Raw genomic sequence first — 115,343 nt, 5'->3', positions numbered from 1 at the left:
AGCTGCGCGAAGAGGGCATGAAGTTCACGCAGGCGTATGCGTGTCAGAACTGCGCGCCGACGCGGGCGGAACTCATGAGCGGTCAGTACCCGCCGCGGACGGGCGTGTATACGGTCGATTCGCTGGAGCGCGGCAGGGCGAAGGACCGCAAGCTTGACGTGCCCAGGAACAATGACACGCTCGACCCGGCCGTGGTGACGATCGCCGAGACGCTTCACGCCGCGGGATACGTCACGGCCTCGATGGGCAAGTGGCACCTCGGCGAGCCGGGCAAGGCCGGTCCGTGCGAGCAGGGGTTCGACATCAACATGGCGGGCAATCACACCGGCTCGCCGCGCGGCGGATACTTCTCGCCGTACAAGAACCCGCAGCTCCCCGATGGCCCCAAGGGCGAGTATCTGACGGATCGGCTCGCCGACGAAGCGGTGAAGTTCATCGACGATCATGCGGACAAGCCGTTCTTCTTGTACCTGCCGCACTACGCCGTGCACACGCCGATTCAGGCGCGTGAGGACCTCATCAAAAAGTACAAGGCGATCAAGCCCGTCGGCAAGCAGAACAACCCCGAGTACGCCGCCATGATCGACAGCGTCGACCAATCTGTCGGCCGCATCGTGGACGCACTCGACGCACATCACCTCACTGAGCATACGATCGTCATCTTCCTCTCCGACAACGGCGGCGTCGGCGGATACGACACGATCGGCCTCGGCGATTTTCATTCCATCACCGACAACGCCCCGCTCAAAGGCGGCAAGGGCTCGCTCTACGAAGGCGGCATTCGCGTGCCGATGATCGTGCGCTGGCCCGGCGTCGTGAAACCCGGCTCGCAGTGCGCGACCGCCGTCGATGTGATCGACTTTTATCCGACGCTCGCCGCCGTCGCCGGAGCCGCGCTGCCGAAGGATCAGCCGCTCGACGGCGTGGACATCTCGCCGCTATTTCACGGGCGGACCATCGCCGACCGTACGCTCTTCTGGCACTTCCCCGGGTACCTGGAAGGCGGCAAGTCCGGCTGGCGCACCGCGCCGGTGGGCGTGATCCATGAAGGTGATTACAAGCTGCTCGAATACTTCGAGGACGGACACGTCGAACTCTACAACCTTTCCGACGACCTCGGCGAGAAGACCGACTTGTCCAAACGCGATCCGAAGCGCGCCGCGGCGATGCGCGATACACTGGCGGCATGGCGGAAAGCCGTCAATGCCCCGATGCCCCATGTCAAGGAGTGACGTCATGCGATGGATACTGATCATGATGCTTTTTTGCCTCGTACCGATGCAGTTTGCGGCGGCGGACGATCACGCCGTGGTGAAAGTCTGGCCCGAGACCGCGCCCGGGGAGAAGGGCGACATCCCCGCGGAGCACGAGCAGGATCGCAACCCCAAGGACGGCGTGCCGGTGATCCGACTCGCCGACGTGTCGGAGCCGACGCTGACGATGTATCCCGCGCCGGCTGACAAGGCGACGGGGACGATGGTCATCGTCTGCCCCGGCGGGGGGTATCAGATTCTGGCGTGGAACCTCGAAGGCACGGAGATCGCCGAGTGGCTCAATTCCATTGGCGTTTCCGCTGCGATTTTGAAATACCGCGTGCCGCGCCGCAAGGATCGACCGATGTACGAAGCGCCGCTTCAGGATGTGCAGCGGGCGATCCGCCTCATGCGCCGCGATGCGGACAAGTATGGCGTGGACCCCAATCGCATCGGCATCCTCGGTTTCTCGGCGGGCGGGCATCTGACCGCCGCCGCCTCGACGCGCTTCGACAAGAACAGCTACGACGCCATCGACGAGGCGGACAAGTTGTCGTGCCGGCCTGACTTTTCGGTGCTGGTGTACCCGGCTTATCTGACGGTAGGCGGCGACGTGAACAAGCTCGCGCCGGAGATCACGGTGACGAAGGACACGCCGCCGGCGATCTTGATTCAGACCGAAGACGACGGCATCAAGGTCGAGTGCGCGATCGCGTACTACCTGGCGCTCAAGCATGAGAAGGTGCCGGTGGAGATGCATCTGTATCCGAGCGGGGGGCATGGATACGGATTGCGCGAATCGAAACATGACGTGCACACGTGGCCGGCGCGTGTGGGCGATTGGATGAAAGCTCGCGGATTACTGGAGCCCGCCAAGAAATAACAGGAGACGGCCATGGGTCGGGTGCTGTTGATCGTGTTGCTGCTGGCGTCGTTCGCATGGGCGCGTCAGCCGAATATCGTTTTCATTCTGGCGGACGATCTGGGGTACGAATGTTTGAGTTGCGACGGCGGCGGGCCGTACAAGACGCCGACGCTCGACAACCTGGCGGCGACCGGGGTGCGCTTCACGAACGTGCATGCGCAGCCGCTGTGCACGCCCAGCCGCGTGCAACTCATGACCGGCCGGTACAACAGCCGCAACTACATCAGCTTCGGCGAGCTGAAGCCGACGGAAAAGACCTTCGGCAACATGCTCAAGGACGCCGGCTACGTCACGGGCGTCGTCGGCAAATGGCAGCTCGGCGGGGGCTACGAAGGGCCGGGGCATTTCGGGTTTGATGAGTATTGCCTGTGGCAACTGAACCGCCGGCCCAACCGCTATCCGAACCCCGGCTTCGAGATCGACGGCAAGCAGGTCGATTTCAAAAACGGCGAATACGGCCCGGACATCGTGAACAAATACGCGCTCGATTTCATCGAACGCCACAAGGACAAGCCGTTCTTTCTGTATTACCCGATGATGCTCGTGCATGCGCCGTTCGACCCGACGCCCGAATCGAAGGATTGGGACCCGACCTTCCGCCGGGGCGACAAGGCGGAGAAGTCGAATGACGCTATCGGCGGCAAACACAATGAGCGACACCTCGTCGAGATGGTCAGCCACACCGACAAGATGGTCGCCAACGTGCTCGCGAAGCTCGACGAACTGGGCCTGCGCGACAATACGCTGGTGATCTTCACGGGTGACAACGGGACGACGGCGGGCGTGCACTCGACGCTCGACGGCAAGCCGTACATCGGCGGCAAGGGCTCGTCGCATGACAACGGGACGCGCGTGCCGTTGATCGCCAACTGGCCGGGTCATGTTACGAGCGGCTTCGTCTGCGAAGACCTCGTCGATTTCTCCGACATGCTGCCGACGTTCGCGGAGGTCAGCGGCGCGGCGACGCCGGCGGGGGTCGAGATGGATGGGCAAAGTTTCTGGCCGCAGCTCTCCGGCAAGCAGGGGCGCCCGCGGCAGTGGGTGTACAGTTGGTACCACCCGAAGCTGGGCAATTTCAAGAACGCCGAGTGGGCCCGCACCGTCGAGTTCAAGTTGTACAGCGACGGGCGGATGTTCAACGTGATCAAAGACCCGCACGAGGGCAAGCCGCTGTCGGACACGGACCTCAACAAGAAGCAGATCGAGCTGCGCGATGAGCTTCGCGGGGTCATCGACCGTTTCGCCCGCAAGGATTGATGCGAAGGGATTGACATGAGGCAGGGTGTGATCGTGATGCTGATGGTTCTTGGCGCGGGTGCGATGGCGCCGGCGGCGGAGCATCTCAAGCCGAACATCATCATCATTCTCGCCGACGACATGGGCTACGGCGACGCGTCGTGTTACGGCGGGAAAGCCGTCAAAACGCCGCATATTGATCAGCTCGCCGCCGAGGGGCTGCGCTTCACCGACTTCCACGCCAGCGGGTGCGTCTGCTCGCCGACCCGGGCCGGGCTCGTCACCGGCCGCTACCAGCAGCGCACCGGCGTCGACCAGGTCGTCAACGCCGATGACGACGAACCGTCGCACGATCTGGCGCTGCAGCTTTCGGAGATCACCTTCGCCGAGCGCCTTCGCGATGCGGGGTACAACACGGCGATGTTCGGCAAGTGGCACCTTGGTTACGCGCCGCGCTACAACCCCTCCTTGCAGGGCTTTGAAATCTTCCGGGGGTACGTGTCGGGCAACGTCGACTATCAGAATCATCTGGATCGGATGGGCAAGCCCGACTGGTGGGAGAATCTGGAGCTGACGCCGGAGAAGGGGTACAGCGTGCATCTGATTTCGCAGCACGCGGTGAAGTTCATCGAGACGCACACGGAGCAGCCGTTCTGTCTGTACATCGCACAGGAATCGGTGCACGCGCCGTATCAGGGACCGGGCGATCCGCCGGTGCGCGCGGAAGGGCGGACGAAGGATGTGTACCCGGATCACTACGACAAGCATCGCGCGTTCAACGAGATGCTCGCGGAGATGGACAAGGGCGTCGGCGAGATTGTCGGGGCGGTGAAGCGGGCGGACATGGCGGACCGCACGTTCATCTTTTTCTTTTCCGACAACGGGGGCACGCCGATGAGTTCCAACGGCCCGCTGCGGGGATTCAAGGGATCGCTCTGGGAAGGCGGACATCGCGAGCCGGCGATTGCATGGTGGCCCGGCAAGATCAAGCCGGGCGTCACGGACGAGTTGGCGATCAGCATCGACCTGATGCCGACGCTGCTTGAACTCGGCGGGGCGACGATGCCGGAGGGTCATGCGCTGGATGGCGTGAGTCTTATGCCGCTGTTGATGGAAGGCAAGGCGCTGCCGGCGCGGAAGGTGTTCTGGGAATACGGCAAACAGCGGGCGATGCGCGAGGGGAAGTGGAAGCTGATCGAAAATGCAAAGGGCATCGACGGGGTCGGGTTGTACGATCTGTCGAGCGATATCGGTGAGAAGCACAACGCGGCGGACACGGAAACGGACCGCGTCGAGACGATGCGGAAGGATTTACAGGCGTGGCACGAAGAGGTGCACGCGCACGTCACGCCGCAGGACAAGTAACTTTGGAGCGACCCATGCAACGATTCATCGCGATGGCGATTCTGCTGATCGCGCCGATGGCGCGCGCGGCTCAGAAGCCGAACATTCTTTTCATCTTCGCCGACGATCTGGGCTACGGCGACCTGTCGAGCTACGGGGCGACGGACCTGAAGAGTCCGAACATCGATGCGCTGATCGCATCGGGCATGCGCTTCGACAATTTTTATGCGAACTGCTGCGTGTGTTCGCCGTCGCGTGCGTCGGCGATGACGGGGTGGTATCCGGAGCGCGTGGGCGTGCCGGGGCTGATTCGCACGCCGCTGGAGGACAACTGGGGGTATCTGTCGCCGGAGGCGGTGTTGATTCCGACGATGCTCAAACGCGCGGGTTATCACACGGCGATCGTCGGCAAATGGAACCTGGGGCTTTCCCCGGAGAACTGGCCCAACGCGCGGGGCTTCGATTTGTTTCACGGGTTCCTTGACGACATGATGGAGGACTACTACACGCACCGCCGCTTCGGCATCAACTACATGCGCCTCAACGACAAGGAAGTTGACCCGAAAGGCCACGCCACGGATATTTTCACTGACTGGGCGATCGAAGATATTCAAGCGCGGGCGAAGAGCGGCGAGCCGTTCTTTTTGTATCTGGCGTACAACGCGCCGCATTTTCCGATTCAGCCGCCGGACGATTGGCTTGCGAAAGTGAAAGCGCGCGAGCCGAACATCACGGACAAGCGGGCGAAGATCGTGGCGCTGATCGAGCATCTGGACGATCGCGTGGGCAAGGTTATCGCGGCGCTGAAGGAAGCGGGGGTGTATGAGAACACGCTGATCGTGTTCACCAGCGACAACGGCGGGGATCTCGGGCACGGCGCGACCTGCGGTAAGACGCGCGACGGCAAAGGCAGCATGTACGAAGGCGGCCTGCGCGTGCCGGGGGCGATCATCTGGCCCGGTCATATTCAAAGCGGCTCGCGCACCGATGCGATCGCGCTGACGATGGACCTGTTCCCGACATTCTGCGAAGCGGCGGGCGTGGCGATCGATCATGAGATCGACGGCGTGAGTCTGATGCCGACGCTGCGGGGCGAGAAGCAGGCGAATCTCGATCGGCCGCTGTTCTGGACGCGCCGGGAAGGGGGCAACCGATACATGGGCATGACGATTCACGCGGCGCGCATCGGGCCGTGGAAGCTGGTGAAGAATCTGCCGACGGAGCCGTTTGAGCTATACAACGTCGCGGACGATCCGATGGAGGCGCACGACATGAGCAGTTCGGCGAAGAAGGAGCTGAACGATCTGTCGCGCCGGCTGCGGTCTCAGATTCAGGCGGGGGGCTCGGTGCCGTGGCAGAAGCCGGGCGGACCGGCGGAGCGACCTCAGAGAAAATGATGCAATAGCCGGTGCGCCCGCGGCGTTAATGGGTTGCCCGCACGGCAGAGGGACTCTCGAACATGTCCGCACATCCGCTTGAATCGTCCACGACCCGCATGGGTCAATTTGTGGCGTTTTTCGCCGTGTTTTTGCCGTTTTTCGGCGGCTTCGCCCCGGCGGCGACGCCTCGTCCGGCCAAGCCGAATTTCGTGATCATCCTTTCGGACGATTGCGGATACAACGAATTTTCCATGCAGGGCGAGGACAGGATTCCCACGCCCCGCATCGACTCGATCGCCAGGAACGGCGTGCGGTTCACCGATGGTTACGTCAGCGGCGCCGTCTGCAGCCCGTCGCGCGCGGGTATCAACACCGGCCGGTACCAGGAGCGCTTCGGGCATGAGTTCAACATTCCCCCGGCGTACAGCGAGAAGAACGGCCTGCCGCTGAGCGAGACAATGCTGCCAACCGTGCTTCATTCAGCCGGCTACCGCACCATCGCGCTGGGCAAGTGGCACCTGGGCTATGCCCCGCAGTTCACGCCGATCGAGCGCGGCTACACCGACTACTACGGATTCCTTCAGGGCGCACGGAGCTATTGGCCGCTAGAAAAACCCTCGCGACTCAATCAGCTTCTGCATGACTCGGAGCCCGTCCGGCCTGAGCAGTTCGACTACATGACCGACGAACTCGGCCGGCGCGCCGCAGCGTACATTCACGAATCGAAGGACAAGCCGTTCTTCGTGTACCTCGCATTCAACGCCACGCATATGCCGCTTCAGGCCACCGAGGCCGACCTCAAAGCAGCGCACGGCGACAAGATCGCAGCCATGACGATCGCGCTCGACCGCGCCGTCGGCATGGTGCTCGATCAACTGGACAAGGACGGACTCTCGAAGAACACGATCGTCGTCTACCTGACCGACAACGGCGGACCGCACGGGCACGACAATTCGCCGCTGCGCGGGTACAAGGGCAGCACATGGGAAGGCGGCATCCGCGTGCCGTTCTGCATGCAGTGGCCCGGCGTCATCCCCAGCGGGCAGACGTATCGCTATCCGATCATTTCGCTCGATCTATTCGCCACATTCATCGCCGCCGCCGACGTCGACAAATCGCCGGGCAAACCGCTCGACGGCGTCGATCTGTTGCCCTATGTGACCGGCGAGAATAAGGAACGGCCGCATCAGACGCTTTACTGGAAGCATGGCTCCAACTGGGCCGTGCGCGACGGGGACATGAAGCTGGTCGCCGCATCGGATAAAGGCAGCAAGGGCGACACCGGCGAGAAGCCGATGCTCTTTGACCTGTCGAAGGACATTTCCGAAACGAACGATCTCGCCGCCGCTCGACCTGATGATGTGAAGCGGCTGCAGAAGATGTACGACGATTGGCACCGCGACTTCCCCAAACCGCTCTGGGGCGGGAAGCATTCGGATGATGATGATTCGGACGCCAAGTGAAAATGCCTTGACTCTCTCTCCCTTCGGGAGAGGTGGCGCCCCGCGGCGTCACTTCTTGTCAACGACATCGAGCACCCAACTGCGCGCCCGCATCATGGCGGGGAAGCCGAGCGTGGTGGTGGCGAGCGTGGCGACGTGAAGCATTTCGTCGGCGGTGCACCCGGCGTCTAGGCCCTTGCGGACCGCCGAGTGCGTCGCACCTTCGAGCCCGGCCCCCAGCGCGATGCCGAGCTTCACCAGCGCCGCCGTCCGCGCATCGAGCGGCCCGGCGGCGCGACACGCCTCGCCCAACGCCTCGTACGCCGCCACAAGCTCCGGATGCGTCTTCTTGAACCGTGCATATTGCGGGGGAAGGGCCATGCGGTGAGTCTCCAAAATGCACGATGGATGGTGCGGCGATCTGGGCATTTACGCCGAGGCGCGGCGGGAATCTTCGGCGAAGTGACAGGCGGCGCAGTGATCGGCATCGCCTCCGACGGGGGCGAGTTGGGGCGATTCATTCACGCAGCGGCGATGCACGTGATGCGTCTTACCCAGGATGGTCAGCTCGACCGAATCGGCGGGGGCGGCGTTGCGCGCGAGCTGGCGCGTGAGGATGCAGCGCGGATGGAAATGACAACCGCTGGGCGGATGCATCGGGCTGGGCACTTCGCCTTCGAGCACGATGCGCTGCTTGTCGGGATTGGGCTTGGGTTCGGGCACGGCCGAGAGCAGCGCGTGCGTGTACGGATGGCGCGGGTCGTGATAGAGCGTATCACGGTCGGCGATCTCGACGATGCGGCCGAGGTACATCACCGCCACGCGATCCGAAAAATGCTCGACCACCGCCAGATTGTGCGCGATGAACAGATACGCCAGGCCCATCTCGTCCTGCAAGTCGTTGAGCAGATTGAGAATCTGCGACTGGATCGACACGTCCAGCGCGCTGACGGGTTCGTCGCAGACGATGAAGCGCGGCTCGAGGCCCAGCGCCCGGGCGATGCCGATGCGCTGGCGCTGCCCGCCGGAAAATTCATGCGGGTAACGCGCGGCGTAGTCCGGGCTCAGCCCGACGCGCTCCATGAGCTGCGCGACGCGGTCCGTCAGCTCGCCGCCTTTGGCCAGTCCGTGCACGGCGATGGGCTCGCCGATGATGCGCCCGACGGTCATGCGCGGGTTGAGCGAGCCGACGGGATCCTGAAAGATGATCTGCATGCGGCGGCGGAGCTGTTGCAGTTCGGCGCGGTCGGCGGCGAAGACATCCGTGCCTTCAAAGTGCACGTCGCCGCTCGTGGCGGGGATGAGTCGTAGAATGGTGCGGCCGACGGTGGTCTTGCCGCAGCCGGACTCGCCCACGAGCCCGACCGTCTGACCCTCCGCGACGGTGAGACTCACATCGTCCACCGCCCGCACGTGACCGACCGTCCGTTGAAGGAGTCCGCGTTTGACCGGGAAATACGTGCAAAGATGCTTTACCGTCAAAAGCGACGGCGCGGCGAGTTTTTGCGACGAAACGGTTGTGCTGGCCACTGTCATGACCAGATTGTACCTTCGCCGACCGCAATGGAAAGGATCGATCATGCCGCGTCTTTTCGTACTTGTCGTGACCCTGCTTCTCGCCTCCGCCGGCGTCCGCGCCGAAACGCCGGCGCTGAAGCGCGGCATCGACCTGAGCCATTGGTTCTCGCAGTCCTGGGACTACAAGCCGCAGCGCCTGCACACGTACTTCACCGACGCGGACGCCAAGCTGATTCGTGATGCCGGGTGCGATCACGTTCGATTCACCATCGACCCGGCCCCGCTGTGGGACGCGGCGGCGGGCCAGTTCAAGGCGGCGCATCTGGCGCTGGTGGACGAGGCGATGGACATGCTTCTGGCGGCGGGGCTCAACGTCGTCGTCGACATGCAGCCGTCCGATCAATTCAAGAAAACCCTGCGTGAGGACCCGGCGGCGGTGGCGTCGTTCGAGCAGTTCTGGTCCAGGTTCGCGGCCCATCTTGCCGGTCGCGATCCGAATCGCATCGCGCTGGAATTAATGAACGAACCGCAGGGTGATGACAAGACCTGGCCCGCCACGCAGCTTCGCCTGCTGCACGCCGTCCGCGCCGCCGCTCCGCGGCACACGATTGTCGTCACCGCCGACAACTGGTCCAAGGCCGAGGCGATCAGCACGATGGAGCCGGTCGATGATGCGAACGTGCTCTACACGTTCCACTTCTACGCCCCGATGGATTTTACGCATCAGGGCGCGACATGGGGCCCGGAGCACTGGAAGGGCATGCACGATGTGCCCTGGCTGTACACGCGGCAGAATGTCGACAAGATGATTGACCGGATCACCAGTCCGTCAAGCAAAAAGGTGCTGCTCTGGAACAGCAAGGAGAACTGGGACGCTACCAAAATCAACGGGATTTTCGAAGGTTTAGCCGCATGGGCCAAGGCGCATGAGGCGCGGATTTACATGGGCGAGTTCGGCGTGATGCGCAAGTTCGCCGCCCCTGCCGATCGGGCCGCGTGGCTGCGCGACGTGCGCAGCGCCGCCGAGAAATACGGTTTCGGATGGGCCATGTGGGACTATGCGGGCGGGTTCAACTTCGTCAATGAAGTCGACGGCCGGCGCACACCCGACCCGCTCGTCACCGAAGCGCTGGGGTTGAAGCCCTGAATCACGTGAGTCATTGCCGAAGTTGGCGCGCGGCGGACGGTTCGCCGCAAATGCGGCAAGGGCGCTTTCCAGTCACCCAGACTGCGGCTATGCTCGGATATCCATTCATCGGGGGCCGGGCATGATTATTCTGGTGCCGTATCAGGTTGACGTTCCGATGGCCCGCTGGCCCATCGCGAACTTCGGGCTCATCGCCGTGACGATCCTGTTCTTCGTCTACGAACTCAACGGCATGAGCGACGCGATGTTCGAGGCCATGGTGCTTGAGGGGTGGAACCCGATCGGGCTCATCGGTCACATGCTCCTGCACGCCGACATCGTGCACCTCGTGGGCAACATGATCTTCCTGTGGGTGTTCGGCAACGCGGTATGCGCCAAACTCGGCAACGGGCGATACATCCTGACCTACCTCGCGCTGGGCGTCTTCGCCGGCGCGATTCAAAACCTCTGCGACGGCCACCCGACGATCGGCGCCAGCGGCGCGATCAACGGCATCGTCGGCCTGTTCCTGGTTTTCTATCCCCGCAATCTCGTGAGCTGCGCCTGGCTGTTCATCATCCGCGTCGGCGTCTTTCATTGCGAGAGCATCCTGATGATTCTCCTGTGGCTCGCGTTCGACATCTGGGGCGTGGTCAGCGGCGGCGGGGCGGTGGCTTACTTCGCCCATCTGGGCGGATTCGCCGGCGGGTTCGGACTGGCGGTGCTGCTCCTTCGCCGCGGATATGTGCAGATGGGTTCGACGGAGAAGTCGATCCTTGAAGGTTGGTCGGTCGCCGAAGCGACGCCTTCGCGGCATCGTGACGAGGCGAGCACCTTTCAAATGCCCGACATTCCCAAGCCGGCGCAGCGCGACGGCGAGATGATCCGCCTTACCTGTCCTTGCGGGCGATCGCTGCGCATTCATCAGCGTCACGCCGGCAAGCGCGGGCGGTGTCCGGCGTGCAACAATGAACTGCACATCCCGATGATCTGATGCCGTTCACGCCTGCCGGGCGTCCAAGACCATGCGGACGAGGTCGGCGAGGTTTTCGGCTTTCATCTTCGCCATCATGCGCGCCCGGTGCACTTCGACGGTCTTGATGCTGATGCCCAGCTCGGCGGCGATCTGCTTGTTGAGTTTGCCCGCGACGACAAGATCCATGACCTGCCGCTCGCGGCGCGACAATTCCTCGATCGCCGCCTGCACGGTTTCGACGCGCTGTTTGTCCGCCTGCGCCTGGCGCGACTGTTCCAAGGCGCGCAGGATGCGCTCCAGCAACATGTGCCCGTTGCCGGGCTTTTCCACGAAATCGAACGCCCCCGCACGCATCGCCTTGACCGCCATCGGCACATCGCCGTGCGCCGTGAGAAGGATCACCGGCAATTTGCTCTGCCGCTCGGCTAGAAGCTTCTGAAGCTCCAGCCCGCTCATCCCCGGCATGCGCACGTCGAGCACGAGACACGCATGCCGGCCCTCCTTGTAATGATCGAGAAACGTCTCGGCGCTGGCGAATGTCTCGACGTGCAGGCCGTGCGAGGTGATCAGGTACGCCAGCGACTCGCGCATGGCGTGATCATCATCGACGACATAAACGATCGTGTCGGGCGTGACGGCGGAGTCGTGCTTGCGGGCTTTAGCCATGATGCACCCCATTGGCGATAGGCAGACTGAAGCGGAAGGTCAGTCCGCGGTCGTGATTGTGTTCAGCCCAAAGCTGTCCGCCGTGGGCCTCGATGATGGAGCGACTGATGGCCAGGCCCATGCCCATGCCCTGCTCCTTGGTGGTGTAGAACGCATCGAACATCCGATCGAGCGACGCGCCGTCGCAACCGCAGCCCGCATCGCGCACGGAAATCCGCACGCGATTCTCATCGTTGACCGCGGCGGCGACGTGCAGCAGGCGCTGCTTGGGCTCGATCTGATCCATCGCTTCGATTCCGTTGCGCATCAGGTTCATGAGCACCTGCTGAACCTGCACGCGATCGGCCATCACCATCGGCAAATCGTCCGGTACATCGAGCCGCAGCGAGACCTTGTGATCGCGCGACTCGAATTCGAGCAGCTCCGCCACTTCGTGAATCATCTGCGGCACCGACTGGCGCGTCTGGTGCGTGTAGCCCTTGGTGACGAACTGACGCAGATGACGCACGATCTGGCCGGCGCGTTCGGCCTGTGCGGCGGCGGTGGTGATGGGGCCCAGCAGGTCATTGACGTTCGCGTCACCCGATTCGATGTGCTCCATGCAGCCGCGCAGATAGTTGACGATCGCGCCCAAGGGCTGGTTGATCTCATGCGCCAGGCCGGAGGCCAGTTCGCCGAGCATGGTCAATCGGCCGGTGTGGGCGAGCTGGGACTGAAGCTGCATCGCGCGTTCCTGTGCGGCGCGTCGCTCGGCGGTTTCGATGTGCAGCTTCGTGATCGCATCCGTCAGATCGCGCGTCCGGTCGGCGACGCGCTGCTCAAGCAGTTCGTTGGCCGCCTTGAGCTCGGTGATGTCGCGCAGATGCAGCAGCAGGGCGGGCTGGCCGTCGTATTCGATGCGGCGGCAGCGAATCTGCACCGGGACGCCGTAGCCCTGATGATTCCAGCTTGCGGTTTCGAGCACCTCGATCTCGCCGCGGACCATGCGGTCAAAGTCGTGCGACCCGGCGGCAACGCCGGGCGCCTTGAGCTGCGCCTGATTCATGCCTTTGAGCGTCTTGTGGTCGAGCCCGTGCAGCCGGCACGCGGCGGGGTTGGCGTCGAGCACGTTGCCCGACAGATCCTGCACGATGATCGGATCGGGAGAGTTCTCAAATAGATCGCGGAAGCGCTTTTCACTGGCGCGGATACTGACTTCGGCGGCCTTGGCGCGCTGTTCGGCGTGATGGACGCGCACGGCGTTGCGCAGCGACTGGGCGATGCGGCTGGGCGTCAATTCCGATTTGGGCAGATAGTCGAGCGCGCCCGCCTTGATCGAATCCGCCGCCACCGTCTCGCTGCCCTGACCGGTGAGCACCACCACCGGCGGCAGCTCGCTGTCCTGCGCCTTGCCCCGGCGGAGCAGATCCAGCGCATCGCCGTCGGGCAGATTGAAATCGACGATGGCGACGCTGAAGTTCGTTTCGCGCATCCGGCGCAGCGCGGTGCGGATGTCGCCGATCTCTTCGACGCTCGCGTTGAGCGTCGACTTGGCGATCGCACGCCGCACCGCCATGCGGTCTTCCATGGCGTCATCGACAAGCAGGATGGACAGGGGCGTGTTGGGCATGTGCGACGATTCCCGACGCTTGACGCTACGGCAGCTCCACCAGGCGGGCATACTGCTCCAGCAGCGACGCGAGCTTGACGAAGTCATCGCTCAGGTTCGATTTGATGACGTATCCGGCGACGTGATACTGGTAGGCCTGCCGCTTGTGCTGCTCGTCCTTGGAGCTGGTGAGCACGAAGACGACGGCCCCGCGGTGCTTGGGATCAGCGCGCAGATGCTTGAGGAACTCCACGCCGTCCATCCGCGGCATGTTCAGATCGAGCAGGATGAGATACGGACGGTGAATCGTCTCGTGCGGGTCCTGGCTGCGGAGGATCGACAGCGCTTCGAGCCCGTCGCCGGCGACTTTGACGGGGTTGCGGATGCCCGCCTTGACGAAAGCGCGGCGGACGGCCATGACGTCGACTTCGTCGTCGTCGACGACAAGGATGTTGACCGATTCATTCAGCACGACCATGTGACTCCTCGGCGGATTTTGGCCAGGTGAAATGGAACATCGAGCCGCGCGCTTCGGCCGACTCGACCCAGACGCGCCCGCCGCGGCGTTCGACAAGCTTTTTGACCAGCGCCAGCCCCACGCCGCTGGTTTCGACCTCGTCGCGTGAGCGGAGGGTATGGAACATCTTGAAGATCCGTTCACGGAACTCGAGCGGAATGCCCGGCCCGTCGTCGCGAATGGTGAACCGATAAAACGCGCCCTCGTCCGTCACGTTGATGTCGATGCGGCCGTCGGGCTTGTCGTGATGTTTGACGGCGTTGCCGATCAGGTTGGTGAACACCTGCGAAAGCGGGGCCTTGTCGGTATGGAAAGCGGGCATGCCCGGCTGAATGCGGATGGTGAACGTGCCGGGCGGATTGAGCAGGAAGATCACGTCCTCGAGCAGTTTCGCGACGTCCACCCGCTCCGCTTGTTCATGCTGCCGTGTGGCGCGCGAGTAGGTCAACAGATCGTCGATGAGCCGCTGCATGCGATTGACCCGCCGGCGCAGGAGCGACAGATGCGACCTGGCGTCGTCGCTGAGACTCGGACCGGCGTCCTCCTCGATCCACTCCGATAAGTTGGCGATCGCGCGCAGCGGGGCGCGTAGATCGTGCGACGCGGCGTAGGCGAACTCTTCGAGATCCGCGTTGGAGCGGGCCAGCTCCTTGGTGCGCTGCTCGATGAGTTTCTGCGCAAGTTTCTGTTCGGTGATGTCGAAGATCGCTCCGTCGAGGAACAGGAGCCGACCGTCATGGTCGAAGACGCCCTGCCCTTTTTCATAGACCCATCGGATGTTGCCGTCCTCGTGAACGATGCGGTATTCGAGGTCGTAGGGCTGATGCTTGCGCACGCCATCCTGTACGAGCTGATCGACCATCGCCACGTCGTCGGGGTGAATGATCGAGGCGTAGGAACGCACGCGGTTGTCGATGAAATCCGTCACCGGATAGCCGGCGATGGACTCGATGGCGTTGGACAGAAACTGCATGGTCCAATGCTCGTCGCAGGCGCATCGGTAGACGGCTCCGGGGAGATTGGACACGAGTGTGCGGAAGCGCTGTTCCGCCTCCCGGCGGTCCGTCACATCGCGGGCGACGGCGTAGATGGTCTTCTCCTCGGGGACGACCGACGTGTTCCACACCAGCCAGCGATACGATCCGTCCTTGCATCGATAGCGATTCTCGAAGCCGCGCGTGATGTTGCCTTCATAAATCGACGCGGCTTCTGCGAGCGTGCGCTCCTGATCGTCGGGGTGAACGAATTCGATGTACGGATGCGTGAGCAGGTCGACGTCGTCGTAGCCGAGCGTATGGCGCCATGCGGGATTGATGCGCGTGAATCGCCCCTCGAAATCCGCGGTGCACAGAAGGTCGGGCGACATGGCCCAGTAGCGATCGAGTTCGACGGCGCTTTTGCGGGCGCGGTCGCCGAGTTGGTCGTGCGCCTTGCGCAGGGCCAGCTCAGCTTTTTTGAGGTCAGTGATGTTGGTGGCGATGCCGAGCACGCCGACGGTCTTGTCAGCGAAGCGGAAGGGGACTTTGGTGACTTGGAAGTGGAGCGTCTGGCCGCGGTGATTGGTGAGGGCCATGTCGTCGATGACTTTGGGGACGCCGCGTTCGATGACATCGCGGTCGTCGTCGAGCATGAGCTGAACTTGATCGGCGATGGGGTGCACGTCGGCGTGATGCAGACCGATCATCTCTTCGACGGTCCGGTGATAGGCGTCGGCGAGTGCCTGGTTGACGAGGACGAATCGGCCGGCGGCGTCTTTGATGAAAATGCGGTGCGGGACGAGGTCGATGATCTGACGAATCTGCGACGGGCCCTGTTCAAGAAGGCGTTGCAGGCGCTGCACCTGTTCGATCGACGGCGGGTTGCCGGTTCCAGACTCGGTCATCTTCACGTTTCCATCACGCACGAAAGGACGCGGCGGCCCGACACCGACGCTCATGATACCGCACTGCTTGGGGTATTCCCCCATTGAAGGAACCCTCGCGCGGTGCGATGATATTCAAGGATAGCACGGCTGGGACGACGAGAGGGACTCGCCTGATCCGCCGTGACAGATTCCGCCAACCCCCTTGACCCCGGAGGGCGGCGAGTTTGCTTCGGCAACTCGTCGCCTTTTTCTTTTGGCGTCATCCGCAAAAACTCGGAAACGGCCGGTCGTATGATTTTGCGTCGCAGGGTATACTGTCGCCGCATATCCGCCCATTGCAGGACCGACCATGCCCGACACGCCCCGCATCGCTCTGTTGATCGAAACCTCGACTTCCTACGGCCGCGGCCTCCTGCGCGGCATCGGACAATACGCGCAGTTCCACGGACCGTGGTCCTTCTACATCGAACCGGGCGAACTGGCCGGGAAAACACCGGACCTCAAGGGCTGGGGCGTGCAGGGCATCATCGCCCGAATCCATACCCAGACCCAAGCCCGCCAGATCCTCGCCGCCAAGGTCCCCACCGTCGATCTCGACTTCGTCCTGCCGCAGCTTTTCCCATGGGGCCTGACCAACAATGACACCACCATCGGCCGACTCGCCGCAGAGCATCTGATCAGTTGCGGACTATCGAATTTCGCATACGTCGGCTGGGCCCCCGCCGATCAGTCCACCACCTTCTGGGACTCCGCCCGCGGCAAGGCCTTCGACGCCACCATCGCCGCCGCCGGCTCCGCCGTCGCCCATTACACCTGGCCCAAGGCCCAGCGCGACTGGACATGGGCACGCGAGCAGAAGCACCTCGCCCAATGGCTCGCCGAACTGCCCAAGCCCGTCGGCGTCATGGCCGCCAACGATCAGCGGGCCCGCCACGTCCTCGAAGCCGCGCGCATCGCCGGGCTCGACCTCCCGCGCGAACTGGCCGTCATCGGCGTCGACAATGACGAAGTCCTCTGCGAAATGTCATCGCCATCCCTCTCCAGCGTCGCCGTCAACACGCCGCGCATCGGCTACGAAGCCGCCGCCATGCTCGACAAGCTCATGGCCTCCAAAAAAGTCTCCGACAAGCCCGTCGTCATCGAACCCCTCGGCATCGTCGCCCGTCAAAGCACCGACACGCTCGCCATGGACGACGCCGAAGTCGTCGCCGCCCTGCGCTACATCCGCCGCAATATCGACAAGCCCATCCGCGTCTCCGATGTCCTCAAAGCCGTCAACATCAGCCGCAAAACCCTCGAAGTCCGATTCGCCAAAGCCCTCGGCCGCACGCCCCATTCCGAAATCCATCGCGTCCGCCTCGAGCGCGTCAAGAATCTGCTCGTGCAGTCGGACTGGTCCCTCAAGAAGATCGCCACCGCCTCCGGCTTCACCTACGCCGAACACATGCACGCCGTCTTCCGCAAGGAAACCGGCGCCACCCCCAACGAATACCGCGCCCAACACCGCGAGCATTAACACCGTTTCACGACGCCGCTCTTTACCGTGAGCCCGCCGAACGGGCGGCGTATTTTTTCCCCGCGCACCCGCCCGGCAATCCCCCGATTTTTCGCCTTTCCCGTGCGCCCCCGTTCGCAATGCAATATCGCCACATTTCGCGCATAACCCAAGCCGCAAAGCGCGCACAGGCGCGCCTGTGCGCACCCGCGCACCGGGCTCGGTCGCGCCCATGCGCGACTTTTCAGAACTTATAACGCCCCGCCGTCACCCCCATGCGCTTTTTGCCGCGCCCGTGCGCTTTTCGCCATCCCCATGCGCCAAAAACGCAACAATCATGCGCCTCCATGAATCAAATCCCCCAGCTCAAACCCCCGGCCCGGGGGCGGGCCGGCTCGGACCCCCCGCGCCAATCGAACGACTCACGTAAGGCGCGGCGCGTCGACCACGCGGAGACGCTGGTCGATGATCCATGCGAGCATGTTCGTGAGCGCAAAGTGCAACAGTCCCGCGGCGAGCCAGCGCAGCGGGGGTCTTACGGGAAGAAGAAACCGCCGCGAGCGGCGTCGCTGAACGGGGTCAGAGGTGTGGGGCCTTGGGTTTGGTCGGGGGTTCAAAGTTGCGGGCGCCCGTGGGTTTGATCACGCGGCGGTAGAGTTTGTCGGCGGAGGCGGCGTAGAGGATATTGAACTTTTCGCCGGCGAGGTCAAGGTTGCTGACGCGGCCGTTGGGCGTCGGCACGATGCAATTCACGCGGCCGGCCTGGTCGCAGATTTGGATGCCCATGCGCGTGGCGACATACAGACGCCCATCGGTGTCGACGCGCATGCCGTCGGCGCCGCTGTCGTCGGCGGTGTCGGGGACGAACAGGTGATAATACTTCTGCTTGTACTTGAGGGAGCCGTCGGGCTGGGCCTGATACGAGTAGACCCAGTGCGTGCGCGAGTCGGCGACGTAGAGGAGCGTCTGATCGGGGCTGAGCGTGATGCCGTTGGAGAATTTCAGGCCGGTGTCGACGACTTTCTTTTCGCCGGCGGGGCTGATGAACCATATCTTGCTCGGCGAGCGGCCGTCCCATCCGGGTTCGGTCACGTAGATCCCGCCGTCGTGTCGGACGACCAGGTCGTTGCCGCGGAATCCGTCGGCGATGACGGTCGATTTGCCATCGGGGTCATAGGCGAGAATCTGCTGCGTTTCGGCGGCGACGGTGTAGAGTCGGCCGTCGGGTCCGAAGCGCTGGCCATCGGGCTTGGGCGCGTTTTCGACGAAGAGCGAGACTTTGCCGTCGAGGCCGACTTTCCAGATTTTGCCATTGGCGGCGTCGGTGAAGAACAGTTCGCCCCTGGCATTCACCGCCGGGCCTTCGGTGTTCTTGTAGCCGTCCGCGACGAGTTCCCATTTCTGATCTGGGAGGAGGACTTCCTGAAGCGGCGGGGAACCGAGGCCGGTGGCGATCGGCTGGGGGTAGTCTTTCCAGAGCCAGCGCATGGCATCGGGGAATTTTTCGGTGGCGAACTTGGCGTTGTGACCTTCTTCGCCGAAGGCGTGATTGACTTCATAGCCGGAGAATTCGAGGGCGCGGACCATGGTCTGATTGGCCATCCACCAGTCGCCGCCGTAGATGTTCAGGTCGTTGGAGCCGTCGGTGAGGTAGATGCGGATGGGCTTGGGTTCGGATTCGCGGATGAGCGTGGGGTATCGATCGCCGCCGCGGAGACCGACGAAGGTTCCGACGCCGGTGTAGACGCGCTGGAATGCGTCGGGTCGTTCCCATGCGACGGTGAAGGCGCAGATCGCGCCGCTGGAGTTGCCGGCGATGGCGCGGTCGCGTCCTTCATGCGAGAGGTTCAGGTGCAGTTCGGCTTCGACATGCGGCAGAAGTTCATCGAGGAGGAATCGGGCGTAGGCGTCGCCGAGGCCGTCGTATTCGTAGCTGCGGTTGTAGCGGGGGAGGGCATCGGGATTGGCGGGGGGGACGACGCCGGGGCGGATGAAGATACCGACGGTCACGGGCATTTCGCCGGCGGCGATGAGCTGATCGAACACCGCGGGGGCGTTGAACTGGATGCCGTCCTGATTGACGTAGACGCAGGCGGGTTTGGACCCGTCGTACTGCGCGGGGACGTAGACCCAGTATTCATGCACGGTGCCTGGGAAGATTTTCGAGTCGTTGAGCGTGTACTTGGTGACGACTCCTTTGGGCGTATCGGCGAAGAGCGCGGCGGAGGCGAACAGGACAACGATCGCGCTCAAAACGGCGCGTTGATGAAAAGACATGGCGGGCTCCTTTGTGTCAACGGGGAAGGGGCATGATACAGTATCCGCATGCCGCAGGTTTTTTCGACGATTCAGTTGCTGGTGGCGCCGGTGGTGATGATCTCGGCGTGCGGGTTGTTGTGTCTGGCGCTGTACAACCGGCTGGCGGCGATCGTGTCGCGGGCGCGGGGGTTCATCAAGGAGCAGTTCGATGTGTTCTCGCGGCTGTCGCATCTGCCGCTCGAGCAGCAGACGAGCGTCGAGGCGCGGCTGCTGCGCAAGCGCGTCGGGGCGCTGGACCGGCAGGTCAATGACATCATTCGCCGGGCGCACCTGATGCGCGGGGCGGTGACGTGCATGCTGCTGACGATCGCGTGCATGCTCATCTGCTCGCTGCTGTTGGGGCTGAGCACATGGGTGAACGTCGGGCCGGCGGCGCTGGGCGTGTTCACGCTCGGGCTATTGGTGATGCTCGCGGGCGTCGGGTTCGCGCTGGCGGAACTGATGCGGGCGATCGATCCGGTCATGGTCGAAATGGCGAGTCTGCGCGAAACGGATCACGAAGACGCGATGCACGATCATTAAACCTTTCGGAAATGAGGCGCGACATGAAGAGGTTCACGCAATGGATGACCGTGCTGCTCATCAGCGCGGCGGCGATGGTTCATGCGGCGGATGAAAAGCCCAAGTGGCATCGCGTCATGCCCGACACGCCGGCGAGTCTGGCGGAGCATGACAGGATTGTCTGCGCGAAGTTCGGGGAGCGCGAAGTGACGATGGATATCTATGTGCCGAAGGAGGGGGACACGTTTCCAGCGCTGCTGCTGATTCACGGAGGCGGGTGGGCCAAGGGGCAGGTCGAGCAGGACAAGCCGCTGGCGGAGCGATTGGCGGTGCAGGGGTTCGTCGTCGCGCAGATCGATTACCGGCTCAGCGGCGAAACGAAGTATCCGGCGGCGCTATACGACTGCAAGGCGGCGGTGCGCTTCCTGCGGGCGCACGCGGCGGAGTACAAGATCGATCCGACACGCATCGGATGCATCGGCGGATCGGCGGGCGGACATCTGTCGGGCCTGCTGGCGATGAGCAATGGGCAGACGAAGCTCGAAGGCGACGGGGGCAACGCGGAGCAGTCCAGCGCGGTGCAGGCATGCATCGTGATGGCGGCGACGATGGACCTCGTCGAAGCGAACATGGAAAAGACCTCGGAGAACGCGGTGACGTTCTTCGGCTCGACCTGCGCGGACAACCCGGCGATCTACAAGGAAGCTTCGCCGATCACGTATGTCAACGACAAGAGCGTGCCCACGATGTTCATCGAAGGCGAGAAGGACACGGTGAAAATCGGCCGGTCGCGCATGCAGGATGAACTGCGGGCGCTGCATATTGATACGCCGTTGTTGACGCTCAAAGATGCGCCGCATCCATTTTGGATGAGCCAACCGTGGCTCGACGAAACGGCGAAGGCGGCGGGGGAATTCTTTGCGAAGCATCTGAAGAAGTAGCGGTCAGGTGTCAGGCATCAGCGATCAGCAGGAAGTGGCTGACACCTGACCGCTGATCGCTGACACCTATTCATTCGACCACTTCGAGGCGTGCGTATTCGAGGACGAGGGTTTTGGCGCCGACGCGCTCGAAGTAGACTTTGGCGCGGCTGGGGGCGGCGGGGGGGGTCAGCGTCATGATGCGGCCGAGGCCGAATTGGGGATGGCGCACGCGCGTGCCGATGCTCAGGCCCAGGTCATGGCCGTAGACGATGTCGGTCGGCGTCGTGATGATCGTGCGGCGGTCATCGTCATCATCGTCGCCGTAGCGGTCCCAGGGGCTTTGGGCGTAGCCGGAGAGGTCCTGGACTTCGGCGACGTCGGGGCCGATCTGTTTGAGGAAGGGGCTTGGGATGGTGCGTTCGCGGAGGCCGCGGATGGTTCGGTAGCGGGCGTGGGACATCATCAGATGTTCCTGCGCGCGCGTGATGCCCACGAAGCAGAGCCGGCGTTCTTCTTCGAGTTCATCGATGCTCTGCGCGGCCCGGCTGTGCGGGAGGACGCCTTCTTCGAGACCGATCATGGCGACGACGGCGTACTCGAGGCCCTTGGCGGCGTGAAGGGTCATGAGCGTGACGGCCCCGCCGGACGCGCCGTCGCCTTCGGCCACGGCGTCGACGTCGGCGACGAGACTGACGCGCTCCAGGTAGTCGGCGAGCCGCTGGCGCAGCGAAGCGTCGGCGTTGTCGTATTGATCATCGAAGTGCTGCGCATCGCTGACGAGTTCGTAGAGGTTGGCGAGCTTCTCCTCGTCGCCGGTCTTCTCGTCCTTGTAGAACTTTTCGAGCCCGCTGTCGCGGAGGACCATTTCGATGACATCGCGCGCGCCGGGCTCGAAGCCCAGCGTGTCGGCGTGGATGTGGTCGACTTTCTTGTGCCACGTCTCGATGATTTTGGCGAATTTGTTCACGGACGTGACCGCCCGGGCGTTCAGCGCCCCGGCGAGGCCGGCCCGTCCGACGGCTTCCCAGAGCGAAAAGCCCTGCGCGACGGCGAAGGCCTGAAGGTGATCGATGGTCGTCTGCCCGATGGCGCGGGCGGGGGTGTTGATGACGCGCGCGAGACTGACTTCGTCATCGGGGTTGACGATCAGCCGCACGTAGGCGAGGGCGTCCTTGATTTCCTTGCGCTGGTAGAAGGCGGTGCCGCGCGCGACCTGGTAGGGAATCGCCTCGTTCATCAGCGCCGCCTCGACGACGCGCGAGAGGGCGTTCATGCGGTAGAAGATCGCCATGCGTCCCCACGGCACGCCCGCCTCGTGATGATGCTTGAGGAAATTGACGACGAGCGACGCTTCATGCTCCTCATCGCCCGCCTGCACGATGCGGATCAGCGAGCCGTCGGCGTTCTCGGTGAACAGCGGTTTGTGCCGCCGCTGCTTGTTGTGCTGAATCAGCGCGTCGGCGGCCTTGAGGATCTGCGGGGTCGAACGATAGTTCTGCCCGAGTGCGATGACTTTCGCATTGGGATAATGCTTTTCAAATTCGAGGATGTTGCGGATGTTCGCCCCGCGCCAGCCGTAGATCGACTGATCGGGGTCGCCGACGACGCACAAGTTGTTGTGCGCGGCCGCGAGGGCGTGGGCGATGACGAACTGGGCGTGATTGGTGTCCTGATATTCGTCGATCTGCACGTACTGATAGCGGTCCTGCAATTCGAGGCGCGTCGGCTCGTGATGCTGAAGCAGCTTGGCGGTTTTGAGAAGCAGGTCATCGAAGTCGAGCGCGTTGCTCGTGTTCAAAATCGATGCGTACTTGCGATAGACGCGCGCGACGGTCTTTTCGTAAAAGTCGTGCGCGTTTACGACGTAGGCGTTGTCATCGATGAGTTCATTTTTGGCTTTGGAGATCGTGCCCAGCATGATGTCGGGAGTGAAATGCTGCGTCGAAAGATCGAGGTCCTTGAAGACTTGCTTGATGGCACGTTTCTGATCGTTGGCATCGAAGATGACAAAGTCTTGCTTGACGCCCGCAACGTCGAAATGATTGCGGAGAATTCTGGCGCAGAGCCCATGAAACGTGCCGACGGTCAGGGCGGCGGCCTGCTTGGGGGACATGAGCTGGGCGACGCGCTGGCGCATTTCGCCGGCGGCTTTGTTCGTGAACGTGATCGACAGCACGGACCAGGGCGCGATGCCGACTTCGAGGACGAGATAGGCGGCGCGGCGGGTGATGACGCGCGTCTTGCCGGACCCGGCGGCGGCGAGGACCAGCAGCGGGCCTTCGATCGTCGTCACGGCGTCACGCTGCGGCTCGGTCAGGTCGGCAAGGAGTTCGGGGTGGGGCATGAAAAGAGGGGGAGAGGGGTTGGGGGTTAGGGGTTGGGGATCAGGGCAGGGGGCAGCATACAACACGCGGGGGTGTTTTGCAGGTGGAGACAAGTTGGTGTTTGATCCGGGGCTTCGCTGGGCTCAGCCCGCGGCTTTTTGTCTTTCACTCCGCACTCCGCGCTGCCAATTCCGCACTCACCCCGAGGCGCTGTTAGCGTCGTTCGTATCCTCACTCGGAGGTTCGACGAAGCGGAGCGGCTCGGGGGCGGGTTTGCCGCGGAGTTTGGCGAGCAGCGTGATTGTCGGCGTGGAGAGGGCATAAAGCGAGAAGACGAGGGCGAGGGTGATTTCCGGTTTAAGCAGGAGCGGGACCAGCAGCAGGACGGCGGTGGCGATGATGTGGAACGGTGCGCGGCCGCGGAGATAGCGGTTGAGCACATGGATATAGCGCATCGTCGAGACCATGCCGGCGGCGGCGAGCAGCGCGATCAGCGCCATGCCGATCGCGGTCATATGCGCGAAGTCGGGGTGATCGGCGACGAGACTCTGATGCATGAGCACGAGCGAGGCGACCGTGCCGGCGGCGGCGGGGGAGGGCAGGCCCTTGAATGATTTGTGGTCGATCTCGGTGGGCAGGTCGATTTCGATATTGAAGCGGGCGAGCCGCAGGGCGCAACACGCGGCGTAGACGCCGGCGATGACGAGCACGGCCCGGTCGAAGTAGGTATCCATCCGAGCCGTGCCGAAGAACGGCGTGCCGATGCCGACAAGCTGAATGACCATGAAGGCGGGCGCCACGCCGAACGTCACCATGTCGGCCATCGAATCGAGCTGTTCGCCGAGTTCGGAGGTCTGGCGCGTCATGCGTGCCACGCGCCCGTCGAGCGCGTCGAACACCATGCCGAGGAAGATCAGCGACGCGGCGACGGTCAGCGGGGACTGGGAATTGAAGACGACGGTGCCTTCGGCCCGGCTGGCGTAGAAGATCGAAGCGAACCCGCACAGGAGATTGCCCAGCGTGAGCATCGACGGGATGGTCTTGGCCATGTTCCGTCGTCGCATGCGGCGTCGTGCTCGGGTGCGTTGGTTCATAAGGGGGGAGGGGGGTTGGGGGTTAGGGGTTGGGGATCGGGGGTTAAGGATCGGGCCGATCCCGGATCCCTGACCCCCGATCCCCAGTTATCACTTTTCCAGGCCGAAGAGGATGACCAATTGTACGGGCTGATTGCGGCGGGTTCCGCTGAGCATGGCTTGGGCGAGGGATTGGGGTTGGGGGTCGGGTTTTTCGGGTTTGGAGGCGGCGTCGGAATCCGGTTTTTCTTCCGGGGGAAGATTGGCCCAGAGGGCGTAGATGACGTTGGGGTCGAGGGGTTGGTAGAGGCGGAGGGCGTCGAAGCTGGTTCCGTCGAGGAGTTTGGATTGGGGGTTGCGGGGGATGAGGGTCGGGGAGGGCCCATAGTGATGGGGCAGGAGGTCGATGCGGAGGGGCCCGATCTTGTCGAGGGGGGCTTCGAGGCGGACGAGCAATTGCTGTTCGCCGCCGATGAGTTTGAGCACCTGCGGGGAGCCGGCCTGATCGACGTAGGCGACCTGCTGAATGCCGGCGAGCCGATCGACGAGGGTCAGCGGGTTGTACGTGCCGGAGGGAGGCATGCGGAAGACCGGCGCGGAAAAGCGCGGCGGAAGGTTGGCGGTGAAGAGCCCGACGCGATCGCGGTCCATCACGCCCAGTCCGAACCCGTTGTCGCGCCATCGCTGCATCAGCTCGGCGTCGAAGGCGGGGGCGTCGAGGGAGCGCGTGGCGATGAGTGTGCGCGGATCATTTCGCGGCAGGACGAGCATCTGCACGACGAGCCGGGCGGGCGGTGCGTTGACAACCGGTGCGGCCATCGGCGCGGCATTGGTCAGCGGAACAGTCGTGGGCGTCACGGTCCCGTCGGACCCATGCGTGGCCAGTTCGCTGAGCGTGACATGCTCGGGAAGGTCGCCGGGCTTGTCGGTGGTTTTTTCGGTGCAGGCGGGGACGAGGAACACAAGAACGAGCAGTGCCAAGCCGCAAGCGGCTGTGTGCATCATCGATCTGTTGATCGTTGCGAACATGCGGTCAATCGCCTCGGAGGACGGATTCGAGCGCAGCGAGTCCGGCTTCGACCTGCTCATCGCTGACGGTCAGCGGCGGGGCGAGTCGCAGGACGTTCTGCTGGGCGGAGCCGATCAATAGTCCGCGATCCAGGCAGCGGGTCATGACGTCCGCGGCCTTGTCGAACCAGGCGTTGGCCGGGTCCAGTTCGATACCGATGAAAAGTCCGCGGCCGCGCACGTGTTTAATCACGCCCGTTTCATCGGCCATCGCATGCAGATCACTCATGATTTTCTCGCCGAGCTTGGCGGCTCGGCCGAGCAGCCGATCGCGGGCGAGGACTTCGAACATGCGGGCGCTGACGGCACAGGTGACGGCGTTGCCGCCGAGTGTCGTGGCGTGCGGGACGCCGTGGTAGTGCTCGGAGTCGAAGAACTCAGCGATGCGCGGATGGGCGCACATCACGCCCAGCGCCAATCCGCAGCCGACGGCCTTGCCGAGCGTCATCATGTCCGGCTCGATGCCCGCATGCTGGTAGGCGAACCAATTGCCCGTCCGCCCGCAGCCGGTCCACACCTCGTCGACGATCAGCAGCAGGTCATGTTCATCACACAACTTGCGCAGACCCGGCAGGTAGTCGTCATCGGGGATGTTGATGCCGCCCTCGCCTTGAATCGGCTCGACGATGATGGCGACGGTTTGGTCATCGATGGCGGCCTTCATGGCGGGTAAATCGTTGTAGGGGACGGACGAGAAGCCCGGCAGGTAGGGCTGATAACCGAGTCGGACCTTGTCCTGCCCGGTGGCCATCATGGCGGCGAACCCGCGGCCGTGGAAGGAGTTGGTGGTGGAGAGCACCTTATATCGCTTGCCCTGCCCGTAGAGTCGGGCGAGTTTGAATGCCGCTTCGTTGGCGTCGGACCCGGAGTGGCAGAAGTAGCTGCGGCCGTTGAACCCGCGCTTGGCGATTTCCTCCGCAAGCCGGGTCTGCGGCTCGGTATGGAGCAGATTGCCGACGTGCCAGAGCTTGTTGACCTGCTTGGTGGCGGCGGCGACGAGGTCCTCGTGGCAATGGCCGAGGATTCCGGCGCCGAACCCGCTGAAAAGATCGAGATATTTTTTGCCGGTCGAGTCGGTCAGTTCACATCCGCGGCCTTCGATCATGGTGATCGCGTACCGGGGGATGTTGTGGGACATATACTGATCGTAACGGGCGATGACCGGATCGGCGGTTTTCACGGATGATGACCTCGCTGTGTGCGGACCAACGGACGGGATCGGCGACCGGCCATCTTATCACGCCCGCCGGTTTTGCGGTAGACCCGACTTGGCAATCGGTTTAAGGCCCGCTATACTTGCTCCTTCCGATCTGGTCAGGGTCGGGCATCCATGGTGGGCTGCGGCCTCCGCGGCCGGGTGTATGTGTCGTGTCAAAACTTATTGAACCGAAGCGCCCTTATGGCTGGGGTTGCTCTTCGCCACGCGAAGACTGACCGCGTCCCCTCGCCGGTGTCGCTGAAAGGATTTGTCCCATGGCTGATTCACTCGTTCGACAACTGCTGGAAGCCGGTGTCCACTTCGGGCACAAAGCCGCGAACTGGAACCCGAAGATGGGCGCGTACATCTTCGGCAAAAAGAACGGCATCCACATCATCGACGTCCGCGCCACGATCAAAGGCCTGCTTTTGGCCAAGCGCTTCCTGACCCGCACCGTCGCCGGCGGCAAAGACATTCTCTTCGTCGGCACGAAGCGCCAGGCCAAGGGCACGATCGAGACCGTCTGCACCGAAGTGGGCCAGCCGTTCGTGACTGAGCGCTGGCTCGGCGGCACGCTGACCAACTTCCGCACGATCCGCTCGCGCCTCAAGCGCCTCGAAGAGCTCGAGACGCTCATGAACTCCGAAGAGTGGACGACCTATTCCAAGAAGATGGCCAGTCAGCTCACGCGCGAACGCCGCAAGATCGCGCGGAACCTGTCGGGTATCCGCGGCATGAATCAGCTTCCGGGCGCGATGGTCGTCATCGACGTCCGCCGCGAGGTCAATGCGCTGCGCGAGGCGACGAAGCTGGGCATCCCGACGGTGTGTCTGATCGACACGGATTCGGACCCGGACCTGTCGGACCTGCCGATTCCGGGCAATGACGATGCGATGCGCGGCATCGAGATCATCATGCGTGAGCTCGGGGCCGCGGTGACCGAAGGCAAGGGCGCCCGCGCGGTGCAGGAAGCGTCGCGCAAGGGCGGGGACGATTCGGCCCCGCAGCGCCGCCGTTCGAGCCGCTCGCAGTTCCGCGCTGAGGAGCAGACGCCCGCCGCGGATGCGGACGTCGCCGCCGGGGCGAGCGTCGAGGAAGGCGCCGAGGTCGAGGCCCACGAACATGCGGGCAACGGCGCAGCCGAGTAATCATTAAAACGCGCGGGCGGCGGCGATCGCGCCCGCTCCACGAAAGTTCACGCAAGGAGTTACCACGATGGCAATCTCTGCCAAAGACGTCATGTCCCTCCGTCAACGCACGGGCATGGGGATGATGGAATGCAAGGCCGCGCTGACCGAAGCCGACGGGGACGTCACGGCGGCGATCGAAATTCTCCGCGCCGCCGCCAAGGGCAAGATGGACGAGCGCTCCGACCGCGCCGCAGCCGAAGGCGCGATCGCCATCGCGACCGACACCGGCGCCGCGGCGATGGTCGAGCTTAACAGCGAAACCGACTTCACCGCCCGCAACGATTCGTTCGTCGGGGCCGCCGACAAGGTCGCGCAGATCGCGCTGGCCGGTGCGGACGGGGCGGTCGCTACCAATGATGCGATCGTGGCGGCGGTCGATGAAGTGCGGCTGACCACGAAGGAAAACTGCTCGTTCGCGCGCGGCATCAAGTATACCGCTCAGAAGATCGGCGCGTACCTGCATCACAACCGCAAGGTCGCCGCGCTCGTCGTCGTCGAAGGCGACGTCGACGCCGAGACGCTGACCGGTCTGGCGCAGCATGTCGCCGCGGCGGATGGTCAGATGCTGCCGATTCCGCTGGCGATTGACGAGAGCGGCCTGCCCGCCGCCGACGTCGCCGCCAAGAAGGCCGAGTTCATCGAAGAGGCCAAGGCCTCCGGCAAGCCCGCCGACATCGCCGAGAAAATGTCCGGCGGCAAGCTCCGCAAATGGGTCGATGAAAACACCCTCGTCGGCCAGGCGTTCGTCAAGGACATGACCGGCAAGACCAAGGTCGCAGAAGTCCTCGGCAAGGCCAAGGTCAAGGCGTTCACCCGCTATCAGGTCGGCGTCAAATAAGCGCCTTCACCTCTCCCTCCGGCAGAGGTCGGCCCAAGGCCGGGTGAGGGTGCGTCCGATCACGGACTTGATTCGATACGCAGCGCGCCTTCATTCGTGGCCACCCTCACCCCAACCCTCTCCCGGAGGGAGAGGGGGCAGGCAAAAACACCTTGTTTCAAACGTTTTTCAAGGCGGCGGGACTTCCATCCCGCCGCTTATTTTTTGCAAATCACTGAACCAACGCATCCCTCATTCGTCTGTCTGGGTAGAAACGTCGTGTCGACGCCCGTAACGTGAGTCAATCGCATCTCACCGCAAGGGAATCACCACATGCTTCGCCCCCGGGTCACTTCCATCGTGTGCGTCCTGTGTCTGACCGGCCTCGCGTCCGCTCAGAATGTGCAGCAGCGCATCGCCGAGATTCGCCGCCAGCAGGCGATCGACGGGGCGGTGCAGCAGATGGCCGCCAATCAGCGCGTCGGCTCCTCGCTCAACGCCGGGATCGCCAAGGCCCCGTTCGGCGAGATGTCCGCCCGGCAGGCCTTCGACTGGCTCGCCACCGTCAGCGGGCTCCCGCTGGTCATCAACTGGGAGAAACTCGGCGAGGAGGGCATCGACGAGAAGCAGAACGTGACCCTGCCCGTCGGCGCCGACATTACCGTCGCCCGCGCCCTGGACATGCTCGTCAAGCAGATCGCCGTCGACAACAATCTGCTCTGGGAGCCGACGCCCTGGTACGTCGAAATCCTCACCAAGAATCAGGCCAACCTCCGCACGACCGTGATTACCTATCCCATCGGCGACCTGCTCCATGTCGTCCCGCAGTTCGACAACGCCCCCGACTTCGACCTGACCGCCATCACCAACAGCAGCGGCGGCTCGAAGGGCGGCGGGTCCGGCAGCGGCGACCTGTTCGGCGATACGTCCAATGACAAGGGCAAGGATCAGACCGCCAAGGAAAAGGGCGAGGAACTGGCCCGCATCATCCGTGACACCATCGAGCCGGACCTGTGGCGCGCCAACGGCGGCAACGTCTGCTCGATCACTTACTTCGACCGCTCGCTGATCATCCGCGCCCCCGCATACGTGCATCGACAGATCGGCGGCATCCCGGCGATGCCCGCCGCCGCCGTCAACGCCGCGCCCGTGCCGGGCATCGGTGTCGGCGTGGTCCTGCCCGATCCGCAGGTCAGCGTCGTACAGCAGGGAACCGTCCTCGACGCCGCCGGCGCCGCCGACTACACCGGCCGATACGTCACCTTCACCACCGGCTTCTCCTCCGCCACCGTCACCGGCCTGCGGCAGGTCACCCCCGGCACCGTCACCACCCAGCCCAACCTTTCCGCCCGGCCCTACCAGCGCGGCAACCGCGACGCCGGCATCGCCCCCCGTGTCATGCGCCTGCCCTGAAGTCCCCGCAATACCGGTGCGCTTGTCACAGAAAAGCACGGCCGACTTCGGCCGTGCTGTTTTCCTGACTTGCGTCCGATCCCGTCGCGCGACCATAATTCATCCATCACACTTCACCAAAGGGGGCGCTCATGCTTGTCGTGAACACCGAATCGATTCCCGGCTATCGCCTCGTGTCGGTCAAGGGGCTCGTGCAGGGCAACACGGTGCGGGCCAAACACGCCGGTCGCGACATCGCCGCAAGTCTCAAGAACCTCGTCGGCGGCGAGCTCAAGGGCTACACCGAACTGCTCACCGAATCGCGCCGACAGGCGGTCGAACGCATGCTCGCGCAGGCGAAGCAGCTCGGCGCCAACGCCGTGCTCAATGTGCGCTTCTCCACCAGCGCCGTCACCGCCGGCGCCGCCGAACTCTACGCCTACGGCACGGCGGCGATCGTCGAGAAGGAATCGACTGCGACCGCCGAAGCCGCAGAGTATCGGGAGATGTGACATGACCCATGCACCGCCCATCCTCGCGAAGTTCGACGCCGACCTGTTCAATCTCGTCTTCGGCGTCGGCACGTTCGTCTTCTTCCTCCTGCTGGGCCTGATCTTCGGCCGGGCCACGGAAAGGAAACACCTCGCTTCGATCGCTCAGCGCAATGCCGAAATGACCGACTTCCTCGTCACCGATGTCAAGACGTTGCCCGGCGCCGATGCGGCCGGCGGCGGCCTCCTCGTGACGGGCGAAGTCGTCGTCGGCTCCGACTATCTCAAGACGTGGCTCTCGGCGATGCGCAACATTTTCGGCGGCGAGATGCGCAGCTTCGAGCGACTGCTGTTCCGGGCGCGCGAAGAGGCGAAGCTGCGCATGATGGCCGAAGCAAAACGCCTCGGCTACAACGCCATCTGCAACTACCGCATCGACTTCGTCGGCCTCGGCGGCTCCGCGGCGCGCGGCAAGGGCGCGCCCATGGCCGGCATCATCGTCTCCGGCACCGCCTACGTCATCAAGCCGGTGTGACCTTCATGTCCAAATCAGACGATGACCAGTCGGTGTTCAACGAGCCGTTCATGCGCGGCGACGATTTTGAATCGGACCCGAGCGAGCCCGCCGCCGCCCGCCGCATCGCCCGCGATGAACAGGCCGGCCGGGAGGAGGAGCAGGTCGACGGCTCGGTCTTTGACGATCCGACCTTCAGCCCCGAACTTGCCGGCGTGACCGCCCGCCCCGAGCAGACCTACGCCGACTTCATCCGTCGCCGGCGCGCCAAGCTGGGCATCGCCGGTTCATGGGCGCTGTCGCTGATCATGAGCGCCGCCGCCGGCCCGTTCGCCGTGGCGGGTACGTTCATGACCGGCGGGCAGGCCGGGACGTGGGGCCTGCTTTCGGCGGTGGTGGCGGCGCCGCTTGTCGAGGAGATGATGAAGATCGCGCTGCCGCTGTGGGCGGTGGAGCGCAAGCCATGGATCTTCGTCTCGCGCGTGCAGATCGCCATGACCGCGATCGCCAGCGGACTGGTCTTCGCGTCGATCGAGAATCTGCTGTACCTGCACGTGTACATTCCCGATCCGCCGCCGGGACTCATCGCCTGGCGGTGGACGGTCTGCATGGCGCTGCATTCGGGTTGCGCCCTGATTTCGTCGCTGGGACTCATGAAAGTCTGGGCGAACGTCTGGCGCACCGGCAAGCGCGCCTCGATCGGGGCGGCGGGCGGGCACATCATCGCCGCGATGACGATTCACGGTCTGTATAACCTCGTCGCCATGCTGGCGGAGTTCTCGGGGTATCACTTCTGAAAATGCCTGAAAAATGGGCTGTTTCGGGTCGTCACGCCTGATTAAGCCCGCATCGGCGCTGGTCGATAATTCTGCCTGGACGAGGCATCGAAGGACGGCGCCATGCTTGCGAATGTGTCCGATACGTTGTGGCTGATTGTGGCCTCCGCTCTCGTCTTCATCATGCAGGGCGGGTTCCTGTGCCTTGAAGCGGGACTGACCCGCTCCAAGAACTCCATCAACGTCGCCATCAAAAACGTCACGGACTTCGGCATCTCCCTGCTGATCTTCTGGGCGTTCGGCTTCGCATGGATGTTCGGCAAGTCGCAGGCCGGCTGGATCGGACACAGCGACTACGTCATCGGCGTCGACGAAAACAACGCCTACGCCATGACCCTCTTCCTGTTTCAGGCCATGTTCTGCGGCACCGCCGTCACGATCATGTCCGGCGCCGTCGCCGAGCGCGTCCGCTTCGTCGGATACCTCGTCATGGTCGTCGTCATCAGCGCGCTGATCTACCCCGTCTTCGGTCACTGGGCATGGGGCGGCGACGGCATCGTGAACGGCTGGCTCAAGTCCCGCGGATTCGTCGACTTCGCCGGCTCGACCGTCGTGCACAGCGTCGGCGGTTGGGCCGCGCTCGCCGGGATCATCATCCTCGGTCCCCGCCTCGGAAGATTCCCCAAAAACGCACCGGCGCGCGAAGTGCCCGGGTCCAACGTCCCGCTCGCCATGCTCGGCGTCATGCTCCTGTGGTTCGGATGGATCGGGTTCAACGGCGGGTCCACCCTCGCCATCAATGACCAGGTCCCCATGATCATCGCCAACACGATGCTCGCCGCCTCCGCCGGGCTCGTCGCTTCGCTGCTGATCAGTTGGGCCAAGTACGGCTTCCCCTCGCCGGGGTCGATCATCAACGGGTCCGTCGGCGGACTCGTCGCCATCACCGCGAATTGTCATTGCGTCCATCCCGGTCACGCCGTCGTCATCGGCGCCGTCGGCGCCGGCGTCGTGCATCTGGCTTCGCGCCTGATGGTCCACATGAAACTCGACGACGCCGTCGATGCGGTGCCGGCGCATTTGGCCGCGGGCATCTGGGGCACGCTGGCGGTCGGACTCATGGGCGACCCGAAGCTGCTGGGCACGGGGCTGGGTTGGATTGAGCAGATCGAGATTCAGGCGCTGGGCGTGGTCGTGGCGGGGGCGTTGACGATGGGCGTGATGCTGCCGGCGCTGTGGGTGACGCATCGCCTGATCGGCATGCGCGTCACGGCGGAACAGGAGCACATGGGCCTCAACGCCGCCGAGCACCGCGCCACGACCGAACTGCACGACTTCGTCTCCGTGATCGAGAAGCAGTCCAGGACGCATGACCTGAGCTTGCGCGCGCCCGTCGAGCCGTTCACCGAAGTGGGCCAGATCGCCGAGCGCTACAACGAGCTGATCGGGTCGCTCGAAAAGTCGGTGACGAACGTCGAGCATCTGAAGCGCGTGCAGGTGCGTCTGCGCGAGGCCAAGAAAGCCGCCGACACCGCCAACGCCGCCAAGAGCGAATTCCTCGCCAACATGAGTCACGAAATCCGCACGCCCCTGCACGGCATCCTCAGCTTCGCCGGCTTCGGCCTGAAGCGCGCCGAGGCGGCCGACAAGGCCAAAATCATCGAGTATTTCCAGCGGATTCAGACCTCCGGCGATCGACTGCTGATGCTCGTCAATGATTTGCTCGACCTCTCGAAGCTCGAAGCGGGCAAGATGACCTTCGACTTCTACCGGCACGATCTGGTGCTGACGATCGCCGCGGTCGTCGATGAGGTCGAGTCGCTTATTTCCGAGCGCGATGTGAAGATCGAGTTCGTCCGTCCCGGCGAATCGATCGAAGGCGTGTACGACCAGACGAAGATCATGCAGATCATCCGCAACATCATCAACAACGCCATCCGTTTCTCCCCCGCCGGCTCGACCATCACGCTCACCGCCCAGCGCTTGGGCGACGAAGCGGAGATTCGCGTGCGCGATCGCGGCGTGGGCGTGCCCGAGGGCGAGCTCAAGTCGATCTTCAACAAGTTCGAGCAGTCGTCGCGGACCAAGAGCGGCTCCGGCGGCACGGGGCTGGGGCTGGCCATCTGCACCGAACTCATCGCCGCGCACGGCGGGCGCATCTGGGCGGAGAATCATCCCGACGGCGGGGCCATCTTCATCATCCGCATGCCGCTCAACGCCCTGACCGTCACCAGCTCGCAGCCCGTCGGGCCGACGCCTTTCGACAAGGCCGGGGACGGGAGCTGGTGGGCTCAGATCGCCGGCGACGCGCCCGCCGAACTGCCCGATCATGACGCTTGTTCCGGAGATTCCCGATGAATCGCCCCATTCTGCTCGTCGACGATGACGAAACGAATCTCGCCATCCTGGAGGAGATCCTCCGCGATGTGTACCCGCTGATCCTGGCGCGCGACGGCGAGGAAGCGCTGGCGATGTACCGTCAGCACAAGCCCCCGCTCGTACTGCTGGACATCATGATGCCCAAGATGAACGGCTACGACGTCTGCCGGGCGATCAAGCAGCAGGACAAGGCCCGGTTCACGCAGGTGATTCTCCTCTCGGCCAAAGCGTCGATGGAGGAGCGCGTGCGCGGCTACGAGGCCGGGGCGGACGACTATCTGACCAAGCCCTTCGAGGAGGAGGAGCTCAAGGCCAAAGTGCGCGTGCATCTGCGGCTCTGCGAAGCGCTGATGGAGCTTAATGACGCCCGCGCCCGCACGGAACTGGACAACGGGAAGCTCGAGCAGCTCGTCCGCCGCCGGACCAACGAGCTGATCGAAACCCGCGACCTGGTCGTGTTCGGCCTCGCCAAGCTCGCCGACTCGCGCGATCCGGAAACCGGCGATCACCTGGAGCGCATCCGCGCCTACTGCCGCATTCTCTCGGAGCATCTGGCCCAGCACGGCCCGTTCGCCGGGCAGATCACCGATGCGTTCATTCACACGATCTATCTCTCGAGCCCGCTCCACGACATCGGCAAGGTCGGCATCCCCGATGCGATCCTGCTCAAGCCCGGCCGACTCACCGACTCGGAGTTCGACATCATGAAGCGTCACGCCGCCATCGGCGCCGAGGCGCTTCAGGACGTCGCGCAGCACGGCACATGCGGCGGATTCCTCCAGATGGCCATCGACATCGCCCGCTCCCATCACGAGCGCTTCGACGGCACCGGCTACCCCGATGGGCTGAGCGGCGGGGCGATCCCGCTCTCGGCGCGCATCGTCGCCGTCGCCGACGTGTTCGACGCGCTGACGAGCGTGCGCGTCTACAAGTCGGCCTATTCGACGGAAGTCGCCAGGACGATGATCATCAACGAGTCGGGCAAGCATTTCGATCCCACCGTCGTCGAGGCGTTCATCGCCTGTTACGACCAGCTTCTTGAAACCCGCCGCTCGTACAACAGCGACGCCGCGGGCTCGGCCGCGATGGTCTCCTGAGACCAAAAAAGTCGGACAAATCTCAAAAAACACGCTGAATTTCAGCGGGTTTTTCACATGCGCGGCGTTGAATCGCGTAGGGTGGCGCTTCAAGCTGGTTCATCCATTCGCCGCAACTTCAATGAAAGGTCATTTGCTCATGCCCGTCAGTCAGACGCCGCGCTGGAAAGAACGCGTTCAAACCATGGACAGTCCCGTTGATCGCATCGTGCTGCCGAAGGTCCAGGACGCATCGCTCGCGCAGGATGCGGAATGGTGCACCGTCGTGTGCGACGACGCGTCCCGCCGGATGCGCTTTCACGATTACCACGAAATTTTCAAAGTGCCCGGTCTGTACGAGCGGCTGTTCTACGAGACGCTCGAATGCTGCTCGCCGAGCCGCGTGGCGCATCTGCTCGAGGACGTGTTCGGCGATTTCTCCGACGAGCTGGGCGACCTGCGCATTCTCGACGTCGGGGCGGGCAACGGCATGGTGGGCGACGAACTGATGGCGCGCGGGGCGGAGCGGATCGTCGGCGTGGACATCATCCCGGAGGCGCGCGAGGCGGCGCTGCGCGATCGGCCCGAGGTGTACAGCCAGTATCTCGTCGCCGACCTGACCGACCTGCCCGAAGCGCAGGAGGAGCGTCTGCGGCGCGAGCGGCTCAACTGTCTGACGGTCGTGGCGGCGCTGGGTTTCGGCGATATTCCGCCGCGCGCTTTTCTCAAGGGGCTCGACCTGATCGAAACGCCCGGCTGGGTGGCGTTCAACCTCAAGGAGGATTTCATCGACGAGCGAGACACGAGCGGGTTCAGCCGGCTGATTCGACAATTGACGTTTGAACACGTGCTGGAGCCGCAGGCGTATCGTCGATACGCGCATCGGCGCTCGGTGGCGGGGGACCCGCTGCATTACGTGGCGATGGTGGCGCGGAAACTGGCGGACGTGCCGGACGATTTCGCGGCGGCGTTCGACGATTGACCGTCATGCGGCCGCGCGGCACAATCGCATCATGTTGATCGGCGTCATCAGTGATACGCACGACCGTCTGCCGACGATGCGCAGCGCGCTATTGATGTTCAAGGCGCGGCGGGTCGAAGCGGTGCTGCATGCGGGGGATTTCGTGGCGCCCTTCGCGGCGAAACTGCTGGTCGATCCGGCGGTCGCGCCGACCGAGGTCCCGCTCTATTGCATCTATGGCAACAACGATGGCGAACGCGCGGGGCTCAGGAAGGTCCTGCCGCAGGTGATCGACGGCCCGTGGCGCGGGACGCTGGGGGGATGCGTCATCGCGATGCACCATTGGATCGAATGGTTCAATCCCGGCGAAACCGACGGCGCGGACATCGTCATCTCCGGCCACACGCACGAAGTCGTCAACGAAAAACGCGACGGCGTGCTGTACCTCAACCCCGGCGAATGCTGCGGCTGGCTCAGTGGGCGCTGCACCGTCGCGCTGCTCGACACGGAGCGCGTCGAGGCCCAGATCGTGGATGTAACCGAGTTGTGATCCGATGACCCGCGGCGTCTATATTCGCGGGCTGTCCACGACGCCGCCCATTGGGAAATATCACCCGATAACTCGCAAATCGGCTTTTGGGACGCAAAAACCGGTCCGGGTGTCCCATAATATCCGCAAAGCCATGCTGTTTTGGCCTTTGCAAATATTCTCGGTCTCCCTTATTGACTCGTTAAAGTTATATCCAATACTGAAGGAAGCGATGGTGAACACGTTTCATTGGGAAATTTGCCCCAGTAGCGTGAGCATCGAGCACGGGCTTGCCGTGGTGGGTCGAGCCGAACTCGTGCGGAAAGAGGGTAGGTCATGATCATATTTCATCGAACGCTGCTGATGGCGGGACTGGTGATCGCGATGGGCGGGTCGAGCGCGCGGGCGCTGCCATTGGATTGCGACTTGGCGCAGTCGGGTGGTCGTTCGCCGTTCAGTGACCGGGCGGGGGTGATCCCGACGTTGTGGGATGTGTTCGCCAATCATTCGCTGAGCGTCAACACCGGGCCGGACGTGACGGACATTAATGCCATGAACCCCAGCGACCTGGCCGAGCCGGGCCGGGGCAATCCGAATCACGAGTTGCTGGGTCAGATTGTGCGTTTCGGTCGGCCGGACGGCGTGGATCGGCCGCTGTGGGCCATCGTCGATCGTTGGGTGATGATCGATCATCCGTACCTTTTGTACTTCGATTTCCAGCACGACACGCATCCGTTTGTCGAGCATCACGAGCAGCAGCCGCTGGAGCGCGAGATTCACGGCTTCTTCGCTCCGTCGCAGGACGGGCATCAGCCCAATTCGCCGGCGGCGCTGACGGTGTTCTCGATGCCGGTGCCCGAGCCGGGCGCGATGGGCGTGATGGTCATCCTGATCGCCATCGCTTCGCTGCGTCGTCCGCGGCCCAAGCCGGTGCATATGTAATCGATGGGCAATCGCAAATTGAAACCTCTGAATAACCACCAAGGCACCAAGAACACGAAGGTGAAATCAGAGTTTTGAACTCAACAACGCATTCCTTGGTGACTTGGTGTCTTGGTGGTTCAATTATTCAAAGATCCCAATCTGCAATGAGGTGTCATGAAAAAACCCAGCCGATGGCGGCTGGGTTTTGCGTTTCGTATTCGAGTCGCGCGATGCATGCTCACGGCGAGCCGGTCGGGGCGAGGGCGTCGACGTCCTTGGCCTTGATGATGTTGAGCTTCAGGGCGGGGTCGTATTCCTTGTCGCCGACGACGCCGACGTACTGATTGAGGATCGGCGTCAAGTCCATGTCGGGTTTGACCGGCTGAACGTACGCGACGGTCAGGCCCGAGAGCTGATCGACGAGGCGGTAGAGCAGGGGAAGCTTGTCGCCGGTGTAGAGGGTTGAGGCGGCGAGGCGGCCGACGGCGATGTACTGCTTGGGCTTCTTGGCGTCGGCGTCGGCCCGCTGCTGATCGGCGGCGGCCATCTGCTTCTTGACCGCGTCGATTTCGGCGAGCGTGGCCTGAAGTTTCTGACGATTCTTGAGCAGTTCGACGCGTGCCTTGATGAGCCGCTTGTCTTCGGGGCTCAGGTCTTCGGACGTCGACAGATGTTCGTAGTCCATCTGAAGTGCCGCCAGCGACTGCTTCTCCAGCGGCAGCTTCTCCATCTCCGAATAGCGCGCTTCCAGGTCCGTGAGCTTGGGGTGCGGACCGCTCACGACGCCCGGCTGCTCCGGCACGGCGGGAATCGGCGTCTCGGGTTTCGCCGGCGCTTCGGGCGCGGCGGGCGTTTCGACGGCCGGCTTCTCCGGAGCCGCGGGCGTCTCGGGCGCCGCCGGCGCTTCGGGCGTGACCACCGCGACTTGCGTTGCCTTCATCGGCTTCTCCGGAGCCGCCGGCGCTTCCGGAACCGCGGGCGTTTCCGGCACGGCGGGCTTCTCGACGACGGGCGTCGCGGGCGCTTCGGGTTTCACCACCGGCGCGGCCGGCGCTTCGGGCGTGGCGGGCTGGGCGTTCTTCGCCGCCGCGATCTGTTCGGGCGTGGCGACGTCGATCATTTCCTTTTTGACATACAGCCGCGCTTCGGGCGGCGGGGCGATCTTGTAGAACGCCCCCGCCTCGCCGAGTACGCGCACCTTGTCGCCGTCGTTGAGGCGCAGCAGAATTTTGTAGCTGTCATCGGGGCCTGCCGGCGACGGCGCCCGCACGCGCACCGACTGACCGATGATCGAGCCCGTCTGGCCGCCGGCGTCGATCTTGACGAATTCCTTGGAGACGTAGCAGAACGAATCGGCCGGCGCGGTGACCTTGTACCACCCGTAAAGGTTCTCATGCACCATCACGATCGCGCCGCGGTCGAGCTGGATGACAGGGTAGTAGTTCTCGCCGGCCCCGGCGCGGATGTTGACCTTGTCGGAGTTGACGACGCCGGCGAAGGGGAAGTTCTGCGCCAGTGACCCCGCCGCGAAAACGGCGAGAATTGCCGCACACTGGATGGATGTTTTAAACGTGGTGGTCATGGTGAAATCCTTCGGTGCGTTGCTAAGATGCGATTCTCTACGCTACTGTATACCCGCGGCGAGGTAAAGTCCGCCGGACCGTTGGGGCACTTTTGCCCATCCAGACAGGATATGCTCATGAAACGTGTGGTGACGGGTCTGTTGTGGGCCTTGGTGCTTGGAGCGGGCGGGTGCGCCGATCCGCTGTCGGTGGATAACACGCTGGGACTGCGCGATCAGATCATCGCCGCTCAGAAGCGTCAGCTTGAAGGCGTCAAGGACGCTCAGGCCGTCGAACCCAAGGCCGAGCCGGGCGATCTGTACCTTGAGAAGGAGCCGGATCGGATCAAGCAGCTTGACACGATCTCCGGCCCGGCGGTGTATACGAAGGAGACGATCGATCTGGGTCCCGGCCTCGACGCCGCGCCGATGCGCGTCACGAATCTGTCGCTGCAACAGGCCATTCGCCGGGCCGTGTCCAATAACCTCGATCTGAAGATCGCCCAGCTTCAGCCGGCCGTCAGCGAAGCGCAGGTCGCCGCCGCCGAGGCAATTTTCGACGCCGTGTTCTACACGGATGTGAACTACACGAAGGTCGACCGCCCGCGTCCGCAGCCGCTCGTGAGCAACGGGCTGGGCGGGCTGACGCCCGTCGGCGCCTCCGCCACCAGTCAGAACACCGCGACCCTCGAAACCGGCATCCGCAAGCCCCTGGAAACCGGCGGCCGGCTTCAGGTCTCCAGCGGCCTCGACTACACCGAGGACCACAGCCCCAACTTCGCCCAGTCGCCCAATCCCTCGTTCGTGTCCAACATTCTCGTCGGCGTGTCGCAGCCCCTGCTCCGCAACTTCGGCACGTACGTCAACCGCTCGCAGATCATGATCACGCGCAACGCGCATCGCAACGATGTGCTGGCGATGCAGTCGCAGATGCTCACCACGCTCGGGCAGGTCGAGGCGGCTTACTGGAACCTGATCTTCGCGCGACGGCAGTACGCCATTCAGCAGCGCCTTTTGAAGATGACGCTCGACACGCGCGACACGATCTTCGCCCGCGCGCAGTTCGACGTGAACCCGGTGCAGAAGGCGCAGGCGCAGGCGTTCGTGGAGAATCGCCGCAATGATCTGATCAAGTCGGGGCAGACGATGCGCGACGCGTCCGACACGCTCAAACGCCTCATCAACGACCCGGACATGCCGCTGTCCGACGAAACGCTCATCGTGCCCAGCGATGATCCGATCGAAGTGAGCGTCGGCTACAACCTGCTCGACGCGGTGACGACGGCCCTGAAGAGCCGGCCGGAAGTCCGGCAGGCGCTGCTCAACATCGATGACGCGTCGATTCGTCAGGCCGTGGCGGACAATCAGCGACTGCCGCAATTGAACCTCAACGCCAGCGTGCAGTACCGCGGGCTTTCGGAAGAGGTGCACGGCAGTTTCGATCGGCTCACCGATGCGAACTTCATCGACTACGTCATCGGCGGTCAGTTCGAGACGCCGATCGGCAACCGCGCCGCCGAGGCCGACTTCCGCCGCACGCGCATCGCCCGCCAGCAGACGGTGATCGCGTACCAGAACACCGCGCAGGGCATCGTGCTGGAAGTGAAGACCGCCCTGCGGGAACTTCAGACGGCGTGGAAACTCATCGGCGTCAACCGGGCCGCGCGGCGCGCCGCCGCGGAGAACCTCCGGGCGCTGCTCGAGCGGGAGGAGCGCGGCGAAGCGCTGACGCCAGAGTTTCTTCTGGACCTCAAGCTCAACACGCAGCAGCGCCTCGCCGACGCCGAAACGCGCGAGCTTCAGTCCGTCGTCGACTACAACAACGCCATCGTCCGCCTCCATCAGGCCACCGGCACGCTCCTGGAGCATGACCAGATCAAGATGGAATGGCCCAAGGACATGTTCAGCGATAAGTAAGTGCCTGGTGATTCTGGCCGAGGCGGGGGGACTGAAGTCCCCCCGCCTATAATCATTCATGCGATACGCCGATTTCAACTTCGAATCGTTCCGGGCCAATCCGTCCTATCGGGTGTGGGCGTCACGCGCGCAGCAGCAGCCGTCGTGGACATGGAAGTATGCCGCTCTGGCGGCGGTGCTCGTGCTCATCGTGCCCATCGTCGTGCTCGTCGCCGCCGCGGTGTTCATGTTCGTCATCATCTTCGCCATCCTCTCCGTCCTCGCGTACTTCAACCGCGTCATCAGCGGATGGACCAGCGGGAGCGGCGGGGCGCACATGCCGATGCAGGACGATGACGGACGGCGGAACGTGCGCGTGGTGAAATAAGATCGGGGATCAGGGGTTGGGGATCGGGGATCAGGGGGGGCGTCAGACGGGGCGGGGGGTTTTGGCACTTAATGCGGATTCGATGGCGTCGATGACGCGGCGTCGGACTTCGGCGAGCGGGGCGTTGACGCGCCCGCCGGCGGCTCGGGCGTGACCGCCGCCGTCGAATTGATGCGCCAAGGCGTTGACGTCGATCGCATCCTCGCCGGGCTTGGAGCGGAACGAAAGCCGCACCGTGCCGTTGCCTGTTTCCGTGATGAGCGCGACGACCTGCACATCCGCCACGATCTGCGGCAGGTCGACGAGGCGCTCCGTCTCTTCGATGCGGGCGCCCGTGTCGGCGAAGTCGGAGGCGCGCAGGGTCATCACGGCCGCCGCCCCGCCGGCGACGAGTTGCAGACTGTCCAGTGCGCGGATCGTGAGCTGAAGTTTCTCCGGTCGCTCGGCCTGCTCGAGTTTCATGTACAGCGTCGCATGATCCACGCCCTCGCGCAGGAGCCGGGCGGCCAGCAGGTGCACGCGCTCGTCCGTGTTCGAGAAGCGAAACCAGCCGGTGTCCGAGGCGATGCCGACGTACAGGGCCGCGCGAATCGCATCGTCATAGGGGCATTTCATGGCGTCGATCAACTCGGAGACGATCTGCGCCGCAGCGGCGACGGTCGAGTCGATGTGGCGCTTGGCGCCCACGTCGTCGCCGCGCAGGTGATGATCGATCACGATCACGCGCTGTCGCCGCGGTTCGAGCCACGCCCGCATCGGATCAAGCTGGCTCCATGCCCCCGTGTCGACGACGACGATCACGTCCGGTTCGCCGCTCGGCAACGGGTCCTTGTCGGTGTTGTGCAGATGAATCGGCGCGCCCGCCGCGAGCATGTCCAGATTGCCGACGATCGGCGGCATGATCCATCGCTCGGCCTTGTGCCCTTTGAGCTCGATCGCCCGCGCCAGCGCCATGACCGACCCCAGCGCGTCGCCGTCGGGCTTGGCGTGCGTGGTCAATACCACGCGCGGCGCAGCCAGCAGCGTCGCGGCAACGTCGGCGAGCGTCGTGTTCGATTCATATTTTTCCAACGGCCAGCTCCGACGCACACAAGAGGTTCGCATCATACATCGCCTGAACGCTTCGCACATCCCGCTGCATCTGCTCCACCAGCGGCTCGACGCTTGTGAACACCGCCTGATCGCGCAGGAAGCGCAGCACGCGAATCTCCAGCACCCGGTCATACAGATCGCCCACGTCGCCCATGATGTAGACCTCGAAGGCGCGGTCGCGTTTGCCGAAGGTGGGTTTGACGCCGACGCTGATGGCGACGGGGAAGGTTCGGCCGTCGAGATCGATGGTGCCGCCGTAGACGCCGTCGGCGGGCAGGACGCGGTCGGCGGTGTCGATGTTGGCGGTGGGGAATCCGATGGTGCGTCCGCGTTTTTCCCCTTCGATGACGCGGCCGCGCATGACAAAAGGCCGACCCAGACAGATTTGTGCATCCGCCACACGCCCGCAGGCCACGAGGAAGCGCACGAGCGAACTGCTGATGGGCACGATGGTCTTGTCGCGCAGCGTGGCGGCGACGCGGTCGACGATGTGCACATCAAACCCCATCTCCGCGCCCAACTCCTTGAGCAAGCGCACATCACCCTCGCGCTTGCGGCCGAAGCGGAAGTTGCCGCCTTCGACCCATGCCTGCGGCGCGAACTTGCTGACCATCTTCTCGACAAACGCGCGCGGCGTCAGACTCAGCACCGTCCGCATATCCGGCTCGAGCCAGTCGATGACATCCGCGCCCGCTTCGCGCAGCGCCGCCTCGCGCTGGGGCCGATCCATCAATGTCGGCGGCGACGCCTCGGGGCGAAGCTCGGTGAGCGGATGTCGCGTGAACGACACGACCACGACCTGCGCCCCCGCCGCATCGGCAAGCTGGCGCGCCCGGCTGATGAGTGCCGCATGTCCCCGATGCACGCCGTCGAAATTCCCCACCGTGATGACCGACCGCCGCTGCGTCATGGTCAGAGCATAGACGGATGCGCAGGGGGTCACAAGTAATTTAGCTCTCCCTCTTGAGGGGGAGGGTTGGGAGGGGGTGAATCAAATCAGCCCAGCGCCGTGTCCACATCGAATCCAAACCCGCGCCAACTGATGCGATTCACCCGCCCCCAGCCCCGCCCTCAAGGGCGGGGGCCCAAGAAATCGAAAACCCCGCCGGATGGGGGCGGGGCTTTCTCTTTCATCCCTTCGTCACGGAGGTGTTTTCGCCCTTCTCAGCAGACTCAGCGGCTTCGCTTGACGTTCGATCGGCAGAGGGTCATCACGAGGCGGATCGTAAGGGCCCCATATGTGCGGGGCGCGACACGATGGTGAGCGATGCGTGAAGGTTCGTGAGAATTCGGCAAGCTCGCGGGGCGTGTGGTCGATAAAGAACGAATGAGCGATGCACCTCCATCCTCCCCCGCCGCCGGCGGCCCGCTCTCGGCGGAGCACAAGGAGCAGATCGCCGAGGCCGCCGCACGCCTTCGCAAGATCAAGGGGGCCGTCAAGCTCGCGAATTTCAACGGCTACACGACCGCCATCATCGCCGCCTGCTGTGCGGTCGGTCTCGCCTTCGGGCCGGACCTGACCAACGTGCTCATCACCATCGCGCTAAGCTATGTGGCCTTCACGGAATTTCGCGGCCGCACTATGTTTCAGAACCTCGACGTCCGGGCCGGGCGAACACTCGGCGCCAACCAGCTTGTCTTCCTCGGCCTGATCACGATCTATTGCCTCTGGTCGATCTATCAGGCGTATTTCGCCCCGATGCCCTCCAGCGGGGATGCCAGCGTCGACAATCTCATGAAGGATTACGAGCCGACGGTCCGCTCGATCCTCGTGCTTGTCTACACGCTGGTCATCGTGCTGAGCGTGGTGTTTCAGGGCCTCTGCGCCCGCAGTTACTTCATCGCTGGGCGGCGTTTGCGCGAATATGTGGAACAGACGCCCGACTGGATCGTCCAACTCCAACGCCCCGGATTGGGCCAGTGAGCCGACCGCGGGCGGCATCCAACGCGGTCGATCGGTGCAACCGTTGTCAATGAAGCAGGTTATGGTTGGGTGTGCATGGTCTGTGTATAAGTCTGTGGGTCGGGTGCGTTGGGCCTACAATATCGCCTTACCCGCTGGTTGAGTGAATCCCGAACTGATGCGATTGACGATCCGTTCCAAACTGATTCTGTACATCAGCATGCCGCTGCTGCTGATGTACGCCATCCTGCTCGCCGGGGACTACTACTGGGCGCGCCAGTCGGTCATGCGGCAGATGCGCTCGCTCGTCGGCGAGGCCGCCACCAACGCCGCCACGCGCATGAACACCCGCCTCGAAGCGGTCATGCAGCTTGCCGATTCGACCGCCGAGTTCCTCACCGCCCGGCCCAACATCCAGCCGGTCCAGCTTCATTCGCTCCTCCGCACGCACCTGCGGCAGAACCCGCTCATCTACGCCAGCTCGATCGCGTTCGACCCGGAGATGGTCGGGGATCAGAAACAGCTCATGGCCCCCTTGATGATCCGCTCGCCGGGCGTGCTCAAGATGGTGGACCTCGGCAAAGCGTTCGACTACACCACCGCCGACTACGCCTGGTACGCGAAGGTCAAGGCGGATCAACATGCGATGTGGACCGAGCCGTATGTCGCGGGCTTTCTGGACAATCAGCAGGTCATCAGCTACTCGACGCCGTTTTATCTGGGCGAGGTGTTCCGGGGCGTGGTGACGGTGAGCGTGCGCGTGGCGGACCTCGAGAAGATGCTCGAGCGCGTGGTGCGTCAGGGCGGTGCGGAGAAGCCGGCGGGATCGCCGGAGGCGGGTTCCGACACGCCGGTGGTCACGCCGCTGGTGGCGCAGTTTTCCGGCGCGCTCAACGGCGGGGCGTCGGAGTTCGAGCCGGGCAACTACGTGGTGCTCGATCATGTCGGTCACGTGCTCTCGACGGACGAGAAGCTGGCGGTGGGCGGGGCGTCGATGATGCAGCTTGCGATGGACAAGGGATTGGGCGACCTGGTGGACGCGGGGCACAAGGCGCTGGCGGGCGGGACGGGGGTGGTTCGGACGACGCGGCTGGCGGAGCTTTTTGAGGGCTATCAGCCGGGGCAGGCGCAGTGGCTGGGCATGGCGCTGATTCCGTCGACGGGGTGGGTGTTGGCGACGAGCATGAACGAGAGCATCGTGATGGGGCCGATCATGCAGCGTCTCAAGGGCCGGGCGATGTTTCTGTTGTTGGGTCTGGGCTGGCTGATGTTGCTGGTGATGGTGGTGGCAATTCGTCTGTCGCGTCCGATCGAGAAGCTCGCCGGTGCGTTCAATCAGCTTGCGGCGGGGAATCTGGACGTGCAGGTGTCGGGCGTCAAGCGGCGCGACGAGATCGGGCAACTCGCCAACGGGTTCAACCTCATGGTGCGCCAGCTTCACGCCCACGTCGACGCGCTGACCGCCGAGTCGGCGGAGCGCGAAAAGGTCGATTCGGAGCTGCGCATCGCGCGGCAGATTCAGACGGACCTTCTGCCGCGCAACATGCCGCCGTTCCCTGAATCGCGCGAGTTCGATCTGTGCGGCGCGAACGTGCCGGCCCGACACGTGGCCGGCGACTTCTTCGACTACTTCTTCGCGCCCAATAATCTGCTCAACATCGTCATCGCCGACGTCTCCGGCAAGGGCGTCCCCGCCGCCATGCTCATGGCCGTCACGCGCACCATCGTGCGCAACCTGGCCATGACCGGCCTGAACCCCGCCGAGATCGTCGACGCCGCCAACCGCATGCTCGTCGAAGACACCGGCGCGGGCATGTTCGTGACCATGTTCCTCATGCAGTATGACCCGGAGACGGGCAAGTTCACGTATTGCAACGCCGGTCACCCCAAGCCGATCTACTTCGGCACTTCCAACGGCATCGGCGAACTGGGCGACATCACCGCGCCGATCCTCGGCGTCGCCGGCGCCGAAGTGTTCGGCCCGATCATCCAGAAATCCGAACGGCTCGAAGTCGGCGAATCCCTCGTGCTTTACACCGACGGCGTCACCGAAGCCGTCTCGCCTTCAAAAGAGATGTTCACCGAAACCCGCCTGCATCAAGTCATCGAACGCTGCGGGTCCGATTCGCCGCAAGACATCTGTCGCGACCTCATCGACGCGCTGGCCAAGTTCCAGGGCGACCAGGTCGCCGACGACATCACAATCGTCGCCCTGCGGCGAAACGCTTAAAATCCCGACGTTTTCGTCACGCCCGGCGGCGGCGTCCCATGAGCATCAGCCCCATCACGCCCAGCAGACTCAGCGACGCCGGCTCGGGCACGATATGAACATCGGGCGGTTCGGGTAGGAGCGCGGCCAGTTCCGCGCCTTTCTTGGGGCGGCCGTGCCCGCCCTTGGCGCCTCCGCCGGTATTGGGGTGGAGGATGCTGTCGATCCATGAAGTGAACTGCGAGACGCGGGTGAAGCCGGCGACGTCGCCATAGTCGGAGTCGGGGGTGCCGTCGAGCCGGCCCCACGAGAAGCTCGTCACGCCGGCGAGGAAGTCGGCGCCGTTGATGTTGATGAACAGGCCGCCGCCGCTGTCGCCGGGCGCGATCATGTATTCGAGATCGAGCGGCGTCGCTGAACCGAAGCTGTTGTCGGCGGCGCTCGTCGGATTGTCGAAATCGGTGAGCAGGATGCGGTCGGTTCTGCCGGGCGTGTTGAGCGTCGCATCGACGACATTGTTGCCGGCCCGGGCGACGAGGTCGCCGAGACTGTTGACGTCCAGGTAGCCGCTGTCACCGGTGCCGGTCGCGCCGTAGCCGACGATCGTGGCGACCTGGCCCAGTTCGTTTTTGCCGGTGTAGAGCGAAGCGGCGTTGATGCCCGTGGCGAGCGAGAGGTCGGTCGAGAAGTGGACGAGTGCCAGGTCGTAACCGCTGCTGAGATTGCCGTTCCAGTTGGGGTTGGCGATCCACTGATCGGCGGTGAAGCTTGTCGAGCCGAGGTTGAACGAGAGGGATGTGGCGCCATCGACGACGTGTGCGGCGGTGAGGACCCAGTTGCCGGCGATGAGCGTGCCGGAGGCGGCGAAGTTGTAGGCGCCGCCCGCGTCCGCGCCGGAGCCGAGGAATTGTCCGACGGCCGCGTAGGCGGGGGCGCTGTGGACCAGGTCCAGGTACAGTTGATCATCGCGATCGGCGCGGATCGTGCCGGCGAAGGAGGAGGAGGCGGTGAAGCCGAGCAGGGCGGCGGCGAGGATCGCACGGCGGCGGGGGTGAGTCATTGAAATCATCATTCCACTCCAATGGGGGAGAACCGACCGGGCCGGGCGATCGCGTCGCTTCGGCCGCATCCCCCCACTATGTCACACGAACCCGCGGGAGCCAGACAATCGGTTGCTCCGTGCGAAAATGACCGATGGGGCGTTCGGGTTGGAGGGATTGTGCGGGATTTGCCGCTGACGGCGTTTTCCGCTAATAGAATGGATGATGGCCACGCGTGACAGCATTCGATTCATCGCCGCGGCGATGCGGAACCCGACGAAGGTCGGCGCGATCGCGCCCAGCTCGGCGGTGCTCGGGCGGGCGATGGTGGCGGGGCTGAGCCTCGGGCCGGATCAGGCGATCGTCGAGATGGGCCCCGGCACCGGACCGATCACGCAGCAGATCCGCACCGTGCTTCCGCATCCCGGCGCGTATCTGGGCATCGAGTACGATCCGGTGTTCGTGCAGTTGCTGCGCGAACGCTTCACCGACCTGCGATTCGTCGAGGGATCGGCGGAGCATGCTTTGAAGCATCTTGCCGATGCGGGGCACGATCCGAAGCGCATCGGCGCGATCATCAGCGGGCTGCCGTTCGCGTCGCTGCCGGCGGCGGTGGCGGAGGCGGTGGTGGCGGCGCTGGATGAATTGATGGAGCCGGGCGTGGTGTTCCGCACGTTTCAGTATGTGCACGCCTGGCCGCTGCCGTCGGCGGTGCGGTTTCGGCGGCGGATGGAGAAGCTGTTCGGACCCTGTCGCGTGACCGGGCCGGTGGTGCGCAATGTGCCCCCGGCGTTCGTGCTTTCGTGGAGCCGCTGAGGGATCACCGGTCGTTATTCGCATGTCACACACACTTACTGACGAACAAGTTCGCCACGTCGCCCGTCTGGCCCGCCTCAAGCTCGCCGACGATCAGGTCCATTACTTCGCGCAGCAGCTCTCGGCGGTGCTCGGCTACGTCGACAAGCTGGCGGAGTTGGACGTCCAGAACGTCGAGCCGATGGCGCATCCGTCGGCGATCACCAACCGCTTCCGCGACGATGTGCCGACGCAGCCGTTGAGCAATGAAGCGGTGCTGGCGAACGCGCCCGATGCGGACCCGCCGTTTTTCAAAGTGCCCAAGGTGCTCGGCGACGGAGGCGGGGCGTGAGGAAGGGGAATCGCAAAGTGAAAATTGACCATTGCAAAATGCAAATTGCCGGAGGGTGCCGTCGGCAATTTTCAATTTTCAATTTGCATTGGTCAATTTGCAATGCTTTTCGCGGTGAAGATTCATGGATGTAACACAGACGACATTGACCGACCTGCGCGACGCGATCGCGTCGCGCGAAGTGACCTCCACTCAGGCGACGCGCGCGTATCTGGATCGCATCGCGGCGCATGACAAGACGCTCGGGGCGTACACGCAGGTGTTCGAGGAGCGTGCGATGCAGCAGGCGGCGGCGGCCGACGCGGGCAAGCGCCCCGGCGTGCTGGCGGGCGTGCCGATCGCCATCAAGGACAACCTCTGCTCGACGTTCGGGCGCACGACCTGCTCCTCGCGCATGCTCGAAAACTTCCGCGCGCCGTATGACGCGACCGTGGTGGCGAAACTCGAAGCGGCGGGGGCGGTCATCCTCGGCAAGACGAATCTCGACGAGTTCGCCATGGGCTCGTCGTGCGAGAACAGCGCCTTCGGTGTGACACGCAATCCGTGGGACACCGACCGCGTGCCCGGCGGATCTTCAGGCGGCAGCGCCGTCGCCGTCGCCGCGGACCTGTGCGCCGCCAGTCTCGGGTCCGACACCGGCGGGTCCATCCGCATGCCCGCGGCGCTGTGCGGCGTCGTCGGATTGAAGCCCACCTACGGCCGGGTCAGCCGCTTCGGCCTCGTCGCCTACGCCAGCAGTCTCGACCAGGTCGGCCCGTTCGCCCGCAACGTCAAAGACGCCGCCCTGATGCTCAACGTCATCGCCGGTTTCGACAAGATGGACTCCACCAGCGCCGACGCCCCTGTCCCCGATTATCTGGCGGATCTCGACAAGCCGATCGAGGGCCTGAAACTCGGCGTGGCGCGGCAGTACATGTCCGATGCCAACGACCCGGCGGTGGCCAGGGCGATCGAAGCGGCGATTGGGGCCTACCGAAATCTCGGAGCGCGGATCATCGAAGTCGACCTGCCGCATACCGAGTACGGCATCGCGGCCTACTACATGGTGGCCACGGCGGAGGCGTCGTCGAACCTGGCGCGATACGACGGCGTGCATTACGGGCATCGCACCGCCAAGCCCGACGATCTGATCGACCTTTACGCGGCAAGCCGGGCCGAGGGTTTTGGCGATGAAGTCAAACGCCGCATCATGCTCGGCACCTATGCGCTTTCGAGCGGGTATTACGATGCATACTACCTGCGGGCGCTGAAAGTACGTAGACTTATCAAGGAAGATTTCGACAAGGCGTTTGAGCAGGTGGATGCGATCATCTGTCCGACGACGACGCACCCGGCGTTTCGCTTCGGCGAAAAGACGGACGACCCCTTGGCGATGTACCTCAACGATGTGTACACGGTCAACTGCAATCTCGCGGGAATTCCCGGCGTGTCATTGCCTTGCGGATTTTCGGAAGCGGACGGAGTCGCGCTGCCGATCGGCATGCAGTTGCTGGGGCCGGCCATGAGCGAAGCGAAGCTTTTACGGACCGCGCGGATGTATGAAGCTTGTGAGCGCCACGGCGCGCGCCGGCCCGTGATGGCGGGCGGATGAGGACTAGCACTTACGGCTTAACCCGTATTTGCGTGCAATCATCGAAGTTTTTTTTGGAACCAACGTCAAAATCGCTTGACTGACAATTGTGATTAGGTAATTATGAAATGATCATCTTTCTCCCCTCCGCCCCGTTAGTGCTTCGCGCATTAGCGGGGTTTTTCTTTTGTCACCTCGACGAGCCATTGAGGCGACAAACGAAAATATGTTAATAAATACGATCCCGATCCGTGTCATGCCCGCATGAATATACGGTTTGATTTCTATGAGGCCGGTGGTGATTTACAGCGGCTCGTCCAGGTGGGATACGTCGCCAATGCTGTATGAAAGGGCCATATTCAACGAGAATGATGCAAGATGCAGATCGCTTTCGTGTTGTCGTCTGGCGCGGCACAGAGGTTGAGCGTGCTTCAAGCATGCCGGACAATCGACGCGGATGATCTGAATTTCATCCACCGTCATCCGCCTGCGCAATCGTCAGGTGACGATGAACGGAGGTGTCCAAAGTTGTGTGCGCGTTGGAGATCAACATCATCCGTTTCAACGGCGCGCGATCGCAAACGAATGGGCGATCGGCCGATCGCGGGTGTCGCAACGACGCATGATTGCTCGTGATAACCGGCTGCGTTATCATGCGGCCGGGCAACGGGATGTATGGAGCGGTGCATGGGGCTTCTGGACTGGGTTGTGCTTGTCGTGTACTTCGCCACGATGGCGGGCATCGGCGTTTGGGCGATGCGGACCGTCAAAGTACAGGAAGACTATTTCCTCGGCGGGCGTTCGTTCGGCAAGCTCATTCAGACCTTCGCCGCGTTCGGCGCCGGCACCGGTTCCGCCGACCCCGTCAACACCGCACGCACGACTTTCACCAGCGGGCTCTCGGGCATGTGGTCGGTCATGTCCTGGCTCTTCGTCACGCCCTTTTACTGGATCGCCGCCGTGTGGTATCGCCGCATGCGTCACCTGACGCTCGGCGACTGGTTCGTGGAGCGATACGAATCGCGCGCCCTCGGAGCCGCGTACACGCTCTTCGGCCTCCTGTTCTACATGGTCTACACCGCCATGCTCTTCACCGCCACCGGCAAAGTCGCCGCGCCGATGATCGGCGAAACCTTCACATGGGGCGCGACCAGCATCCCCATCGAATACGTCCTCGTCCCGATCATCGCCGTCATCGTCATGACCTACGGCGTCCTGGGCGGACTCACCGCCGCGTACTGGACCGACCTCGTGCAGGGGCTGTTCATCATCCTCCTCTCCGTCATGCTTATTCCCTTCGGTCTGTCGGCGCTCGTGGCGAAGTTCGGCGCGACCCACCCCGGCGCGACCGGCTTTGAGATTCTTCATGACCAACTTCCGGGGGCGTACTTTCACATCGTCGGCTCCGGCGCCAGCGAATTTCCCATCCACCGCATCGCCGCCGTCGTCGTCATCCTGCTCATCGGCATCGTCGTCACACCGCACTTCATCGCCACCGGCGGCGGGTCCGCCAAGACCGAGCTCGACGCACGCGTCGGCCTCGTCACCGGCAATCTCTTCAAACGCGTCTGCACCATCGGCTGGGCGCTGACCGCGCTGATCGTCCTCGCCCTCATGTCCGACCGCCCCGAGGTCCTCGCCGACCCCGACAAGGCATGGGGCGTCGCATCGCTGGAGCTTTTGCCGATGGGCATGCGCGGCCTGATGCTCGCGTGTCTTTTGGCGGCGTTGATGAGCAGCGCCGATACCTACATGCTCGTCTGCTCCGCGCTGGTCGTGCGAAACCTCTACGCCCCCTACGTGAACGATCACGCCTCCGAGCAGCGCTACGTCATGCTCGGCCGACTCGCCGGCGCGATCGTCATCATCGGCGCGGTGGCGTTTTCGTGGTCGCTCATGGACGTGTTCGCCCAGCTTCAATTGACATGGATCGTGCCCATGCTTTTCGCCGCGCCGTTCTGGATCGGGCTCTGGTGGCGACGCGCCACGACGCTCGCCGCTTGGGGCACGCTGTTCTATGGATTGATCATTTTCTTCGTCGCCCCCAAGGTGATTCCCGCGATCTGGCCCGACCTGCGGGCGAGCGCGGCCCTGACGGCGATGACCGACAAGGTCACGACGACGATCCACCGGCCCGCCGCGCCGTCGGATGTCGCGCAGGGGCGTGCCCGAAAAGTCGGCGACACCATCGACGAAAAAATCACCACCGGCGGCCGCGCCATTTTCTGGACCGGCGACATCAAGAACATCGACCTCGCGGCGTACCGCACGATGGGCCATTCCGAATCCGCCGACCGGACGATCGACATTCAGCGCTACGAAGGAACCGGCCAGGCAAGCGGGGATCTGAATCTCGACTATCTGCCGCTGATATGGGTCGGCGTCGATCTGCGCACCGCTTCGAGCGCCATGCTCGATACGCTCAGTCTCGTGCCCAAGATCGTCATGCCGTTCGTGGTGATGATCGTTTTGAGTCTCGTCACGCCGCGCAACAGCAAGGCGGCGCTCGACAAGTATTACGCCAAGATGAAGACGCCCATCGCGCGCGACCCGGCGGAGGATCGCCGGCGGCTCGAAGAAGCGATGGCGGACCCGGCGGCGCTGGAGCGGCGCAAGCTGCTGCCCGGCACATCGATCGAAATTCAACGTCCCACACTCGCCGACGTCGGCGGGTTCACGCTGGCGCTGGCGGCCTGCGGAGGCATCATCGCGCTGACGGCATTGGTGGCGCGCCTCGGGCTTTGATCATCTGGAGCTGGACATGGCATCGCCATCGATTCTGACAACGGTTGTGGGTTCGTATCCGGTTCCCGCGTGGCTGGCCGCCATGCCTTCGTCGCCGGCGCTGCGCGATGCGATTCTCGTCGTGCTCAAGACGCAGGAGCTTGCCGGGCTGGACGTCATCGCCGACGGCGAGCTGTCGCGCTTCGATGTGAATCACCCGGAAACCAACGGGATGATCGAATATTTCATCCGCCCGATGGGCGGCGTGCATCGCGATCTGTCGCACGAAGAGCTGGTCGACTTCCGCTCAAAGACCGGCATGGGCTTCCGCACGAAGCCGGCGGGCGTCGTGCGAGCGGCGCTCGATGAAGGCACGCTCGATCTGCCGGCGGATTGGATGAGCGTGAAGAAACTCAGCGGGCGGCCGATGAAGTTCACGGTCACTTCGCCGTACATGCTCGCCAAGACGCTCATGGATCGACACTACGGCGACCTGCCGGCGTTGTGCGACGCGGTGGCGGGCGTGCTGGCGGCGCAGGTGAGCCGAATCGATGCGCCGGTGGTGCAGGTCGATGAGGCGAATCTGACGGGGCATCCGGAGGATAACGACTGGGCGGTCGGGCCGATCAATCGCGTGCTCGATGCGATTCAAAATGAAAAGGCGCTGCACCTGTGCTTCGGCAACTACGGCGGGTCGACGATTCAAAAGGGCTTCTGGAAGAACACGCTGCCGCTGCTCAACAAGCTGCATGTTGATCACCTCGTGCTCGAATTCGCGCGCCGGGGGTATGACGAACTGGAGCATTTCAGGGACCTGCGCGACGAGATCGCGCTGGGCGTCGGCGTCATCGACATCAAGGACAACGAAGTGGAGACGAGCGATGAAGTGGCGGGGCGGATCGAGACGGCGGTGAAGGTGCTCGGCGAGAAGCGCATCCGCTGGGTGCATCCGGATTGCGGATTCTGGATGCTTAGCCGGAGCGTGGCGGATCGGAAGATGGCGGCGCTGGTGGCGGGGCGCGACAGGTTTTTAGGGAAGTGACGGACATGACCCTTCGGGTCCGACAGATCGAGCAGCATGTATTGAGCATGCGGACGCGGTTCCCATTCCGCTACGGCATTGCCGCCCTCACAGCCCTGCCGCATGTGTTCCTCACCGCGCATGTCGATGTCGACGGCGTCGCGACCATCGGTCACGCCAGCGACGGCCTGCCGCCCAAATGGTTCACCAAAGACCCGGCGACGCGCTTCGAAGACGATTTATCCCGGATGTTCGACGTCATCACGCAGGCGTGCGATTTTGCCGCCCAAGTCGGCGAGCAGGCGAGCGTGTTCGATCTGTGGCGGGCGGTGCACGAAGCGCAGACGGACTGGGCTCATCGCGCGGGCGTGCCGCCGCTGCTGGCCAACCACGGCACGAGTCTCGTCGAGCGCGCGGTCATCGAGGCGTTCTGCAAGGCGACCGGTCAGCCGTTTCACGAAGCTTTGCGCAACGGCACGCTGGGCCTGCGGTTCGGCGAGGTGCATTCGGAACTGCGCGACGGCCAAGTCAGCGATCTGTTGCCAGACAAACCGACGCGCCATCTGATCGTCCGGCACACGGTCGGACTGGGCGATGCGCTAACGAACGAGGACATCGCCGACGCGGACCGGGCGAACGACGGCTTGCCGCAGTCGTTGGCGGCGTGCATCGATACGTACGGGTTGACGCACTTCAAGATCAAAGTGACGGGCGATGCCGACGCGGCGATCGATCGACTGCATCGCGTGGCGGAGGTGATCCTGCGGCGGACGCGCCAGTTCGCGTTCACGCTCGATGGCAACGAGTCGTTTGTCGAAGTCGAGGCGCTGCGGGCGATGTGGGAGCGGATCGGCGAGGAGCGCGGGCTGGAGCCGTTGATGCGACGGATGTTGTATCTGGAGCAGCCGCTGCATCGAAGCGTCGCGCTGGACGAGGCGACGGGCGCGGCGTTGCGGGCATGGGCGGATCGGCCGATGATGATCATCGATGAATCGGACGATGCGATGGGTGCGCTGCCGCGGGCGCTGGCGATGGGCTACATCGGCATCAGCCACAAGAACTGCAAGGGTGTGTTGCGAAGCGTGGCCAACGCGGCGCTGATCGAATATCGCCGGCGGACGCGCGGCCAGACGGGCGTCATCAGCGGGGAGGATCTGGCGAACGTCGGGCCGGTGGCGATGCTTCAGGATGCGGCGGTCGTCGCCGCGATGGGCCTGACCCATGCCGAGCGGAACGGGCACCATTATTTTGCCGGGCTGAGCATGTTCAACCCGGCGGTGCAGCGGGCGATGCTGACCCATCATGCCGACCTGTATCATGACCGCCAGCCGGTCGGAGCGGCAGTTTATATCCGAAGCGGCATGATGGACTTGGCATCCGTCAACGCGGCGCCGTTCGGGCTGGGGGCCCCCATGGATGCGACGATCTACACGCCGCTGGAGGAATGGTCGGCGGCGGGGCTTGGGGCGTGAAAAAAATTCAGGATTGACGCGGCCAATCGGCGGGTGGGCGGACGTTATATGGGTGCGATGGGCGATCCCAATCAATCCGATCGGCACGAGCAGTTCGTGGTGCTTTTTGCCCGCAGCGAACCGGGGCTTCACGCGTTCGTGCTGTCGATGGAGCCCCACTGGGACGCCGCCGAGGAGATCATGCAGCAGACATCGCTGGTGCTCTGGCGCAAGTTCGACGAGTACCGGACGGGCACGAGCTTTCTGAACTGGGCATGTCAGATCGCACGGTACGAACTACTGAACCATCGCAAGAAGCATCAGCGCAGTCGGCTCCGTTTCAACGACGCGATGTTCGACACGCTCGCCGACGAATCGATGCAGGACGCGGAACAGCTCGCCGACGAACGGCGGGCGCTGTCGCATTGTCTGGGCAAGCTCGACGGCGACGATCGCTCGATCCTCGACCGTGCCTACGCCGGTCGGGAGACGATCGGTCAGATCGCCGACGCACTGGGCCGCACGCACAACAGTCTCTACAAGCGGCTGAATCGGATTCGCGAGTCGCTGCTGATGTGCATCCGTCGCACGCTGGGCGGGGAGGGCGCGTGATGGACATGACGCGGCTTCATCAATGGCTCGGCGATCTGTGCAACGGGTGCATCAGCGATGCGGACTTTGCGGCGATGGAGCAGAAGCTGGCGGACGACGCCGAAGCGCGTGCGGAGTATCGGCGGTACATGAACATGCACGCCACGCTGCGGCGGTTCAGTCATGCGGCGACGGCCCGGCCGATCCGCAGCGCCGCCCCGCGGGCGGTCGCATCGACGCGGTGGCGCTCGTGGGCGGGGGCGCTGGCGGCGATGATCATCATCGGCGCCGGGCTGACCGTGACGCTGCTGTCGGATCAGGCGACGCGCAAGACCCCGACGATGGAGCGCGTTCAGCCGCTGTCGCTCGGGTCGGTGGCGGTGCTCTCGGATGCATCGCCCGATGCGCGCTTCGACGCGAGCACGACGGCCCGGGGTACGGGGCTGGACCTGAGCGAAGGCGTGTTGTCGCTCGAATCGGGGACGGCTCAGGTGATGTACCGCACCGGCGCACGCATCGAATTGACCGGGCCTTGCGCGTTTGAACTGTCGGGCGCGAATGCGGGCCGATTGCGTGCCGGCCGGATCGTCGCGCATGTGCCGCAGACGGCGTTGGGCTTCACCGTGCAGACGGATCGCTTCGACGTGGTGGACCTCGGCACGCAGTTCGGCGTGGACCTGACGCACGACGGCGAACAAGTGCAGGTCTTTGAGGGTCATGTCATGATCCGCACGCACGGCGGCGCGATGCAGACACTTGACGCCGGGCAGCGCTGCCGGATCACGACCGCCGGCGTAGCGCAACTGATCGAACCGTCGCCGGCGACCGCGCGGATGCACACGCGCACGCTGACGCTCACGCCGATCGCCGATGCGGGCGTCGATGTGCGTTATCCGGATCAGCCGCTGGGCCGCGAGACGACGTTCGTCGCCAACAACGCCGGCGGCGACACGCCGACGAAACAGCGCTGGGCGTACCTGCGGTTTGATTTGAGCGAGGTGACGACGGCGATTCGCGGAGCGAAGCTGGTGCTGACGCCGACGACGCCGGGCGTGCCGCTGGCGGGGGCGGTGTATGCGCTGTCGGACGAGCGGGCGTGGGACGAAGCGGCGATGACATGGAACACCGCGCCGGCGCGGGTCGAGATGCATCTGGATGCGACGGCGCTATTGTCGGGCAAGGCGCTGACGACGTTCGACATGAACGTGCCGGCGGGCAAGGCGCAGACGGCGTTCGATCAGAAGGAAGACGGCGCGGCGGTGCAGGCGCTGTCGTGGGCGCGCGGGCACGGCATCACGTTGATCATCGCCCGACCGATCGGCGTCGCGCCGGACGATCGGGGCACGGCCTGGGCCAGCCGCGAGACGGCGACGCCGCCGACGCTGATGCTCGAAGTCGACGCACCGGCGGAGGCGCCGGCCGCGTCGAAACAACCATCGACACCTTAAACGAAGGAGACCAAGCCGTGACAACGCGAAGGAATTGGATGACGCTTGTGATGGGACTGGGGGTGATCCTTGCGGGGGCGGGGCTGGCGAATGCGGACATGATCGTCAAGCTCACGTCGATCGCCGACACGCAGATCAACAAGGCCAGCGCGACGACGAACTTCGGCACGACGACATCGTTCGATGCCAACATCTCCAACACGACCAGCACCCGCCGCTCATACGTGCAGTTCGACCTGAGCGGGATCAACATGGCGCTGGTATCCAGAATTTCCTTCGATCTGCACAACACCGGCGCCGGCGGGGCGGTCGTGCCGGTCGCGGTGTACGGGCTGCTCAACGCCAACGACACATGGACCGAGACGGGGCTCACATGGAGCAACGACCCCAATCGCAGCGGCGACACGTTCACCGTCGCCAGCGCCTTCGGCTCCGCCGCCCTGGCGAACTTCAACTCGCGCTCCAGCGCCGGCAATGACAACGCCTTCAACGTCACCAGCGGCGCGGTGTTCAACTACATCAATGGCGATGCGAACAAGATCGTCACCTTCGTGCTCGATGCGACCAACGTCGGCGCGTCGCCGGCCGTGGGCGTGCGATGGAGCTCGCGCGAGGAGCCGACCACGACGTTCCGCCCGACGCTGACGCTGACGATCGTGCCCGAGCCGACGTCGATGGGGCTGCTGGGCGTTGGAGCGCTCGGCCTGCTGGCCCGCCGCCGCTTCCGTTGAATGAATGAAAAAAAAGAATGACCCAGGCACCTTTTGAAAGGATGAATTGAGATGACCACCTTCACGCAACGCATCATGACCGTGCTCGCGATCGCCCTGACCCTCGCCTTGGCCGGCCGGGCCTCCGCCGGCGTCTATGCCTACTACAGCTTCGACAATGACTACACCGACGGGTCGACCAACCATCACACCGGCGTCCCCACCGACGGCAACGCCAACAGCAACACCACCGGCGTCAACATCACCCACACCGCCGGCGAATTCATGTTCGGCGGCGGGGCGGCCAACTTCTCCACCGACTACCTTTCCATCACCTCCCATACCTTCAACAGCGGCTCGCCCTACACGATCGCCTTCTGGGCCCGCGACCTGGCCCCGGCGGGAAACTCCGGCGGCATGGTCATCGGTCAGCCCGGCAACAGCACCTTCTTCATCTGGCTCGACTCGTCCATCGCCGGCGGCGGCGGACTTCGCTGGCGGAGCAACTCGACCAGCGCCACCGATCGCAATGCCGACTTCAATTTCACCAACGACACCAACTGGCACCACTACGCCGTCATTGCCTCGGGCACGAATCTGTCCGTCTACCGTGACGCCGGCCTCGTCGCCACCGCCACCGGCAAATCCACCGGGTTCATCATGGCCGCCATCGGACAGGCCTATAACAACAACGCACTGAACTTCAATGGGCAGATCGACGAAATGTGGATCCTCGATGAGGCGATCGCGCCCAGTCAGGTCAACAGTCTGTTCCTCACCAACGTCGTGCCCGCGCCCGCGGCGCTGCCGGCGGGGCTGGCGCTGATGGGTCTGCTCATCTCGCGCCGCCGGGCGGGGATGTGAAACCATGATGCGTGTCGTTCGTCATCTTCGTCTGACCGCACGGATGATGCTCGCGCTTGCGGCGCTGGTCATCAATCCGGCGGCACGGGCGGACATCGTCGATGTGTTCCTGCTCGGCGGGCAGTCGAACATGCTCGGCCGGGCGCCGTCGTCGTCGCTGCCGACGTCGCCGGTCAATCTCAAATTGGCGCAGCCCGATGTGCTGTTTTACACGGGGCCCGGCGGCAGCAGCGTCGCCGCCAACACGTTGACGACACTTCGTCCCGGCAGCGGCACGGACATCGGGCCGGAGGTATCGTTCGGCCGATCCATCGCCGACCTCGCCCCGTCGCACAACATCGCGCTGATCAAGTACGCCGCGGGCGGGACGAATCTGTACTCGGACTGGAACCCGTCGACGGGCGTGCAGTTCGCCAACTTCAAATCGACCGTCGCGGCGGGTTTGCAGGCGCTCATCAACGCCGGTCACACGCCCAACATCGTCGGCATGCTCTGGCATCAGGGCGAATCGGACGCCGACACCGCCGCGCATGCGTCGGGCTACGCGACCCGGCTCGCCGCCTTCATCGCCGCGGTGCGCTCGCTTTACGGGACGAATCTGCCGTTCCTCATCGGCGAGATTCACCGCATCAACGCCAACAGCGACACGGTCGCCGACGCCCAGATCGCCGTCGCGGCGGCGGACCCGTACGCGGCGTTCGTCCCGGCGTCGGACCTGACGTTCCAGGACTCCCTGCACTTCAACACGGCCGGTCAGGTCGCGCTCGGCGAGCGGTTCGCCGACGCGGCTTTGGATCTCGTGTTCGTTCCCGAGCCGACGTCGATGATGATTTTCATCGCGTCCGCGCCGCTGTTGATGCGGCGCCCGCGCTTGCGAAAGCTCAGGGAGGGCCATCCCTGAGCTTTCCGAATCGAAGGAGGCGCTGATGCGTCGACATGCCTTCACCTTGATTGAGCTGCTCGTCGTCGTGGCGATCATTGCTTTGCTCATCGCCATCCTTCTTCCTGCGATGGCGTCGGCGCGCGAGGTCGCCCGGCGGACCGTCTGCGCGACCAACGAACGCTCCATCACGCAGGCGACGATCATGTACGCGCAGGAAAACCAGGGCATCTTCATCATCTGCCGCGGGCGCGCCGTGCCGCATCAGTTCGACATGGCCGGCTCATTCGTGCATCGCAACAAGGCGGGCGACGAGAAGGTGGACTGGGTCGATGCGTGGGGCCGGCTCGGGCTCATGGGCGACAAAGTCGGCGGATACCGCTCGCCGGGCAAGATGTGGGACTGCCCCTCACGCTCGGGTTTCAAGAGCCAGTGGTACAACTCCAACAGTCTGCTCATCGGCTACTGCTACTACGGCGGGATCGAAACGTGGTCCAACCCGCTGACCGGCAACGTCGCGTCGCGCAGTCCCATCTCGCTCAGCCATTCGTCCGGCCGATGGGTCATGGTGTCCGACACGACGATGAAGATCGATTACCAGTGGGGCGCGGGCGGGAAGTGGTTCCTCGATCAGCCCTCGCACAAGGCCGACTTCGGCCGCGACGTCTACCCCGCCGGCCACAATCAGGCGTATGTCGACGGCTCGGTCGCATGGGCCGACTTCAAGGACCTTTTGTTCATCCACACGTGGGGCGGCCTCGACCGCGTCGTCCTCTTCACGCAACAGGACCTGGGCAAATTCGTGCCCGTCCCCGGCAGCTACGCGATGACATACAAGTAAACGATGACGGAGCATCCCCAAAGCCGAGGGCTGAGGCCGCCCAAGCCCCGAATCCATCACCTTCACGGCTCGTAATGCAGATGCTCCGGCACCGGCTGCACCTTGCCCGCGCGGTCGATGCACGCCAGCACCGTCGAGCCCACCACGAGCAGCTCGTCGCCCCGTCGAATCTCGTAGCTGTGCTCGATCCGCGCTCCCGCGGCCCGCGTGCAGATCGCGGTGATGTCCAGCACATCGTCATACTTGGCCGGCTTGCGATACTTCACTTCCAGCTTGACCACGACAATCAGCGTCCCCGTCGCTTCGAGCTGCGCATACGAAATGCCCGACTGGCGCAGCAACTCCGTCCGCGCCATCTCGAACCAGATCGGATAGATCGAATGGTGCACGAACCCCATCGGGTCGCACTCGACATACCGCACGCGCTGTTGAAGGGTGATCCGCATCGTCGCGGCGACTACCTTACCGCAACGGACTGATGAACGCATCCGACGCCGTCGCCGGGTCGAGCGTGATCTCCGGCACGGGCTTACCGGTCATGTGCTCCAGCGCCCAGCGAGCCGCGCATCGGATGTCCAGCCCGTCCTGACGATAGCGGTTGCCCAATGCGTCCGCCTGCTCCATCGCCTTCATCCGCCCGATCGTGATGATCGACGCCCGGCGGACTTCGTCGGCTTCGGGATTGAGCGGGTTGAGATCGAAGACGCGCTCGATGAGCTTCTCCGCCAGCTTCTTGTCGGGCTTGTTTTCGTGAAGCCAGCCCAGCGCCCAAATCGCCCCCGCGCGGCACTCGGCGCTGGCGGGGCTCGCCTTGGGAATGAGCCGCCGAAGCACCGGGTCGGCCTCGCTCACGCGCCAGACGCCCAGCGTCTGCGCCGCTTCGTTGGCCTGATCGGATGTGACGCGGTTGGCGTCGACCCAACTGTTGTCGACTTCCTCGTTGTCCTTTTTCTTCTTCGCCGCCGCCTCGGCCTGCTTCGTGCGATGCTCCATCTCGTCGATCCGCCGGGCCAGCAGATCGAGCACCGGCTGATGCGTCCGCTCAACATCCAGCGGGCGCAGCCCCACGATCGACGCCACGCGCACCTCCGGTCGATCGTGATCAAATAGCTTCATCAGCACGTCGGCCGCGCTCTTGTCGTCCAGTTCGCCCGAAAGGATCGCCGCCTGCTCGGCCGCGCGCCAGTGCGGGGCCGGATGCCGCCGCACTTCGTCGGCCGACTGCGTGAGAATGGCGATGAGTGCCGCCTTCACCACGCCGTTCAGATCGCTCGATTGCGCCAGCACGCCCAGCACACGCTTCGCCTCCGTCCGCACATCCGGATGCGGGTCATTGAGCGTTTCGGACAGAAGCGCGACGCTGTCGGCGACGCCGCGCGTCTCCAGCGCCTTGACCGTCAGCAGGCGCACTTTCGGGTCCGGCGAATGGATCGTGATCCCCGCGTTTTCCCAAAGATTTTTCGGGCCCAGCTCGAACAGCCGCGCCATCGCCGCGCCCTGCACCATCGGTTCGGGATTGCCGGCCAGCGTCTTGAGCAGGTCGATGTCCGCGGCGCTCGTGGCCCGGGCGACGATGCGCACGGCGAGGATCGGACCGACGGGGCCTTGCAGGGCGATGGCGGCGTCGGCCGTGTCGCGGGCTTCGATGTGCAGCGTGCTGATCGCATCCGCCGCCGCGAGGCGCAGACTCAGCGGCGCGCCCCTGTCGCCCACAAGCTGCTTGAGCGCTTCGCCCGTCGCCGCGTCGCTCGCCGCCGCCGCGCCCAGCGACTTGACCGCCGAGATGCGCAGCGACATGGGGGCGTTCTTCTCCATCGCCCGCATGCGCCACACCTCCGCCGCCCCCGCCTGTCCCCACCGCGCCAGCATCCGGTCTGCCGTCATCGTCTGCTCGATCTGAAACTGCTGATACGCCGCGCGCGGTTCGATGATCTTCATCACCCGGTCCGTCGCCTGCCGGTCATCGAGCACATCGAGCGTGTCCAGCGCCGACGTCGACACCAGCGGCGACGGGTCGTCGAGCAGCTCGACAAGGCGCGGCGCCAGCCCCGTGAACTTGTAGCGCGCGACTTCGGACATCGCTTCGAGCTTCGTCAGATCGTCCGGCTGATCCAGCGCGAGCTTCATCAACGGCCCGAGCCGCGCATCGGTGACCTGCGTCGGCTCGGGCACATCGTAAAGATGCTCCTGTTCCATCGGACCGGCCAGACACGCCGCCCCGATCGACAGCGCGATCAGGCCAGGTGCGAACATCGGGATGAAAAGTTTCGAAAAACCCCCTCTCCCTCCGGGAGAGGGCCGGGGTGAGGGTGGCCCCGAATGAAGGCGCGCTCCGCATCGAACGCCGTCAGTCATCGGACGCACCCTCACCCGGCCCTTCGGGCCGACCTCTCCCGGAGGGAGAGGCGATGCAGAGGCCTTAATTGAAATGCGTGTGATGCTCATCGTGGTTTGGTCAGCTCCCATGTGCGAATCCACAACAGCGCCGCGGCGATCGCGCTGCCGATGCCCAGAAAGTACCAGTTGATCGGCGTGAGGTTGTACTGATCCATGCCCGGCATGTGCATCGCCGCCAGCCCCGCCGCAAGCGGATTGAGCGTCAGCGCCGCCTCGACGAAGTCGCGCCCGAAAAGCGTGCCTTCACCGAGCCAGGGAAGCAGCGTCACGACGCACAGACTCACCACGATCAGGTACGCCGTCGTCGTCGCCGCGGTCGTCTTGCGGAAAAGCCCCGAGCAGGCCGCGCCGACCAGCAGGCAGAACAGCGAGGTGAGCGTGAGACTGATGAGCACCTCCTGCACCTGCCCCTTGCGCCCTTCGTCGATGACGAGCAGCACCGCGTACCCCGGCAGCGTCGCCAGCAGGATGAGCGTCAACGTCCACGCCACGCTCAAGAGCTTGCCCACGACGATCTGCCGCGCGCGAAGGGGCGTCATCTGAAGCAGGACCCATCCGCCGCTCTCCAGCTCGCTGCTGATCACCGCCGCCGAAAGCGCCGGCGTCACCAGCACGATCAGTCCCATCTGGAAGATCACCAGCACGCCGCCCATGTAGCTTGTCTGGACCCACATCGTGCCCATCGTGGCGACGAGCATCAGCGCCAGACTGACGATCAGGCACGAGCCGACGATGCGGATCATCCAGTGGGCGCGCCCGAAGGTGCGCGTGCGGAATTCCTTCATCATGACGGGGTTTTCGTAGTTGGCGATCGAGCCGGAGCGACGGTTGGGATCGACAAGGAAGAGCATCCGCCGCCGGCGGCGCACGCGCTTGTCCATGTCGTCGGTGATCATGCCCTTGGACCGCGGGCGGTCCGTCACCATCGGGCGGAGCTTCATGTGCGTGCCGATCGCGAATGCGACGATCGACAGGGCGGCGAGCAGGGCGTACTGCGTGACGGGATCATCGGTGGCGGCCAGTCCGCGCGAGCCGACAGATTCGTGACCGACAAGATGCATCACCGCCGGGAGGGGACTGACGGAGGCGAGCCACTGGGCCGCGTCGCCGATCGGCGCCATCGGGCCGGTCATTTTGCCCTGGAGCATGAGGTTGGGCCCGAGGGTGAAGACGCACATGACGAGGATGAGGCCGTAGGTGATGCGCAGGGCGGCGTCAGTGCTCTTGACGCGCGCGGAGATGAACAGGGCGAGCAGCGCGTACTGGGCCGCCACCAGGGCGAGCACGGCGTAGACCCAGGCGAGCTGTTCGATGGCCACGCCGCCCATGACGAAACACGCCGCCGCCCCCGGCAGCGAGAGGATCAGCAGCAGCGCGACGAAGCCGAGGGCGGCGCTGATCTTGCCCAGCAGGATGTCGGTGGGCGTCAGCGGGCTGGTGAGCAGAAGCGTGAGCGTTCCCTGCTGGCGTTCACGCACGATCGCCATCGCCGGGAACGCCGGGGCCATGAGGATCAGCCCGACCAGCAGGCCGTACACGAAGACGGAGAGCAACTGCTGCGCCTGCCGCCCGCCGAGATTGACCGTCGCCGAGTCCGGCCAGACGGTCAACACCAGCAGGCAAAGCGCCGCCGCGAAAATCAACTGAATCGCCCACGCCCGCGGCTGGCGAAGGACGGAAATGAGTTCGCGTTGGATGATGGGGTTGGTCATAGGTATGTCTGTTCGTTCTCGTTCTCGTTCCTCGTTCTCGTAATCGATCAATCCTTCGGCGGAGCCAGTTTTGTCAACATCGAAACAATTCTCAGCTGCATGGCCTTTCCCTGTTCGATCGACTCAGAGGAGGCGGCACCAATTGCCGCGATGACATCCAGTGTCGCGGCCGATTCCATCGCTGATCCACGCGCAATCTCAAAAGATCGACACCGATCTTTGCCCGCTCGTTTGCCGTTGCCTTCAGCAATATTTAGCGGAATTGACTGCGAAGAACGCAGGAGCTGGTCACGCGCTTGGCGAGCGAACCCGTCCATGTCCGCGACGAGACGGATGACCCAGCCGACGAATTCGATGCTCAGTCGGTAGACATCAAGTTTTTCGTGATCGAACTGGTGTGCCATGGGCGAATCGATTACGAGAACGAGGAACGAGGAACGAGGAACGAGGAACGAGGAACGAGGAACGAGGAACGAGAACGAGAACGATTAATACGTCACGTCGTCACCGCATCATCCGTCTCCGCTTTCGCCGGGCGGCCGACCGGCGCGTCGGAGGGCCCTTCGCCGGCGTGGCCGAGGCCCGTGACTTCAAGGAACGCGTCTTCGAGGTCCATCGGGACTTCGTTGAACTGGGCGATGGCGATGCCGGCGTTGACGGCGGCGGTGAGCAGCTCGGCGAGCTGGCGGTCGTCGGCGGTGCTGGAGAAACGCACCTGCGACTCGGCTTCGCTGGGCAGCACCTCCGCCCCGGGTTCGAGCTTGTCGCGCAGCATCGCGGCGAGCGCGTCAACCTGCGCCGCGTCGGCGAGGGTGGCGAGCACCGTGCGGCGCTGGCGCACCTTGTGCATGATCTGATCGAGCGTGCCGAAGGCGCGGAGCTTGCCGTGCGTGATGATGGCGACGACGTCGCAGATGCGCGACAGCTCGGGGAGGATGTGGCTGGTCACGATCAGCGTCTTGCCCATGTCCGAGAGGCGAAGCAGAATCTGCCGCATGTCGATGCGTGCGGCGGGGTCCAGCCCGTTGGCCGGCTCGTCGAGGATGAGCACCTGCGGATCGTGCAGCAGGGTGCGGGCGATGCCGACGCGCTGCTTCATGCCGTGGCTCAGCGCCTCGACGTACAGGTCCGCCATGTACGTCGTGCCGGTGATCTCCATGACTTCCTCGATGCGGCGGCCGCGCTGTTTCTGCGGGATGCGGAACGCGGCCCCGAAGAAGTCCAGATATTCGCGGACGCGCATGTTGTCGTAAGCGCCGAAGACGTCGGGCATGTATCCGACGAGGCGCTTGATCTGTCGCACATCGTGCGAGCAGTCGTGACCGGCGATGAAGGCCTTGCCTTCGGTGGGGCGGGCGAGTCCGACGAGGATCTTGATCGTCGTGGTCTTGCCCGCGCCGTTGGGGCCGATGTAGCCGAGGATCTGCCCGCGTTCCAGATGCAGGTTCAGGTTGTCCAGCGCGGTGAACTCACCGTATTTTTTGGTGAGGTTGATCGCCTGTACGACGGGTTGGTCGGTGGTTTGGCTCATTTTGTGTTTCCATCGGAGGCGACGACGCCCGAAAGCTCGAGACCGAACTGCCGCACGGACCAGATGTCCGTTCCCTGCACCTGTCCGGGCAGGCGGTTGTCGGCGTTCTGGACATCGAAAGCAAGCAGGACGCCGCCGCGTGCATCGATCTGAAGTTTGCTCACATCCAGCGTGACCACCACGTGTCCATCGGGCCCGGTGAGCCGGGCGAGTTCGATCGGCTCGGTGCCGCGGATGGTCAGAATCCGCACCGGTCGCCCGATCGCCGTGATGTCCAGATGCACCTTCGCCTCGGTGATCTTCAGCGGCCTCGCGCCGGCGGGGATCACGAAGCGGGCCAGATACGCGCTGGGTCCGGAGATTTCGTCGAGCCACTTGCGCGTCGAGGCGATGTAGATCGGCAGGCGGTTGAGGCCGAACTTCTCCTCACGCACGCCGATGTCCTGCATTTCAACAAGCGGCCAGGGAATGCGGACCTTCGTCCCCGGTTCGCTCGCTTCGATCGACAAGGGCATGGACCAAAGCGCCTCCACATGCTCCGCCAGCGCCGGCTCGACATGCAGCCCCCAATCGATGCCCTCGCCCCACGCCAGCAGCGTCGGCTCGTCGAAGCGCGTCTGCGTGAGCACATCCTTGAGTGCGGCGGCGCGGCGCTGCTGGGTCTGCGAGAGCAGGCCGTTGGTGAACGCCGCCCCGCGCGGCAGGACATCATCGGGCGTGATGCTCAGCGTGCGCGTCGCGCCGGAGCCGGCGAGGTCCACATGCAGATTCGCCTGATCCGTCTTGAGAAGCGCATCGCTCATGTCGCCGTGCGTGGGCCAGTTCACTTCGCCGCTCAATCCGTCGGGCCCGAAGCGCAGATGCATCGTCGGCGAGCGCTCGAAGTTGAGGTTTGCGGCGAACTCGACGGGGCGAACCGCGCCGGCGGCGATCGGCAGGGCGGGCCAGCGCCATTGATCGACATCGCTCCACATCATGCGGCCGATCGGCTCGGCCTGCCCGAGGGGCTGAGGCCAGGTCCATCCGCCGCCGCCGCCGCGCACGTCGAGCGTCGCGCCTTGTCCGTCGAAGAAGCCCAGCGTGCCGTGCAGTCGCGCGGCGGTGAGGCCGGGCTGGGCGTGGACCCATTGCAGTCCCGACACCGTCGGCGCGACCTTGCCGCGCTGCGACTGGCCCATGCCCACCAACACGCCCATCGCCGCCAGCGCCGCGACCGCGCCCACTGGGCCGACGCGTTCGAGTCGGCCCGCCTTGTAGAACATCGCGCCCGAAAGCACCAATACGGCGATCAGCGCCCCGAGCACGATCGCGACATTCTCCCGCGGCACGATCTGATAGCCGATGGCGTCGCTCACGAACGTCTGACCGGTTGGCCCGGCGAGGAGCGCGGTGTCCTCGACGCGCTTGTCATTGAGGAGCATCGTCGGCAGGATCAGGCCGCTGAGCACATTGATCGCCGCGTCGGCCTTGGGGTCGGTCCAGGCGCGGCCGCCGAGCGTGCTGACAATGATCTGCCCCGCCCCCAGCGAGCGCGTCAGCAGGGCGGGCCAGCGGTTGACCTCCAGCAGCGTGTCGAATCCCGGCGCGGTGAGCCGGGTCATCGTGATGGGCTGCTCCACTTCCACCGTCGGCTCGCTCCAGGCATTCTGTCCCGACAGCCGCATCGGCGCGCCGCGCCCTTCGTCGAAACGGATCGTCGTCAGCGTCACCTGATCCAGGTACGAGATGCTCCATGCCTCGCCGAGCAGTTCGCGCATCGCATCGGAATCGACCTGGTCGGCGAAGATGAGCAGTTTGCCCCCGCCGAGGACCCAGCGGAGCAGCCCGCGGCGCTGGGCGGCGTCCATGAGCGGGTGATCGGCGCTGAACATGGCGACTTTCACGCCGTCCCACCCGACGTCGAATCGCATCGCGCGGTGCGGGGCGATGAAGGACATGCCGGGCGTGAGACTCATGCGCTTGCGGGCCAGACTCATGACGCCGATCGCTTCGTCGTCGAGCTTGTCATTGTCGGAGATGACGGCGAAGAGGTTCGGGTCCTGCACGAGGCGCACGAGTCCGGGCTGACGATCGAACTCGACCTCCGCATCGGTGGGCGCGAGGAGCGTTTCGGTGGCGGCGGTCTTCTGGTCCGCGCCCGCGGCGCCGAAGCGCACCGGCAAAAACACTTCGCGGCGCGTGCCCGGCGGGAGCCAGACGTTGCGTATGAACTCCCGCTGCGATTGGTCATCGAATCGGAAGATCAGCCGCGCGTTCTGCGGATCGGGGGTGTCGTTGCGCAGATGGCCGAGGACCAGCCCCCATCGATTGGGCTGATAGAACCCGATGCCGCCCACGCCGGCGGAGCCGCTGAGCGTCGGGTGGGTCGCGGCGGGGCGATCGGCGGGCTTGTCATCGGCGGCGTGAGCGGCGGCGACGTACAAGCCGGCGACGATCCCGATCCATACCGGGAGCCAACCGCGCCCGCCGCATCGATTGCGAATTTCGCACATCACACACAAGGCCTCACTCATGGCGTCACGAAAGCGATCTGAACGAGCCGGAAGACCTGCATCATAAAGGATCGCTACGCCCTTGTAAAAGCGGGGGCTTGCGCGACCGGGGGGCGCGTGGGGCGGTTGGGCCGATAAAAGCGGTCAACGGGCGATCAAATCGGCGGCTCGGTGGGTCGGCGGGACCGCACGATTTGTAATGCGACCTTATGAAACGGGCCGATGACGTTTACATCGGGCCCGCCGCGTTTGACAAAGTCGGTGGCGATGGGTCAGAATGTCGGATGAACGGGGCGTCCCCTGACGCCCGCAGTTCCACGTGACGTTTCGATTGGGGTCGTTCCACAAGTGAATATTTGACTGACGCGCAAGGCGCGCCGCACGATGCGGTGGGCCGAGGCCGCGTCAGGACCGCGGCCGATTGTTTCGGTTGCGGCCAACGGTAAGGGCGATCCGTCTGGGTGGGCGGGTCGGATGGACAACGGGTTCCTCTTTTTACGGGAGACGTAACTTATGAGGCCCATCAAGTTCCTGATGTGCAGTTTGGTTCTGGGTATTTCGAGCGGGGCGTTCGCCGGCTCGGATGACAGCGATCTGCGTGCGGAGCTGGAAGCTCTCAAATCGCAGGTCAAAACTCAGGCGACTGAAATTCAACAGTTGCGGGCGGCCAACGGCGACTCGTGGCTGACCCAGCGCCGCGCTGAGGAAGTCAAGACGCTCATCCGCGACGTACTCTCCGACGCCGACACGCGGGCGAGTCTCGCCGAGGGCGGCATGACCGCCGGCTGGAACGGGCACTTCTACCTGTCCAGCGAAGACGGCAACTTCCTGATGCAGGTCAGCGGCGTCGGTCAGGCCCGCTACACCTTCAATCGCGCCCGCGGGCGCCCCGGCTCGGTCATCACGACCAATGCCAACGGCGCCGTCGCCGCCGCCAACAACAACGCCACCGATCGCAACGTCGCCGGGTTCTCCGTCCGTCGCGCTCAGATCCGTTTTGACGGCCACCTCTTCGATCCCAAGTTCACCTACGCCGTGCAGATCAACGTCACCAACGCCAACAACAACTTCAGCCCCCCGGCCGAGGACCTGGGCGGCGGCGACATCCAGATCTACTTCGATCATCCGGGCGGCCCGGACATCGGCGCCGGCAACAACAGCGGCGACATCTACCTCGAAGACGCATGGTTCGCCTATGAATTCGCCGACGGCTGGACCGTCAAGGGCGGGCAGTTCAAGGCCCCGTTCCTTCATGACGAGCACGTCAGCGGCGCTCATCAGGTCGCCATCGAACGCGCCTTCGTCACTGACCTGTTCACCGTCGATTACACGCAGGGCGTGCAGCTCGCTTATGACGGTCAGCTCGTGGGACAGCCCGTCCGCATCGCCGGCATGATCCATGACGGCTCGTATCAGTCCAACACCAACTACAACTCCGACACGACCGACATCGCCCTCTCCGGCCGCATCGATGTGCTGCTGGCCGGCGACTGGAACGAGTTCGAAGACTATCAGGCATGGAGCGGCAAGCCCATGGCCCTGAAGGTCGGCGGCGCGTTCACGTACGAGGAAGGCGAAGGCGGACGCAGCACGCTGACGGACACCACCGTCCCCGGCGCCGGCGCGCCCTTCGTCGGCGTCGAGCCCAACACCGTCGACGTGTTCAAGTGGACCATCGACGTGGCGGCTGAATTCCCCGACATGTTCGGCCTGAGTCTCTTCGGCGCGGTGGTCGGCCAGCACCTCGACGGCAACGGCGAACCCGTCTCCGCCACCGGTGCCGGCGCGGTCGCCTTCCCCCTGCCCGGCATCGTCGACGGCGCCGATCAGTGGGGCGTCGTCCTTCAGGCCTCCGCCTTCGTCATCCCCGACAAGATGGACGCGTTCATCCGTTACGAATACGTCGACTTCGACGGCGTCGTCTTCGTCAACATGCGCGACACCGCCCGCAGCAGCGGCACGACGAGCAACTCGCTCTACTACCCGATCAGCGGACCGTTCGATGATCGCGTGCACTTCGTGACCGTCGGCTCCAACTACTACTTCCACGGCAACGCCGCCAAGGCCAGCGTCGACCTCGTCTATGTCCTCGGCTCGCTGCCCATCGCCGACTCCGGCGCCGGTCTCCAGGCCGCCGGTGATGACCAGGTCAGCATCCGCGCTCAGTTCCAGTTCATGTTCTGATCGCGATCGGCGACTCCTCCCACCGACAAGCCCGCCGCCCCAAAGGACGGCGGGTTTTTTCATGCGCCGCGCTTCGCCGCAAAAAAAACACACGACCGTAGATGCGGTCGTGTGTTTGTGCGTGAACTTGTAAGCCGAATTCTGTATCACCCTATAGGTGACGGCGACCATTTCTCTAGGTCCGCCGTTGCCGACGGACTCGAGCAACCTACCCGGGGTTTGGCGAGCCGGACCGGCTCATCGCCCCTGCTTGGTCTTGCACGCGGTGGGGTTTGCCGTGCCTTCGGTGTCGCCACCGAAGCGGTGCGCTCTTACCGCACCTTTTCACCCTTGCCGGGGAAGCTGTCAGGTGTCAGCTTTCAGCGATCAGCAAAGAAGCGCTCTGGCTGATGCCTGACGCCTGACCGCTGACAGCTTCCCCGGCGGTTTGTTTTCTGTGGCACTTTCCCTACGCCGGGCGTCGCCGCGCGGCGCGGTGGGCGTTACCCACCACCGTGTCCTTCCGTGTTCGGACTTTCCTCTCGCAAAAGCGAGCGGCCGCCCCGTTCACGCACGGCTCATTCTAGGCGGGGGGACTTAAGTCCCCCCGTCTCCGCCTCGAATTGTTCGCGCCCGGTGAATGATCGATGTGAAGTTGGACGATGCCCCGCGGCGTCGCTACCCTTCGCGAATATGCCCACGACCGGTACATCCCATGAGATCGTCGTCTGGATGGACGCGGCGCGCGCTCCGTTGGTGGAGGCGGTGCTGGGTCGTCTGGCGGACCTGCGCGTGCTGGCGATCGGCGGGCCGCGCCGCTCGGGCATCGCGCCCTTGGCCGAGTCGCTGGGCGTCCGGGCCGACGACGATCTGCGCAAGATGCTCATCGATCAGCCGGCCGGGTACATGCTGCTGGCCGTCGCCGGGGGCATCAGCCGTGCGGAACTGGCGCAGGCCCGGTCGGCGGGGACGATGATCCTCGCGCTGGAGCCGATCGCCTCGGCGATCGATGCGCTGCCGCATGACGAATCGCAGGCGGGGCACGTCGTTTCGCTGCCGTGGTTCCGCGCCGCCGCCGCATGGCAGCACGCCGCGGACCCGCAGCAGGTGCTCGGGGCGATCCGCTCCGTCCGCATCAGCGCCCTCGCCTCCGCGCACGCCGGCTCGCTCTACGCCCGGCTCTACGATGCGATGGAGATGCTCATGAGTCTCCTCCCCGCCCCCGATACCGTCGACGCCGCGCTCACCGGTCCGCTCAAACAGATCCCCGAAGACCCCCGCAATTTGACCGGTCATCTGACCGCGCATCTGCGCATCGGCGCCGCCGCCTCCGCGATCATTCACGCCTCCGACAACGCCGCCGTCTGGCGACGCAACATGGTCGTGCTCGGCGATGAAGGTCAGCTCGTCATCGACGATGAGGGCTATCGCCTTTACAGCGCCGCCGGCGAACTGCTCGATGAGCACCCCGCCCCCGCGGCGGCGCCCGATCCCGCCGAATTGATCGTGCGCCAATTCCGCCGCATGCTCGATGGTGCGCCGCTGCCCCGTCCCGTCGAGCCGCGCCAGGTCATCGCCGCGTGTCAGGCCGCACTGCTCAGTTGCCGCACCGGGCAGATGGAATCCGTCAGCACATTGCTCCGCATCAGCGGTGCGTGACTTGTTTTTCTTCACTCCCCACTCCGCCGCACTTCTCAAATCACCTTCGCAATCACCAGCCACGCAACCGCCATCGCCAGCGCCACCCGGTAATACCCGAACACCGCCAGCCCGTGCTGCTTGAGGTAGCTGACCATCCACTTGACCGCGATCACCGCGCTGACCAGCGCCGCGACAAGGCCGATGATCAGACTGACCGCGCCATAGTGTTCGAGCATGGCGTGTCCGTGCTTGTGTCCGTCATACGCCGTGGCGGCGCCGAGCATGACGACGCCCAGCAGGAAGCTGAACTCGACCGCCGCCGGGAGCGACATGCCCACCAGCACGCCTCCGACGATCGTGACCAGCGACCGGCTCACGCCCGGCCACATCGCAATGCACTGCATTAATCCGATCACCAGCGCCTGCCAAGCCACCAGCTCGTCCACGCCGAACCCCTCCGTCGGCTCCTTCTTCTTGCGTGACCACGCCACCGCCAATATCGCCGCGCCGCCCAACCCCCACGCCGCGATCGTCGGCCAAAGCCCCCATCGATCTCCGCCGAACAGATACTCCTTGATGATCTTGTTGAGCAGCAGCCCGATCACCGCCGCAGGCACGAACGCCACCGTGATGTTCTTCGCCAGATTCAGCCCCGCCTTGTCCCGCCCGACGAGGCCGCGCATCGCCTGTTTGACGCGACCCATGTAAAGCCCGAGCACCGCCAGAATCGCCCCCGCCTGAATCACGATCGCATACGCCTCCGCCGCCTCCGAGTCGGGGATCCCCATCGCCCGCTGCGCCAGTATCAGGTGCCCCGTCGAACTGACCGGCAGATACTCCGTCAGCCCCTCGACAATCCCCAGCACAATCGCCTGCATCGGCGACATGTCGCCCCCGGAAGCAGGTGCCGCCGACTCGGTCGCCGCGAAAGCGGCCCCTGTGATCATCAATATCAACCCCAATGCCAGACACCATTTAACGTAACGCATGTCACTCCAATCAATTAAATCGCCCATCGCCGCTTGCGGCTTAGCACGTTTCCCGTCATTTCGCCCATAAAACGTCGGCGATTAGCCCATAGTTCATGCACTCGGGCTTGACTTTAGCCGTCCATCCGGATAAACGGATATAATGTCGCCCCGCCCGATGGGCCGATCATGAGGCATCCGGTGCCTTTGGGGCGGCAGTGAAACATTGGAGCATCGAACGTGAGCAGTCTTTTTCTTCGTGAGCTTGGCAAGCGCGTCCTCTTCCTCGATGGTGCGATGGGGACGCAGGTGCATGCGCTCGATCTGGATCTGAGCCGCGACTATCTCGATAAGGAGAACTGCACCGAGGTGCTCGTGCTGACCCGCCCGGATGCGATTCAGGGCATTCACGAAAACTACCTCGCCGCCGGGGCCGACGGCGTCGAGACCGATACGTTTGGCGGGATGCCGCATGTCCTGTGCGAGTTCGACTTGCAGGACCGCTGCCGCGAGATCAACCGCCGCGCCTGCGAGATCGCCCGCGCCGCATGCGACAACCATGCCACGCCCGACAAGCCGCGCTTTGTCATCGGCTCCATGGGCCCCGGCACCAAGCTCATCACGCTCAATAACATCGACTGGGACACGATGCTCGCCTCCTACCGCGAGGCGGCGCTGGGCCTCATCGAAGGCGGCACGGATGTCATCCTCCTCGAAACCGCGCAGGACATCCTTCAGCTCAAGTGCGCCATCAACGGCATCCTCGATGCGATGGCCGAAGCCAAGACCTCGCCCGATGACATTCCCATCATGGTGCAGGTCACGATCGAGCAGGGCATGGGCACGACGCTGACCGGCTCCGAGATCGCGGCGGTCGGCGTGGCCCTGCGGAATTATCCGATCATGTCGCTGGGCATGAACTGCGCCACCGGGCCGACGGATATGGCCCAGTACATCGGCTGGCTCGCCAAGTATTGGGACCGCCACATCAGCGTGCTGCCCAACGCCGGTCTGCCCGTGCTCGTCGAGGGCCGCACCGAATATCCGCTCAACCCCAAGGCCTTCGCCGAGGTGATGCGCAAGTTCGTCGACGAATACGGCCTGAGCATCGTCGGCGGATGCTGCGGCACCACGCCCGAACACATCCGCCAACTCGTCGCGGCGGTCGGCGTGCGGCCCATCACCAGGATCGACAAGCAGCCGCTCGCCCCCGCGTGTACTTCCCTCTACGCACCCGTCGACTATCGGCAGGACAATTCCCTGCTCAACGTCGGCGAGCGATGCAACGCGTCCGGTTCGCGCGCGTTCAAGAAGCTGCTCGAAGTCGAAGACTGGGACGAGATGGTCAGTCTCGCCCGTCAGCAGGTGCGCGAGGGGTCGCATGTGCTGGACGTCAACGTCGACTACGCCGGTCGCGACAACGCCGCCGACATGGCGTCGATCGTGTCGCGCTTCGTGCGGCAGGTCAACGTCCCGCTCATGCTCGACTCGACCCAGCCCGCCACCATCGAAGCCGGGCTCAAACACTCCGGCGGCAAATGCCTCATCAACTCCGCCAATCTCGAAGACGGCGAAGAGAAGTTCGCCAAAATGTGCGACCTGGCCCGGCGCTACAACGCCGCGCTCGTGCTGGGAACGATCGACGAGGACCCCGAAGAAGCCATGGCGCGCACGGCCGATCGAAAGATCAGCATCGCCCAGCGCATGTTCAAGCTCGCCACCGAAAAATACGGCCTCCAGCCCGAAGACCTGATGTTCGACCCGCTGGTGCTGCCGATTTCGACGGGCATGGACAAGGATCGCCGCAGCGCGCTCGAAACGATCGAAGGCACGCGCCGCATCGCCGCCGAGCTGCCCGCGTGTCAGATCACCTGCGGGCTGAGCAATGTGAGCTTCGGCCTCAAACCCGCCGCGCGTCAGGTGCTCAACAGCGTGTTCCTGCACGAACTGACCGAAGCGGGCATGACCAGCGCGATCGTGCACGTCTCGAAGATTCTGCCGCGCAATCGCATTGAAGACACGCTCTGGAACGCGGCGCTCGATCTGATCTACGACCGCCGCCCCGCGGAGAAAGTCGCGCTGCGCGACGGGACACTGACTGACGATCCGTTGCAGATTTTCGTGGACCTGTTCCCGGATGACGCATCGGAAATGTCCATGAAGCAGGATATCGCGGCGCTCCCGCTGGAAGAGCGACTGCAAAAGCACATCATCGACGGCGAGAAGAAGGGACTCACCGAAACGCTCGACGAAGCGATGAAGAAGTATCCGCCGCTGGAGATCATCAATGATCACCTGCTTGCGGGCATGAAAGTCGTTGGCGACCTGTTCGGGTCGGGTCAGATGCAGCTCCCCTTCGTGCTTCAGAGCGCGGAGGTGATGAAGATGGCGGTCGCGCATCTCGAACCGCACATGGAAAAGGCCTCCGGCGGCGGGAAGGGCCGAATCGTCCTCGCCACCGTCAAGGGCGATGTGCATGACATCGGCAAGAATCTCGTCGACATCATCCTGACCAACAACGGCTACGAGGTCGTCAACCTCGGCATCAAGCAGCCGATCAACACGATCATCGACGCCTGGAAGAAGCACCGCGCCGACGCCATCGGCCTCTCCGGCCTGCTCGTCAAATCCGTCAACGTCATGGAGGAGAACCTCAAGGAGCTAAACGAGCAGGGCATCACCGTGCCGATGCTCCTCGGCGGGGCCGCCCTCAGCAAACACTACTGCGACTCGCACCTCCGTAACGTCTACCTCGGCAAGACGTATCACGGCAAAGACGCCTTCGAGGGCCTGCGCATCATGGACCATCTGATGAGCGGCAAGTCCGATCTGCTCGATACGGAAATCGAAACGCGCCTCACCAAGCGGGCCGAGGTCGAAGCGAAAGTCGCGGCGCGTCCCGCGCCGACCGGCGATACGGCCGTGGCGGAGCGATCGGCTGTGGCGACGGACGTGACGATCCCCGCCGCGCCGTTCTACGGTTCGCGCGTCGTCGAATCGATCCGGCTCGATGACATCTACCCCTTCGTCAACCGCATCGCGCTGTACCGTGGGCAGTGGCAATTCAAGAAAGGCGCCAAGAGCGACGCCGAGTATGACGCCATGCTCGAAGATCAGGTCGATCCGATCTTCGACCGCCTCGCCGCCCAATGCAAAGCGGAGAATATCCTTCGCCCGCAGATCGTGTATGGCTACTACCCGTGCCAGTCCGCCGGCGATGATCTGATCATCTACGACGCTGTCGATCACGACCGCGAGATCGAACGCTTCCGCTTCCCCCGCCAGCCGGGGCGCCAGCGTCTTTGCATCAGCGACTTTTTCCGCAGCGTCGAGTCCGGCGAGAAGGACGTCGTCGGATTTCACTGCGTCACAATGGGCCCGCGCGCCAGCGAAGTCGCCAAGGCGCTTTTTGAAGCCAACAACTACACCGAGTATCTCTACCTGCACGGGTTCGGCGTCGAATGCGCCGAGGCCCTCGCCGAACTCTGGCACAAGCGCATGCGCCAGGAGCTGGCCATCGACGCCGACGATGCATCGGAAGTCCGCAAGCTCTTCACCCAACACTACCGCGGCTCGCGCTACAGCTTCGGCTACCCCGCCTGCCCCGAGATGAGCGATCAGGAAAAGCTCTTCCGCCTCATCCGCCCCGACCGCATCGGCTGCGTGCTCTCGGAAAACTGGCAGATCGACCCCGAGCAATCGACCAGCGCCCTGATCGTGCACCACCCGGAAGCGAAGTATTTTAATGTGTGATCATCAAAGCCGTGTACGGTCTTTGCGATATGACAATTGAACCGCCGAGACGCAGAGTCGCGGAGAATGGCAACTTGCATATGTCTTTCTCCGCGCCCTTGCCGTCTCGGCGGTTCATCTTTCCGCATTTCACGACACGATGGGCCGATTACAGAAATCGCGCCGCCGCAAGGGCGAAACGATGCACCGGCGACCGCCCCCGGAATCGCTCCGCCAGTTCGCGCGTCCGCCGCGCGGTCTCGGCGAGGGCGTCGAAGTTTTCGCCGGCGTCGAAGCGGTCCTGAAGTTCGTACGCCATCCGCTCCAGCGGGCTCTCGTGGTAATCGAATTCGATCAGATCGAAGCCATACATCACGAGAAAGCGGTTGAACCCGAGCGTGCGGCTCTGGGCGACGTGGATCAGTTCATGAAAGAACAGCGATTCGTTGTCCGCTTCGGGGCGGAGGACGAAGAATGTGTCATTGAATGTGATCCCGCGCGCTTGAAGCGACCCGAACTCCGGCACGTCACGCAAACCCCATTGCTCAATCGGCGGCTGCGGCGTCGAGTCGCACACGACCGCCTTCGCCTCCCGCAAAAACAGCGGCGAGAAGCAGTATCCGAGCCGCGGGAATCCGAAGTGCATGACCGGCGTCGCCTCAGCGTGATGCGCCTCCAGCACTTCGTCGAACCACCGCCGCGCCCGCGGCAATATCGGCAGCATCGCCAATAGACTCACGCCCCCGTCTCCATCGGCTTGCTTCGCCCATAGATCGCGCCGACGATCAAACCCGCCAGCGCCAATTCGATGACATTTCCCGCCGCCCATGCCGCGAACAATTCGCCCGGCAGCGGCTCCACGCCGTACATGATCAGATTCCCCGGCGCCATCGCCAGTCCGAACATCGCCCCGAACTTGAGCCCGCTCCCCGCGCACGTCGTCTTCGCGCACATGACGTAAAACAAACAGAACATCACCGCCGAGAGCACCTGCCCCGCCGTCATCGCCGGCAGAATCATTTCCTCGGGCTTGCGCCAGAACGACGCGGTGGCCCCGTACACCCCGCTCAACAGTTCCTGGTGCAAGACGAAGTCGAACACCATGACAAACACCGCCATCGCGATCATCGCCGCGATCAGTCGTCCGATTTTCATCAGCGGGCCTCCGAAGATGGATTGATCATACTCTATCCATTTTCCTGCGCATTCTCACGATGTCCGAGCGGGGGTTCGATGTGCGCCGTCGCATTCGCCCGGCCGAGGCAGTCTTCGATGCGGCCCTCGATTTCGCTGGCGATCGAATGGGCCTTCACCACCGTCATCTCGGCGGGCAGTTGCAGATGCAGGTCCACCCAGTGAAACGCGCCGACGTGGCGGTGGCGCAGTTTGTGATAGCTGAGAATCTCGCCCGCTTCGACCGCGTCGTCGAGCAGTTGGCGCATGGCGGCCTCTTCTTCCAGGTCCGCTTCGTCCATGAGCCCGGCGAGCGACTGCCGCATGAGCCGCAGGCCCGACACGGTGACGTAGATCGCCATGACGATGCCCGTCACCGCGTCGAGCCAGACCCAACCGGTGAAGCGCACCGCGGCGAGCGAAGCGATGATGACCAGCGTCGTCAGACAATCGATCATCAGATGCGTGCCGTCGGCGCGGAGCGTGGGGCTGTCATAGGTGCGCCCGTGTCGCTTGACGTACAGCGCCAATCCGAACATCGCGATGTTGACGATCGCCAGGGCGCCCATGCCCGCATCGAGCGCCTCCGGCGCGAGTCCGAACCAGAGCCGCCGGGTCGATTCGAAGACGATGATCAGACCGGCGACGACGATCATCGTGCCTTCGACGCCGACGCTGATGAACTCGATGTTGCCGTGCCCGTAGGGGTGCTCGCGGTCGGCGGGCTGCGAAGCGTACCACGTGCTGAACGCCGCCATCGCCGCCGCCACGATGTTGACGACCGACTCCATCGCGTCCGAGAGCACCGCCGCCGAATGCGTCATGCCGAACACGCCGAACTTCGCCGCCGTGATGATCGCCGCCCCGACGAGCGACACGATCGCCACGCGCTGCGCCGCCCGCAATTCGCAAAGATGTGCCTCGTCGGTCATGTTTAGATGTTAACGACAGCGCGTCGAATTGGCGAAGTCAGCCAAGAGCACTCTCATTCACATGATCGCTACAACAGTCGCGCCGATTCGATCCGCAATCATGTCCGCGACGACACATCGATGGCAATCTTCATGGCATCGTTCGTAACAAAGCAGTGCGATGGATTCGGCGACGGCGAGTTTTGCCAGCGCATCGAGTTCATCTTCGCGGCCGCGTTTGGCGAAATCACGGAAGCGGCGCATGAATTCCCGAATATCTCCGGTTGATTTGAGCATGTCGCGCTGATGTTCGGTCGAGCCAAGCCGTGTCCAAGATTCGTATCGAATTCCCGCATCTTCACATCGCACCTGCAGCGCGGTTCGGCGGAAATCCGGCTTGCGGGAAAACGGCTTCTCTCGAATGTCAACCAGCACGCCCACGCCGGCATCTTGCAGCCGGCTGATCAGATCGTCGCCGTCGCGTCCCTCGTACCCGACGGTATAGACCACATGGCCATCGCCGTCACGCACGGTCTTGTATACGGTGTCCGGGCTGGCGGAAGAGACAGCGACGCCGAACGCGGCAAGGGCTTGTGAATTGCGATTTCTGCGGGCCTGATGTTCACCAAAGAGTTTCATCGTTGGCGGTATCCTTTGGTGGGTGAAAAATGCCGGTTACGGCAAGGTGTTGAGGATGCTGAGCGTAGTTGCCCATGAAGAATGATAGTCGATTTCGACTGCTGCAGATGTCATCGAGCCACTTGTCGCGCATCCGTTTAATGGTGTCTTCGTATCGGTGACGCCACTGACGCCATGTTTGACAGACTTCCCATGAAATAATGCGCGAGCGATGCTCGATGCCGTCCGTGTCCTTCCAGATGAATCGGAATGTGTACGGAATCTTCTCCAATTCTTTGTTCTCTTCAAAGAGACGTTGCTGCTTGAGCTTTTCAAGTTGTGCCGGGCTCCATTCCGGGCTGTCAGACTCGGCAACAAAATCCAGCACCTTCTCAACGGCGACTGGGCACAATGTTCGACCTGTGTCGCGCATACTTGCAACAGAAGGAAGGATCGTCGGATTGACCCAAGCGCAGCGGGACGCCCATGTATCCAGATGGTCCAGACGCTTGAGAGTCAGTAGATTTGGCCGCCGCGTTTCAGGTCGGGTGTCTGAGCCCTCTGAAACATCCACAGTGACCACGTCATATGTTTTGAATTGCTGCTCTTCTTCAAGGTATCGGAGCGGAATGGGGTAAAGACGGCGCCACTCCGATAGATCAGAGATGCCGCCGGTACAGACGAGCTCGACGTAATCTCTGCTCGGCGACGGATAAGTTCTTACGGTAATCAGAATGCGTTCAACGGGCATAGAGCGACTCCCCGGAAAGAGTGTGCGATTACAGGGTCTCGACGGTGATGTTCGTGTTGGTGTAGATGCACAGTTCGCCGGCGATGGTCATGGCGGCTTTGACGACGTCGGCGGGGGGCATGGGGGTGTGCTGCATCAGGGCGCGGGCGGCGGCGGTGGCGTAGGCGCCGCCGGAGCCGATGCCGATGATGCCGTCGGTCGGTTCGATCACGTCGCCCTGTCCGCTGATCATCAATGACGACTTGCGATCGGCGACCGCCAGCAGACTTTCGAGCCGGCGGAGATAGCGGTCGGTGCGCCAGAGTTTGGCCAGCTCGATCGCTGCTTTCTTAATGTTGCCCGGCGAGTCCTTGAGCTTCTGCTCGAAGCGTTCCAGCAGCGCGAACGCATCGGCGGCGGAACCGGCGAAGCCGACCAGCACGGTATGGTCCGCCGTCGGCGTGAGGCGGCGAATCTTCACCGCGTCGGCCTTGGCGACCGTGTTGCCCAGACTCACCTGCCCATCCCCGCCGATCGCCACGGATTGCCCGCGGCGGACGCAGAGAATCGTCGTCGCATGAAATGTTTGCATGAGGGGATTGTAACAACCCATCCCCCCGTTTAGCGACGCCGCTCGCGGCGTGCTTACGACCGCCGATACGCAATGAACGTCAGATCGTCCGGCTTGCTCGGTTGTCCGTCGGCGGGATGCGTCATGCGATCGTGCGCGGCCTGGGCGATCTTCATCGTCGCATCCGTGATCGGTCCGGTGCGGAGCATCTGCACGATCTCCTCCAGATGCAGATTGTCGAAGAGCCCGTCGCTGGCGAGGATCAGCGTGTCGTGCGCGGCAAGCTCGATGGGCGAGCCGATCTCGATGCGCATGTTCGCCATGCCGATGATGTTCGAAACGATGTGCCGGTCTTCGTGATGAATCGCGTCGCGCTCGGTGAGGAGCCCGGCTTCGACGGCGAAGCCGACGGGCGAATGACAGACGGTCTGCAATTTGATTTTGCCGCGCTGGCCGGTCACGAGAATCATCGAGTCGCCCACGTGGTAGGGCCGGGCGGTGCCGCCGGCGATTTCGACGGCGGCGAGCGTCGTCGCCGCGCCGATGCCTTTGTCCATCACGGCCGCGTTGGCCTTTTCGATGGCGTCGAGAATCGCGCTGCGCAGTTCCGACCCGTCGGCGGCGGCTTTGCGCAGCGTGGCGTGCATCGAAGTCACGGCTTGTCGCGACGCATGTTCGCCGGCGCGCCCGCCGCCCATGCCGTCGGCGACGACGAGCACCGCCGACTTGTCGTCGTAGGGAATGATCGCCGCCGCGTCCTCGTTGGGCGTCGTCTTCACCGGGCTGCGCGAAGAATAAATCGCCGCCACGCCGCACGCCGCCGTGTGCGTCTCGACATGCGCCATATCCTCATCCAGATACAGCGTGGCGTCCTGTGGCGATCGCAGAATCATGTGCAAGTCCGATATGGGCAAACGCCCCGTATCATCATCGGCTCGCCATACGCATGATATTCAATCCAAAACGTCCGGATATGTCGGCCAACGAGCGATTTATTGGCACGAAGACACGAAGACGCGGAGACACGAAGAAAACGCAATTCAGTTTGAATGCGATGCTAACACATTGTCAAAACGTAAAAGCCCTCTTCATCCGATTGATCTTCTTGGCTTCCTTCGTGCCTTCGTGTCTCGGCGTCTTCGTGTCAAAAGATGTTCCGCACTGAACGCGTTTCACACGCGATGCGTGATCACATCGCGGGCGAGGTGGATGATCGCGTCGCCTTCGTTGACGAGCGGGTGGTTGGTGTGGCCGATGACCAGGCCGCTCGAGGGGCTGGTCACGAGGACTTTCTCATCGCCGAAGGCGTCGCGGATGACGCCCAGGGGTTGATCCTTGGTGACGGACTGGCCGAGTTTGGCGCGGAGTCGGAGGATGCCGCTGCGCTTGGCGCGGATCCATGTGCGATTGGGCGCCTCCATCGACTTGAGCCGCCCCTTCTTCTCGCGCGACTTGATCATGCCCAGCGCGGCCATCACGCGCAGCACGCCTTTGACGCCGATGTCGATCGCCTGCGAGTTGAAGCGGTGCGGTTCGCCCGCTTCGTACACGAGGATCGGCGTGCCGCGCTTGGTGACGGCCTGTCGCAGGGAGCCCTCGGGCGAGTCGCCGTGGATCATGATCGGCGCGGCGAAGGCCTCGGCCATGCGGCGCGTTTCGGGGTCATGCAGATCGCAGCGGACCTGGGGGAGATTCGTGCGGTGCTCCCCGGCGGTGTGCAGGTCGATGCCGTGCGTGCAGTGCCCGACGATCTGCTTCATGAACAGATGCGCCAACCGCGACGCCAGCGAGCCGGAGGCGAGCCCCGGAAACGAACGGTTCAGATCGCGTCCGTCCGGCAGATAGCGGTCGCGGCGGATGAAGCCGAAGACGTTGACGATGGGCACCGCCACGACTTCGCCGTGCAGCGAGCGGACATTGATGCGGTCGAGCACGCGCTGAATGATTTCGACGCCGTTGAGTTCATCGCCGTGCAGCGCCGCCGAGAGCCACAGGCGCGGGCCATCGAATTTGCCGTTGACGACTTCGACGGGCAGGGAGACGTTCGTCTGCGTGGGCAGCCGGGCGACGGGCAGTTCGAGGCGCTGGCGCTGGCCGGTTTTGATGGCGATGTTGTTGATGGTGACGGTGCTCATTTGGACTCCGCCCCGGGCTCATCGCCGGTTTTCTTCTTCTTGGGTTTGGGTGCTTCGCTCTTTTTGGGGACCAGTCCGCGCAGCGTCAGCAGCTTGCCGAAACAGAGCAGTTTGTCGCCGGGCATGACGATGCGTTTGCCGCGCGGATTGGGGATCACCACGCCGTTGCGGTCGATGCTCAGGATCAAGACGTCCAGATCACGGACGCCCGAATCCGCGATCGCCTTGTTGGCCATCATCGAATCGTTGTCGACCGGCAGCTCGACGATGCCGTACCCGCCTTTGACGGTCAGCCGCTGGCGGATGTCGATGTCGGGGAAGAGGACCTGCTCTTCGAGGTAGGCGATAATCGTCTGGGCGATGTCGATCTTCGTCGCCCCTTCGATGCCCTCGAGTCCCGGCGAGGAGTTGACTTCCATCACCTGCGGCCCGACGCTGCTTTCGAGCATGTCCACGCCCGCGATGCGCAGGCCCATGATCTGCGCCGCCCGCACGGCCGTCTGCTCATACGCCGGCTCAAGCTGCACGGCCTCGGTCGTCCCGCCGCGGTGCACATTCGACCGGAACTCCGTGCCCTGCGCCCTTCGCCGCATCGCCGCCACGACCCGGTCACCGACGACGAACGCGCGGATGTCGCGCCCTTTCGATTCGGCGACGAACTTCTGCACCATCACGTTCTGCTTCGCCCCCTGAAGCGTTTCGATGATGGCCTCGGCGATCTTCACCGACTCGGCGAGGATGACGCCGACGCCCTGCGTGCCTTCGAGCAGTTTGATGATGACCGGCGCGCCGCCGACGCGCTCGATCGCCGGGAGAATGTCGTTGCGATCGCGCACGAAGGCGGACGAGGGGATGCCGATTTCATGGCGCGAGAGGATTTGCAATGAGCGCAGCTTGTCGCGCGAGACGCTGATGGCGTGGGACGAGCTGGCGGTGAAGACGCCCATCTGTTCGAACTGCCGGACCACCGCGGTGCCGAAGAAAGTCACCGAGGCGCCGATGCGGGGGATCACGGCGTCGTAGGTGCTCAGCGGCTTGCCGCGGAAGCACAGGGCCGGCTCGGATTGCTCGACATAGATGGAGAACTTGAGCGTATCGAGGACTTTGACGTTGTGGCCGCGCTGCAGGGCGGCTTCCTTGAGTCGTCGCGTGCTGTAGGCGCGCGGGCTTCGGGAGAGAATGGCGAGCTTCATGACGAGGAAATCCTTTTCGTCGACTTCTTCTTGGTGGGACGCTTCTTGAGCCGGACTTTCTTGCGCTTCGGTCGCGTCGCCCGGAACGACCGCGCGGGGTCGACGACGAAAAGCCCGCGCAGCGCTTCGCGGCCGATGAGCATGCGGAAGCCCATTTCGTCGCGGTTAGTCAGCGTGACTTCGATGAGCCGGCGCTGACCCATGAGCTCCATCTCTGTCATGACGACCGGGCGTGCGTCGGCGTGCCCGCTGCTGGAGCGCACGCGGCGCAGGTCGATCACCGGCGCCTCGGCGGCGATGGACTGAGTCTTGTTGCGCTGCATCGGATGCACGCAGAACCGCACCATCGCCACGCCGCGTCGCTCGAAGTAGAACAGGTCATACGCGTGCAGCGCGCTGGTGCGGGCGCCGGTGTCGATCTTGGCCTTGATCGCCTTGATGCCAAGCTGCGGCAGCGCGATCCACTCACGCCACCCGATCACCGCTTTCTCAGCAGGACTCATGCGTTCATTATCCGATCACGCGCGCCGCGCCGCAAATCATCTCGCATCGGCGCGGCGGGCGCGGTATCGTAGGGGCAGGTGATGATGCGGCAATTCGAGGAAGCGCGATGATTGAGTCCGTCCGCCTGCGTCGTGCGCTTGTGCTGCTGGCGCTGTCATGCACCTTTGCCTTCGCGCAGGAGAAAGCCGCGTCCGAGAAGCCCGCAGCCGCACCGACGCCGGCCCCGGCCGCGCCGACAAGTGGGCCGGACGCGGCGGCGATCGAGCTCAAGCTCAAGGCCGTCGATGCGGCGGAACTCGACGAGGCGACGAAGGCGAAGGTCACGGATCTTTACAAGCAGGCGTTAAGTTTCGTGCAGGCCGCTCGGCAGCAGGCGGATCAGGCGTCGCAGTTCGCCGCCGCGATCGAGTCCGCCCCGGCCGAACTGGACGCGGTGCGCAAGAAGCTCGATGCCGCCCTGTCGGCGCTGCCCGATCCGCAAACCGCGGCGAAGAAGCTTTCGCTCGATGAGGTCGAGCAGCGCTTGCGTCAGAAGCAGGCGGACCTCGCCGCCGCGCGGGCGCGCGTCAATGACATGGAGAGCCAGCTTCAAAAGCTCCGCGACCGCCCCAAGGAAATTCAGGACCAGACCGCCGAGGCGCATCGCAAGCTCGACCAGATCGAATCGGACCTGCACGCGCCGACCGCCGAGGCGATTCCCTCCGCCGTGCGCGAAGCGCAGACCACGACGCTTCAGGCCCGCCGCTCGATGCGACAGGCCGAACTGCTCCGCTACCAGCAGGAGTCCGCGAGTTTTGATGTGCGGTTGTCATTGCTCACCGCGCAGCACGATGAGCTGACGCGCGAAGTGGCGCAGCTCGAGGCGGATGCGCAGGCGTGGGAGAAAACGGCGATCGAGCGGCGCAAACAGGCGGCGGCCCAGACGCGCCAGCAGATCGAGGAAGCGCGCTCGCATGCCGACGAATTGCCTCCGCGGCTCTCGGCCATGGCCGAATCCAACGTGACGCTCAGTCAGTCGCTCGAGGACTTGGCCGCGCGCGACACGCAGCTTGCCGCCGATGTGCAGCGCGTCGAGTCGCAGCTTTCGGACATCGAGCAGGACCTGGCGGCGGCGAAGAAGCGCATCGAGGCGACCGGGCTCACCGAGTCGCTGGGCATGCTCCTGCGCAAACAGTTTCAATCGCTGCCCAATCTGCGACTCGCCCGCGCCTCGGCCGCCCAGCGGCGCGATCAGCTCAACGAAGTCATCACGCACCAGATCGACGTCGAGGACGACCGCCGGGAACTGAGCGATGTCGAAGCGCAGCTCGATGCGATCATCGCATCGTGGAAACCCAATCTCGATGAAGTCGCCCGCGCGAAAGTCCAGGCGGACGCCCGCCGCGTCCTCGCCGATCGGCGCGACCTGCTCGACAAACTCTACACCGCCTACGGGCGCCATCTCCGCCAGCTCACCACGCTCGAGTTCGACGAGCGACAGGTCGCCACGCGCGCCGCCGAGTACGGCCAGTTCATTGATGAACATCTGTTGTGGATCCGCTCCAGCTCGCCGCTGGAAGGTCACGACGTCGTCGAAGCGGGGCAGGGGATCGCGTGGTTATTGTCATGGCGCAACTGGACGGAGCTCGGGTCGGACTTCGTCGCGTCGCTGCGGCGATCGACGCTGATCTGGATTTGCGGGATGGCGATCGTGATCGCGCTGTTGGCGCTGCGGCCGCGCTGCCGGCGTCGGCTCGGCGCCATCGCGGAGCAGGTGTCGCATGCCCACACCGACCGCATGCAACTGACCGTGCGGGCGCTGGTCTGGACGGCCGTGCTCGCGCTGGGCTGGCCGCTGCTGTTGGGCTTCGTCGGATGGCAGATTTCCGAGGGCGTGGACACGGGGCGTTTCGCCCACGCGGTCGGGCAGGCGCTGATGCACACCGCCCGCATCGTGCTGTTCATCGATCTGTTCCGCGAAGTGTGCCGGCCCAACGGGCTCGCCGACGTGCATTTCCGATGGTACGACCCGATGCGCCGGACGCTGCGCGGACATCTGACCTGGTTGTTGATGGCGCTGTCGCCGCTGATCTTCACCGTGTCGCTGACGCGCGCGTTCGGCGAGCCGGATATTTATCAGGCGCTGGGCCGCATGATCTTCATGCTCGGCCTCATCGCCATCGGCGTCTTCATGGCGATGGTGCTCAACGGTCGGACCGGCGTGATGGCGGCGGTGCGGCGATCAAGTCCGAACGGATGGATGGTGCGACTGCGTTACCTGTGGTATCCCGCCGCGGTGGGGCTTCCGCTCGTGCATGCCGCGCTCGTCGGCGTCGGCTACGACTACACCGCGATCCAATTGAATCAGCGCTTCATCTGGACCTTCTGGCTCATCGTCGCCCTCGTCATCGCGCACGACGCGCTGGTGCGATGGATTCAGGTCGCGCATCGCCGGCTGGCCTGGGCCGAGGCGAAGCGCAAGCTCGAAGCCGCCCAGCGCGAGCGCGAAGAGGAGATGCGCCAGCGCGCGGCCGGGAAGGCGGACGAAGACGACGACATGCCCGACCTGGAGCTTGACGAGCCGGAGGTCGGCATGGAGGAAATCAGCGAGCAGACGCAGCGCCTCGTCAAGACGGTCGTCGCCATCGGCGCGATCGTCGGCCTCTGGCTCATCTGGTCGCAGGTCCTGCCCGCGCTGAACATCCTCAACAACATCCCGCTCTGGCACATCGCGACGATGGTCGACGGCGCCGAGACGGCGACGCCGATCACGCTCGCCGACCTGTTCATCGCGATGCTGCTGGTGATGGCGACGTTCGTGGCCGCGCGCAATCTGCCGGGGCTGATGGAGATCATCCTGCTCAAGCATCTGCCGCTCGATCCCGGCGCGCGGTACGCCGCCACGACCGTCGTGCGCTACGTCATCGTCGGCGTGGGCACGTTCGCCGCCTTCGACGCCGTCGGCGTGAGCTGGGGCAACTTGCAGTGGCTCATCGCCGCGCTGGGCGTCGGGCTGGGCTTCGGCTTGCAGGAGATCGTGGCGAATTTCGTGTCGGGGCTGATCATTCTCTTTGAGCGGCCGGTGCGCGTGGGCGACTTCGTGAGCGTCGGGGGCGTCGACGGATGGGTCACGCGCATCCGCATCCGCGCCACGACGATCACCGCGCAGGACCGCCGCGAACTGATCGTGCCCAACAAGGAGTTCATCACCAGCCAGCTCATCAACTGGTCCCTGTCCGATCCGATCATCCGCCTGACGATCAACGTCGGCATCGCCTACGGGTCCGACACCGCCAAGGCGGAGGAGCTGATGCTCAAGGTGGCGCACGAGAATCATCGCGTGCTCGATCAGCCGGAGCCGCGGGCGCTGTTTGTCGGCTTCGGCGACAACACGCTTAACTACGAGCTGCGCGTGTTCATCAATGAAGTCGAGCGCCGCTTCGACGTGATTCACCAGATTCACAAGGCCGTCGACGCCGCCTTCCGCGAAGCGGGCATCACGATCGCCTTCCCGCAGCGCGATGTGCACCTTGACAGCACCAGCCCCGTCAAGATCGAACTGGTGAGAAACAGAAAAGGCGATTCACCACGGGGGCACGGGGAACGCGGGGGAAGGCAAGAGGAAAAATAGTTGGCCACGAAGGCGCGAAGACGCGAAGGAAGACAACGAGCGTGTTCGATGGGGGGCCGTATCATGGTCACCGCTTTGTACCATGCTTCCCGCCTTCCTTCGCGTCTTCGCGCCTTCGTGGCCCATCATCTGCTTTCCCCCGTGTTCCCCGTTGCCCCCGTGGTGAATCTCTAGCGTAACCTCGTCACGGCGAACGCATCAAAGGCCCCAAGGTGCATGCGCGGTGGTGCGCATAAACTGTGGTGACCCCCGGACACGGGACCCCGGACGTCCCTATTTGAGGCAGCCGCATGAATTTCGTTTTTCTGATGGACCCGCTTGAGACGGTGATCGCCCACAAAGACACGTCGCTGATCTTCATGGTCGGCGCGGTGCGGGCGGGGCATCGGTGTTTTTATCTGCCGCCGGGCGGATTGAGCATGGACGGGGCGCGGATGCGTTTCCGCGTGCGGCCGGTGAAGCCGGTCATCGAACGGGCGAGTTTTCCGTTCGAGGTCGAGGCGTGGACCGAACTGACGGACGAGCAGGTGGACGCGGTGATTGTCCGGACGGAGCCGCCGTTCGCGGAACAGTATCTGATGGATACCTGGATGCTGGACCGGCTGCCGGAGCGGATCGCCATCGTCAATTCGCCGCGCGGCCTGCGGACGGTCAACGAGAAGCTTTGGGCGACGCGTTTCGTCGATCTGGTGCCGACGACTTTGGTGACGCGCGATCGGACGCTGTACCGGCAGTTCATCGCCGAGCGCGACAAGGCGGTGGCCAAGCCGACCGATGCCAAGGGCGGCGAAGGCGTGTTCATCGTCAAGCGCGGCGACACGAATGCGAATGTGATCTTCGACACGCTCTCGCACAACGGCAAGCGGGAAGTGATCGTGCAGGAATATCTGCCCGCCGCGGAGCAGGGCGACAAACGCATTCTGCTCTTGGGCGGCGAGATTCTTTCGCAGGTGATGCGCGTGCATTCGAAGGACGATCACCGCAACAATTTCTTCGCGGGGGGCAAGGCCGCCCCGGCGGAATTGACGCCGCGGGACATCGAGATTTGCCGCATGCTCAAGCCGCACATGATCGAACTGGGCCTGCATTTCGTGGGCATCGACGTGATCGGCGAGCACCTGATCGAGGTCAATGTGACGAGCCCGACGTGCGTGCAGGAGTGCAATCGGCTCTACGGGCAGCAGCTTGAAGACCGCGTCATCGCCTACATCGAATCGCTCATTCCTTCGCCGGTGAAATCATGAGTTGTCCGCAACATGCGTGTTTGCTCAAGGGACTCGAAGAAGAGGTCTACACCGGCTCGCCGGACGGGCGGGTCGTCGGGCTTTCGCATCGGATCGCGGAGGAAATGGACGGTTACGCCACGGAGCCGGACGCGCGGAACGTGGAGCACACGACCGACCCGACGCGCGATTACGATCGGCTGCTGGGGCAGCTGATGGACAAGCGCCGCCGGCTCCGCGCCTGGCTGACCGCGCACGGCGACTACACGCTGATTCCCGGGGCGACGATCCCGATCGGCGACGCGAAAACCTTCGTCATCTCCAAACCCGATCATCCTTACTATCAATACATCCGCGACACCTACGGCACGAACGTCGTCACGGCCTCGACGCACATCAACGTCGGCATGAACTGCATCGACACGCTGATCCGCGCGACGCGCGTCGTCCGATGCGAGGCCGCCCTCTGGTTGGCGCTGTCGGCGACGTCGCCTTTCCTCGGCGGCGAAGTCACGGGCGATCACTCGACGCGCTGGCACATCTTCCCGCAAACGCCCCGCGACGTGCCGCTCTTTGAATCGCACGCGCATTACATCCAGTACGTCGAGTCGCAGCTTTCGCGGGGGATCATGCGGAATATCCGGCATCTTTGGACGAGCGTGCGCCCCAACGGCACCGCGCCGCCGGAGCATGTGCAGCGGCTGGAGCTGCGCATCTGCGACCGGGTGGCGTGTCCGGATGAACTGATGGCGCTGACCGCGCTGCTCGAAGCGCGCATCTGGCAGGTCATCGAAGACGAAGACCTCGATCCGCTGACGCAAAGCGCGCTCAGCGCGGCCGAGCTTGCGAAGCTGGCGAATGCCAATGAGCAGGCGGCGGCGAAGGCGAGTCTGGACGCGGAGCTTCACGACTGGCGCACCGGCAAGCCGATCGGAGCGCGGGCGTGGATCGAGCGGTATCTGTCGGACGTGACGCCGACGGCGGCGGAGCATGGGTTTGCCTGTTGTCTGGACCCTTTGGGGCGGATTCTGGAAAAGGGGAACGTCGCCCAGCGCTGGCTCGCCCGTCACGCCGCGGGTCAGAGCATCGCCGAGATCATCCAGCGCGCCGCCGCGGCGAATGCGGAGACGGATCTGGTGCAGAAGACGACGGTGTGTTAAGCCATTTCATCGGTGTGTTATGCGCTCGCCTGCGGCTCGCGGCTGAACGACCGGCGACGGGCGCGACGCATCTTGTTGACCGTTCGCGTTCGTGCTACATTTGCCGTCCCGCCAGTGAACTTGTGCGAAGGCAAAACGGGTTATTCCTCAAGGAGCGCAACATGAAGAGTCGTGCGGCCGTGGCGTGGGAAGCGGGCAAGCCGCTGCAGATCGAAGACATCGATGTGGCCGGCCCGAAAGAGGGCGAAGTGCTCGTGAAGATCAAGGCGACGGGCGTGTGCCACACCGATGCGTTCACGCTCTCGGGCGATGATCCGGAAGGCATATTCCCGGCGGTGCTCGGTCACGAAGGCGGGGGCGAAGTCGTCGAGGTGGGCAAGGGCGTCAAGAGCGTCGCCGTCGGCGATCACGTCATTCCGCTCTACATCCCCGAGTGCGGGACATGCAATTTCTGCACCAGCGGCAAGACGAACCTGTGCCAGAAAATCCGCCTGACGCAGGGCAAGGGGCTCATGCCCGACGGGACGAGCCGCTTCTCCAAGAACGGCAAGTCGATCGCGCACTACATGGGCACGAGCACGTTCAGCGAGTACACGGTGGTGCCGGAGATTTCGCTGGCGAAGATCAACAAGGCGGCGCCGCTGGAGAAGGTGTGCCTGCTGGGCTGCGGGATCACGACGGGCATCGGCGCGGTGCTGAACACGGCCAAGGTCGAGCCGGGCGCGACGGTGGCGGTGTTCGGGCTGGGCGGGATCGGTCTGGCGTGCATTCAGGGCGCGGTGATGGCCAAGGCCGGCCGGATCATCGCCATCGACATCAACGCCGGGAAATTCGAGCTGGCCAAACAGATGGGCGCGACGGACTGCGTGAACCCCAAGGATCATGGCGACACGCCGATCCAGAACGTCATCGTCGAGATGACCGGCGGGGGCGTGGACTATTCGTTCGAGTGCGTGGGGAACGTGAAGCTGATGCGTGCGGCGCTGGAGTGCTGTCATAAGGGTTGGGGCGTGTCGACGATCATCGGCGTCGCCGGCGCGGGTCAGGAAATCAGCACGCGCCCGTTCCAGCTTGTGACCGGTCGCGTGTGGAAGGGCACGGCGTTCGGCGGGGTCAAGGGGCGCAGCCAACTGCCCGGCTACGTCGACCGCGCGATGAAGGGCGACATCAAGATCGACCCGTTCATCACGCACACGATGGCGCTGGACAAGATCAATGAGGCGTTCGACCTGATGCACGAAGGCAAGAGCATTCGGAGCGTGATTCATTATTGATGGGTCTTCACCTCTCCCTCCGGGAGAGGTCGGCCTGAAAGGCCGGGTGAGGGTGCATCCGAATACGGGCGGTGCTCGATGCGGGCGCAGCGCTCATGCGGAAGCACCCTCACCCCAGCCCTCTCCCGGAGGGAGAGGGGGTCAAGCATTCACGAACCCACGGATTTTCCCATGAGTCATCTCGATCAGGTCAGTCGGAACCGCTGCTTCGGCGGGTGGCAGGAAGTGTATCGGCACACGTCCAAAACGCTCGGCTGCGCGATGAACTTCGCGGTGTATCTGCCGCCGGCGGCGGAACACGGGGCGTGTCCGGTGGTGTACTGGCTGAGCGGTCTCACCTGCACCGAACAGAACTTCATCACCAAGGCGGGCGTGCAGCAGTATGCCGCGGAGCACGACCTGATCGTCGTCGCGCCCGACACGAGCCCGCGCGGCGAAGGCGTGGCGGACGCCGAATCGTACGACCTCGGCCAGGGCGCGGGGTTTTACGTCAATGCGACGGTCGAGCCGTGGGCGAATCATTTCCGCATGTACGACTACATCGTCAAGGAACTGCCGGCGATCATCGAGGCGAACTTCCCGGCGACGAGCGCCCGCGGCATCTTCGGTCATTCGATGGGCGGTCACGGCGCTTTGACCATCGCCCTGCGAAACGCCGGGATGTACCGATCGGTCAGCGCCTTTTCCCCGATCGTCGCGCCGGCGCAGGTCCCCTGGGGCAAAAAAGCATTCGGCGCCTACCTCGGCGACGACACGGAGCTTTGGCGCCAACATGACGCGACCTGCCTCATCGCCCGGGCCACCGAGCGCCTGCCGATTCTCATCGATCAGGGCGACGCCGACCAATTCCTCGCCGAGCAGCTCAAGCCCGAGCTGCTTCAGGCCGCCTGCGACGCCGCGGCGCACCCCCTGACGCTGCGCATGCAGCCGGGCTACGACCATTCGTACTACTTCATCGCAAGTTTCATCGCCGATCACATTGTGCATCACGCCGTGGCGCTGCACGGGTGAGGTGCGTCAAGTTCAGCGGATCACGCATTTGCCGGGGGTGTCGGCGCCGCGGACGATATAGAGGGGTTGATCGTCCGCGTCGGTGATGAGCCAGGCGTGGTCGGCGAACGTGTCGATCACATCAAACACCTTCGGACGCAGGCGATGCTCCATCGTCCGCTGCCCCTTCCAGTCCAGCCAGTAGAAGTGGATGTCGTGATCGGAGAGATTGACGAAGAGCAGTTGCGTGGCCTTGCCGCCGCCGGTCGAGTGCGGCAGGGCGGCGTCGGCGGGAACGGGGTCGCGCGGTAATTCCTTGTAATCGTTATCTTCGGCCATCTTCCCGGCCGCGTGCCGCCAGTCCCATTCCTTCAGCGCCTCCGGCCAGGCGAAGCGCGGCGCGCTCGCCGCATCGAACCCCGCCAGATGCGCCCGCTCCTCCGCCGGCCGATCCTCCGGACGCTGATAGCGCCACGCCCCGTCGCCCAATTCCTTTTCGATCAGCGCCGCCAGTTGCGGGTCATATTCCTTAAGCTGATCGCGCAGGTGGACGTAGTTGTGATCGTGATCGTTGACGCGGTTGGTGTCGAACCACGACTGCACGCCCTCCGCCCAATACTCCTGCCGATTCGTCGAAGCGTACTTCCCCGCCCAAAGCCCGGTCTTCATGGCGTGCTCATACGTCTCCTCCAGCCGGCGGTCGAACGTCGGATCGACCTTCGCCAGCGCGACTTCATGAATGGCGTGCCCGAATTCGTGGATCAGGATGTTCTCCGTGCCGTAGGGATCGCCCTTGAGGCACAGGAGGTTCTCCTCCCCGCAGGTCACGATGGGATTGCTCGGCGTCGCGCCCAGCCCGCGCGCCCGCCGGTCCCAATACGGCGCCGGCGTCATGTGCGAATACTCGGGGATCGTCGTCGTGTATTCGTTGACGCCGATGATGACGAACCGCACGCGCGCGTCGATGAGCGCCTGTCGCAGATCGTCCCGCCCGTCCAGTTCGTGATCGATCAGGTAAGCCGCCTCGCGCAGGGCCGCATCGTGGACCGCTTCGGAGGCGACGATGGGAAAGCCCTTGTCCAGGAGGCACTTTTTGTAGAACGGATCGAGCCCGAGCCGCGCGACCAGCTCCGCCGGCGGGGCGGTGACCGGCAACAGCGCCGCATCGTCCGCCAGGGCGATCGAACCAAGGATCAGAACGAGCCAGACGGCCGGTCGGAGGTGTCGCATGATGGCTCCGGCGATGAGGCGGCGGCGGGTCGAGCGATTATAGTCAGCGGCGAAATCGGCGGAAAATCTTTCGATTCGCCTGTACCAATCCGCCCCCGATCGGAAAAGCTAGGGTGAGACGCGCCCATGCCGACCCATGACCAGACCCGCGATTTCGTCCGTTCCTTCGCCGCCCACGAGCACGAAATCTATCGCTATATCCTTGCCCTGCTTCCGGATACGACGCAGGCGCAGGACGTGTTTCAGGACACCGCCGTGACCTTGTGGGAGAAGATCGACACGTACGACCCCGCCCGGCCCTTCGTGGCCTGGGCCTTGGGCATCGCCCATCTGAAGGTGCTTTCCCACCGCAAAAAGTTCGCCCGCCAGCCCCATCTGTTGAGCGACGCCACGCTCCAGCTCGTCGCCGACCAGTACGACGCCGAACGCGATCAGCTCGAGACGCAGATGGCCGCGCTGCAAGACTGCCTCGCCCAGCTCAAGCCGCACGAGCGGGCGCTGCTCGCCGCCCGCTATGACGCCGTGGCTCCGATCGCCGATTACGCCGCCCGGACGGGCAAGGCCGTCAACACACTCTACAAGTCGCTCGATCGCCTGCGCCGCCGCCTCCTGGAATGCGTGCAGCATCGCCTCGGAACGGAGGGCTCCCGATGAGCGCTCCGCTCGTGCATCACGATGAACTGCTGACGCTGCTGGCCGCCCATTGCGACGCCGCGATCGACCCCGCCAGCTGCGCCCGCCTTGATGCTCTCCTGCAATCCGATCCCGCCGCACGCTCCATCTACCTCCGCTACATCGCCCTGCACGCCGCGCTGGCGCGGAACCAGACGCTCCGGCTCAAAGCCGCCTCAGCGTCGGCTTGGCGCGCTGCGGACGACTCCCAGACGCCGACGCTGAGCGGCGCCTCGCCGCGAAGCGTCTGGTACCTCGCCGCGCTGATCATGCTCGCCGCCGCGCTCCTGTATGTCTTTCTGCCTTCCACTCCGCATTCCCCACTCCCCGCTCCCCACGCCGCCGCCCCGGCGAGCTACGCCATCCTCAGCGACCTCTCCAACGACGCCGCGTTCGCCGACGGCGAGCGTTCCCTCGGCGAAGGCCTCACCGCCCCGATCAAACTCGTCTCCGGTAAAGCCCAGCTCATGTTCCAATCCACCGCCGTCGTCGACCTGACCGGCCCGTGCGAATTGGCCATGACCGGCCCCAACCGCGCGCGGCTCATGTCGGGGTGCCTCGAAGCATACTGTCGTCCTGAAGCGCATGGATTCACCGTCGATCTGCCCGGCGGAGCCCGCGTCGTCGATCTGGGCACGGCGTTCACCATCCTCGTTGAGGCCGACGGGTGCGCTCGGATAGCGGTCGATCAGGGCCGCGTCGAAGTTCGACAGGGAGCCGCGAGCCGACAGTTCGTCGCTGGTGAGCGACTGACGCTCATCGACGGCCGAATCGACGAGAGCGGCCTCTTTGAAACCTTCAGCGGCGATCAACTGCCCCCGACCCTTCAAGCGGTCGCCTCGACGCCCGTGGCGGTCAAAGACGGCGTCGTCCGGTTCGACGGCTCAACCGATCGCCAGCGCAATTACGTCCGCACGCTCCGATCCGATTGGACCGCGCATTCCTTCACCGCCCGGATCACGGTGCATGTCAAAGACCGCACCGCAGTCGGCCTGGCGCACTTCGGCCTGTCCAACGGCCGGATCAACCCCCGATATTTCTTCTCGCCGACGAGCGGGCCGCACCTGATCATGGCGCTGCGAACGGATAACGACGCAATTGATACATACAACGCCAACAACGACTCGGTGAATGGACAGGCCGGCGCTTATGTGCGTCATGCCGTCCCCGGCGGGACGCCCGCGCCCGCCGTGTATCAGATCGCCATGCACTGGAACGCCGCCACGCGGTCCCTCACCTGCGACCTGGACCGCGATGCCGACGGCTCGATCGAAAAGTCCATCACGCTCGACGGCTCGGACATCGCCTTCGACGCCGCCAACGCCCGCATCGTCTTCGGCGGCGCCGGCGGGCTGACTTTCGACAACCTGATCATCACGCAAGGCGACCCGTCGCCCCCCGACTCGATCCAAATAACAAACCCCGCCGAGTGAACCTATAGATCACTCCGCGGGCCGATCCCATGTGGAAGGTCCACGACGGAAAAGGAAAGACACGTTTTGAAAGGAGCAACGATTATGAAATATCCATTGAACCTGACGCTCGCCGCCGTCCTCGCGGCGGCTTTCGCCACGCAGGTCCCCGCGGCGACGCAGACCTGGAACACCGCCGGTCCCACCAACACATGGAACCTTACGGACACCAACTGGGATGCCGGGGCGGCATGGACCAATGGCAACGATGCGCTTTTCGCCGGCTCCGGCGAGGCCGTTACCGTGGCCGCCGTCACCGCCAACGGCCTGTCGTTCACCGACAACGGCTATTCGCTGACGGGCGGCACCCTCACGCTCGGCGGCGCGGGGCCAAGCATCAATGTGGATCCCGCGTTCTCCGCGACCATTGCCTCCACGATCGCCGGCACTGCGGGTCTCGCCAAGGCGGGCGCCGGCACGCTCACCTTGACCAACAACTCCAACTCTTACACCGGCACGACGACGGTCAACGCCGGCAAACTCGTCTTGCAGTCGAACGCCGCGACTCTGGCTTCGACAAGCTTTACCGTGAACAACGGCGGCACGCTGCGATTTGATTTTTCCTCGGTCGGCGGAGGTGCGGGCTTTACGAATATGAATACCAAGGCATCGACGATCAATGCCGGCGGAACGCTTGAGCTTTTCACCAGCAACCACACCGCGGGTCCCAACAGTGCGGGGATCATCACGTCCACCGGCAGTTCATTCGCCGGCGCCGGCAATCTCAACAAAGAGGGCGCAGGCAACATCATCATCAATAACGTCGGCGCGTTGAACAGCTTCACCGGCACGATGAATATCAACGCCGGAACACTCACGCTCCAGGGAGCCTCCACCAGCACTACAGGCACGTACACAGTCAATGTCGGCGCCAGCGGCGCGTTCGACATTCGCACCGAGAGCAAAACGATGGGCGCGCTCGACGGCTCGGGCAGTGTGACCAAGTCCTCCACCCTGAACGGCGCCAGCACGCTGACCGTCGGCAACGGCGGAGCCAGCGGCGCATTCAGCGGAACCATCGCCAACCCCACCGGCATTATCAATCTGGCCAAGACCGGCGCCGGCACGCAGACCCTGTCCGGCACAAATACCTACACCGGCACCACCACCATCTCCGATGGCACCCTCCAGCTCGGCAGCGGCGGCACCACCGGCGCTCTCACCGGCACCAGCTCCATCACCAACAACGCCAACCTCACCATCAACCGCTCCAACGCCTTCACCCAGGCGACCGACCTCAACAACAAGGTGATCTCCGGCAGCGGTTCGCTCACCAAGACCGGCTCCGGCACCGCCACCCTCTCCCTGACCAACACCTACACCGGCATCACCACCGTCAATCAGGGCGTCCTGGCCGTGACCGGTTCGCTCGCCAACAACAACTTCGACAAGATCAAGATCGCCGCCGACGCCGACGGCAGCTTCGCCACCACCGACGCCAAGCTCACCCGCGCCCGCGCCAGCGGCGCGTCCTATGTCAACTTCGGCTCGGCCATCACCAGTTCGCAACTGACCAGCGCCACGATCCTCAGCGGCTCCAACACCACCGGCTCCACCCTCACGATGGGCATGGAGTGGCGCACCCTCGCCAGCACCGTCGGACAGGGCAACGCCAAGGAGAAGGACCTCATCAGCGATGTGCTGAACCTCACCGGCATCGACAACACCAAGTTCGTGCTCCAGATGAGCTACACCGACTTCATCAACGATGCGCTGGACGCGGCTCAGGGAAGTCTTTTCCTCGCGTACCTCGACACGGGCACGAGCACCTGGAAGAACGCCGTCGCCGGCAATCACGGCGCCAACACCGGCAGCTTCCGCGGCAACACCGCCTGGAACGCCACGTTCAGCAACCTCGGCGACTGGGGCGCCGACGCGGCGAACAACGTCGTCTGGGCCGTGGTCGATCACAACAGCCAGTTCGCCGCGATGGTCCCGACGCCGCTCGCCCTGCCCGCGGGGCTGGGATTGTTGGGTCTGCTGACGGCGCGACGCCGCAATCGACAATAACGGTCGGCCAGCTTGCGATGCGCCGGTGAAAGCCGTCGCGTCGCATTGATCGGAACTCTCTCGTCGCCGCCCGCGCCGCTTCAGGAACTCTGGCGGGTTTTGGCTCCATGTATCGAGCCGGCGGCCGGTCGGGGACATGCGTGCGATCGACTTCCGTCCATCGCACGCCTTAACAGTTTGTCAGAGCCGGCGTGCCCTCACGCCGGATTCCGGGCTGGGGCAGCCCGGCTCGGACAGGAAACGCCTCATGCGAAAACACGCCTTTACGATCATTGAACTGCTGGTCGTCGTGGCGATCATCGCGCTGCTCGTGGCGATCCTGATGCCCGCCATGTCGCGCGCGATCGAGGGGGCAAGGCGGTCCGTCTGTGCGTCCCGGCAGCACCAGATCTTTCTGAGCGTCGCGGGATATGCCGTCGACAACGGCGGCAAGTTCCCCTCGACCAACTACCCCGGTGATCTGTGGGGAACGAACGGCGATCACAATCATACGACCTGGATCAACCCGAAGAGCTACAACGTGATCGTCGCGGGAATCAACCCGCTGACGGTTGCCGGCGACGACGCGGTGGCGGGCGAACTGCAACTGTATTGCCCCAATCTGCAAAACGATTGGCGATGGACCACCAGCGGGATGGTCCGCATCGGCTACCACCTGCTGTTCGGACACTACGGGACGACCTACCCGGGCGGCGAGCCGTGGAAGTCGGTCACGTCGATGACCGACGCCAGCGCGTCCAAGTTCATGTCCGCCGACATGATCGAGGAATACACCTGGTCGCCGAGCATCTCCAGCGGAACGCACGGCCCGGTCGGCCGGGTGACCTGGAATCCCGGGACGTTTCCTGATGAAGCCGGCGTCGAGGGCGGCAACGTGGCGTATCTCGACGGCGGGGTCGTCTGGCGGGCGATGGCCGAAATGATGCGATACTCGGTCGCACGCGCCACACCGCGCGTTTGGGGATGGTGGTAGCGATTCCATGAGACCAAGCTGCGCAACACCCACCGGGGGTCCGGAAAGGTGTCTGGAACCATTCCTTTGTCTGGAACCATTCCTTTGTCCGATCGAACGTGTTTGAACAGCAACGACACGGCTCGTCCAAATCACCGTGTCGCGCGCCGCTCGTTGAGCGGCGGCTGTCAAGGAGCGTGCGCCATGCGACGACATGGATTCACCTTGATCGAACTGCTCGTCGTCGTCGCGATCATCACGCTGTTGATCGCGATCCTGCTTCCGTCGCTCAACCAGGCAAAGCAAAGCGCCAAACTCGTGGTATGCCGGTCGAACATGCACCAGTTGGGCGTGGCGGGTCTTTCGTACATCGCCGACAACTTCACGCAATTCCCGGACGCCAAGCTCTGGGTCCCCGATGCGGGCTCCGCGTATCATGCGTGGCACAAGGCGTCGGCGGTGACGGGCGGATTGCTCTGGGCGTACGCTCCGAATCCGGATGTTTATCTGTGCCAATCCTTCAAGGACACGTATGCGATCGGCGCGCCGTACTGGTGCGGCGAGACGTCCGCCGCGCAGGTCACCCCGGCGTTTTCATGCACGATGAACGCCTACCTGGGCTGGACCGGCTGGCTCAATCAGGCGGGCACGACGCCGGTCGTGGCGTTCGCGCGACTCGGCGCGATCAAGCGGCCGGCGCAGACGCTGTACTTCGGTGAGGAGAACGGTTGGGCGCAGAGCGGACAGTACGCCGCGTTCGGCATCAACAACGGCATGCTCGGGTGGCGCGCGCTCGTCGCGCCCGGTTGGTATCCGCCCGATCTGTTCGCCACGTATCACCTGCCCCCCAACGGCGACGTGACCGCCGGCTGCTCCAACGCCGTGTTCATCGACGGCCACGCCCAACTTGTGTGGAACTATCAGACGAAGGACTATGCGTTCGACCCGATGTGGTGAGCAACGGGCGCACGACCGCCGCGGACGCGGTCATTGGGGCATTTCACCCACCCGCCGCACTGAATGGATCGCATGATGCGCACCGGCGATGCAAAAATCGCACGGGCGCGTCGCGGTGTTGATGTAAGTCCCGCAAAAGCGCGCACGGGGTTGGCGACGCCCACCGCGCCGATGCGCACCGGGCGCGCCATGCGGGGGAGACGGTCCAGGATGTGCGCGAAAAGCTGCGATTTTCAGCGGGAAATGCGGTCGCACGGAAGTGGTGGAAATATGCGTGCTTGCCGCGCCGGTGCGGGGTGGGGACGGGGCCCCGCTTGACCGGGCGCGGGGGGCGGATACGCTGTTGACAGAGGTTCAGGTCATTTCTCACACCCTTGTCGTGCTCAGGAGGTTTTGTCATGTCCACAGCCACGATGGCGCCGCCGAAGGTGCGGCTCACGAAGAATCTGATCAATGGTCAATGGGTCGACGCCGCGGGCGGCAAGACGTTCGACACGTACAGCCCGTCGTCGGGCGAGGTCATCGCCAAGGTGGCGGCGGGGGACAAGGAGGACATCGACCGTGCGGTCAAGGCGGCCCGCAAGGCGTTCGAGTCGGGGCCTTGGTCGAAGATGACGGGGCGCGACCGGGGCAAACTGCTGTACAAATTCGCCGATTTGCTCGAGGAAAACGCGGATGAACTGGCAGCGCTGGAGGTGCTCAACAACGGCAAGCCCATCAGCGAAGTCAAAGGCGCGGACATCCCGCTGATGGTCTCGACGTTCCGCTATTTCGCCGGCTGGGCGGACAAGATTTACGGCGACGTGGTGCCGGTCGATGATGCGATGGGCAACTTCTTCTGCTACACGAAGAAGGAGCCGGTCGGCGTGGCGGGGCAGATCATTCCGTGGAATTTTCCGATGCTGATGCTCTGCTGGAAATGGGCGCCGGTCTTGGCGACGGGCTGCACGACCGTGCTCAAACCCGCCGAGCAGACGCCGCTGACGGCATTGCGGATCGCTGAATTGGCGATGGAAGCGGGGTATCCGGAGGGCGTGGTCAATGTCGTCAACGGCATGGGCGAAACCGCCGGCGACGCCATCTGCAAACACCCCGGCATCGACAAAATCGCCTTCACCGGCCACTACGAAACCGCACAGATCATCATGGCCAGCGCCGCCAAGACGCTCAAGCGGCTTACGTTTGAACTCGGCGGCAAGAGCCCGAATGTCGTCTTCGCCGATGCGGACATCGACGCGGCGGTCGGCGGAGCGATGGCGGGCATCTTCTTCAATCAGGGCGAAGTCTGCTGTGCCGGCAGCCGCCTGTTCGTCGAAGAAGGCGCACACGATGAGTTCGTCTCCAAGTTCGCCGCCGCCGCGGGCAAGCGCAAGGTCGGCAATCCCTTCGACCCCGCCACCGAGCAGGGCGCGCAGGTCTCCAAGGAGCAGTTCGACAAGGTGCTCAACTACATCGACCTGGGCAAGAAGGAAGCCCAGTGCGTCACCGGCGGCGAACGGCATGGCGACAAGGGCTGGTTCATCAAGCCGACCATCTTCAAGGGCGTCCGCAATGACATGCGCATCGCGCAGGAGGAAATCTTCGGCCCGGTCGTGAGCGTCATCCCGTTCAAGAACCTCGCCGAGGTGCAGAAGATGGCCAACGATACGGTCTACGGCCTCGCCTCCGCCGTCTGGACCAAGGACATCACCAAGGCCTTCGCCATCGCCGACTCCGTCCGCGCCGGCACCGTCTGGGTCAATTGCTACAACACCTTCGACGCCGCCGCCCCCTTCGGCGGCTACAAGTTCTCCGGCCACGGCCGCGAATGCGGCAAGGACGCGCTCAACAACTACCTCGAAACCAAAACCGTCTGGGTCAACCTCGGCCAGCGCTGAGCCCCGGACGATCGCGACCTATGATGAAGCCCACGGTGTGACGCCGTGGGTTTCTTTTTGTTCACATTCTCCGATTCTGCGTATCTGTCACCCACCGCGTGCATCGAATAGCAACATGACCCATTGTGGGGGCGGGCGCACGCATTAGAATGGCGTGCGTTCGTGAGGCAACTGCGGCACCGATTGTTTTTCATCCGGAGCGTTGCGATCATGACGGACATACCCACTTCATCCGAAGCGGCCGAAACTTCTCCGAAACCTCAGACGCCCGCGCCGGCTTTGCCGCACAAGCGATCCAAAGCCCCGATGCTGATTGGCATCGCGCTGGTGCTCATCGCGCTGGCGGCGGTCTTGTACTTCCGTTCGCTCGGCACGGAATCGACGGACGACGCCTATGTCAATGGGCACGTCACGCTGGTCGCGCCGCGCGTGGCGGGGCAGGTCAGCCGGGTGCTCGTCGACGACAACAACCGGGTGCGCAAGGGCGATGTCCTCGTGCAGCTTGACCCGGAGCCGTTCGATGTGCAGGTGCACATCGCCGTAGCGGCGGTGGCGGCGGCGGAGGCGGACCTGACGAACGCGAAGGCGACGGCGTGGAGCATGGCGGCCCAGGCGCGCAGTCTCCGCTTCGCCCTCCAGCACGCCATCGAAGACGTCGACAATCAGGTCGCCCTGCTGCACTCGAAGATCGCCTCGCTCAATTCGCAGAAGGCCACGCTCGACAACGCCAAGATCGAATACGACCGCGTCGTCGCTCTGTCGCAGCGCAACGCTGCGGCGCCGCGCGAGGTGGATGATCGACGCGAGGCGTATCTGGTGGCCGAAGCGAAGTATCAGGAGGCGCTACAGGGCGTGTATCAGGTGCGCGTCACGCTCGGGCTGCCGCCGATTCCCCCGGACGGGGCGGAGCTTTCGCAGGTGCCCGATGATCTGGATCAGACGTTTTCATCAGTGAAAACCGCACAATTCCGGTTGGCTGAGGCGGCCAATCAGATCGGCATCTTTGATTCGCTCAACAAGTCGCCCAAGGAGATGCTCGAGGACTTTTACAAGCGGGACCCCGACCGCGACGTCAATCGCATCATCACCGGCCTCATCGACAAGGTTCCCTCCGTCGTGCAGGCACAGACGAAGATCGAAGAAGCCCAGCGCCGGCTCGATGACGCCAAGCTCAGCCGCAGGTACTGCGACGTCGTCGCCGAGATCGACGGCGTAGTGACCCGGCGGAGCGTCAACCCCGGCAACAACGTCGTCGTGGGACAGAGTCTGATGGCGGTGCGATCACTGACGGAAATATGGGTCGACGCCAACTTCAAGGAAACGCAGCTTGCCGATCTGCGCATCGGGCAGCCGGTCGACCTCGATGTGGATGCGTACGGCAAGCGGCAGACGTTCAAGGGTCGGATATCGGGATTCACGATGGGCACCGGTTCGACGCTCGCGCTCCTTCCGCCGCAGAACGCGACGGGGAATTTCGTGAAGGTCGTGCAGCGTTTGCCGGTGCGGATCGAACTGCTCGATTACGACGCGGACAAGTCGCCGCTGTTCATCGGGCTTTCGGTGACGCCGGTGGTTCATGTTAATGAGAAGCCGACCGGTCCGAACGCGGGCAAGGTGCTTCAGCCGCTAACGGATGCGGGCGGAGCGGAGACGAAGCCGTGAGCACGCTGGTCGCGCCATTGTCGCTGCCTCACCGGGCGGTGAATCCGTGGATCGTCGCGGCGGCGGTGGTGATTCCGACGTTCATGGAGGTGCTGGACACGACGATCGCCAACGTCGCGCTGCGCTACATCGCCGGGGGGCTTTCCGCGCCGTCGTCGGACAGCGAATGGATCATCACCAGCTATCTGGCCGCCAACGCCATCGTGCTGCCCATCAGCGGCTGGCTGGCGATGCGCTTCGGGCGTCGTCATTATTTTCTGCTTTCGATCGCCGTGTTCACGCTCGCGTCCGCCCTGTGCGGGATGTCGACAAGTCTGGGCATGCTCATCGCGGCGCGCGTGCTGCAGGGGCTCGCCGGCGGCGGACTTCAGCCGTCGAGTCAGGCGATTCTGCTCGACGCGTTCCCGCAGGAAAAGCAGGGACAGGCGATGACGCTCTTCGGCATCGCCGCGCTGCTCGCGCCGGTCGTGGGCCCGACGCTCGGCGGATACATCACCGACAACTACGGCTGGGAATGGATCTTCTACCTCAATGTCCCCGTCGGCATCGCGGCGCTGATGTTCTGCGCCGCCGTCGTGCGCGACCCCGACTACCTCAAGGCGGAGCGCGACAAGCTCAAACGCAGTCACGCCTTTGACACGCCGGGCCTGACCCTGCTGGCGATCACGATGATCGCATGGGAGATTCTGCTTTCCAAGGGTCAGGAATGGGACTGGCTCGGCGACCCGTTCCGCCGCACGCACATCACCGCATTTTTCTTCGTCGGCGGACTCGTCGCCCTGATCTACCGCGAACTGCGCATCAAGAATCCGCTCATCAATCTCCGCACGCTCCTGGACCGCAACTTCCGCGCGTGCTGCATCATCATCTTCTGCGCCTTCGGCGTCCTCTACGCCAACACGACGCAACTGCCCGCGCTTTTGCAGACGCTCTTCGGCTACGACGCGACGACGTCGGGACTGGTGCTTTCGCCTGCGGGCGTCGGGGCGGTGATCGTGCTGATGATCGTCGGGGCGCTGCTGACGCGCGGGGTCGATGCGCGGTGGTTGATGGCGGCGGGGCTGGTTGTGTTGGGGATCGGCAACTGGTGGATGTCGCAGCTCAATCTGGAGGTGAGCCCGTGGCAGGTGGTCTGGCCCCGCGTGGTGCTCATCGCGGGATTGTCGATGATTTTCGCGCCGCTGAATGTGGCGGCGTTCATGTACCTGCCGGCCGAAGCGCGCGGTGCGGCGGTGGGACTGCTGGCGCTGTTGCGCAATGAAGGCGGGAGTGTCGGAACGAGCGTGGCCAAAACGCTGCTGGAGCGGCGCGAGCAGTTTCATGTCCTGCGCGTCAACGAATGGCTCGACCCATTGAACCCGACATTTCAGGAGTTCGCCCAGCGCGGCCACGACTTCTACATGCAGCAATTGGGCGACCCCGTGATGGTGACGCAGCTCACGCTCCAGCGTCTTGCCGAGATACGGATGCAGCAGGCGATGGCGCTGTCGTACTTCGATGTGTTCTGGGTTTCGGGGGCGCTGGCGGTCGGACTGGCGTTTTTCGTGCTACTGATGCGCAAGAGCGTTGCCGCCAAAGGCGCGCACATCGCCTCCGAGTGAGCGGTGCGCTTATTGGAACGGCGGGGGCTGGTAGAAGCCGGGGCGGAATTTGCGGCTCCACGCCAGGGTCCACAGATCGCCCAGCGGCACCAGCCGGGTCGATCCGTCGATGAACGAAATGTTGATGGCGAGATTGTGTCGATTGATCGTCGCACGCACCATGCCGGCGCCCCAGTTGCCGCCGTTGTACGGGTCTTCAATGTTCGCCGCCGGCACATCGGTGTCGCGCGGCCAGATATCGACCCAGGCGCTGTCGAGAAACGCCGGGGCGTTGGACGTCTGCACGCCCGGCTCAAGCCATGACAGGTACGATTCGCCCGCGACGTAATTGTTATACAGCCAGCCGTTGATGGCGTATGAGCCGTAGTGATAGTCGCCGGCGGAATTGTGAATCCAGTAGCCGGCGGGGTGGTTCTTGCCGCTCCACGAAACGCTCGCCGTACCCCAGACGACCTCCGAAAGCTGCGTCGCCTCCGGACATACGCGCAGCTTGTCCACGTTCGAGGTGTACCGCTCGACGATCGCCATCCAGAACTTGTCGAACGCGGCATTGTTGTTGCCGGGGTAGTAGTACAGGGCATTGCGCGAATCGCTGACGTATTGAATCCAAGCAAAGTCCAGCGACCGAAGCTGCGACATGCACACGACGGACTTCGCCGCCTGCGCAGCGAGGGCATCAAAATGGAGATCAGCAGCGTGATGATCGCGACGACGACGAGCAGTTCGATCAAGGTGAAGGCCCGCGCCGCGGGTGCATCTTTAGCGGCGGGGCTTGCCCCGCGCGGCTCGAAGCGCGCCACACCGCGCGGGGCCCGTTCGACATGCTCACGGTGAAAAAGCCCCGCCGCTGAATGCGGATCGTGTTGTGGGGGGGTGTATTTCATTTGCGTCGACGCATTGTAATCAGGCCCATCAGCGCCAGCCCGGCGGGCAGGGCGGCGGGGGCGGGCACGACGGCGAACACCGCGGTCATGTGCAGCCCCGTGGCGTTGAGGTCCGAAAGCTGCTGATGCGTAAGAACAGGGGCGTAGTTGGCAGTGTACGTTCCGCCGTTGAAGGTGAAAAGAAGACTGTCGAGCGTCGGCGTCAGCGCGTCGTCGGCATCGGCGAGGGCCACGTTGCTCTGCGATGCGGTGGACGAGGTCCAGTTGAACGCGGAAGTGGTGTTGCCGGTGCGATAACCCAGGCCGTCGATGCGGAATGAGATCGACGAGAGGTCGACGTTTGAAGTGGCGGAGACGACGGAGGCGGTGAAGTTGACGTTTTCGCCGAGGGAGACCCAGTTGCCCGAGTCGTTGGGCAGTTCGCCGACGCGTGTGTTGCCGTCGAGGAGTTTAAAGATGGAGCCGGACCCGCCGGGGGTCATGGTCAGGGCGAGTGTGACGGACTCGCCGGTGGCGGGGTCGGTGAAGGTGATGTTGATCGGGCCGGTGGAATTGTTGTACGCCGCGGCGAGAGCGATGATGGACTGCGTGGCGGAAAGCTGCACGTGGTTGGCGTCGTTGTAGTCGCGCAGACTGGCGATCTGCGTGGGGGTCAGGGCCTTGTTGATGACCCAGAGTTCATCGATCGAGCCGTGAAAATTCTGCCCCGAGTCGCCCTTGCGGCCGATGTTGTAGGCCCCGCCGCTGTGATTGATGTCGGGATGAGCGATGCCGTTGGCGGTTTCGTTGAGTGTCGTGGTCAACGTGCCGTCGATGTAGTACTTGAGCTTGCCGGCGTCACGGTCCCAGGTCCATGTGACCATGTGCCACGCATTCGTCGCCCCCAGGTTCGTCGTCCCGGCCACGATGTCCTGACCGAGTGAGTTGCGGAGGTTGGACCCGCTGGTCAAATCGAAGCGGAATTCAAAAGGCGAGTACCACTTGGCGAACAGTTCCTGCGGACCGGAGGTCGTGGTGAGGTTGACCCAGCTCGAGACGGTGAAGTTCGAGTCCTGGAATCCGGTAAACGAAGCGACATTCAGCCAGCCGGACCCGTTGAGGGAGATGCCCGAGCCGAATTGCCCGGCGACGTTGAGGTTGTCGCCGGAGCCCTGAAGCGTGGCGGTGTGTCCGCCGGCGGTGTCGGCGACAGTGCTCCCGGTGGTTTCGTCGAACGACCAGTGCGCCAGAACATCGGCGCGGAGTGGCGCGGCGGCGAGCACAAACGTCAACAAGGCCGCTTGAGCGGCAAAAAGAATGCGGCGGATTCTCATGGGGTGATCTCCTTCAACGATGAAATGGCGGGTGAGGCGACGGGATCGTTCGCCACGGGCGCAAGGCGCATGAGGCGAACGGCGTCGAAATTGATCTGTCCCGGCCGGGCGTCGACGGCGGCGTCCTGCGGGTTGATGAGGCGGATCTGAATGGGTCGGCCGGCATCGGCGTCAGCGGGGATGTAGACGAGCGTCTGGTCGGTCATGACGCCGGCGTGCGTGATCTGTCCGCGGGTGGAGGCCAGTTCGCGTCCGGTCGCCGCATCGCACAGGGCGATGGCCCACTGCGTCGGCGCGGCCCCGCGCGTGTCGTGATCGATGCGGCGCCCCACGGCGACGGTCAATTCGTAGATCGAATCGGCTTCGACGCCGTCGGCGAGATTCTGCGTCATCGCACTGATGACGGACGGGTCGTTGGTCAGGCGGTAGTTGACGAGTCCGACAAATCGCCCGTCGACGCCGGTGGTGAAATTGCCGTTGGTCAGATGATCTTCGCATCCGGCGCGGCCGGGGATGACGGAGCGCCAACCGCGCGGCATCGGTCCGCCGGCCATGTTGCGCTCGTCCGCCTCGAACGACGGATTCGTCACCTCGATCGGATGCGCCACGCTCATGCGTCCGCCGAAGCGCGGATCGCGCGAGCGGCAGATGTCGCCGACAGCCAGTTCGATTTGCCGGGCAGGCGCGTCGTCATGGGCGGTGCGTTCGATGCGGACATGACCCTGCGTCACGGCGACTTCGACGCCGCGGGTTTCGTCGGCTTCGGCTCTGAACGCGGTGCCGAGGTCGATGATGCGGACATGGTCGGGGGCGTCGAGCGTGAACCCATGTGCTTCGGGCCGAACGAGCACGCTGACTTTGCCGGCATGGAGGCGGCCGCAGTTGGGTCCGGTCATTTCAAAGGTGCATGGGCCGGTCAGATCGACGACCGCGGTGGATTTGAACATGATCTGCGCACGACCTTTGATGAGGCGGATCGGCGCCGTCAGATCGGCACCGAGAGAACGCTCGCCATCGGCGAAGGTCGCGTCGTCGGAAAGGTCGGAGAGGATGGCGAAGGAAGGAGCGTTGGAGTGGGGAACGGGGAGTTGGGAGCGCGGAGTGGAAGGCAAGAAGACATACAGCAGTGCGGCGGCGATGAGAATGAGCGCGGCGATCGCTGCCTTGAAGCTGAACCCTGACCCCTGACCCCTGAACCCTTTTGCGTACCAGACGCTTCGCCCCGGGGCGGGCTCAGCGTCGGCGTGGGGGGATGCGGAAGTCGCCTGCGGCGCTTCGCCGCGGAGCGTCTGATACCGCGTGCGGAGACGCGCATGCAGATTCGCGCGGGTGGTGAAGCGTTCGGCGTGACTGGGGTCGGCGGCGATCCACGCATCCAGCGTCGCCGCGTCATCTGTGGAGATTTCGCCGTCGAGCCAGGCGTCGATGAGCGGGATCGCATCAAACGCATCGCTCATGACACGCCGCCTTTGTGAAGCTTGGCGGCGATGCAGTCGGCGAGCCGGGTGCGGAGCCGGGTCAGCGTGACACGCACGGACTTGGCCGTTGAAGCGAGCCGAGCGGCGATCTCGTCGGAACTGAGCGACTCGCCGTAGCGGAGCGCCAGCATGCGGCGGGGCTTGTCGTCCAGGCCGGCCAGGCAATCCTCCAGGGCGGCATGCCGGTCGGACAAGCTGTCATGCCCGTCGACGTGCGCGACGGCGATCCGCTCCAGGGCCGCATCGCTCATCTGCATCATGTCGCGATGGGACTTGCGGTAGTGCAGGGCGATCTGAATTTTGGCGATGCCGATGGCCCATGCCACGAACGGCCGATCGGCGTCATAACGGTCAAAATGCTCCGCCACATCCTCCGCCACCTGCTGAAGCACATCCTCCGCATCGTGAAAACGCGGAATGGCGGAGCAGATGAACGACTGCACGGAGGGCATGGCTTCCATCCACAGCCGGGCGAGCCGGCGGCGTTCGGAGGCGATCTGTTGCGGATCAGGGTGATCGTTCTGCATGGTCTCTCGAAGGCGTATCTGCGCCGCGGCGGCCCGGCGCTAACAGCGTCATCAAAAATTCTACTTTTACCCGATGAGCCCCGCGCTGTAATGGTTGAGGCGCTTGATGCATCAGAGTTTGCAGACGCCCCAATGGCAGTCAGATCGCGGCGTCGATTCTTCACAGTTCGGCCCATCGTCGAGCCGATACAACCCGAAGGTCGATGCCGACGACTCCCCGGACTGCCGGGACGCGCGAGTTGAACTTGCGCGTATAATGGTGCGTATCAATGCAAAGCCCGGAAATATCGGGCTTCAGGAGTGAAAAACGAATGTTCGAGAGATTCACAGATCGCGCACGAAAAGTGATGGCCCTGGCCAATCAGGAAGCCCAGCGCTTCAACCATGAATACATCGGCACCGAGCACATCCTCCTGGGCCTCGTCAAGGAGGGCTCCGGCGTCGGCGCCAATGTGCTCAAGAACCTCGATGTGGACCTGCGCAAGGTTCGGCTCGAAGTCGAGAAGCTCGTCAAGAGCGGGCCGGACATGGTCACGATGGGCAAGCTCCCGCAGACCCCCCGGGCCAAGAAGGTCATCGAGTACGCCATCGAGGAAGCCCGCAACCTCAATCACAATTACGTCGGCACGGAACATCTGCTGCTGGGCCTCTTGCGTGAGCACGACGGCGTGGCGGCGCAGGTGCTCATGAACCTCGGCCTCAAACTCGAGGAAGTCCGCGAGGAAGTGCTCAATCTTCTCGGGGCCGGCTCCGCCAGCGGCGAAGCCCCCGCCGAAGCCGGCGAGGCGCCCACCGGCGAACCCGGCGCCAAGCGCGGCAAGAGCAAGACCCCCGCCCTCGACAGCTTCGGGCGCGACCTGACCGAGATGGCGCGCAACAGCGAACTGGACCCGGTCATCGGTCGGTCCAACGAAATCGAGCGCGTGGTGCAGATTCTCTGCCGCCGCACGAAGAACAACCCCGTGCTGATCGGCGAAGCGGGCGTGGGTAAGACCGCGATCGTCGAAGGCCTCGCCGCCAAGATCATCGCCAACGATGTGCCGGAGATTCTGCACGACCGTCGCATCGTGGTGCTGGATTTGGCCATGATGGTCGCCGGCACCAAGTACCGCGGTCAGTTCGAAGAGCGCATCAAGGCGGTCATGAACGAAGTCCGTCGCGCCAAGAACGTGATCCTCTTCATTGACGAACTGCACACGCTCGTCGGAGCCGGCGGAGCCGAAGGCGCGATCGACGCGTCCAACGTCCTCAAGCCCGCCCTCTCCCGCGGCGAGATTCAGTGCATCGGCGCGACGACGATGGACGAGTACCGCAAGTACATCGAAAAGGACGGCGCCCTGGAACGCCGCTTCCAGACGATCATCGTCGAGCAGCCCAGCAAGGAACAGACCGTCGAGATCCTCAAGGGTCTGCGCGACCGTTACGAAGCGCACCACCGCGTGCAGATCACCGATGCGGCGATCGCCCGGGCGGTCGAGCTGTCGGACCGGTACATCACGGCCCGCGTTCAGCCCGACAAGTCGATCGACGTGATCGACGAAGCGGGGGCGCGCGTGCGGCTTAAGAGCATGAGCAAGCCGCCGGATCTGACGGAGCTGGAGGAGCAGATCGAACGCCTCGGCCTCGACAAGGACGAAGCGGTCAAGGGCGCCGACTACGAGCGGGCCGCCCAGTTGCGCGATCAGCAGGAAATCCTCCGCAAAAAGAAGGAAACCATTCAGCACCAGTGGCGCGAGCGCGCCCGGGAAGTCGACGGCGTCGTGGATGAGGAAATCATCTCCGAAGTCGTGAGCAAGATGACCGGCGTGCCGCTGACCCGGCTCGAAAAGGCCGAGACGGAGCGCCTGCTCAAGCTCGAAGAAGAGCTCCACAAGCGCGTCGTCAGCCAGGACGAAGCCATCAAGGCGATCGCCAAGGCCATCCGCCGCGCCCGTTCGGGCCTCAAGGACCCCAAGCGGCCGATGGGTTCGTTCATCTTCGTGGGCCCGTCGGGCGTGGGCAAGACGCTTTTGTCCAAGGCGCTCGCCGAGTTCCTGTTCGCGGATGAAGAAGCGCTGGTGCACATCGACATGTCCGAGTACATGGAGAAGCACAACGTCAGCCGCCTCATCGGCGCGCCTCCCGGATACGTCGGCTATGAAGAAGGCGGACAGCTCACGGAGCGCATCCGTCGCCGGCCGTATGCCGTCGTGCTCCTCGATGAAATCGAAAAGGCCCACCCCGATGTGTTCAACACGCTGCTTCAGGTCATGGAGGAAGGCCGGCTCACCGATTCGTTCGGTCGGCACATCGACTTCCGCAACGTGATCCTGATCATGACGTCCAACATCGGCGCGGACCTGATCAAGGGCGGCGGGTCGAGCTTCGGTTTCGCCAAACAGGATGCCGACGCGACCTACGAGGGCATGAAGAAGCTGCTCAACAAGGAAATCGAGCGCTACTTCCGCCCCGAGTTCATCAACCGACTCGACGACATCATCGTGTTCCGCCCGCTGACGCGGCAGAACCTGGAGAACATCGTCGAGTACGAACTGAAGAAGGTCCGCAAGCGTCTGGCGGAGCGCGGCATCGAGCTCGAGCTCGACGAGGCGGCCAAGTCGTTCCTGATGGACAAGGGATACAACCCCGACTTCGGCGCCCGCCCGCTGCGTCGCGCCATCGAGCAGTACGTCGAGGACGCCATGTCCGAAGCGATCCTGCGCGGTGAGTTCGAAGGCAAGAACAACGTGCAGGTCACCCATGCCGAGGGCGCCGACGGACTGGCGTTCAAAGCGACGTGGATCGAGCGCGCCGACGACGCCAGGAAGTCCGACCAGGCCGCCGCCTCGAGCACGACCTGACCGTTGGATTCCATCCCTGACTCCAACCCACCCCGCCCGACCGGCGGGGTTTTTTATTGCGCATGCAAAACGGATGGTATAATGCCCGTGTCGTCAGGGGCCTTTCGCTGTTGAGGGAGTTCGTCGCATGAGCATCGCAGTGGTCAGCCCGTTTACGGGTCACGAGGTCAAGGTGCGGCCGCAGGATGTGGGTAAGGCGATGAAGGACGACATGGGCAACATGTTTTACGTGCTGCCGCGCCCGGACGGCGAGGGATATTACACCGCGCCGACGAAGGCGGGCGGACAGCGCGACATCGACAAGTACGACGCCATGCTCGCCAAGATGAACAAGGCGAAGGAAACGGGGGCGGCCGGTTCGGCGGTGCAGATCGCCGCGGCACAGCGGGGCGGCTCCGCGAAATCATCGGGCGGGATGGTCAAGCTGATCATCGCGGCGGCGGTGATCGGGGCGTTGGCGTGGGCGGTCTTGTTCGGGCCGCTCAAGGGACTGCTCGGCGGCGGGCATTAACACATCGGGAGTCAACCATGGGTCTGACAATCGGTCGCATCGTGGTGATCGCGCTGGTGCTCGGCGGGGCGTATCTGGCCTACACGAAATTCGGCGGCAAGGCGGAGCTGGAGCAGGCGACGACGCAGAATCCGTACGACGTGGCGGACCGGTACATGACCGGCGGGCTTTTCGACAAGGCCCTGCCGGCGTATGAGCAGGCGCTGGCGGCTTCGCCGAACGATCCGCGCTCGGTCGATGCGCAGTTCAGCATCGCGCGCTGTCTCGATCAGCTTAAGCGCGACAAGGAGGCGCTGGAGGCCTATCGGGCCTTCGCCGCCAAATATCCGAACAACGAACACGCCAAGCTCGCCAAGGATCGTGTCATCAAATACGAGAACCTCGGCGTCCGGTAATTTCGCAATGCATGCGCCGGATTGGCGAATCGGATCGAATCCCATTGGGGTAAGTGCTTAAGTGCGGTCCGATTCGCACCGATGTAATCATGGGCCGATGGGTCGGGTGTTCGACTGGAAGGGTTTGGATTCCGGGTCGGTTGAGCTGATGTGCGGCCGGCGACGTTCAGGAACCACGGATGGATGAAAGCTGTCCCGCATGAATCAGCAGCTTCTCGATAAAGTGCTCAACTGTCCGCGCCTTCCGAGTCTTCCCGCCATCGCGATGGAAGTCATCGAGTTGTGCCGCAACGACGACATCAACATCAAGCAGATTGCCAAGACGATCTCCAACGATCCGGCCCTGTCCACGAAAATCCTCAAGACCGTCAACAGCAGCTACTACGGCCTCTCGCAGCCGGTCAGCACGATCAGTCACGCGCTGGTGATCCTCGGCCTCAACGCGGTCAAGACGTTGGCGCTGAGCTTCAGTCTGGTGAGCACGGTCAAGCAGTCCGGCGGCGGCGAGTTCGATCCGAACGTCATCTTCCGCCGCAGTCTTTACTCCGCCGTCGCCGCGCGTTCGATCGCGCAGCGCGTCGGAATCGCCGAGCAGGAGGAGGCCTTCCTCGCCGGTCTGCTTCAGGACCTGGGCGTCATCGCGCTGGTGCAGACGCTTCAGGGCGATTACGTGAAGCTGCTCTCGCAGGTCGGCGATCGGCACGCGGAGCTCGCCAAGCTCGAAGAGCGCGAGATGGATCTGGATCACACGATGGTCGGCGAAGCGCTGGGCAAGAAATGGCGGCTGCCCGATGTGCTCGTCAAGCCCATCCGCTGGCACGAAGACCCGCGTCGCGCCCCGTCCAAGCTCCGCCCGATGGTGCAGGCCGTGTCGCTCGGCGGCATCGCGGCGGATATCTATCTCCATCAGGAAAACAACTCCTCCGTCGAGCAGTTCTTCACCGCGCTCCGCGAGCATTTCGATCTGGGCAAACAGGACGGAACGGAACTGCTCGAAAAGATCGGCGAAGGCACGAAGGAGATGGCCAATCTCTTTGAGATCGTGACCGGGCCGGTGCGCGACACGGGCGAGATTCTCGCGCAGGCCAACGAGGTGCTCCTGGAAGTGTCGCTC

The 115,343-nt window shown here is 64.1% G+C and carries 94 protein-coding genes, 1 other RNA gene and 2 pseudogenes (2 of these 97 cut by a window edge); 58 read left to right on the top strand and 39 right to left on the bottom strand.

Annotation, left to right across the window (positions count from 1 at the left end; translation table 11 throughout):
* The 6 genes from GC162_05090 to GC162_05065 form a co-directional block, all read left to right on the top strand.
* Positions 1-1,232: the 3' portion of a sulfatase-like hydrolase/transferase gene (locus GC162_05090; protein ID MBI1368011.1), read on the top strand. Its footprint begins 166 nt before the window's first position; the window shows 1,232 of its 1,398 coding nt (coding positions 167-1,398); its start codon lies beyond the left edge, outside the window; its stop codon occupies positions 1,230-1,232.
* Complete coding sequence (locus GC162_05085) at positions 1,219-2,136, top strand: alpha/beta hydrolase fold domain-containing protein (protein ID MBI1368010.1); 918 nt, start codon at positions 1,219-1,221, stop codon at positions 2,134-2,136. Before GC162_05090 ends, GC162_05085 begins: the two co-directional genes overlap by 14 nt.
* Before the next feature lie 12 nt (positions 2,137-2,148).
* A complete protein-coding gene (locus tag GC162_05080; GenBank protein MBI1368009.1) occupies positions 2,149-3,435 on the top strand; it encodes a sulfatase-like hydrolase/transferase in 1,287 nt (428 codons plus the stop codon).
* 63 nt (positions 3,436-3,498) lie between these two features.
* Positions 3,499-4,779: a sulfatase-like hydrolase/transferase gene (locus GC162_05075; protein ID MBI1368008.1), complete on the top strand. Its 1,281-nt coding sequence runs from the start codon at positions 3,499-3,501 to the stop codon at positions 4,777-4,779.
* 14 nt (positions 4,780-4,793) lie between these two features.
* Complete coding sequence (locus tag GC162_05070) at positions 4,794-6,155, top strand: sulfatase-like hydrolase/transferase (GenBank protein MBI1368007.1); 1,362 nt, start codon at positions 4,794-4,796, stop codon at positions 6,153-6,155.
* Positions 6,156-6,217: 62 nt separating this feature from the next.
* A complete protein-coding gene (locus GC162_05065; GenBank protein MBI1368006.1) occupies positions 6,218-7,600 on the top strand; it encodes a sulfatase-like hydrolase/transferase in 1,383 nt (460 codons plus the stop codon).
* A 48-nt stretch (positions 7,601-7,648) separates the two neighbouring features.
* Here GC162_05065 and GC162_05060 read toward each other — a convergent pair whose 3' ends face one another.
* Both GC162_05060 and GC162_05055 read right to left on the bottom strand, forming a co-directional pair.
* The gene (locus GC162_05060) at positions 7,649-7,960 is read right to left on the bottom strand and encodes a carboxymuconolactone decarboxylase family protein (protein MBI1368005.1); all 312 of its coding nucleotides are present in this window, start codon (positions 7,958-7,960) and stop codon (positions 7,649-7,651) included.
* 48 nt (positions 7,961-8,008) lie between these two features.
* A complete protein-coding gene (locus GC162_05055) occupies positions 8,009-9,115 on the bottom strand; it encodes an ATP-binding cassette domain-containing protein (GenBank protein MBI1368004.1) in 1,107 nt (368 codons plus the stop codon).
* Here GC162_05055 and GC162_05050 point away from each other — a divergent pair.
* A complete protein-coding gene (locus GC162_05050) occupies positions 9,114-10,244 on the top strand; it encodes a cellulase family glycosylhydrolase (GenBank protein MBI1368003.1) in 1,131 nt (376 codons plus the stop codon). The genes GC162_05055 and GC162_05050 overlap by 2 nt on opposite strands.
* Before the next feature lie 121 nt (positions 10,245-10,365).
* On the top strand, positions 10,366-11,217 hold the full coding sequence (locus tag GC162_05045) for a rhomboid family intramembrane serine protease (GenBank protein MBI1368002.1): 852 nt from the start codon (positions 10,366-10,368) through the stop codon (positions 11,215-11,217).
* Positions 11,218-11,223: 6 nt separating this feature from the next.
* On the opposite strand, the gene GC162_05040 is transcribed toward GC162_05045, so the two are convergent.
* Genes GC162_05040 through GC162_05025 form a run of 4 tightly spaced genes read right to left on the bottom strand, consistent with a single transcriptional unit; the run spans position 11,224 to position 15,936 of the window.
* On the bottom strand, positions 11,224-11,865 hold the full coding sequence (locus GC162_05040) for a response regulator (GenBank protein ID MBI1368001.1): 642 nt from the start codon (positions 11,863-11,865) through the stop codon (positions 11,224-11,226).
* Complete coding sequence (locus GC162_05035) at positions 11,858-13,561, bottom strand: PAS domain S-box protein (GenBank protein ID MBI1368000.1); 1,704 nt, start codon at positions 13,559-13,561, stop codon at positions 11,858-11,860. The genes GC162_05040 and GC162_05035 overlap by 8 nt, the downstream gene beginning before the upstream one ends.
* Positions 13,500-13,931, bottom strand: a complete 432-nt coding sequence (locus GC162_05030) for a response regulator (protein ID MBI1367999.1) — start codon at positions 13,929-13,931, stop codon at positions 13,500-13,502. The genes GC162_05035 and GC162_05030 overlap by 62 nt, the downstream gene beginning before the upstream one ends.
* Positions 13,915-15,936 (bottom strand): PAS domain S-box protein, encoded by a 2,022-nt coding sequence (locus GC162_05025; protein ID MBI1367998.1) that lies wholly within the window; start codon positions 15,934-15,936, stop codon positions 13,915-13,917. Before GC162_05025 ends, GC162_05030 begins: the two co-directional genes overlap by 17 nt.
* A gap of 247 nt (positions 15,937-16,183) precedes the next feature.
* On the opposite strand from GC162_05025, the gene GC162_05020 reads away from it, so the two are divergent.
* Positions 16,184-17,350, top strand: a complete 1,167-nt coding sequence (locus tag GC162_05020) for a helix-turn-helix domain-containing protein (GenBank protein MBI1367997.1) — start codon at positions 16,184-16,186, stop codon at positions 17,348-17,350.
* A gap of 558 nt (positions 17,351-17,908) precedes the next feature.
* Here the strand turns inward: GC162_05020 and GC162_05015 are convergent.
* A complete protein-coding gene (locus tag GC162_05015; GenBank protein ID MBI1367996.1) occupies positions 17,909-19,606 on the bottom strand; it encodes a gluconolactonase in 1,698 nt (565 codons plus the stop codon).
* A gap of 48 nt (positions 19,607-19,654) precedes the next feature.
* On the opposite strand from GC162_05015, the gene GC162_05010 reads away from it, so the two are divergent.
* On the top strand, positions 19,655-20,170 hold the full coding sequence (locus tag GC162_05010) for a DUF2721 domain-containing protein (GenBank protein ID MBI1367995.1): 516 nt from the start codon (positions 19,655-19,657) through the stop codon (positions 20,168-20,170).
* Between the two features lie 44 nt (positions 20,171-20,214).
* A complete protein-coding gene (locus GC162_05005) occupies positions 20,215-21,090 on the top strand; it encodes an alpha/beta hydrolase fold domain-containing protein (protein ID MBI1367994.1) in 876 nt (291 codons plus the stop codon).
* A 70-nt stretch (positions 21,091-21,160) separates the two neighbouring features.
* Here the strand turns inward: GC162_05005 and GC162_05000 are convergent, their stop codons facing one another.
* From GC162_05000 to GC162_04985, 4 genes are all read right to left on the bottom strand, one after another.
* A complete protein-coding gene (locus tag GC162_05000) occupies positions 21,161-23,416 on the bottom strand; it encodes an AAA family ATPase (GenBank protein MBI1367993.1) in 2,256 nt (751 codons plus the stop codon).
* A 177-nt stretch (positions 23,417-23,593) separates the two neighbouring features.
* Complete coding sequence (locus GC162_04995; protein ID MBI1367992.1) at positions 23,594-24,490, bottom strand: CDP-diacylglycerol--serine O-phosphatidyltransferase; 897 nt, start codon at positions 24,488-24,490, stop codon at positions 23,594-23,596.
* A 90-nt stretch (positions 24,491-24,580) separates the two neighbouring features.
* Entirely contained in the window at positions 24,581-25,474 is an 894-nt protein-coding gene (locus GC162_04990) for a hypothetical protein (GenBank protein MBI1367991.1), read from the bottom strand.
* A 28-nt stretch (positions 25,475-25,502) separates the two neighbouring features.
* The gene (locus tag GC162_04985) at positions 25,503-26,675 is read right to left on the bottom strand and encodes an aminotransferase class III-fold pyridoxal phosphate-dependent enzyme (GenBank protein MBI1367990.1); all 1,173 of its coding nucleotides are present in this window, start codon (positions 26,673-26,675) and stop codon (positions 25,503-25,505) included.
* Between the two features lie 335 nt (positions 26,676-27,010).
* Here GC162_04985 and rpsB point away from each other — a divergent pair, with 335 nt between their 5' ends.
* The 11 genes from rpsB to GC162_04930 all read left to right on the top strand — a co-directional run bounded on the left by rpsB (position 27,011) and on the right by GC162_04930 (position 37,802).
* Complete coding sequence (gene rpsB / locus GC162_04980; protein ID MBI1367989.1) at positions 27,011-27,883, top strand: 30S ribosomal protein S2; 873 nt, start codon at positions 27,011-27,013, stop codon at positions 27,881-27,883.
* Positions 27,884-27,950: 67 nt separating this feature from the next.
* A complete protein-coding gene (gene tsf, locus GC162_04975) occupies positions 27,951-28,763 on the top strand; it encodes a translation elongation factor Ts (protein ID MBI1367988.1) in 813 nt (270 codons plus the stop codon).
* 312 nt (positions 28,764-29,075) lie between these two features.
* Positions 29,076-30,155, top strand: a complete 1,080-nt coding sequence (locus GC162_04970) for a hypothetical protein (protein MBI1367987.1) — start codon at positions 29,076-29,078, stop codon at positions 30,153-30,155.
* A gap of 131 nt (positions 30,156-30,286) precedes the next feature.
* Positions 30,287-30,646, top strand: coding sequence for a heavy metal-binding domain-containing protein (locus GC162_04965; protein MBI1367986.1), 360 nt, complete (start codon positions 30,287-30,289; stop codon positions 30,644-30,646).
* Complete coding sequence (locus GC162_04960) at positions 30,522-31,160, top strand: heavy metal-binding domain-containing protein (protein MBI1367985.1); 639 nt, start codon at positions 30,522-30,524, stop codon at positions 31,158-31,160. The genes GC162_04965 and GC162_04960 overlap by 125 nt, the downstream gene beginning before the upstream one ends.
* 5 nt (positions 31,161-31,165) lie before the next feature.
* Positions 31,166-31,936 carry a PrsW family intramembrane metalloprotease gene (locus GC162_04955; protein ID MBI1367984.1) on the top strand — a complete coding sequence of 257 codons (771 nt, stop codon included), beginning with the start codon at positions 31,166-31,168 and terminating at the stop codon, positions 31,934-31,936.
* Between the two features lie 102 nt (positions 31,937-32,038).
* The gene (amt, locus tag GC162_04950; protein ID MBI1367983.1) at positions 32,039-34,273 is read left to right on the top strand and encodes an ammonium transporter; all 2,235 of its coding nucleotides are present in this window, start codon (positions 32,039-32,041) and stop codon (positions 34,271-34,273) included.
* Entirely contained in the window at positions 34,270-35,391 is a 1,122-nt protein-coding gene (locus GC162_04945) for a response regulator (protein ID MBI1367982.1), read from the top strand. The genes amt and GC162_04945 overlap by 4 nt, the downstream gene beginning before the upstream one ends.
* Before the next feature lie 121 nt (positions 35,392-35,512).
* Positions 35,513-36,352 (top strand): methyltransferase domain-containing protein, encoded by an 840-nt coding sequence (locus GC162_04940; protein MBI1367981.1) that lies wholly within the window; start codon positions 35,513-35,515, stop codon positions 36,350-36,352.
* Between the two features lie 31 nt (positions 36,353-36,383).
* Entirely contained in the window at positions 36,384-36,881 is a 498-nt protein-coding gene (locus GC162_04935) for a YfcE family phosphodiesterase (GenBank protein MBI1367980.1), read from the top strand.
* 315 nt (positions 36,882-37,196) lie between these two features.
* Positions 37,197-37,802: a hypothetical protein gene (locus tag GC162_04930; GenBank protein MBI1367979.1), complete on the top strand. Its 606-nt coding sequence runs from the start codon at positions 37,197-37,199 to the stop codon at positions 37,800-37,802.
* A 798-nt stretch (positions 37,803-38,600) separates the two neighbouring features.
* Here the strand turns inward: GC162_04930 and GC162_04925 are convergent.
* Positions 38,601-38,696 (bottom strand): annotated as a pseudogene (locus tag GC162_04925) (2-oxoglutarate dehydrogenase E2).
* A gap of 697 nt (positions 38,697-39,393) precedes the next feature.
* Here GC162_04925 and GC162_04920 point away from each other — a divergent pair.
* On the top strand, positions 39,394-41,262 hold the full coding sequence (locus GC162_04920; GenBank protein ID MBI1367978.1) for a hypothetical protein: 1,869 nt from the start codon (positions 39,394-39,396) through the stop codon (positions 41,260-41,262).
* 58 nt (positions 41,263-41,320) lie between these two features.
* The gene (locus GC162_04915) at positions 41,321-41,629 is read left to right on the top strand and encodes a hypothetical protein (protein ID MBI1367977.1); all 309 of its coding nucleotides are present in this window, start codon (positions 41,321-41,323) and stop codon (positions 41,627-41,629) included.
* Between the two features lie 42 nt (positions 41,630-41,671).
* Here the strand turns inward: GC162_04915 and GC162_04910 are convergent, their stop codons facing one another.
* Positions 41,672-42,853 (bottom strand): hypothetical protein, encoded by a 1,182-nt coding sequence (locus tag GC162_04910; protein ID MBI1367976.1) that lies wholly within the window; start codon positions 42,851-42,853, stop codon positions 41,672-41,674.
* A complete protein-coding gene (gene ribF / locus GC162_04905) occupies positions 42,687-43,631 on the bottom strand; it encodes a riboflavin biosynthesis protein RibF (GenBank protein ID MBI1367975.1) in 945 nt (314 codons plus the stop codon). Before ribF ends, GC162_04910 begins: the two co-directional genes overlap by 167 nt.
* Positions 43,632-44,048: 417 nt before the next feature.
* On the opposite strand from ribF, the gene GC162_04900 reads away from it, so the two are divergent.
* Both GC162_04900 and GC162_04895 read left to right on the top strand, forming a co-directional pair.
* Complete coding sequence (locus GC162_04900; protein ID MBI1367974.1) at positions 44,049-44,645, top strand: hypothetical protein; 597 nt, start codon at positions 44,049-44,051, stop codon at positions 44,643-44,645.
* Between the two features lie 157 nt (positions 44,646-44,802).
* Positions 44,803-46,854, top strand: a complete 2,052-nt coding sequence (locus tag GC162_04895; protein ID MBI1367973.1) for a SpoIIE family protein phosphatase — start codon at positions 44,803-44,805, stop codon at positions 46,852-46,854.
* A 16-nt stretch (positions 46,855-46,870) separates the two neighbouring features.
* Here the strand turns inward: GC162_04895 and GC162_04890 are convergent, their stop codons facing one another.
* Positions 46,871-47,962, bottom strand: a complete 1,092-nt coding sequence (locus tag GC162_04890; GenBank protein ID MBI1367972.1) for a trypsin-like serine protease — start codon at positions 47,960-47,962, stop codon at positions 46,871-46,873.
* 136 nt (positions 47,963-48,098) lie between these two features.
* Here GC162_04890 and GC162_04885 point away from each other — a divergent pair, with 136 nt between their 5' ends.
* The 12 genes from GC162_04885 (at position 48,099) to GC162_04830 (ending at position 61,120) form a co-directional block, all read left to right on the top strand.
* A complete protein-coding gene (locus tag GC162_04885) occupies positions 48,099-48,689 on the top strand; it encodes an SAM-dependent methyltransferase (protein MBI1367971.1) in 591 nt (196 codons plus the stop codon).
* A gap of 22 nt (positions 48,690-48,711) precedes the next feature.
* Positions 48,712-49,020 (top strand): Asp-tRNA(Asn)/Glu-tRNA(Gln) amidotransferase subunit GatC, encoded by a 309-nt coding sequence (gene gatC, locus GC162_04880; protein ID MBI1367970.1) that lies wholly within the window; start codon positions 48,712-48,714, stop codon positions 49,018-49,020.
* Between the two features lie 124 nt (positions 49,021-49,144).
* A complete protein-coding gene (gatA, locus tag GC162_04875) occupies positions 49,145-50,611 on the top strand; it encodes an Asp-tRNA(Asn)/Glu-tRNA(Gln) amidotransferase subunit GatA (GenBank protein MBI1367969.1) in 1,467 nt (488 codons plus the stop codon).
* A gap of 654 nt (positions 50,612-51,265) precedes the next feature.
* Complete coding sequence (locus tag GC162_04870) at positions 51,266-53,335, top strand: hypothetical protein (GenBank protein MBI1367968.1); 2,070 nt, start codon at positions 51,266-51,268, stop codon at positions 53,333-53,335.
* Positions 53,336-53,351: 16 nt separating this feature from the next.
* Positions 53,352-54,356: a methionine synthase gene (locus tag GC162_04865; protein ID MBI1367967.1), complete on the top strand. Its 1,005-nt coding sequence runs from the start codon at positions 53,352-53,354 to the stop codon at positions 54,354-54,356.
* Positions 54,357-54,361: 5 nt separating this feature from the next.
* Positions 54,362-55,807, top strand: coding sequence for a hypothetical protein (locus GC162_04860; GenBank protein MBI1367966.1), 1,446 nt, complete (start codon positions 54,362-54,364; stop codon positions 55,805-55,807).
* A gap of 33 nt (positions 55,808-55,840) precedes the next feature.
* On the top strand, positions 55,841-56,398 hold the full coding sequence (locus GC162_04855) for a sigma-70 family RNA polymerase sigma factor (GenBank protein ID MBI1367965.1): 558 nt from the start codon (positions 55,841-55,843) through the stop codon (positions 56,396-56,398).
* Positions 56,398-57,825 carry a DNRLRE domain-containing protein gene (locus GC162_04850; protein MBI1367964.1) on the top strand — a complete coding sequence of 476 codons (1,428 nt, stop codon included), beginning with the start codon at positions 56,398-56,400 and terminating at the stop codon, positions 57,823-57,825. The genes GC162_04855 and GC162_04850 overlap by 1 nt, the downstream gene beginning before the upstream one ends.
* Positions 57,495-58,556: a DNRLRE domain-containing protein gene (locus tag GC162_04845; protein MBI1367963.1), complete on the top strand. Its 1,062-nt coding sequence runs from the start codon at positions 57,495-57,497 to the stop codon at positions 58,554-58,556. Before GC162_04850 ends, GC162_04845 begins: the two co-directional genes overlap by 331 nt.
* 51 nt (positions 58,557-58,607) lie before the next feature.
* Positions 58,608-59,399, top strand: coding sequence for a hypothetical protein (locus GC162_04840; GenBank protein MBI1367962.1), 792 nt, complete (start codon positions 58,608-58,610; stop codon positions 59,397-59,399).
* A 4-nt stretch (positions 59,400-59,403) separates the two neighbouring features.
* Entirely contained in the window at positions 59,404-60,300 is an 897-nt protein-coding gene (locus tag GC162_04835; GenBank protein MBI1367961.1) for a hypothetical protein, read from the top strand.
* Between the two features lie 25 nt (positions 60,301-60,325).
* Complete coding sequence (locus GC162_04830) at positions 60,326-61,120, top strand: prepilin-type N-terminal cleavage/methylation domain-containing protein (GenBank protein MBI1367960.1); 795 nt, start codon at positions 60,326-60,328, stop codon at positions 61,118-61,120.
* Positions 61,121-61,182: 62 nt separating this feature from the next.
* Here GC162_04830 and GC162_04825 read toward each other — a convergent pair whose 3' ends face one another.
* The 6 genes from GC162_04825 to GC162_04800 form a co-directional block, all read right to left on the bottom strand.
* Complete coding sequence (locus GC162_04825) at positions 61,183-61,566, bottom strand: YbgC/FadM family acyl-CoA thioesterase (GenBank protein MBI1367959.1); 384 nt, start codon at positions 61,564-61,566, stop codon at positions 61,183-61,185.
* A gap of 16 nt (positions 61,567-61,582) precedes the next feature.
* Entirely contained in the window at positions 61,583-63,373 is a 1,791-nt protein-coding gene (locus tag GC162_04820; GenBank protein ID MBI1367958.1) for a hypothetical protein, read from the bottom strand.
* A 188-nt stretch (positions 63,374-63,561) separates the two neighbouring features.
* Complete coding sequence (locus GC162_04815; GenBank protein ID MBI1367957.1) at positions 63,562-65,229, bottom strand: ABC transporter permease subunit; 1,668 nt, start codon at positions 65,227-65,229, stop codon at positions 63,562-63,564.
* Between the two features lie 47 nt (positions 65,230-65,276).
* Positions 65,277-65,633 carry a four helix bundle protein gene (locus GC162_04810; protein ID MBI1367956.1) on the bottom strand — a complete coding sequence of 119 codons (357 nt, stop codon included), beginning with the start codon at positions 65,631-65,633 and terminating at the stop codon, positions 65,277-65,279.
* 92 nt (positions 65,634-65,725) lie between these two features.
* Positions 65,726-66,760, bottom strand: a complete 1,035-nt coding sequence (locus GC162_04805; GenBank protein ID MBI1367955.1) for an ATP-binding cassette domain-containing protein — start codon at positions 66,758-66,760, stop codon at positions 65,726-65,728.
* Entirely contained in the window at positions 66,757-69,273 is a 2,517-nt protein-coding gene (locus GC162_04800; protein MBI1367954.1) for a hypothetical protein, read from the bottom strand. Before GC162_04800 ends, GC162_04805 begins: the two co-directional genes overlap by 4 nt.
* A 492-nt stretch (positions 69,274-69,765) precedes the next feature.
* Between GC162_04800 and GC162_04795 the strand changes: the two genes are divergently transcribed.
* On the top strand, positions 69,766-71,436 hold the full coding sequence (locus GC162_04795; GenBank protein ID MBI1367953.1) for a hypothetical protein: 1,671 nt from the start codon (positions 69,766-69,768) through the stop codon (positions 71,434-71,436).
* Between the two features lie 114 nt (positions 71,437-71,550).
* Here the strand turns inward: GC162_04795 and rnpB are convergent.
* An RNA gene (gene rnpB / locus GC162_04790) (RNase P RNA component class A) lies at positions 71,551-71,989 on the bottom strand.
* Positions 71,990-72,108: 119 nt separating this feature from the next.
* On the opposite strand from rnpB, the gene GC162_04785 reads away from it, so the two are divergent.
* A complete protein-coding gene (locus tag GC162_04785; GenBank protein MBI1367952.1) occupies positions 72,109-73,074 on the top strand; it encodes a hypothetical protein in 966 nt (321 codons plus the stop codon).
* A gap of 35 nt (positions 73,075-73,109) precedes the next feature.
* Here GC162_04785 and GC162_04780 read toward each other — a convergent pair whose 3' ends face one another.
* On the bottom strand, positions 73,110-73,943 hold the full coding sequence (locus GC162_04780) for an undecaprenyl-diphosphate phosphatase (protein ID MBI1367951.1): 834 nt from the start codon (positions 73,941-73,943) through the stop codon (positions 73,110-73,112).
* Positions 73,944-74,264: 321 nt separating this feature from the next.
* Between GC162_04780 and metH the strand changes: the two genes are divergently transcribed.
* Positions 74,265-77,777: a methionine synthase gene (gene metH / locus GC162_04775; protein ID MBI1367950.1), complete on the top strand. Its 3,513-nt coding sequence runs from the start codon at positions 74,265-74,267 to the stop codon at positions 77,775-77,777.
* A gap of 148 nt (positions 77,778-77,925) precedes the next feature.
* Here metH and GC162_04770 read toward each other — a convergent pair whose 3' ends face one another.
* The 10 genes from GC162_04770 to GC162_04725 all read right to left on the bottom strand — a co-directional run bounded on the left by GC162_04770 (position 77,926) and on the right by GC162_04725 (position 85,590).
* Positions 77,926-78,495: a hypothetical protein gene (locus tag GC162_04770; protein ID MBI1367949.1), complete on the bottom strand. Its 570-nt coding sequence runs from the start codon at positions 78,493-78,495 to the stop codon at positions 77,926-77,928.
* Entirely contained in the window at positions 78,492-78,911 is a 420-nt protein-coding gene (locus GC162_04765; GenBank protein MBI1367948.1) for a hypothetical protein, read from the bottom strand. The genes GC162_04770 and GC162_04765 overlap by 4 nt, the downstream gene beginning before the upstream one ends.
* 32 nt (positions 78,912-78,943) lie before the next feature.
* A complete protein-coding gene (locus tag GC162_04760; protein ID MBI1367947.1) occupies positions 78,944-79,861 on the bottom strand; it encodes a cation diffusion facilitator family transporter in 918 nt (305 codons plus the stop codon).
* 57 nt (positions 79,862-79,918) lie between these two features.
* Positions 79,919-80,479, bottom strand: a complete 561-nt coding sequence (locus tag GC162_04755; GenBank protein ID MBI1367946.1) for a DUF488 family protein — start codon at positions 80,477-80,479, stop codon at positions 79,919-79,921.
* Complete coding sequence (locus GC162_04750) at positions 80,463-81,209, bottom strand: hypothetical protein (GenBank protein ID MBI1367945.1); 747 nt, start codon at positions 81,207-81,209, stop codon at positions 80,463-80,465. The genes GC162_04755 and GC162_04750 overlap by 17 nt, the downstream gene beginning before the upstream one ends.
* Positions 81,210-81,237: 28 nt before the next feature.
* Entirely contained in the window at positions 81,238-81,780 is a 543-nt protein-coding gene (gene hslV, locus GC162_04745; GenBank protein MBI1367944.1) for an ATP-dependent protease subunit HslV, read from the bottom strand.
* A 53-nt stretch (positions 81,781-81,833) separates the two neighbouring features.
* Positions 81,834-82,652: a SpoIIE family protein phosphatase gene (locus GC162_04740; protein MBI1367943.1), complete on the bottom strand. Its 819-nt coding sequence runs from the start codon at positions 82,650-82,652 to the stop codon at positions 81,834-81,836.
* A gap of 279 nt (positions 82,653-82,931) precedes the next feature.
* The gene (locus tag GC162_04735; protein ID MBI1367942.1) at positions 82,932-83,894 is read right to left on the bottom strand and encodes a deacylase; all 963 of its coding nucleotides are present in this window, start codon (positions 83,892-83,894) and stop codon (positions 82,932-82,934) included.
* On the bottom strand, positions 83,891-85,087 hold the full coding sequence (gene rimK, locus GC162_04730) for a 30S ribosomal protein S6--L-glutamate ligase (protein MBI1367941.1): 1,197 nt from the start codon (positions 85,085-85,087) through the stop codon (positions 83,891-83,893). Before rimK ends, GC162_04735 begins: the two co-directional genes overlap by 4 nt.
* Entirely contained in the window at positions 85,084-85,590 is a 507-nt protein-coding gene (locus tag GC162_04725) for an ATP-dependent zinc protease (protein MBI1367940.1), read from the bottom strand. The genes rimK and GC162_04725 overlap by 4 nt, the downstream gene beginning before the upstream one ends.
* 107 nt (positions 85,591-85,697) lie before the next feature.
* On the opposite strand from GC162_04725, the gene GC162_04720 reads away from it, so the two are divergent.
* The 5 genes from GC162_04720 (at position 85,698) to fghA (ending at position 93,869) form a co-directional block, all read left to right on the top strand.
* Positions 85,698-89,201: a mechanosensitive ion channel gene (locus GC162_04720; protein ID MBI1367939.1), complete on the top strand. Its 3,504-nt coding sequence runs from the start codon at positions 85,698-85,700 to the stop codon at positions 89,199-89,201.
* Positions 89,202-89,491: 290 nt separating this feature from the next.
* Positions 89,492-90,445, top strand: coding sequence for a glutathione synthase (gshB, locus tag GC162_04715; GenBank protein ID MBI1367938.1), 954 nt, complete (start codon positions 89,492-89,494; stop codon positions 90,443-90,445).
* The gene (gshA, locus tag GC162_04710; protein ID MBI1367937.1) at positions 90,442-91,584 is read left to right on the top strand and encodes a glutamate--cysteine ligase; all 1,143 of its coding nucleotides are present in this window, start codon (positions 90,442-90,444) and stop codon (positions 91,582-91,584) included. The genes gshB and gshA overlap by 4 nt, the downstream gene beginning before the upstream one ends.
* 161 nt (positions 91,585-91,745) lie before the next feature.
* On the top strand, positions 91,746-92,858 hold the full coding sequence (locus tag GC162_04705) for an S-(hydroxymethyl)glutathione dehydrogenase/class III alcohol dehydrogenase (GenBank protein ID MBI1367936.1): 1,113 nt from the start codon (positions 91,746-91,748) through the stop codon (positions 92,856-92,858).
* A 171-nt stretch (positions 92,859-93,029) separates the two neighbouring features.
* Positions 93,030-93,869 (top strand): S-formylglutathione hydrolase, encoded by an 840-nt coding sequence (gene fghA, locus GC162_04700; GenBank protein MBI1367935.1) that lies wholly within the window; start codon positions 93,030-93,032, stop codon positions 93,867-93,869.
* Positions 93,870-93,881: 12 nt separating this feature from the next.
* Here the strand turns inward: fghA and GC162_04695 are convergent, their stop codons facing one another.
* Positions 93,882-95,078, bottom strand: coding sequence for a hypothetical protein (locus GC162_04695; GenBank protein ID MBI1367934.1), 1,197 nt, complete (start codon positions 95,076-95,078; stop codon positions 93,882-93,884).
* 126 nt (positions 95,079-95,204) lie between these two features.
* Here GC162_04695 and GC162_04690 point away from each other — a divergent pair, with 126 nt between their 5' ends.
* The 8 genes from GC162_04690 (at position 95,205) to GC162_04655 (ending at position 106,281) form a co-directional block, all read left to right on the top strand.
* Positions 95,205-95,732, top strand: a complete 528-nt coding sequence (locus GC162_04690) for a sigma-70 family RNA polymerase sigma factor (GenBank protein MBI1367933.1) — start codon at positions 95,205-95,207, stop codon at positions 95,730-95,732.
* A complete protein-coding gene (locus GC162_04685) occupies positions 95,729-97,183 on the top strand; it encodes a hypothetical protein (protein ID MBI1367932.1) in 1,455 nt (484 codons plus the stop codon). Before GC162_04690 ends, GC162_04685 begins: the two co-directional genes overlap by 4 nt.
* 84 nt (positions 97,184-97,267) lie before the next feature.
* Positions 97,268-99,232: a hypothetical protein gene (locus GC162_04680; GenBank protein ID MBI1367931.1), complete on the top strand. Its 1,965-nt coding sequence runs from the start codon at positions 97,268-97,270 to the stop codon at positions 99,230-99,232.
* Between the two features lie 247 nt (positions 99,233-99,479).
* A complete protein-coding gene (locus tag GC162_04675) occupies positions 99,480-100,205 on the top strand; it encodes a prepilin-type N-terminal cleavage/methylation domain-containing protein (protein MBI1367930.1) in 726 nt (241 codons plus the stop codon).
* Between the two features lie 183 nt (positions 100,206-100,388).
* Complete coding sequence (locus GC162_04670; protein MBI1367929.1) at positions 100,389-101,141, top strand: prepilin-type N-terminal cleavage/methylation domain-containing protein; 753 nt, start codon at positions 100,389-100,391, stop codon at positions 101,139-101,141.
* 398 nt (positions 101,142-101,539) lie between these two features.
* On the top strand, positions 101,540-103,018 hold the full coding sequence (locus GC162_04665) for an aldehyde dehydrogenase family protein (GenBank protein ID MBI1367928.1): 1,479 nt from the start codon (positions 101,540-101,542) through the stop codon (positions 103,016-103,018).
* Between the two features lie 309 nt (positions 103,019-103,327).
* Positions 103,328-104,680, top strand: a complete 1,353-nt coding sequence (locus GC162_04660) for an HlyD family efflux transporter periplasmic adaptor subunit (GenBank protein ID MBI1367927.1) — start codon at positions 103,328-103,330, stop codon at positions 104,678-104,680.
* A gap of 17 nt (positions 104,681-104,697) precedes the next feature.
* On the top strand, positions 104,698-106,281 hold the full coding sequence (locus GC162_04655; GenBank protein MBI1367926.1) for a DHA2 family efflux MFS transporter permease subunit: 1,584 nt from the start codon (positions 104,698-104,700) through the stop codon (positions 106,279-106,281).
* Positions 106,282-106,290: 9 nt separating this feature from the next.
* Here the strand turns inward: GC162_04655 and GC162_04650 are convergent, their stop codons facing one another.
* From GC162_04650 to GC162_04630, 5 genes and pseudogenes are all read right to left on the bottom strand, one after another.
* The gene (locus GC162_04650; GenBank protein MBI1367925.1) at positions 106,291-106,920 is read right to left on the bottom strand and encodes a hypothetical protein; all 630 of its coding nucleotides are present in this window, start codon (positions 106,918-106,920) and stop codon (positions 106,291-106,293) included.
* A gap of 35 nt (positions 106,921-106,955) precedes the next feature.
* Positions 106,956-107,165 (bottom strand): annotated as a pseudogene (locus GC162_04645) (prepilin-type N-terminal cleavage/methylation domain-containing protein).
* Positions 107,162-108,478, bottom strand: coding sequence for a hypothetical protein (locus tag GC162_04640; protein MBI1367924.1), 1,317 nt, complete (start codon positions 108,476-108,478; stop codon positions 107,162-107,164). Before GC162_04640 ends, GC162_04645 begins: the two are co-directional and overlap by 4 nt.
* Entirely contained in the window at positions 108,475-109,935 is a 1,461-nt protein-coding gene (locus GC162_04635; protein MBI1367923.1) for a hypothetical protein, read from the bottom strand. Before GC162_04635 ends, GC162_04640 begins: the two co-directional genes overlap by 4 nt.
* A complete protein-coding gene (locus tag GC162_04630; protein ID MBI1367922.1) occupies positions 109,932-110,483 on the bottom strand; it encodes a sigma-70 family RNA polymerase sigma factor in 552 nt (183 codons plus the stop codon). The genes GC162_04635 and GC162_04630 overlap by 4 nt, the downstream gene beginning before the upstream one ends.
* A 311-nt stretch (positions 110,484-110,794) precedes the next feature.
* On the opposite strand from GC162_04630, the gene GC162_04625 reads away from it, so the two are divergent.
* The 4 genes from GC162_04625 to GC162_04610 form a co-directional block, all read left to right on the top strand.
* The gene (locus GC162_04625) at positions 110,795-113,323 is read left to right on the top strand and encodes an AAA domain-containing protein (GenBank protein MBI1367921.1); all 2,529 of its coding nucleotides are present in this window, start codon (positions 110,795-110,797) and stop codon (positions 113,321-113,323) included.
* Positions 113,324-113,450: 127 nt separating this feature from the next.
* Positions 113,451-113,834, top strand: a complete 384-nt coding sequence (locus GC162_04620) for a hypothetical protein (protein MBI1367920.1) — start codon at positions 113,451-113,453, stop codon at positions 113,832-113,834.
* A gap of 17 nt (positions 113,835-113,851) precedes the next feature.
* Entirely contained in the window at positions 113,852-114,229 is a 378-nt protein-coding gene (locus GC162_04615; protein ID MBI1367919.1) for a tetratricopeptide repeat protein, read from the top strand.
* Between the two features lie 199 nt (positions 114,230-114,428).
* Positions 114,429-115,343 carry the 5' portion of an HDOD domain-containing protein gene (locus GC162_04610; GenBank protein MBI1367918.1) on the top strand. Its footprint extends 579 nt past the window's final position, so the window shows 915 of its 1,494 coding nt (coding positions 1-915); its start codon is at positions 114,429-114,431; its stop codon lies beyond the right edge, outside the window.

The organism is Planctomycetota bacterium (assembly GCA_016125255.1).
Classification (GTDB): Bacteria; Planctomycetota; Phycisphaerae; order Phycisphaerales; family Zrk34; genus RI-421.
This window is presented reverse-complemented; position numbering and strand designations above follow the sequence as displayed.

Coding starts and splice junctions, on each gene's coding strand:
- GC162_05085 (MBI1368010.1), top strand. CDS start 1,219: ATGTCAAGGAGTGACGTCATGCGATGGATACTGATCATGATGCTTTTT.
- GC162_05080 (MBI1368009.1), top strand. CDS start 2,149: ATGGGTCGGGTGCTGTTGATCGTGTTGCTGCTGGCGTCGTTCGCATGG.
- GC162_05075 (MBI1368008.1), top strand. CDS start 3,499: ATGGCGCCGGCGGCGGAGCATCTCAAGCCGAACATCATCATCATTCTC.
- GC162_05070 (MBI1368007.1), top strand. CDS start 4,794: ATGCAACGATTCATCGCGATGGCGATTCTGCTGATCGCGCCGATGGCG.
- GC162_05065 (MBI1368006.1), top strand. CDS start 6,218: ATGTCCGCACATCCGCTTGAATCGTCCACGACCCGCATGGGTCAATTT.
- GC162_05060 (MBI1368005.1), bottom strand. CDS start 7,960: ATGGCCCTTCCCCCGCAATATGCACGGTTCAAGAAGACGCATCCGGAG.
- GC162_05050 (MBI1368003.1), top strand. CDS start 9,114: ATGACCAGATTGTACCTTCGCCGACCGCAATGGAAAGGATCGATCATG.
- GC162_05055 (MBI1368004.1), bottom strand. CDS start 9,115: ATGACAGTGGCCAGCACAACCGTTTCGTCGCAAAAACTCGCCGCGCCG.
- GC162_05045 (MBI1368002.1), top strand. CDS start 10,366: ATGATTATTCTGGTGCCGTATCAGGTTGACGTTCCGATGGCCCGCTGG.
- GC162_05040 (MBI1368001.1), bottom strand. CDS start 11,865: ATGGCTAAAGCCCGCAAGCACGACTCCGCCGTCACGCCCGACACGATC.
- GC162_05035 (MBI1368000.1), bottom strand. CDS start 13,561: ATGACTTCGTCAAGCTCGCGTCGCTGCTGGAGCAGTATGCCCGCCTGG.
- GC162_05030 (MBI1367999.1), bottom strand. CDS start 13,931: ATGGTCGTGCTGAATGAATCGGTCAACATCCTTGTCGTCGACGACGAC.
- GC162_05025 (MBI1367998.1), bottom strand. CDS start 15,936: ATGGGGGAATACCCCAAGCAGTGCGGTATCATGAGCGTCGGTGTCGGG.
- GC162_05020 (MBI1367997.1), top strand. CDS start 16,184: ATGCCCGACACGCCCCGCATCGCTCTGTTGATCGAAACCTCGACTTCC.
- GC162_05015 (MBI1367996.1), bottom strand. CDS start 19,606: ATGTCTTTTCATCAACGCGCCGTTTTGAGCGCGATCGTTGTCCTGTTC.
- GC162_05010 (MBI1367995.1), top strand. CDS start 19,655: ATGCCGCAGGTTTTTTCGACGATTCAGTTGCTGGTGGCGCCGGTGGTG.
- GC162_05005 (MBI1367994.1), top strand. CDS start 20,215: ATGACCGTGCTGCTCATCAGCGCGGCGGCGATGGTTCATGCGGCGGAT.
- GC162_05000 (MBI1367993.1), bottom strand. CDS start 23,416: ATGCCCCACCCCGAACTCCTTGCCGACCTGACCGAGCCGCAGCGTGAC.
- GC162_04995 (MBI1367992.1), bottom strand. CDS start 24,490: ATGAACCAACGCACCCGAGCACGACGCCGCATGCGACGACGGAACATG.
- GC162_04990 (MBI1367991.1), bottom strand. CDS start 25,474: ATGATGCACACAGCCGCTTGCGGCTTGGCACTGCTCGTTCTTGTGTTC.
- GC162_04985 (MBI1367990.1), bottom strand. CDS start 26,675: ATGTCCCACAACATCCCCCGGTACGCGATCACCATGATCGAAGGCCGC.
- rpsB (MBI1367989.1), top strand. CDS start 27,011: ATGGCTGATTCACTCGTTCGACAACTGCTGGAAGCCGGTGTCCACTTC.
- tsf (MBI1367988.1), top strand. CDS start 27,951: ATGGCAATCTCTGCCAAAGACGTCATGTCCCTCCGTCAACGCACGGGC.
- GC162_04970 (MBI1367987.1), top strand. CDS start 29,076: ATGCTTCGCCCCCGGGTCACTTCCATCGTGTGCGTCCTGTGTCTGACC.
- GC162_04965 (MBI1367986.1), top strand. CDS start 30,287: ATGCTTGTCGTGAACACCGAATCGATTCCCGGCTATCGCCTCGTGTCG.
- GC162_04960 (MBI1367985.1), top strand. CDS start 30,522: ATGTGCGCTTCTCCACCAGCGCCGTCACCGCCGGCGCCGCCGAACTCT.
- GC162_04955 (MBI1367984.1), top strand. CDS start 31,166: ATGTCCAAATCAGACGATGACCAGTCGGTGTTCAACGAGCCGTTCATG.
- amt (MBI1367983.1), top strand. CDS start 32,039: ATGCTTGCGAATGTGTCCGATACGTTGTGGCTGATTGTGGCCTCCGCT.
- GC162_04945 (MBI1367982.1), top strand. CDS start 34,270: ATGAATCGCCCCATTCTGCTCGTCGACGATGACGAAACGAATCTCGCC.
- GC162_04940 (MBI1367981.1), top strand. CDS start 35,513: ATGAAAGGTCATTTGCTCATGCCCGTCAGTCAGACGCCGCGCTGGAAA.
- GC162_04935 (MBI1367980.1), top strand. CDS start 36,384: ATGTTGATCGGCGTCATCAGTGATACGCACGACCGTCTGCCGACGATG.
- GC162_04930 (MBI1367979.1), top strand. CDS start 37,197: ATGATCATATTTCATCGAACGCTGCTGATGGCGGGACTGGTGATCGCG.
- GC162_04920 (MBI1367978.1), top strand. CDS start 39,394: ATGCGATTCTCTACGCTACTGTATACCCGCGGCGAGGTAAAGTCCGCC.
- GC162_04915 (MBI1367977.1), top strand. CDS start 41,321: ATGCGATACGCCGATTTCAACTTCGAATCGTTCCGGGCCAATCCGTCC.
- GC162_04910 (MBI1367976.1), bottom strand. CDS start 42,853: ATGACCGGGTGCTGGAGATTCGCGTGCTGCGCTTCCTGCGCGATCAGG.
- ribF (MBI1367975.1), bottom strand. CDS start 43,631: ATGACGCAGCGGCGGTCGGTCATCACGGTGGGGAATTTCGACGGCGTG.
- GC162_04900 (MBI1367974.1), top strand. CDS start 44,049: ATGAGCGATGCACCTCCATCCTCCCCCGCCGCCGGCGGCCCGCTCTCG.
- GC162_04895 (MBI1367973.1), top strand. CDS start 44,803: ATGCGATTGACGATCCGTTCCAAACTGATTCTGTACATCAGCATGCCG.
- GC162_04890 (MBI1367972.1), bottom strand. CDS start 47,962: ATGCGGCCGAAGCGACGCGATCGCCCGGCCCGGTCGGTTCTCCCCCAT.
- GC162_04885 (MBI1367971.1), top strand. CDS start 48,099: ATGGCCACGCGTGACAGCATTCGATTCATCGCCGCGGCGATGCGGAAC.
- gatC (MBI1367970.1), top strand. CDS start 48,712: ATGTCACACACACTTACTGACGAACAAGTTCGCCACGTCGCCCGTCTG.
- gatA (MBI1367969.1), top strand. CDS start 49,145: ATGGATGTAACACAGACGACATTGACCGACCTGCGCGACGCGATCGCG.
- GC162_04870 (MBI1367968.1), top strand. CDS start 51,266: ATGGAGCGGTGCATGGGGCTTCTGGACTGGGTTGTGCTTGTCGTGTAC.
- GC162_04865 (MBI1367967.1), top strand. CDS start 53,352: ATGGCATCGCCATCGATTCTGACAACGGTTGTGGGTTCGTATCCGGTT.
- GC162_04860 (MBI1367966.1), top strand. CDS start 54,362: ATGACCCTTCGGGTCCGACAGATCGAGCAGCATGTATTGAGCATGCGG.
- GC162_04850 (MBI1367964.1), top strand. CDS start 56,398: ATGGACATGACGCGGCTTCATCAATGGCTCGGCGATCTGTGCAACGGG.
- GC162_04845 (MBI1367963.1), top strand. CDS start 57,495: ATGGAACACCGCGCCGGCGCGGGTCGAGATGCATCTGGATGCGACGGC.
- GC162_04840 (MBI1367962.1), top strand. CDS start 58,608: ATGACCACCTTCACGCAACGCATCATGACCGTGCTCGCGATCGCCCTG.
- GC162_04835 (MBI1367961.1), top strand. CDS start 59,404: ATGATGCGTGTCGTTCGTCATCTTCGTCTGACCGCACGGATGATGCTC.
- GC162_04830 (MBI1367960.1), top strand. CDS start 60,326: ATGCGTCGACATGCCTTCACCTTGATTGAGCTGCTCGTCGTCGTGGCG.
- GC162_04825 (MBI1367959.1), bottom strand. CDS start 61,566: ATGCGGATCACCCTTCAACAGCGCGTGCGGTATGTCGAGTGCGACCCG.
- GC162_04820 (MBI1367958.1), bottom strand. CDS start 63,373: ATGTTCGCACCTGGCCTGATCGCGCTGTCGATCGGGGCGGCGTGTCTG.
- GC162_04815 (MBI1367957.1), bottom strand. CDS start 65,229: ATGACCAACCCCATCATCCAACGCGAACTCATTTCCGTCCTTCGCCAG.
- GC162_04810 (MBI1367956.1), bottom strand. CDS start 65,633: ATGGCACACCAGTTCGATCACGAAAAACTTGATGTCTACCGACTGAGC.
- GC162_04805 (MBI1367955.1), bottom strand. CDS start 66,760: ATGAGCCAAACCACCGACCAACCCGTCGTACAGGCGATCAACCTCACC.
- GC162_04800 (MBI1367954.1), bottom strand. CDS start 69,273: ATGAGTGAGGCCTTGTGTGTGATGTGCGAAATTCGCAATCGATGCGGC.
- GC162_04795 (MBI1367953.1), top strand. CDS start 69,766: ATGAGGCCCATCAAGTTCCTGATGTGCAGTTTGGTTCTGGGTATTTCG.
- GC162_04785 (MBI1367952.1), top strand. CDS start 72,109: ATGCCCACGACCGGTACATCCCATGAGATCGTCGTCTGGATGGACGCG.
- GC162_04780 (MBI1367951.1), bottom strand. CDS start 73,943: ATGTCGCCGATGCAGGCGATTGTGCTGGGGATTGTCGAGGGGCTGACG.
- GC162_04765 (MBI1367948.1), bottom strand. CDS start 78,911: ATGAAAATCGGACGACTGATCGCGGCGATGATCGCGATGGCGGTGTTT.
- GC162_04760 (MBI1367947.1), bottom strand. CDS start 79,861: ATGACCGACGAGGCACATCTTTGCGAATTGCGGGCGGCGCAGCGCGTG.
- GC162_04755 (MBI1367946.1), bottom strand. CDS start 80,479: ATGAAACTCTTTGGTGAACATCAGGCCCGCAGAAATCGCAATTCACAA.
- GC162_04750 (MBI1367945.1), bottom strand. CDS start 81,209: ATGCCCGTTGAACGCATTCTGATTACCGTAAGAACTTATCCGTCGCCG.
- hslV (MBI1367944.1), bottom strand. CDS start 81,780: ATGCAAACATTTCATGCGACGACGATTCTCTGCGTCCGCCGCGGGCAA.
- GC162_04740 (MBI1367943.1), bottom strand. CDS start 82,652: ATGATTCTGCGATCGCCACAGGACGCCACGCTGTATCTGGATGAGGAT.
- GC162_04735 (MBI1367942.1), bottom strand. CDS start 83,894: ATGAGCACCGTCACCATCAACAACATCGCCATCAAAACCGGCCAGCGC.
- rimK (MBI1367941.1), bottom strand. CDS start 85,087: ATGAAGCTCGCCATTCTCTCCCGAAGCCCGCGCGCCTACAGCACGCGA.
- GC162_04725 (MBI1367940.1), bottom strand. CDS start 85,590: ATGAGTCCTGCTGAGAAAGCGGTGATCGGGTGGCGTGAGTGGATCGCG.
- GC162_04720 (MBI1367939.1), top strand. CDS start 85,698: ATGATTGAGTCCGTCCGCCTGCGTCGTGCGCTTGTGCTGCTGGCGCTG.
- gshB (MBI1367938.1), top strand. CDS start 89,492: ATGAATTTCGTTTTTCTGATGGACCCGCTTGAGACGGTGATCGCCCAC.
- gshA (MBI1367937.1), top strand. CDS start 90,442: ATGAGTTGTCCGCAACATGCGTGTTTGCTCAAGGGACTCGAAGAAGAG.
- GC162_04705 (MBI1367936.1), top strand. CDS start 91,746: ATGAAGAGTCGTGCGGCCGTGGCGTGGGAAGCGGGCAAGCCGCTGCAG.
- fghA (MBI1367935.1), top strand. CDS start 93,030: ATGAGTCATCTCGATCAGGTCAGTCGGAACCGCTGCTTCGGCGGGTGG.
- GC162_04695 (MBI1367934.1), bottom strand. CDS start 95,078: ATGCGACACCTCCGACCGGCCGTCTGGCTCGTTCTGATCCTTGGTTCG.
- GC162_04690 (MBI1367933.1), top strand. CDS start 95,205: ATGCCGACCCATGACCAGACCCGCGATTTCGTCCGTTCCTTCGCCGCC.
- GC162_04685 (MBI1367932.1), top strand. CDS start 95,729: ATGAGCGCTCCGCTCGTGCATCACGATGAACTGCTGACGCTGCTGGCC.
- GC162_04680 (MBI1367931.1), top strand. CDS start 97,268: ATGAAATATCCATTGAACCTGACGCTCGCCGCCGTCCTCGCGGCGGCT.
- GC162_04675 (MBI1367930.1), top strand. CDS start 99,480: ATGCGAAAACACGCCTTTACGATCATTGAACTGCTGGTCGTCGTGGCG.
- GC162_04670 (MBI1367929.1), top strand. CDS start 100,389: ATGCGACGACATGGATTCACCTTGATCGAACTGCTCGTCGTCGTCGCG.
- GC162_04665 (MBI1367928.1), top strand. CDS start 101,540: ATGTCCACAGCCACGATGGCGCCGCCGAAGGTGCGGCTCACGAAGAAT.
- GC162_04650 (MBI1367925.1), bottom strand. CDS start 106,920: ATGTCGCAGCTTCGGTCGCTGGACTTTGCTTGGATTCAATACGTCAGC.
- GC162_04640 (MBI1367924.1), bottom strand. CDS start 108,478: ATGAGAATCCGCCGCATTCTTTTTGCCGCTCAAGCGGCCTTGTTGACG.
- GC162_04635 (MBI1367923.1), bottom strand. CDS start 109,935: ATGAGCGATGCGTTTGATGCGATCCCGCTCATCGACGCCTGGCTCGAC.
- GC162_04630 (MBI1367922.1), bottom strand. CDS start 110,483: ATGCAGAACGATCACCCTGATCCGCAACAGATCGCCTCCGAACGCCGC.
- GC162_04625 (MBI1367921.1), top strand. CDS start 110,795: ATGTTCGAGAGATTCACAGATCGCGCACGAAAAGTGATGGCCCTGGCC.
- GC162_04620 (MBI1367920.1), top strand. CDS start 113,451: ATGAGCATCGCAGTGGTCAGCCCGTTTACGGGTCACGAGGTCAAGGTG.
- GC162_04615 (MBI1367919.1), top strand. CDS start 113,852: ATGGGTCTGACAATCGGTCGCATCGTGGTGATCGCGCTGGTGCTCGGC.